General features: G+C 57.4%; 107 protein-coding genes and 1 pseudogene (2 of these 108 only partly in view). 51 read left to right on the forward strand and 57 right to left on the reverse strand.

The window, feature by feature from the left end; all coding sequences use genetic code 11:
* Positions 1 to 271, reverse strand: partial view of a protein-disulfide reductase DsbD family protein gene (locus C1N84_RS21480; RefSeq protein WP_058776050.1) — the start only. The gene continues 959 nt to the left of window position 1, outside the view; 271 of the gene's 1230 nt are visible here — the first part of the coding sequence; the start codon lies at positions 269 to 271; its stop codon lies off the left edge, out of view.
* Positions 272 to 285: 14 nt separating this feature from the next.
* Positions 286 to 852 carry a peroxiredoxin gene (locus C1N84_RS21485; RefSeq protein WP_264444100.1) on the reverse strand — a complete coding sequence of 189 codons (567 nt, stop codon included), beginning with the start codon at positions 850 to 852 and terminating at the stop codon, positions 286 to 288.
* A gap of 183 nt (positions 853 to 1035) precedes the next feature.
* On the opposite strand from C1N84_RS21485, the gene C1N84_RS21490 reads away from it, so the two are divergent.
* Positions 1036 to 1191, forward strand: a complete 156-nt coding sequence (locus C1N84_RS21490) for a hypothetical protein (protein ID WP_168926280.1) — start codon at positions 1036 to 1038, stop codon at positions 1189 to 1191.
* Position 1192: 1 nt separating this feature from the next.
* On the opposite strand, the gene C1N84_RS21495 is transcribed toward C1N84_RS21490, so the two are convergent.
* Positions 1193 to 1855: a TetR/AcrR family transcriptional regulator gene (locus tag C1N84_RS21495; RefSeq protein ID WP_058770292.1), complete on the reverse strand. Its 663-nt coding sequence runs from the start codon at positions 1853 to 1855 to the stop codon at positions 1193 to 1195.
* A 78-nt stretch (positions 1856 to 1933) separates the two neighbouring features.
* On the opposite strand from C1N84_RS21495, the gene C1N84_RS21500 reads away from it, so the two are divergent.
* The 5 genes from C1N84_RS21500 (at position 1934) to C1N84_RS21520 (ending at position 5428) form a co-directional block, all read left to right on the forward strand.
* Positions 1934 to 3451 carry an MDR family MFS transporter gene (locus C1N84_RS21500; RefSeq protein WP_264444096.1) on the forward strand — a complete coding sequence of 506 codons (1518 nt, stop codon included), beginning with the start codon at positions 1934 to 1936 and terminating at the stop codon, positions 3449 to 3451.
* A 259-nt stretch (positions 3452 to 3710) separates the two neighbouring features.
* Entirely contained in the window at positions 3711 to 4262 is a 552-nt protein-coding gene (locus tag C1N84_RS21505) for a C40 family peptidase (RefSeq protein WP_021508972.1), read from the forward strand.
* A gap of 320 nt (positions 4263 to 4582) precedes the next feature.
* Positions 4583 to 4798 carry a YdgH/BhsA/McbA-like domain containing protein gene (locus C1N84_RS21510; RefSeq protein ID WP_058759052.1) on the forward strand — a complete coding sequence of 72 codons (216 nt, stop codon included), beginning with the start codon at positions 4583 to 4585 and terminating at the stop codon, positions 4796 to 4798.
* 141 nt (positions 4799 to 4939) lie between these two features.
* Positions 4940 to 5098 carry a hypothetical protein gene (locus C1N84_RS21515; protein WP_264444091.1) on the forward strand — a complete coding sequence of 53 codons (159 nt, stop codon included), beginning with the start codon at positions 4940 to 4942 and terminating at the stop codon, positions 5096 to 5098.
* 114 nt (positions 5099 to 5212) lie between these two features.
* Complete coding sequence (locus C1N84_RS21520) at positions 5213 to 5428, forward strand: YdgH/BhsA/McbA-like domain containing protein (protein ID WP_021508975.1); 216 nt, start codon at positions 5213 to 5215, stop codon at positions 5426 to 5428.
* A gap of 352 nt (positions 5429 to 5780) precedes the next feature.
* Here C1N84_RS21520 and C1N84_RS21525 read toward each other — a convergent pair whose 3' ends face one another.
* From C1N84_RS21525 to C1N84_RS21540, 4 genes are all read right to left on the reverse strand, one after another.
* Positions 5781 to 6059, reverse strand: coding sequence for a hypothetical protein (locus tag C1N84_RS21525; RefSeq protein ID WP_021508976.1), 279 nt, complete (start codon positions 6057 to 6059; stop codon positions 5781 to 5783).
* A gap of 176 nt (positions 6060 to 6235) precedes the next feature.
* Entirely contained in the window at positions 6236 to 8173 is a 1938-nt protein-coding gene (locus C1N84_RS21530; protein ID WP_127834973.1) for a MacB family efflux pump subunit, read from the reverse strand.
* A complete protein-coding gene (locus C1N84_RS21535) occupies positions 8170 to 9345 on the reverse strand; it encodes an efflux RND transporter periplasmic adaptor subunit (protein WP_222952401.1) in 1176 nt (391 codons plus the stop codon). Before C1N84_RS21535 ends, C1N84_RS21530 begins: the two co-directional genes overlap by 4 nt.
* Positions 9346 to 9488: 143 nt before the next feature.
* Positions 9489 to 11201: an ABC-F family ATP-binding cassette domain-containing protein gene (locus C1N84_RS21540; RefSeq protein ID WP_264444085.1), complete on the reverse strand. Its 1713-nt coding sequence runs from the start codon at positions 11199 to 11201 to the stop codon at positions 9489 to 9491.
* A 331-nt stretch (positions 11202 to 11532) separates the two neighbouring features.
* Between C1N84_RS21540 and C1N84_RS21545 the strand changes: the two genes are divergently transcribed.
* Complete coding sequence (locus tag C1N84_RS21545) at positions 11533 to 11751, forward strand: DUF7661 family protein (protein ID WP_136547305.1); 219 nt, start codon at positions 11533 to 11535, stop codon at positions 11749 to 11751.
* A gap of 91 nt (positions 11752 to 11842) precedes the next feature.
* Here C1N84_RS21545 and C1N84_RS21550 read toward each other — a convergent pair whose 3' ends face one another.
* Positions 11843 to 13006, reverse strand: coding sequence for an alpha/beta fold hydrolase (locus C1N84_RS21550; RefSeq protein ID WP_136547306.1), 1164 nt, complete (start codon positions 13004 to 13006; stop codon positions 11843 to 11845).
* Positions 13007 to 13115: 109 nt separating this feature from the next.
* On the opposite strand from C1N84_RS21550, the gene C1N84_RS21555 reads away from it, so the two are divergent.
* Positions 13116 to 14012 (forward strand): LysR family transcriptional regulator, encoded by an 897-nt coding sequence (locus tag C1N84_RS21555; RefSeq protein ID WP_021508982.1) that lies wholly within the window; start codon positions 13116 to 13118, stop codon positions 14010 to 14012.
* Positions 14013 to 14211: 199 nt separating this feature from the next.
* On the opposite strand, the gene C1N84_RS21560 is transcribed toward C1N84_RS21555, so the two are convergent.
* Positions 14212 to 14979 carry an AraC family transcriptional regulator gene (locus C1N84_RS21560; RefSeq protein WP_021508983.1) on the reverse strand — a complete coding sequence of 256 codons (768 nt, stop codon included), beginning with the start codon at positions 14977 to 14979 and terminating at the stop codon, positions 14212 to 14214.
* A gap of 107 nt (positions 14980 to 15086) precedes the next feature.
* Between C1N84_RS21560 and C1N84_RS21565 the strand changes: the two genes are divergently transcribed.
* A complete protein-coding gene (locus C1N84_RS21565) occupies positions 15087 to 15875 on the forward strand; it encodes a sulfite exporter TauE/SafE family protein (protein WP_021508984.1) in 789 nt (262 codons plus the stop codon).
* A gap of 336 nt (positions 15876 to 16211) precedes the next feature.
* Here C1N84_RS21565 and C1N84_RS21570 read toward each other — a convergent pair whose 3' ends face one another.
* From C1N84_RS21570 to C1N84_RS21580, 3 genes are all read right to left on the reverse strand, one after another.
* Complete coding sequence (locus C1N84_RS21570; protein WP_072208578.1) at positions 16212 to 16508, reverse strand: hypothetical protein; 297 nt, start codon at positions 16506 to 16508, stop codon at positions 16212 to 16214.
* A gap of 230 nt (positions 16509 to 16738) precedes the next feature.
* Entirely contained in the window at positions 16739 to 17269 is a 531-nt protein-coding gene (gene blc / locus C1N84_RS21575) for an outer membrane lipoprotein Blc (protein ID WP_058775967.1), read from the reverse strand.
* Positions 17270 to 17366: 97 nt separating this feature from the next.
* Complete coding sequence (locus C1N84_RS21580; protein ID WP_058775966.1) at positions 17367 to 18062, reverse strand: RipA family octameric membrane protein; 696 nt, start codon at positions 18060 to 18062, stop codon at positions 17367 to 17369.
* Between the two features lie 231 nt (positions 18063 to 18293).
* Between C1N84_RS21580 and C1N84_RS21585 the strand changes: the two genes are divergently transcribed.
* Both C1N84_RS21585 and C1N84_RS21590 read left to right on the forward strand, forming a co-directional pair.
* Positions 18294 to 19157 (forward strand): substrate-binding domain-containing protein, encoded by an 864-nt coding sequence (locus C1N84_RS21585; RefSeq protein ID WP_264444075.1) that lies wholly within the window; start codon positions 18294 to 18296, stop codon positions 19155 to 19157.
* 172 nt (positions 19158 to 19329) lie between these two features.
* Positions 19330 to 20757, forward strand: a complete 1428-nt coding sequence (locus C1N84_RS21590; protein WP_264444072.1) for an alpha,alpha-trehalose-phosphate synthase (UDP-forming) — start codon at positions 19330 to 19332, stop codon at positions 20755 to 20757.
* 24 nt (positions 20758 to 20781) lie between these two features.
* Here the strand turns inward: C1N84_RS21590 and C1N84_RS21595 are convergent, their stop codons facing one another.
* Positions 20782 to 21072: a hypothetical protein gene (locus C1N84_RS21595; RefSeq protein ID WP_021508990.1), complete on the reverse strand. Its 291-nt coding sequence runs from the start codon at positions 21070 to 21072 to the stop codon at positions 20782 to 20784.
* 304 nt (positions 21073 to 21376) lie between these two features.
* Here C1N84_RS21595 and C1N84_RS21600 point away from each other — a divergent pair, with 304 nt between their 5' ends.
* Both C1N84_RS21600 and C1N84_RS21605 read left to right on the forward strand, forming a co-directional pair.
* Positions 21377 to 21760, forward strand: a complete 384-nt coding sequence (locus C1N84_RS21600) for a type II toxin-antitoxin system RelE/ParE family toxin (RefSeq protein WP_264444068.1) — start codon at positions 21377 to 21379, stop codon at positions 21758 to 21760.
* The gene (locus tag C1N84_RS21605; protein WP_058770279.1) at positions 21753 to 22079 is read left to right on the forward strand and encodes a helix-turn-helix domain-containing protein; all 327 of its coding nucleotides are present in this window, start codon (positions 21753 to 21755) and stop codon (positions 22077 to 22079) included. Before C1N84_RS21600 ends, C1N84_RS21605 begins: the two co-directional genes overlap by 8 nt.
* 165 nt (positions 22080 to 22244) lie before the next feature.
* On the opposite strand, the gene C1N84_RS21610 is transcribed toward C1N84_RS21605, so the two are convergent.
* Entirely contained in the window at positions 22245 to 23144 is a 900-nt protein-coding gene (locus C1N84_RS21610; protein ID WP_264444064.1) for a LysR family transcriptional regulator, read from the reverse strand.
* Between the two features lie 169 nt (positions 23145 to 23313).
* Between C1N84_RS21610 and mgrA the strand changes: the two genes are divergently transcribed.
* Positions 23314 to 24348 (forward strand): L-glyceraldehyde 3-phosphate reductase, encoded by a 1035-nt coding sequence (gene mgrA, locus C1N84_RS21615; RefSeq protein WP_058770277.1) that lies wholly within the window; start codon positions 23314 to 23316, stop codon positions 24346 to 24348.
* Between the two features lie 27 nt (positions 24349 to 24375).
* Here mgrA and C1N84_RS21620 read toward each other — a convergent pair whose 3' ends face one another.
* Positions 24376 to 25347, reverse strand: a complete 972-nt coding sequence (locus tag C1N84_RS21620) for an AraC family transcriptional regulator (protein ID WP_394541867.1) — start codon at positions 25345 to 25347, stop codon at positions 24376 to 24378.
* A gap of 69 nt (positions 25348 to 25416) precedes the next feature.
* Here C1N84_RS21620 and C1N84_RS21625 point away from each other — a divergent pair, with 69 nt between their 5' ends.
* From C1N84_RS21625 to C1N84_RS21635, 3 genes are all read left to right on the forward strand, one after another.
* Positions 25417 to 26451: an SDR family oxidoreductase gene (locus tag C1N84_RS21625; protein ID WP_264444060.1), complete on the forward strand. Its 1035-nt coding sequence runs from the start codon at positions 25417 to 25419 to the stop codon at positions 26449 to 26451.
* Between the two features lie 90 nt (positions 26452 to 26541).
* A complete protein-coding gene (locus C1N84_RS21630; RefSeq protein WP_264444058.1) occupies positions 26542 to 27741 on the forward strand; it encodes an FAD-dependent oxidoreductase in 1200 nt (399 codons plus the stop codon).
* A 344-nt stretch (positions 27742 to 28085) separates the two neighbouring features.
* On the forward strand, positions 28086 to 29282 hold the full coding sequence (locus C1N84_RS21635; protein ID WP_193717973.1) for a cupin domain-containing protein: 1197 nt from the start codon (positions 28086 to 28088) through the stop codon (positions 29280 to 29282).
* Positions 29283 to 29413: 131 nt separating this feature from the next.
* Here the strand turns inward: C1N84_RS21635 and C1N84_RS21640 are convergent, their stop codons facing one another.
* The 4 genes from C1N84_RS21640 to C1N84_RS21655 form a co-directional block, all read right to left on the reverse strand.
* The gene (locus C1N84_RS21640; RefSeq protein ID WP_264444052.1) at positions 29414 to 32494 is read right to left on the reverse strand and encodes an efflux RND transporter permease subunit; all 3081 of its coding nucleotides are present in this window, start codon (positions 32492 to 32494) and stop codon (positions 29414 to 29416) included.
* Entirely contained in the window at positions 32478 to 33647 is a 1170-nt protein-coding gene (locus tag C1N84_RS21645) for an efflux RND transporter periplasmic adaptor subunit (protein WP_264444050.1), read from the reverse strand. Before C1N84_RS21645 ends, C1N84_RS21640 begins: the two co-directional genes overlap by 17 nt.
* A gap of 97 nt (positions 33648 to 33744) precedes the next feature.
* Positions 33745 to 34917, reverse strand: a complete 1173-nt coding sequence (locus tag C1N84_RS21650) for an ATP-binding protein (protein WP_264444048.1) — start codon at positions 34915 to 34917, stop codon at positions 33745 to 33747.
* Complete coding sequence (locus C1N84_RS21655; protein WP_021509002.1) at positions 34914 to 35609, reverse strand: response regulator transcription factor; 696 nt, start codon at positions 35607 to 35609, stop codon at positions 34914 to 34916. Before C1N84_RS21655 ends, C1N84_RS21650 begins: the two co-directional genes overlap by 4 nt.
* Positions 35610 to 35734: 125 nt before the next feature.
* Here C1N84_RS21655 and C1N84_RS21660 point away from each other — a divergent pair, with 125 nt between their 5' ends.
* Complete coding sequence (locus tag C1N84_RS21660) at positions 35735 to 36514, forward strand: MipA/OmpV family protein (RefSeq protein WP_058775957.1); 780 nt, start codon at positions 35735 to 35737, stop codon at positions 36512 to 36514.
* Positions 36515 to 36572: 58 nt separating this feature from the next.
* Here the strand turns inward: C1N84_RS21660 and C1N84_RS21665 are convergent, their stop codons facing one another.
* Complete coding sequence (locus C1N84_RS21665; RefSeq protein WP_058775974.1) at positions 36573 to 37301, reverse strand: SDR family NAD(P)-dependent oxidoreductase; 729 nt, start codon at positions 37299 to 37301, stop codon at positions 36573 to 36575.
* A gap of 101 nt (positions 37302 to 37402) precedes the next feature.
* Here C1N84_RS21665 and C1N84_RS21670 point away from each other — a divergent pair, with 101 nt between their 5' ends.
* The 3 genes from C1N84_RS21670 to C1N84_RS21680 all read left to right on the forward strand — a co-directional run bounded on the left by C1N84_RS21670 (position 37403) and on the right by C1N84_RS21680 (position 40125).
* Positions 37403 to 37780 carry a winged helix-turn-helix transcriptional regulator gene (locus C1N84_RS21670; RefSeq protein WP_021509005.1) on the forward strand — a complete coding sequence of 126 codons (378 nt, stop codon included), beginning with the start codon at positions 37403 to 37405 and terminating at the stop codon, positions 37778 to 37780.
* A gap of 281 nt (positions 37781 to 38061) precedes the next feature.
* Entirely contained in the window at positions 38062 to 38640 is a 579-nt protein-coding gene (locus tag C1N84_RS21675) for a YceI family protein (RefSeq protein WP_058759072.1), read from the forward strand.
* A gap of 417 nt (positions 38641 to 39057) precedes the next feature.
* A complete protein-coding gene (locus tag C1N84_RS21680) occupies positions 39058 to 40125 on the forward strand; it encodes a mechanosensitive ion channel family protein (protein WP_104187471.1) in 1068 nt (355 codons plus the stop codon).
* 113 nt (positions 40126 to 40238) lie between these two features.
* Here the strand turns inward: C1N84_RS21680 and C1N84_RS21685 are convergent, their stop codons facing one another.
* From C1N84_RS21685 to C1N84_RS21700, 4 genes are all read right to left on the reverse strand, one after another.
* Positions 40239 to 41534, reverse strand: coding sequence for a c-type cytochrome (locus C1N84_RS21685; protein ID WP_394541868.1), 1296 nt, complete (start codon positions 41532 to 41534; stop codon positions 40239 to 40241).
* Between the two features lie 18 nt (positions 41535 to 41552).
* Positions 41553 to 43328 (reverse strand): GMC family oxidoreductase, encoded by a 1776-nt coding sequence (locus C1N84_RS21690; RefSeq protein ID WP_264444040.1) that lies wholly within the window; start codon positions 43326 to 43328, stop codon positions 41553 to 41555.
* Positions 43325 to 44059 (reverse strand): gluconate 2-dehydrogenase subunit 3 family protein, encoded by a 735-nt coding sequence (locus C1N84_RS21695; protein ID WP_264444038.1) that lies wholly within the window; start codon positions 44057 to 44059, stop codon positions 43325 to 43327. The genes C1N84_RS21690 and C1N84_RS21695 overlap by 4 nt, the downstream gene beginning before the upstream one ends.
* Before the next feature lie 594 nt (positions 44060 to 44653).
* Positions 44654 to 45295 carry an HD domain-containing protein gene (locus C1N84_RS21700; protein ID WP_125310545.1) on the reverse strand — a complete coding sequence of 214 codons (642 nt, stop codon included), beginning with the start codon at positions 45293 to 45295 and terminating at the stop codon, positions 44654 to 44656.
* 112 nt (positions 45296 to 45407) lie between these two features.
* Here C1N84_RS21700 and C1N84_RS21705 point away from each other — a divergent pair, with 112 nt between their 5' ends.
* Positions 45408 to 46376 (forward strand): GlxA family transcriptional regulator, encoded by a 969-nt coding sequence (locus tag C1N84_RS21705; protein WP_264444034.1) that lies wholly within the window; start codon positions 45408 to 45410, stop codon positions 46374 to 46376.
* Positions 46377 to 46423: 47 nt separating this feature from the next.
* On the opposite strand, the gene yddG is transcribed toward C1N84_RS21705, so the two are convergent.
* A complete protein-coding gene (gene yddG, locus C1N84_RS21710; RefSeq protein ID WP_264444032.1) occupies positions 46424 to 47338 on the reverse strand; it encodes an aromatic amino acid DMT transporter YddG in 915 nt (304 codons plus the stop codon).
* Positions 47339 to 47680: 342 nt separating this feature from the next.
* Between yddG and C1N84_RS21715 the strand changes: the two genes are divergently transcribed.
* On the forward strand, positions 47681 to 48661 hold the full coding sequence (locus C1N84_RS21715) for an alpha/beta hydrolase (RefSeq protein ID WP_394541913.1): 981 nt from the start codon (positions 47681 to 47683) through the stop codon (positions 48659 to 48661).
* A 48-nt stretch (positions 48662 to 48709) separates the two neighbouring features.
* Here C1N84_RS21715 and C1N84_RS21720 read toward each other — a convergent pair whose 3' ends face one another.
* Entirely contained in the window at positions 48710 to 49564 is an 855-nt protein-coding gene (locus C1N84_RS21720) for a Vmh family MBL fold metallo-hydrolase (RefSeq protein WP_058759080.1), read from the reverse strand.
* A gap of 123 nt (positions 49565 to 49687) precedes the next feature.
* On the opposite strand from C1N84_RS21720, the gene C1N84_RS21725 reads away from it, so the two are divergent.
* Positions 49688 to 50569: a LysR family transcriptional regulator gene (locus C1N84_RS21725; RefSeq protein WP_088517335.1), complete on the forward strand. Its 882-nt coding sequence runs from the start codon at positions 49688 to 49690 to the stop codon at positions 50567 to 50569.
* Between the two features lie 31 nt (positions 50570 to 50600).
* Here C1N84_RS21725 and C1N84_RS21730 read toward each other — a convergent pair whose 3' ends face one another.
* The gene (locus C1N84_RS21730) at positions 50601 to 50732 is read right to left on the reverse strand and encodes a hypothetical protein (protein WP_260467644.1); all 132 of its coding nucleotides are present in this window, start codon (positions 50730 to 50732) and stop codon (positions 50601 to 50603) included.
* Between the two features lie 38 nt (positions 50733 to 50770).
* On the opposite strand from C1N84_RS21730, the gene leuE reads away from it, so the two are divergent.
* From leuE to C1N84_RS21750, 4 genes are all read left to right on the forward strand, one after another.
* Positions 50771 to 51409 (forward strand): leucine efflux protein LeuE, encoded by a 639-nt coding sequence (leuE, locus tag C1N84_RS21735; RefSeq protein WP_058770263.1) that lies wholly within the window; start codon positions 50771 to 50773, stop codon positions 51407 to 51409.
* 253 nt (positions 51410 to 51662) lie between these two features.
* Positions 51663 to 53111 (forward strand): amidase, encoded by a 1449-nt coding sequence (locus C1N84_RS21740; RefSeq protein ID WP_264444020.1) that lies wholly within the window; start codon positions 51663 to 51665, stop codon positions 53109 to 53111.
* The gene (locus tag C1N84_RS21745) at positions 53104 to 54414 is read left to right on the forward strand and encodes a purine-cytosine permease family protein (RefSeq protein WP_264444018.1); all 1311 of its coding nucleotides are present in this window, start codon (positions 53104 to 53106) and stop codon (positions 54412 to 54414) included. Before C1N84_RS21740 ends, C1N84_RS21745 begins: the two co-directional genes overlap by 8 nt.
* Positions 54407 to 55114: a biuret amidohydrolase gene (locus C1N84_RS21750; protein WP_264444016.1), complete on the forward strand. Its 708-nt coding sequence runs from the start codon at positions 54407 to 54409 to the stop codon at positions 55112 to 55114. The genes C1N84_RS21745 and C1N84_RS21750 overlap by 8 nt, the downstream gene beginning before the upstream one ends.
* A gap of 125 nt (positions 55115 to 55239) precedes the next feature.
* Here C1N84_RS21750 and C1N84_RS21755 read toward each other — a convergent pair whose 3' ends face one another.
* The 9 genes from C1N84_RS21755 to C1N84_RS21795 all read right to left on the reverse strand — a co-directional run bounded on the left by C1N84_RS21755 (position 55240) and on the right by C1N84_RS21795 (position 62591).
* Positions 55240 to 56034: a hypothetical protein gene (locus tag C1N84_RS21755; RefSeq protein ID WP_394541869.1), complete on the reverse strand. Its 795-nt coding sequence runs from the start codon at positions 56032 to 56034 to the stop codon at positions 55240 to 55242.
* A 34-nt stretch (positions 56035 to 56068) separates the two neighbouring features.
* The gene (locus tag C1N84_RS21760) at positions 56069 to 57223 is read right to left on the reverse strand and encodes an MFS transporter (RefSeq protein WP_264444012.1); all 1155 of its coding nucleotides are present in this window, start codon (positions 57221 to 57223) and stop codon (positions 56069 to 56071) included.
* A 499-nt stretch (positions 57224 to 57722) separates the two neighbouring features.
* Positions 57723 to 58106, reverse strand: coding sequence for a VOC family protein (locus C1N84_RS21765; protein ID WP_136547313.1), 384 nt, complete (start codon positions 58104 to 58106; stop codon positions 57723 to 57725).
* A 72-nt stretch (positions 58107 to 58178) separates the two neighbouring features.
* Entirely contained in the window at positions 58179 to 58520 is a 342-nt protein-coding gene (locus C1N84_RS21770; protein ID WP_211726850.1) for a type II toxin-antitoxin system RelE/ParE family toxin, read from the reverse strand.
* The gene (locus C1N84_RS21775) at positions 58483 to 58725 is read right to left on the reverse strand and encodes a ParD-like family protein (RefSeq protein WP_071813632.1); all 243 of its coding nucleotides are present in this window, start codon (positions 58723 to 58725) and stop codon (positions 58483 to 58485) included. The genes C1N84_RS21770 and C1N84_RS21775 overlap by 38 nt, the downstream gene beginning before the upstream one ends.
* Positions 58726 to 58842: 117 nt before the next feature.
* A complete protein-coding gene (locus tag C1N84_RS21780) occupies positions 58843 to 59547 on the reverse strand; it encodes a helix-turn-helix transcriptional regulator (RefSeq protein WP_262258246.1) in 705 nt (234 codons plus the stop codon).
* A gap of 40 nt (positions 59548 to 59587) precedes the next feature.
* Positions 59588 to 60901, reverse strand: coding sequence for an MmgE/PrpD family protein (locus C1N84_RS21785; RefSeq protein WP_264444005.1), 1314 nt, complete (start codon positions 60899 to 60901; stop codon positions 59588 to 59590).
* Entirely contained in the window at positions 60898 to 62049 is a 1152-nt protein-coding gene (locus C1N84_RS21790; protein WP_264444003.1) for an amidohydrolase, read from the reverse strand. Before C1N84_RS21790 ends, C1N84_RS21785 begins: the two co-directional genes overlap by 4 nt.
* Positions 62046 to 62591, reverse strand: coding sequence for a GNAT family N-acetyltransferase (locus C1N84_RS21795; RefSeq protein WP_021509027.1), 546 nt, complete (start codon positions 62589 to 62591; stop codon positions 62046 to 62048). The genes C1N84_RS21790 and C1N84_RS21795 overlap by 4 nt, the downstream gene beginning before the upstream one ends.
* 252 nt (positions 62592 to 62843) lie before the next feature.
* Here C1N84_RS21795 and C1N84_RS21800 point away from each other — a divergent pair, with 252 nt between their 5' ends.
* From C1N84_RS21800 to C1N84_RS21810, 3 genes are read left to right on the forward strand one after another with little or no spacing between them, the layout of a single operon-like run.
* Positions 62844 to 63914: an iron-containing alcohol dehydrogenase family protein gene (locus C1N84_RS21800; RefSeq protein WP_264443999.1), complete on the forward strand. Its 1071-nt coding sequence runs from the start codon at positions 62844 to 62846 to the stop codon at positions 63912 to 63914.
* Between the two features lie 34 nt (positions 63915 to 63948).
* The gene (locus C1N84_RS21805; protein WP_264443997.1) at positions 63949 to 65247 is read left to right on the forward strand and encodes an LLM class flavin-dependent oxidoreductase; all 1299 of its coding nucleotides are present in this window, start codon (positions 63949 to 63951) and stop codon (positions 65245 to 65247) included.
* 16 nt (positions 65248 to 65263) lie between these two features.
* Positions 65264 to 66463, forward strand: a complete 1200-nt coding sequence (locus C1N84_RS21810) for an aminotransferase class I/II-fold pyridoxal phosphate-dependent enzyme (RefSeq protein ID WP_264443995.1) — start codon at positions 65264 to 65266, stop codon at positions 66461 to 66463.
* A 156-nt stretch (positions 66464 to 66619) separates the two neighbouring features.
* On the opposite strand, the gene C1N84_RS21815 is transcribed toward C1N84_RS21810, so the two are convergent.
* Positions 66620 to 67021, reverse strand: a complete 402-nt coding sequence (locus tag C1N84_RS21815) for an H-NS family histone-like protein (protein ID WP_021509031.1) — start codon at positions 67019 to 67021, stop codon at positions 66620 to 66622.
* Between the two features lie 693 nt (positions 67022 to 67714).
* Between C1N84_RS21815 and fhuE the strand changes: the two genes are divergently transcribed.
* Positions 67715 to 69913, forward strand: a complete 2199-nt coding sequence (gene fhuE, locus C1N84_RS21820; protein ID WP_264443991.1) for a ferric-rhodotorulic acid/ferric-coprogen receptor FhuE — start codon at positions 67715 to 67717, stop codon at positions 69911 to 69913.
* Positions 69914 to 70047: 134 nt separating this feature from the next.
* Here fhuE and C1N84_RS21825 read toward each other — a convergent pair whose 3' ends face one another.
* Positions 70048 to 70986 carry a nickel/cobalt transporter gene (locus C1N84_RS21825; RefSeq protein ID WP_104093343.1) on the reverse strand — a complete coding sequence of 313 codons (939 nt, stop codon included), beginning with the start codon at positions 70984 to 70986 and terminating at the stop codon, positions 70048 to 70050.
* A gap of 124 nt (positions 70987 to 71110) precedes the next feature.
* Between C1N84_RS21825 and fetA the strand changes: the two genes are divergently transcribed.
* Entirely contained in the window at positions 71111 to 71779 is a 669-nt protein-coding gene (gene fetA / locus C1N84_RS21830) for an iron efflux ABC transporter ATP-binding subunit FetA (protein WP_264443988.1), read from the forward strand.
* Positions 71766 to 72527, forward strand: coding sequence for an iron efflux ABC transporter permease subunit FetB (fetB, locus tag C1N84_RS21835; protein ID WP_058781532.1), 762 nt, complete (start codon positions 71766 to 71768; stop codon positions 72525 to 72527). Before fetA ends, fetB begins: the two co-directional genes overlap by 14 nt.
* A 1-nt stretch (position 72528) precedes the next feature.
* Here fetB and C1N84_RS21840 read toward each other — a convergent pair whose 3' ends face one another.
* The 8 genes and pseudogenes from C1N84_RS21840 to C1N84_RS21875 form a co-directional block, all read right to left on the reverse strand.
* A complete protein-coding gene (locus C1N84_RS21840) occupies positions 72529 to 73377 on the reverse strand; it encodes a VOC family protein (protein WP_394541870.1) in 849 nt (282 codons plus the stop codon).
* 23 nt (positions 73378 to 73400) lie between these two features.
* Positions 73401 to 73778, reverse strand: a complete 378-nt coding sequence (locus tag C1N84_RS21845; RefSeq protein WP_283342339.1) for a peptidase dimerization domain-containing protein — start codon at positions 73776 to 73778, stop codon at positions 73401 to 73403.
* Positions 73779 to 73780: 2 nt separating this feature from the next.
* A pseudogene (locus C1N84_RS21850) lies at positions 73781 to 74884 on the reverse strand (alkylhydroperoxidase domain protein).
* 12 nt (positions 74885 to 74896) lie between these two features.
* Positions 74897 to 75901: a putative FMN-dependent luciferase-like monooxygenase gene (locus C1N84_RS21855; protein ID WP_264443979.1), complete on the reverse strand. Its 1005-nt coding sequence runs from the start codon at positions 75899 to 75901 to the stop codon at positions 74897 to 74899.
* Positions 75898 to 77508 (reverse strand): dipeptide ABC transporter ATP-binding protein, encoded by a 1611-nt coding sequence (locus C1N84_RS21860; protein WP_264443976.1) that lies wholly within the window; start codon positions 77506 to 77508, stop codon positions 75898 to 75900. The genes C1N84_RS21855 and C1N84_RS21860 overlap by 4 nt, the downstream gene beginning before the upstream one ends.
* Complete coding sequence (locus C1N84_RS21865; protein WP_150360323.1) at positions 77505 to 78362, reverse strand: ABC transporter permease; 858 nt, start codon at positions 78360 to 78362, stop codon at positions 77505 to 77507. The genes C1N84_RS21860 and C1N84_RS21865 overlap by 4 nt, the downstream gene beginning before the upstream one ends.
* A complete protein-coding gene (locus C1N84_RS21870) occupies positions 78359 to 79303 on the reverse strand; it encodes an ABC transporter permease (protein WP_185749273.1) in 945 nt (314 codons plus the stop codon). Before C1N84_RS21870 ends, C1N84_RS21865 begins: the two co-directional genes overlap by 4 nt.
* A 10-nt stretch (positions 79304 to 79313) precedes the next feature.
* A complete protein-coding gene (locus tag C1N84_RS21875) occupies positions 79314 to 80936 on the reverse strand; it encodes a TIGR04028 family ABC transporter substrate-binding protein (RefSeq protein ID WP_104093335.1) in 1623 nt (540 codons plus the stop codon).
* A gap of 417 nt (positions 80937 to 81353) precedes the next feature.
* Between C1N84_RS21875 and C1N84_RS21880 the strand changes: the two genes are divergently transcribed.
* The 8 genes from C1N84_RS21880 to C1N84_RS21915 all read left to right on the forward strand — a co-directional run bounded on the left by C1N84_RS21880 (position 81354) and on the right by C1N84_RS21915 (position 88990).
* Positions 81354 to 82349: an MsnO8 family LLM class oxidoreductase gene (locus tag C1N84_RS21880; protein WP_058770234.1), complete on the forward strand. Its 996-nt coding sequence runs from the start codon at positions 81354 to 81356 to the stop codon at positions 82347 to 82349.
* A gap of 12 nt (positions 82350 to 82361) precedes the next feature.
* The gene (locus tag C1N84_RS21885) at positions 82362 to 83498 is read left to right on the forward strand and encodes an amidohydrolase (protein ID WP_264443972.1); all 1137 of its coding nucleotides are present in this window, start codon (positions 82362 to 82364) and stop codon (positions 83496 to 83498) included.
* A gap of 79 nt (positions 83499 to 83577) precedes the next feature.
* Entirely contained in the window at positions 83578 to 84891 is a 1314-nt protein-coding gene (locus C1N84_RS21890; protein WP_394541871.1) for an LLM class flavin-dependent oxidoreductase, read from the forward strand.
* Positions 84892 to 84908: 17 nt separating this feature from the next.
* Positions 84909 to 85841, forward strand: coding sequence for an ABC transporter substrate-binding protein (locus tag C1N84_RS21895; RefSeq protein WP_021509058.1), 933 nt, complete (start codon positions 84909 to 84911; stop codon positions 85839 to 85841).
* A gap of 9 nt (positions 85842 to 85850) precedes the next feature.
* Positions 85851 to 86363 carry a GNAT family N-acetyltransferase gene (locus C1N84_RS21900; RefSeq protein WP_394541872.1) on the forward strand — a complete coding sequence of 171 codons (513 nt, stop codon included), beginning with the start codon at positions 85851 to 85853 and terminating at the stop codon, positions 86361 to 86363.
* A gap of 11 nt (positions 86364 to 86374) precedes the next feature.
* Complete coding sequence (locus tag C1N84_RS21905) at positions 86375 to 87301, forward strand: amino acid ABC transporter permease (RefSeq protein ID WP_325924129.1); 927 nt, start codon at positions 86375 to 86377, stop codon at positions 87299 to 87301.
* Positions 87285 to 88079: an amino acid ABC transporter ATP-binding protein gene (locus tag C1N84_RS21910; RefSeq protein ID WP_021509061.1), complete on the forward strand. Its 795-nt coding sequence runs from the start codon at positions 87285 to 87287 to the stop codon at positions 88077 to 88079. Before C1N84_RS21905 ends, C1N84_RS21910 begins: the two co-directional genes overlap by 17 nt.
* Positions 88079 to 88990 (forward strand): ABC transporter substrate-binding protein, encoded by a 912-nt coding sequence (locus C1N84_RS21915; protein ID WP_394541873.1) that lies wholly within the window; start codon positions 88079 to 88081, stop codon positions 88988 to 88990. The genes C1N84_RS21910 and C1N84_RS21915 overlap by 1 nt, the downstream gene beginning before the upstream one ends.
* Before the next feature lie 117 nt (positions 88991 to 89107).
* On the opposite strand, the gene C1N84_RS21920 is transcribed toward C1N84_RS21915, so the two are convergent.
* The gene (locus C1N84_RS21920; protein WP_394541874.1) at positions 89108 to 90466 is read right to left on the reverse strand and encodes a putative bifunctional diguanylate cyclase/phosphodiesterase; all 1359 of its coding nucleotides are present in this window, start codon (positions 90464 to 90466) and stop codon (positions 89108 to 89110) included.
* 372 nt (positions 90467 to 90838) lie between these two features.
* Between C1N84_RS21920 and C1N84_RS21925 the strand changes: the two genes are divergently transcribed.
* From C1N84_RS21925 to C1N84_RS21940, 4 genes are all read left to right on the forward strand, one after another.
* Entirely contained in the window at positions 90839 to 91399 is a 561-nt protein-coding gene (locus C1N84_RS21925) for a non-canonical purine NTP pyrophosphatase (RefSeq protein ID WP_010618047.1), read from the forward strand.
* Entirely contained in the window at positions 91396 to 92190 is a 795-nt protein-coding gene (locus C1N84_RS21930; RefSeq protein WP_010618046.1) for an SIR2 family protein, read from the forward strand. The genes C1N84_RS21925 and C1N84_RS21930 overlap by 4 nt, the downstream gene beginning before the upstream one ends.
* Positions 92191 to 92266: 76 nt before the next feature.
* Positions 92267 to 92596: a YebG family protein gene (locus C1N84_RS21935; RefSeq protein ID WP_394541875.1), complete on the forward strand. Its 330-nt coding sequence runs from the start codon at positions 92267 to 92269 to the stop codon at positions 92594 to 92596.
* Between the two features lie 476 nt (positions 92597 to 93072).
* Entirely contained in the window at positions 93073 to 95013 is a 1941-nt protein-coding gene (locus C1N84_RS21940; protein WP_021509066.1) for a methyl-accepting chemotaxis protein, read from the forward strand.
* A 72-nt stretch (positions 95014 to 95085) separates the two neighbouring features.
* On the opposite strand, the gene cybB is transcribed toward C1N84_RS21940, so the two are convergent.
* Positions 95086 to 95625: a cytochrome b561 gene (gene cybB, locus C1N84_RS21945; protein WP_394541876.1), complete on the reverse strand. Its 540-nt coding sequence runs from the start codon at positions 95623 to 95625 to the stop codon at positions 95086 to 95088.
* A gap of 87 nt (positions 95626 to 95712) precedes the next feature.
* Entirely contained in the window at positions 95713 to 96201 is a 489-nt protein-coding gene (locus C1N84_RS21950) for a MarR family winged helix-turn-helix transcriptional regulator (RefSeq protein ID WP_394521850.1), read from the reverse strand.
* Between the two features lie 110 nt (positions 96202 to 96311).
* Here C1N84_RS21950 and C1N84_RS21955 point away from each other — a divergent pair, with 110 nt between their 5' ends.
* On the forward strand, positions 96312 to 97460 hold the full coding sequence (locus C1N84_RS21955; protein ID WP_256737268.1) for an MFS transporter: 1149 nt from the start codon (positions 96312 to 96314) through the stop codon (positions 97458 to 97460).
* Positions 97461 to 97540: 80 nt separating this feature from the next.
* Positions 97541 to 97969: a nucleotide triphosphate diphosphatase NUDT15 gene (locus tag C1N84_RS21960; RefSeq protein WP_021509070.1), complete on the forward strand. Its 429-nt coding sequence runs from the start codon at positions 97541 to 97543 to the stop codon at positions 97967 to 97969.
* On the opposite strand, the gene C1N84_RS21965 is transcribed toward C1N84_RS21960, so the two are convergent.
* The gene (locus C1N84_RS21965) at positions 97966 to 98712 is read right to left on the reverse strand and encodes an SDR family oxidoreductase (protein ID WP_021509071.1); all 747 of its coding nucleotides are present in this window, start codon (positions 98710 to 98712) and stop codon (positions 97966 to 97968) included. The genes C1N84_RS21960 and C1N84_RS21965 overlap by 4 nt on opposite strands.
* Before the next feature lie 99 nt (positions 98713 to 98811).
* Between C1N84_RS21965 and C1N84_RS21970 the strand changes: the two genes are divergently transcribed.
* Positions 98812 to 99756, forward strand: a complete 945-nt coding sequence (locus tag C1N84_RS21970; protein WP_394541877.1) for an AraC family transcriptional regulator — start codon at positions 98812 to 98814, stop codon at positions 99754 to 99756.
* A 231-nt stretch (positions 99757 to 99987) separates the two neighbouring features.
* Here the strand turns inward: C1N84_RS21970 and C1N84_RS21975 are convergent, their stop codons facing one another.
* The 3 genes from C1N84_RS21975 to C1N84_RS21985 form a co-directional block, all read right to left on the reverse strand.
* On the reverse strand, positions 99988 to 100359 hold the full coding sequence (locus C1N84_RS21975; protein WP_264251787.1) for a RidA family protein: 372 nt from the start codon (positions 100357 to 100359) through the stop codon (positions 99988 to 99990).
* A gap of 10 nt (positions 100360 to 100369) precedes the next feature.
* Complete coding sequence (locus C1N84_RS21980; protein WP_264443950.1) at positions 100370 to 100834, reverse strand: GNAT family N-acetyltransferase; 465 nt, start codon at positions 100832 to 100834, stop codon at positions 100370 to 100372.
* Between the two features lie 114 nt (positions 100835 to 100948).
* The gene (locus tag C1N84_RS21985; protein WP_072208996.1) at positions 100949 to 101749 is read right to left on the reverse strand and encodes an SGNH/GDSL hydrolase family protein; all 801 of its coding nucleotides are present in this window, start codon (positions 101747 to 101749) and stop codon (positions 100949 to 100951) included.
* Positions 101750 to 102309: 560 nt separating this feature from the next.
* Here C1N84_RS21985 and C1N84_RS21990 point away from each other — a divergent pair.
* Together C1N84_RS21990 and C1N84_RS21995 are read left to right on the forward strand one after the other, a co-directional pair.
* Positions 102310 to 103446 carry an acyltransferase family protein gene (locus C1N84_RS21990; protein WP_168714984.1) on the forward strand — a complete coding sequence of 379 codons (1137 nt, stop codon included), beginning with the start codon at positions 102310 to 102312 and terminating at the stop codon, positions 103444 to 103446.
* A 498-nt stretch (positions 103447 to 103944) separates the two neighbouring features.
* Positions 103945 to 109725, forward strand: coding sequence for an autotransporter outer membrane beta-barrel domain-containing protein (locus C1N84_RS21995; protein ID WP_394541878.1), 5781 nt, complete (start codon positions 103945 to 103947; stop codon positions 109723 to 109725).
* Between the two features lie 16 nt (positions 109726 to 109741).
* On the opposite strand, the gene C1N84_RS22000 is transcribed toward C1N84_RS21995, so the two are convergent.
* The 4 genes in view from C1N84_RS22000 to C1N84_RS22015 are tightly spaced (at most 24 nt apart) and all read right to left on the reverse strand, a layout consistent with a single transcriptional unit that may run on beyond the window.
* On the reverse strand, positions 109742 to 110809 hold the full coding sequence (locus tag C1N84_RS22000) for an ABC transporter ATP-binding protein (RefSeq protein WP_264443942.1): 1068 nt from the start codon (positions 110807 to 110809) through the stop codon (positions 109742 to 109744).
* A gap of 3 nt (positions 110810 to 110812) precedes the next feature.
* Complete coding sequence (locus C1N84_RS22005) at positions 110813 to 111637, reverse strand: carbohydrate ABC transporter permease (protein WP_104187407.1); 825 nt, start codon at positions 111635 to 111637, stop codon at positions 110813 to 110815.
* A gap of 9 nt (positions 111638 to 111646) precedes the next feature.
* Positions 111647 to 112567, reverse strand: a complete 921-nt coding sequence (locus C1N84_RS22010) for a carbohydrate ABC transporter permease (RefSeq protein ID WP_394541879.1) — start codon at positions 112565 to 112567, stop codon at positions 111647 to 111649.
* Between the two features lie 24 nt (positions 112568 to 112591).
* Positions 112592 to 113423 carry the 3' portion of an ABC transporter substrate-binding protein gene (locus tag C1N84_RS22015; RefSeq protein WP_394541880.1) on the reverse strand. Its footprint extends 440 nt past the window's final position, so the window shows 832 of its 1272 coding nt (coding positions 441-1272); the start codon falls outside the window, past its right edge; it ends in the stop codon at positions 112592 to 112594.

Consider the following 113423-nt stretch of genomic DNA (forward strand, 5'->3'; position numbering starts at 1 on the left):
GCGACAGCAGGGCGATCACCAGCGGTGACTGCAGCTGAAAGCCCCAGCCGACCGCGGCGCCACCCGCGCGTGCGGCCAGCAGAATGCCAGCCAGCGCCATCATGGTCACCAGCACGCCGAGCAGGAATCCCAGGCCTTCACGGCGCGCGCTGGCAGCCTGGCTTTGATGGCGCAGCAGGCCAAGCGCTTTCAGCGAAATCACCGGAAAGACGCACGGCATGAGGTTGAGGATGATGCCGCCCAAAAAGGCGGCCAGCATCGCGGTTAACATGGCTGCCCTCTCACTTACTGCGCTTGCGGATGCGCAGCGTCATACTCTTTCACCGCCGCCAGCGCTTTTTCGATATGGGTATCCGGGTTTCTGTCGGTATAACTCAGCAGAATATTGCCGTTGGGGGCAATCACATAAGAGGTGCGGTCAGACAGCGTTTTGCCTTTTATCTGCATCAGCGTTTTATATTCGGCGGCCACTTTGGCGCCCGGATCGGCAGCCACGGCGAATTTGTCACGGCACTCCAGCTTAGAAAAATCGCTGATCTGCTCGGTGTTACCGGCAGTGACGCCGATCACCGTGGCGCCCATTTTTTTGAAATCATCCGTGGCTTCGGCGAAGTCGTGCGCCTCAATGGTGCAACCCGCGCTGAAGGCCGCCGGGAAGAAGTAGAGCACCACCGGCCCTTTTTGCAGCGCCTGCTGCAGCGAGAAGGTGAGCGGCTTACCGGCCAGCGCGCCCTGAAGTTCAAAGTCAGGTGCTTTGGCCCCGACGGGCAGCGCCGCGCCAGCAGCGAAGGCGGCGAGACTCAGCGTGGTGCCGAGGGTGAGGTTAGCGATGAGATGCCTGATAGTTGTCATGATCTGCTCCTGCGGTGAAAGAGGTCCGGTTAGGGGTGTTCAGTCAGACAGTTCGCCGCAGTCGGTAAAAAGTTGCGCGGAGGGCAAAAAAAAGCAGGGCAGATCCCTTTTTCCCGTCTCGTTTATTTATTCTTTGCGTGAAATCCTTACAATAATCGCCTGATGTTTTTTTAGGTTTTAGATATGTCTTCAACGTCTTGCGATAAACAGCACAGTGAAACCCAGCAGCTGCTGGCCTCCCTTGAACAGCACATTGCCGAGCCGCCACCCCGGGTGCAGCCGGTGCCGGAAGATTTCTGGCAGCAGCTGGAGACGCTGACCCACGGCGACGACGCCTGACTCAGTTGCGCGGCTGTATACCGTGGCACACCATGCTCAGGGTGTGCTGCAGAATCATTTCGGTATCAAAGCCCGGCTCGTGGGCAAAGCGGGTAAAGGGCACCAGTACCATGCTGAGAATTGAGGTCATCAGCACATCGACATTCAGCTGGTTGTTCAGTAATCCCTGCTGCTGCCATTGAATCAGCAACGCGCGAATCCGTTCGCGTCCGGCATGACCGTGACGCTGTTTCAGCGTGCCGCCCAGCCCCTGACCACTGGCGACTTCCTGCAGCCACAGCGGTGCGAACCAGTCATGACTCAGCACGATATCCGCGAACTCTTTAATAAACCCGCTGATCGCAGCGACAGGGTCACTACTCTCTTCGACAAAATGCGCTTCCAGCCGTTGCCGTAACGGCACAAAGCGTTCCGCGACCACGGTATCCAGCAGTGACTCGCGCGACTGAAAATAGTAATTCAGCATGGCCGGGCTGACGCCAGCTTTACGGGCTATGGCGTTGAGCGAGGTTTCCGCGATGCCGTTTTGCGCATACAGCGCGAGCGTGATGTCCAGCAGATGTTCGCGCTGCTGGGCATTGATTGCGCCGCCGCGTGGACGGCCCGGCCGGCGGGGTTTATCAGAAGGCGCTGTCTCGCTCTCCATCACTTTTTGTGCGGTCATCTTTACGTACTCACGGGTTTCGTGTCAGACTTCGGTTAATATTAATTGTGCATTTAATTAATTTCAAACGGTGTCGTTATGAAACCTCAATCTATCACATCGCAGCGCGACAGCGGGGCAACCAGCCCGCCTTCCATTCGCCTGCTGATGGGCGCGCTGATGCTGGTGATGCTGCTGTCCGCGCTTGATCAGACCATTGTCTCGACCGCGCTGCCGACTATCGTCGGCGAACTGGGCGGGCTGGATCGCCTGTCGTGGATCGTCACTGCTTACATGCTGGCCTCAACCCTGGTCGTGCCGCTGTATGGCAAATTTGGCGATCTGTTTGGCCGCCGAACGGTGCTGCAAATCTCGGTGGTGCTGTTTTTGCTGGGCTCGGCGCTGTGCGGGCTGGCGCAAAACATGCCGCAGCTGATTTTTACCCGTGCGCTGCAGGGACTGGGCGGCGGCGGATTAATGGTGGTGAGCATGGCGGCGGTCGCGGATGTCATTCCGCCCGCCGATCGCGGCCGGTACCAGGGCCTGTTTGGCGGCGTGTTTGGTCTGGCGACGGTGATTGGGCCGCTGCTGGGCGGTTTTATCGTGCAGCACATGTCCTGGCGCTGGATTTTCTACATTAATCTGCCGCTCGGCCTGCTGGCTCTGCTGATCATTAATGCGGTGTTTAAAGCGGATAGCCGACGAAAACCCCATGAAATCGATTATCCGGGTGCGGTGTTTCTCAGCCTGGCGCTGGTGGGCGTGACGCTGTTTACCAGTGAAGGCGGCACGCTGCGCGAATGGTCAGATCCCCAGCTATGGTGCATTCTGGCCATGGGGCTGGTTGGCGTGTTGGGGTTTATTTATGAGGAGCGACGCGCGTGGGAACCCATCATTCCACTCGATCTGTTCCGCAATCGCAGTTTTTCCCTCGCCAGTCTGATGGCGTTTATTATCGGCATGGCGCTGTTTGGCAGCGTGACGTTTTTGCCGCTTTATCTGCAGGTGGTAAAAAACGCCACGCCCACCGAGGCCGGACTACAGCTGTTACCGCTGATGGGCGGGCTGCTGGTCACCTCGATCATTAGTGGTCGCATGATTAGCCGCAGCGGGAAATACCGTTTGTTCCCCATCGCCGGGACGCTACTGGCCACAACCGGGATGGCGCTGATGACCACGCTGACGCTGGATGCGCCGCTCTGGCACATTTATCTGTTCTCCAGCGTGCTCGGCATGGGAATGGGCATGACTATGCAGGTGCTGGTGCTGGCGGTGCAAAATGCGGTGACGCCCGATCGCATCGGCGTAGCGACCTCATCGGTTACGCTGTTTCGCTCGGTGGGTGGTTCGATCGGCGTTGCGCTGTTTGGCGCTGTGTTCAGTCACGTGCTGAAATCCGGAGCGACCCGACTGATAGAGCAGGGTAACGTGCTGCCGCCTTCGCTGGATCCGGTCGCCGTGAACCATTTGCCTGCAGCGCTGCGTCAGGCTTATTTGCTGGTGTTCAGTGATGCGGTGCATGCCGCATTTCAGATGGCCGCCGGCGTTATGCTGATGGCGTTTATACTGTCGCTGCTGCTGCCGGAGTCGCCGCTGCGCGATAACGTGCGCAAATAAGCTTTCCGGTTATTTCGCAGCAGGTCCGTCGGTCAGGCTGCGGAATAAAATTTAAACGCAATTTGCCGGATAAATATGCGCTGTCGGCGCAAAGCAGCAAAAGATATAGATTTTTATCCTAAATACATAGCGTTACCTTTCTGTAAACTTAGGTAAAAATAGTGAAGACAGCGAGAATTCGGGTGGAGACGCTTTATTTCTGCAACTTCTTTACGGTATAAATCTGCTATCCCTGTTATCCACTGTGAAACGTCACCCTATGATTGCTACTGCGGCCCGCAACCTGATTGCCTGCCTGATGTTATTAACCCTGGCTGGCTGCTCGTCTCACTCCTCGCCAGCACCGGAGCAGGAAAGTGTTGATACCTCGCAGGACGGTGGTAAACAGCCCGATTTAATTCCGGTAATAGCCGCTTTGCACGATCAAATGCATTCGTGGGAAGGCACCAAATATCAGTGGGGCGGAACGCAATTATCCGGCGTTGACTGTTCCGGATTTGTCTGGCGCACCTTAAAAGATCGTTTCAATATTCCCATGGATCGCGTCACAACGCGTGAATTGATCGCCATGGGTAAGCCGGTCGATCAGGCGCATTTACAGCCTGGCGACTTAGTGTTCTTCCGCATTAAGCATGAGCTGCATGTCGGCTTTTACGATACCGATCGCCAGTTCCTGCATGCCTCAGTCAGCCAGGGCGTGATGCGCTCGTCACTGAATAATCCGTACTGGAAATCGGTATATTTAGAAGCCAGACGACTTCCGCGCGAGCAAAATTCGCAGATCAGTTTCAATTATAAAAATAAAGTTTGAGGTCAGACTTCCTTCCACAAAATCGCGGCGCGACGTTTTCGCGCCCGTGCTCAGACCCATCCTGCCGTCAACCATCCGTCTCCTGTTTCAGTGGCAATTCGCATCCAACATGATGGCTGCTTTAACGCTCTGTGCCGCTTTATGGGTATTGTAATCCAATCAACCTATTGATTATAAGTAAATAATTTAAATATCACGCATTAACAATTAGTGCGATCATAGTATTCGCACTAATTATCAATTTTGTAATAGTAAACATGGTTATTATTATCTCCATCGAAGGCGCAGCGCCTTCTCATCAAACGCTAAGGAATATGACCATGAAAACTATCAAAACACTGACCATTGCCGCCGCCGCCGCGCTTTCCCTGATGTCTGCTGCCAGCTTCGCGCAAACCGTTTCAGCCACCTCCACCACACTGGATGGTGCCGAAGCGAAAATTGCCGCTCAGGCTCAGCAGCAGGGTGCGCAATATAAAATTCTGGAAGCCAGCACCAACAACCTGGTGCATATGACCGCTGAACTCTACAAATAACGGATGGTTGCACAGGGATGTGCCAGAACGGGTCGCCTGACGGGCGGCCTTTTTTGTCGTGCAGTCAGGCTCGCAGCGTATCAAGCATTCTGGCGATATTGCTGAATTTGCAGCGCAGACTGTCTGGCAGGAGAACGCAATATGCTGAACAACGTGGATATCAACCGGCAGGCGCTGGCTTTTGCAGATGCATTACGCACGCAACGCCATGCTCACGTTCCGGTGATTCGTTTTGCCCACTGGCCGCAATTTATCGCGAGGGTGCGCGCTGAGCTGGCGCAACCAGGCAATCAGAAATAATTAGCACGATCACGATAACCGCACTAATTATCAATTGCAGTATAGTAACCTGAGTTATTATTAGTTCCATCGAAGGCACACAGCCTTCAGCCACAACCATTAAGGAATAAGACCATGAAAACCATTAAAGCTATGTCAATCGCCGCTGTTGCCGCTCTTTCACTGATGTCAGCTGCCAGCTTTGCCCAGAGCGTAACCGTGACTTCCTCTACGCTGGACGGTGCAGAAGCTAAAATCGCCGCGCAGGCGCAACAGCAGGGCGCTCAGTATAAAATTACTGAAGCCAACACCAACAACCGCGTGCACATGACGGCTGAACTGTATAACTAAGTTCAGACTGGTTCACTGCGTTAAGGCCGCCTTCGGGCGGCTTTGCTGTTTCCGGCCCGGCTGAAAGCTATCAAAAGCAGCAGGCTGGCGTTCGAAATTTGACCAATCCTGCTCAGCGGGCGCAACAGGCGGAGCCCAGGCGTTTATCCACAGGATAAGCCAGCCTCTTTGCACGTCAGTTGTGGATAACTGCTTTAATATCAAACCGTCAGGCGATAAACGCTGAGTGGATTTCCCGACTTACCCGTCGGTTATTTTGTCAGAAATGAATCCGGTTGCGGCTAAATAAACGCGAAGCGGGTGAGTTTATTTCACCATTTCAAAACACATTACGTTTGCGTAATCTGCACCGTTATTTTTTCTGGTCGTCGTCAAAATGGCGAGAGGGAATCAGATTTTTCTCTTTATTAACCGGCGTTCTTTTCGACCGGCCTTTGTCCAGCAGGCAGTCGCGGCAACAGGCTATTTGCGGATGGTGGATACGCGCTACCGTCAGCGCCTGATGCACGGTATACAAAGAGCCGATAAAGCGCTTTTCTTCTTCAAATTCCAGTACGTAACAGCCTTTTTTATGCAATACCCAGCCGGCGTCCGGATCGTGACATAAATAAAAATAGTGCGGTTCTAACATAACTTACTCTCGGGCGAGTGATAGCCATCGAATAGATAATCGGTGATGTGTCTAAATTAGAGACGCGTTCAGTCTACGCCGATGATGACCTGCGGGGCTAATTGATTTAATGACTTTCGGATTAGACCTGAAATGACCGGACCAGCATGAATAACGTGCCGGTCCGGTTGCTGATTTTATTCGCTGGCGAGCGCGGCGACCGGATCCATTCGTGCGGCTTTGCGCGCGGGCAGATAACCAAATATCATGCCGATAATGGTTGAGCAGGCAAACGCTGCGCCAGCCGATTGCCACGAGTAAATGGCGGTCAGCACGCCGCCAGCCAGTAGTGAAATGACCGGACCTATCACCAGAGACAGCGCCACGCCGAGCGATCCGCCCACCAGGCACACCAGCACGGCCTCAATCATAAATTGCTGCATAATGTCGCCGCGTCGCGCACCCACCGCCATGCGCACACCAATCTCGTGGGTGCGTTCGGTCACCGACACCAGCATGATGTTCATTACGCCAATACTGCCGATCATGAGCGCAATCGAAGCCACCAGTAAAATCAGCAGCGTCAGCGTGGCCGCCGCACCTTCTATCGCTTTACGATACTTGTCCCGGTTGAACATGAGGAAATCTTTGGTGCCGTGGCGCGCCGTCAGCAGCTGGGTGAGCGATTCCACCGCCGCACCGCTCACCACATCATCTTTAAGTTTGATGCTTATGCTGGTGAGCGCGGTCTGACCGCTGATGCGATACATCACCGTGCTCCACGGCAGCCAGACGCTGAGACGGTTGGGCGAAAGCCCATCTTCATTGTTGGCCACGCCAATAACCCGCACCGGCACCGATCCCAGCACAATCATTTTGCCAATCGGGCTCGGGCCCTGTTCGCCAAATAATTTATTGCGTGTGTTGATATCAATAATGACTTCCTGGCGCGCGTGCCGCTCATCGCTGAAGTTGCTGCCTTCCACCAGCTTAATGCCCTGAATGCGAAAATAGTCGACGCCTACGCCGGAAACTGAAGTTTTGGAGGCGTTGGCCAGGTAGCGAATGGGCTGTGTGGCGATGATCTCCGGACTGACGGCGGCGACAAACTGCTGGCGCGCAATCACATCGGCATCGGCCATCACCAGGGTTTGTACCGGATGCGCATCATCCTCGACATAATCGCCCCCGGCATAGATAGAAACCACATTGGTACCCAGTCCGGAAATGCTCTCCAGCGTTTTTTCCCGCGCGCCCTGGCCCAGCGCCACCACGGTGACGACGGCGGCAATGCCAAAGATGATGCCGGTCATAGTCAGTGCGGTGCGCAGGCGGTGGGCGTTCATGGCATTCAGCGCCATGCGTAATGATTCGCGCAGCCGGTCAAGCAGACCGCGGAATCTGCTTTGCCGCTTGCGTGGCGCTGGCGTAAAGCGCGTTTTTGCGGCCGTGGCAGCGCTGCCGCTGTCGGCAAAAATCTCGCCGTCCTGAATTTCAATGATGCGTTCCGCGTGCTGCGCCACTTTCATATCGTGGGTAACGATAATCACCGTGTGACCTTCGCGGTTCAGTTCGCTGAGGATGCGCAGCACTTCTTCACCGGAGTGCGAATCGAGCGCGCCGGTGGGCTCATCGGCGAGGATAATTTCGGCACCGTTGATCAGTGCACGCGCAATACTGACACGCTGCTGCTGGCCGCCTGACAGCTCGCCCGGCTTATGCTGTTCGCGCCCCTGTAATCCGAGCCGTGCCAGCAGCTGTGCGGCGCGCTGACGGCGTGCGGTGCCGGATAAATTGGCGTAAATCGCCGGTATTTCAACGTTGCTCAGCGCGCTGAGATCTGGCATCAGGTGATAGCGCTGAAAGATAAAGCCGATGTGCTCGCGCCGCACTTGCGCCAGCGCATCGGGCGAGAGCGTGGCGGTATTTTTACCGCCAATCAGGTAATTACCGCTGTCCGGCGCATCAAGGCAGCCAAGAATGTTTAGCAGCGTGGATTTGCCTGAGCCCGAGGGCCCGATGATCGCCACCATTTCGCCGCTGGCAATCTGCAGATTAATGTTTTTCAGCACCTGCAGGGATTGGGAACCATTGACGTAGCTGCGCTGAATGTTGTGCAGTTCGATGATATTCACATCACCACCTTGTCCGCGCCCGGCTGCTGCGTGGCAAGGATCACTTTTTCCCCTAAGCGCAGCCCGCTCAGCACCTGAATGTCAACGCTGTCGCTGATGCCGGTGGTGATGTAGCGCTTCTCAGGCTGATTATTTTGATCCGCGATTTCGACGTAAGTACGACCATCGCTGGCCTTTTTCGTGGCCTGTACCGGCACCAGCAGCGCGTTTTTCGCCTGGTCACGCAGCAGATTAACCTGCGCCGTCATGGAGATGCGCAGTGCATTATCCGGGTTCGGCACATCGAGCAGGGCGTTGTAATACACCGCCGCGTTCGTGCTGCTTACGGTATTGCTTTCGCTGTTACCCATCAGTGCATCATCTTTCATCACCGACTCAGGGGCCAGTTCGATGCTGCGCAGCGTGGCGTTGTAGCGTTTATCCGGATTGGCGAAAGTGGTAAACCACGCCTGCTGGCCGGGCTGAATATTGGTAATGTCCGCCTCGGAGATTTGCACTTTGATGGTCATGGTGCCGAGCTGCGCCAGTTTGGCGATGGTCGGGGCGCTCTGCACGGCGTTTACGGTCTGGCCCTGCTTCGTGACGATCGCCACCACCGTGCCGTCAATCGGTGCCATGATGCGCGTGTAGCCGAGATCGAGTTGCTTTTTATCCACTTCGATCTGCGCCTGAATCACCCGCGCCTGCTGCGCCGTCAGCTCTGCCTGGGCGATGCGCCACGCTTCGGCGGCGGTATCAAAATCCTGGCGGGAAACGGCGTTGGTTTTAATCATCTGCTGCAGGCGCTGAAACTGCGCCTGCTGGCGTACCAGCGTAGCCTGACGGGTCTGTAAATCCGCCTGCGCCACGCTCAGCGCCGCCTGCGCATTACGCAGATCGCTGCGCTGCGGCTGATCATCGATCTCCGCGATCAACTGGCCCTTGCGCACGTTGTCGCCGGCTTTGATATACAGCTTTTTCACCTGACCGGAGACCTGCGCACCGACGTTAACGCGCTCAATCGCGTCCATTTTGCCGGTGGCGGCAATCACGTTTTCGATGTCGCCCTGGCGCACCGCGGCGGTCATCAGCGGATTGGGTTTACTGCGTGACGCCGAATACGCCCAGAAAACCAGAATCATCACCAGCGCGGTTAGCGCGGCAAACAGCCATTTTTTCGTCATTGTGTGCATCATCGTCCCTTAAATTTAGCGAGAATAATAATCACTAAGCGGGATAAACTGGAGAAAAATTCTGCGGAATTTTGCCAGCCGCAGGGGAGTGCGCCATCCCTGGCGCAGGTTGTGGGTTAGCGATACCCCGTCCATCAATCCGTTCAGAGCAGATTCAGCTGTTGCTTCAGCTGCGCAATCTCCCTGCGCCACTGCTGCTGCTGCGCCGGTTTCTGATGCTTTGCCTTACGCGCTTCGTCCTGCTGCAGCTTTTCTTCCAGCACCAGCAGCGCCTGCAACAGCGCATCTTCATCGCCCGGGCGGTCATCGACGGCGGCAGCGGCAAGCGGGTGATCGACTGGCACATGGGCGGTGGCCAGCCTGGCGGTTACCTGCGACCAGTCGTGCCACTCGCTCAGCTGCTGCTGTTCAATCAGCCAGAAGCGATTGCAGCTGCTGGCGATCAGGCTGCGGTCGTGAGACACCAGCAGCACCGCGCCGGCGAACTGCTGCAGCGCCTGCGCCAGCTCCTCTTTGCCTGTCATATCCAGATGGTTGGTCGGTTCATCCAGCAGCAGCAGCGAGTAGCGCGCCAGCGTCAGGCCGACAAACAGCAGGCGCGAGCGCTCACCACCGCTGAGTGAGGCAACCTTCTGCTGGTGGCGCAGCCAGGGAAAGCCTGCGCTAATCAGCGCCATTTTGCACTGCTCATCGCTCAGCGCAGCGAAACCGTGCAGCGCCGCGCTTAACGTCTGGTCGTCACGCAACTGTTGCAGGCTCTGGTCGTAATAGCCGACGCGGGCGCGCGGATGAAACAGCGGGCTGTCGCCTTGCTGCCAGCTGTGCCACAGCTGGCGCAGCAGTGAGGATTTGCCGCAGCCGTTGTGGCCGACAATCGCGATGCGATCGCCACTTTTCACCTGCAGCGCCGGCAGGGAAAAAAGGGTCGGCGCCCCGGCAGCAGGCTGAATCGACATCGGCGGCAGCGCCAGCACGCGATCCGCCTGCAGCGCTTCGCCCTGTAACTGCAGCTGCCACGGACTGCCGGCGCTGAGCGTGGTCTGCGCGGCTTTCAGCCAGTCGATGCGCTTCTCCATCTGTTTTGCTTTACGCGCCAGACCTTCGTTGTCATAGGTCCGGCCCCAGATCGCCAGCCGTTTTGCGCTGCTCTCAACCCGGGCGATCTCCTGCTGCTGTGCCTGGTGGCGCTGCGCATCGGCTTCATCCTGCTGCGCCAGCGCCTCGCGGGCGGCCGTGCAGGGCAGACGGAAAACATGCAGCGTGCGATCGCGCAGGATTGCGCTGCAGTTGGTGACGCGGTCCAGCAGCGCGCTGTCGTGGGACACCAGCACAAAGCTGCCCTGCCAGCCGATCAGAAAGTTCTCCAGCCACAGCAGGGTCGGCAGGTCGAGATGGTTACCCGGTTCGTCCAGCAACAGTAAATCGGGCTGTAGAATCAGCGCACGCGCCAGCAACAGCCGCATATGCTGTCCGCCGCTCAGCGTCGCCGCAGTTTGTGACTGCTGCGCTGTGCTGAAACCCAGCGTATGCAGCAGCGCCTCAGCACGCCAGCGCTCGCTATTGCGCTGTGCTGCGGGCAGCCGGGCGATCACGCCATCCAGCAATGAGGCCTCAAGTAACGTTTCCGGCAGGTGTTGTTCAATGCGTGCCAGCAGACAGTGGCTGGCGGGTGTGACGCTACCGTGACTGGCGGCCAGTTCACCGCTGAGAATTTTCAGCAGGGTGCTTTTACCGCTGCCGTTGTCGCCAATCAGGCCGATGCGGTCGCCTTTTTTCAGGCTGAAATCCAGGGAATGGAAAAGCGGGCCAAAGGCATTGTCGAAGCCGACGGCATGTGCGGAAAGGAGTGTGCTCATCTACTTACTCTCAAGTTGCAGGCGCAAAAAAGCCTGACGTCAGAATTTCGCTGACGACAACCCGGTAAGCCGGAGAGAAGGGATTAAATTGTCAGAACTTCGCTCAGGCGGATTATCGCAGCACGAGTGCGGTAAAACCTGAGCGGGTCCAGTCACCATAGAAGTGTGAGTAAACAAACAGTTCACACGACGGCATAAAGATCCTCCTTAGTTATCAGCAGGTGAATAAGTCAGCCGATAATAGTGGCGGTGTGCGGCTTTTTCCAGCGATTTGTATCGGCGTTGGTATAGTATGGCGTCAGAGTCTGATTGATGTCACAGGAGATTGAATATGTTGATTTATGACGTTTTTGGCCGCCATATTGGCGTTATGCGTAAGGATGATAGCTGGCAGGTATTTCGCGCCGACGTGACAGAAAGAAGATTCTCACGAATGTTTGATATCGCTATTCCAGATGATATGCCAGAAGACGAAATTGCAGGCTGGCTGGGTGATATCTTTCATGAAGCTGCAACTGAGCATCATCCTGATGTGAAACGCATCGAATGAAAACCTGATTGTGTTGGGTTGTTTGCCTTTGGCATAAAGCGGACGGTGCACAAGTCCATGTCCGCTTTGAGCAAAAGCGGACATTGACCAGTCAGTTAATTCCCGTCGGGTTTGAAATGCGTATCCGCCAGCCCTTATCCGCCCCTTGTTCCATCACCTGTGTGGCGACGCCGCAATCATCTCTTTGAGTGCCGTCTTCTAATGTCGTAGTCAGCGACCATTTAATGATGGCAAGAATAAGGTCACCTGAAGGGATAAGAGTATGGATCTGGTTTCTGATAATTGGCCTTGATGCTATCAACGTGGTAAAAGCCATACGCAATGCATAAGGATCAGTTTCGATGACAACATTGCTGGGCATTCTCATCGAGGCACGGTTACTGAAAACAGACATCAATGCGTCAATATTTCCGGCATTAAATGCTTCATCAAATGCAGCAATGGTTTCAGCTGGCGATCGATGGACAGTATCGCTCCTCTCAACCGAAGCTGCGAAATTGGAAATGTATCCTGCAATTTCTTGAGGTGATTCCAGCGGCGAAAGATGTCCTGTGCCATGAACAATCATCATTGCTGCGTGAGGAATGCGAGGCAGCAGCTCTCTTTGCAACGTTTCCGGGGTATCGACCCGGTCCAGCTCTCCTGATATGACTCTTACGGGAACATTAATGGAGGCAACTGCACTTGTAATGTCTTCGCGCATGGCGATGTCGGGCCAGGCAGCCTTCGCTTCAGTTCCGGCGCTCAGACTGTCTTCAATGACCTGCTCACGGAGCGCCGGGCTAAGCGGCCTCGACGTCAGAACATTGTCGATAACAAACTCGACTGATTCACGGCTGCTATATGCACTGGTAAGCCTGTCGCGATCTTCTTTAGAAAGCATCATGGGCGAAGGAGGAGAGGGTGCAATCAGCATTAGCCCTTCAAGGCCTTGAAGCCGACGGGATGCCATCAATTGGGCAACTTTTCCTCCCATTGAGTGGCCAATCAGGATATATCGCTTTAGCTTGAGCGCGGCAATGACGCCTTCAGCATCACTTGCAAGGTCCGCAATCCGGTATCCGGACTTCGGCGCATCTGATAATCCCCAGCCACGGTGATCGATAGCTACCGTGCGATAGTGATCAGGTAACTGTGATATCACGCTCTGCCACGTTCGGGATGATCCGCCATAGTAATGCAGGAACACCAGTGCAAGCTCACCGCGACCATGTTGCTGTACATTAATACCTGTATTGTTCACTGTAATTTTCATTATTTCATTCTCCTCATGGTTTAAAACAATGTTAATTACAGTTCTTATAAATGATAATTGGCTGAATAGTGTTTACAGTCGATAACCATATTATCGAATGGTGTGCGTAATGGACAAGTTTACCAGTATGCGAATTTTTATTGCGGCAGTTGAGGAAGGCAGTTTTGCTGCGGCCGCAAGACGTTTTAAACTTTCATCAGCCATGGCAGGAAAACATGTCAGTGCTTTAGAATCCGATTTACACGTGCGGCTTATTCAGCGCTCTACACGCCGACTGAGCCTTACGGATGTTGGTCAGCGATATTATGACCGCTGCAAAGTGATTATCGAGGCTCTGGATGACGCAGACAGGGAAGCCAGTGACATTCAGGCCACTCCCCGGGGATTGTTACGCATCGCCGCCCCTCTTGCCTTCGGCGAAATGCATCTGGGGAAGATTGTGTCACGCTACCTTGAGCAATTTCCGGAAGTCAGTGCAGGTGTTGTCCTTGAGGATAAGTATATTGATTTGCTTGAGGAACGGATAGATGTAGCCATACGCATAGGACATCTGGACGATCCGACGCTTGTCACCCGACGTCTGGCACCCTGTAAAATGGTTTTATGCGCATCAACAGACTTTCTGAAAAAATACGGCATGCCTGAAACGCCAGATGATCTCTCGCGTATGCCGCGCATGGCTTTCAGCCAGGCAATTTCTGCCGGAGACTGGACAATCTATGACACAGATAACAGGCCACACACTATTGAAAGCCGTTGCCGGCTCACATCAAACAATATCCATTTGTTAATGGAAGCGGCCTTGGGCGGTACAGGGATTGTATATGGCCCCTGTTTTGTTTTTCGAGAGCACATAAGGCAGGGCCAACTGATTGAGCTGCTGCCAGATTACCGGACATCAGAGCTTACCATTCAGGCAGTGTACCCGAGTGCGATGCGCATTCCATTTAAGGTTCGCACTTTCGTTGATTTTATTGCTGATGCTTTGAAAGCGAAGCCGCTTTAAGAGTGCGGGTACTTGAACAAACATAGAATGATGCCCGCTTTTAGCACAACGCGAACGTTATTGTTCCAACATTACGTCTTTACCTTGGCTTTACAAAGCTTATTCTACCTTCAAAATAGCAACTGCCATGCGTCTGTTCAGTCAATGGCGCAGGAAAGCTATCAGACCTGAGCTGGTAGCAGTGGACAAAGCCCCCCTGTTAAGTCGGGTGATAAAATGAAGGTGGCTGGCCGGTAATCCGACGGAACATCGTCGCGAAGGATGAACCATTGTCATAGCCGAGCGACAACGCGACTTCGTTTACCGGTGTTCCCGTTAGCAGCATTGCCAGCGCGCTGACCACACAGGCTCGCTGACGCCAGGCTGAAAACGACATGCCGGTTTGCTGCTGAAAATGGCGACGAAATGTGCTGCCGCTCATAAACAGCGCGCTGGCCCAGCGTTCTGCCGGATCGTGAATGGCTGGCGCAAGTAAAAAAGCCTGACATAGCCTCAACAGCGCGGGCTGCTGCGGCAAAGGGATCTCGAGCGCGCACACTGGCATTGCCGCCACTTCAAGCAGCATTAAATCTATCAGCGCCCGATCGCGTACGCTGTCATAGCACGGCGGCAAATCCACCGCCTCCAGTAGTAGCTGCCGCAACAGCGGCGATACGGCAATCACTTCGCAGCGGCTGATGTTACGCAATCTGGACGCGCATGCGGGTTCGATATACAGGCTACGCGTCGTTACGCCTGTAAACTTGACGGCATGCAGGATTTCGGGGGGGATCCATACCGCATGCTGGGGCGGCACCACCCATTCCCCGTCACGGGTTGAAACGTGCATCAGGCCGGTTGCGCCATACAGAAGCTGCGCACGGCGGTGCTGATGTTGCGGCAGGAAAAATCCCTGCGCATAGTCGTTGCCGAGCGCTACAACATCGCGATTCAGCCGATCGAAGCCGTCAATTTTCTCGTTTCGCATATCCGTCCCCATCTGACCAGTTTGCAAGGGTAATTGAGCGCTGCGCAAATGGGAAGCGGGCCGCTGGCGCGATATGCTGCTGCCTCACTTGTAAACGGGACACCTCCTTGAACGAATTGCTGATAATAGTACTTGCCGGCTTTACTACCGGCATAACCACGGTCCTTTTTGGCTTCGGCGGCGGCTTTGTTGTCGTGCCATTTATTTATCAGTTGCTGATGCGGCAGCCGCTGCTGGCAGGAAATGCGATGCATATTGCCGTGGCCACCTCGACAGCGGTGATGATTTTCAACGCAGGCTGGGTTAGTTACCAAAACTGGCAAGCGGGCAGGCTTTCTTCAACCGTCTTGTTTCCGCTGCTGTGGTTTATCGCCACAGGCGCGGTAGTCGGTTCGTGGTTAGCGGGAATGATGAGCGAGGCGCTGATTCGCGCGCTTTTTATCCTTTATATGCTGTCGACGATTGGGGATTGTCTGTTACGCAAAGGCTTCTTCAGCGGCAGCGCGCCGCGTCGTTTATCACTTTTGACGGTTGCCGGTGGCGGTATGCTAATCGGCATGATTGCTGCACTGCTGGGCGTTGGCGGCAGCGTAATGACGGTGCCACTGTTACGACGACACGGCCATGCAATGCGCGCGTGTATTAGTGCGGCCAACCCGCTTTCCCTGCCGGTAGCGCTGTGCGGTGCGATGACATATGCGATAAGCGGCTGGCATAAAATTCAGGCAGGCGGATTTTTGGGATTTATCAGCCTGAAAATATTGGGCTTGCTCCTGGTGACCGGCTGGGCGGGTATTGCTTTCAGCCGCCGGGCTATCCCCGCCGTCCCCGATGTCTGGCACGCGCGAATCTACGTGATGCTGCTGTGCATGGTTCTGGTAGTAATAGTGCTTTAGACAAACCTTGTTTTGCTGATTTGGCTGCTGTTACAGAAGCAATAATTGTATGAACATCCGTCACTGGCACAAAGCGGACGTTCACAGCACTTCCAGCTGTCCAGAGGCATTTGACACTGACAGGCAGTATGCAGCCAGTACATTGTGTGCCATGTATTGGAATGCGTAGGTTGAGCATACTTACCGGCGGCGGCGCATTAGAGAATAGGTTTGCTACTGGCCTTTGGCGGCGCCAGCCTGCTGCTGACGCTTAGAGAGTGACTTAAACCGTACATGACGGGGAAGTAACTGACACGCTGGCCCAAACATGCATTTACCCGGCAACACGCTAGCGAATTAAGCGCCGGTTACCGTCGGCTGATGAATCTTCATCGAATCATGCTTGCCTGGATTGCACTCCTGAGTGGTACCAGGGAGATAAAATTTTCCGTCCGCATCAGGATCGGTGCCGCCGGGACATCCCGGCCTGCCGGCAGAGCCATCAGTATTACCTCCATCTGAACCGTTTCCACCGTCAGCGCCGGATTCTCCCGCATAGCCGCCATTTCCTCCCTGACCTCCGGCTCCTCCCTGTCCAGCGCTGACAGAGCATGCAAACAGTGCCAAAAAGCAGGCCAGAAAATACTTACTCATTGTTAGCCTCTCGATTCGTAACGGGCAGCTCAGGCTGCCGCGGCGGGTAATACTCACGAAGAGATACACTACCATCCGTTTTATCTCTGCTGACTTAACAGATCATCAACACCCGTTTTTCAATAAGAAACTAAGGCCGTCAATTTACGCAGTGCCTGCTGCTGACCTCACTCTGCTTATTGCGAGGGTAATCACTGACGCCCGCGCGGGAGTCACTGGCGCTGCACCTCTTATCGTGACTGGTTCACCCAAATCAGTTGATCGGTTGCGAAGCCCAGTCGCTGGGCATAGGCGAGATAACGTTGTTTGACTTCAGCCGGAATGGTGGGCTGACGCGACAGAATCCACAGATATCCCCGGTTCGGCCCGGCGACCAGTGCATACTGATAATCTTCATCCAGCGCAATCACGTTATAACCGCCATAAAAAGGCCCGAAGAACGAGACCTTCAGCGCGGCGACGTCAGGTTTGCCGGTGAAGTAAGCTTTGCCTTCGCTCTCGCTCCACGCTTTTTTCTCCGGATCGTAACCGCGATTCAGCACGCTGATACCGCCGTCGCTGCGTTTGCTGTAGGTGGCGGTCACATGATCTTTACCGCGTTCGAAACGGTGATCGAGGCGGGCAATTTCATACCAGGTGCCGAGATAGCGATCGGCATTAAAGTGGGTGATGGGCTGCACCCCTTTAGGTGGCGTCGGGGATTTACAGGCGACCAGAGTAACAGACAGCGCCGTGATGGCGACTAACGGCCAGATTTTCATCGCAACTCCTTTATATCTCTCAAAATCCTGTCTGAAGTATAGATAAGGATAGCGAAACCGGCGCGGTTCAAAACCTTACGCCGCGCCGGTCTGTCGATTAACGGCGTTTCTCAACCTCATCTTCTGGCGGAATCACCGGCTCATCGATAGCGATCGATTTGCCGGATTTCAGCAGCTGAATATCCAGAATCACGTAGGTCATGGTGGTGATAAACAGTGAGATCACACTGCCAATCACGCCGCTGGTGGTGAAGGTGAAGTAGTTGTACATCACCACCCAGGTGAGGCAGATAAACATCGCCAGCGCCACGGTAATCGCCGACTGCGAGTAATGCGTGGTGCGCGCCCCCATTTCATTAATCTGCAGACTCAGGTTGCAGCCGCTGTATTTTTCCAGCAGCACGATAGTGTGATCCCAGTTGTGCAGGCGGCGTGCGCTGCCGCGCGCGGCGAACAGAAACAGCAGCGACAGGAACAGACCAGAGAAGGCGATCAGGACCGGTACCGCTTCCAGCGCATAGGCAATGCTTTTATGGCTCGACGCTTGTGCGACCGCGCTCAAATCCAGCGTCAGCGAGCAGCCCAGTGCGCCATACAGGAACACAAACAGCAGCAGATAGAGCGCGTTGCGTTTCCAGTCGAGCTCTGCTTCATGATTTCTCTGTAACCGCGCATCCTGCAACGCCTGTTGCAGGCGCAGTTGTTCGTCAGACGTGGAATCGATACTGGCGATCTCTTCGCCCAGTAAGCGGTGAATAAAAGGCTGATCGGCCTGATCGAGGGTGATGCGCATAAATTTTCCGCTGGCAAAATATTCGTGGCGTCAGTGTAACGTAAAACGAAGCTAACCGGGCGTCCGGTGCAGCGGCTGCGCATTTTGCCGCCGTCAACACGCACCGGGTGAAGGGGGAGAGCAATCCTTCGCATCCACCGATTGGCGATATCTGATTATTCGGGTAACGTGGAATTTCATACTAATACGTCAAAATTATTCCCGTACCCTACGTAACAGGAGAGGTCAGTTATGTCCGTCCATTCGCCGCTCATCGGCATCGTCAGCGATGATGTCAGCCATCCGCACAGTATGCACATGCTCAAAGAAGTCACGCGTCAGCTCAGTGCGCGTGATCGGCTGCCGGTGCTGCTGTGCGCCGCCACGCGCGAGGATTTTCAGTCCGCGCTGCGGAACGCGGCGTCGCTGCCGCTGGATGGACTGCTGTTCCTGAGCTCGCCGTGTCGGGATGCGCAGGAGATCGCCGCGCACCTGCTGCCATCGCTGCGCGCGGTGCATCTGTGCCCGAACGACAGCGCGGGCGCTGATGTGGTGATTGCCGATGCGTATCACGCCGGGCAGCAGCTTGGCGCACTGCTGCTGTCGCAGGGCCATCAGCGTTTGGGCGCCATGCAGGTGCAGGAACGTGACACGCCGCCGCGCCAGGTGCAGGGATTTATTGCCAGCCTGCAGGCGGAGGACAAGGCGCTGCACGCAGCACTGCACGCCGGCGCGCTTCACCGTGAGCAGGCTTATCAGGCGATGATGGCTTATCTGAAGAAAACCCGTGCGGCAGAACGCATCAATGCATTGATGTGCGAATACGACGAGCTGGCCTTTGGCGCACTGCAGGCCGTGCGCGACTTCGGTCAGGGCGCGCATATCGCCGTGGTGGGCTTTGATGATGCTGACGAGGCGCGCGGCTCCACATGGCACCTGAGCAGCTGGGCACCGCGCCGTGATTTACTGGTGACGGAAGCCCTCAACCGGCTGCTGGATCAGCGTCCGGACCACAGCCGCGCCTGGCAGCAGGGTGAGCTGCAGGTGCGCCATTCGCATCACGGCAAATATGTGCCTGGCGAAATGTCGCAGTGCGGCTGCGCCATCCGTCACTGATCGCTGCAAGCCTTTCCCCTTTGGCGCCGGGCTGATTTCCACACACTGGCGCTGATCTTTGCCGGATTTTTATATCCGCGCAGGTTTTCTTTACGCCTTTTTTATATTGCCGGCGGTTAAATCAGCGCAGCAGGCGGCACTGTGGCGCGCCTTAACCTCAAAGGGAAATATCATGCCCGGCACTATTCTGGTCACACATAATCAGCATCCGTCTTCCACGCTGGCAGCCATTTACGATCGCCTGATGGCGCGACGCGGTGGCCTGTGGGTCTGCTGGGATGGACAACGTACCGTCGCTGCGCAGGAAGCGGCGCGCACGCTTAGCTTTCAGCAGGGTAATGAATACGACAGGCTGCAGTTTGCGCTGACGCGCGCAGAATACGAAGATGGCTATCACGGCTACGTCCATCAGGGCTTGTGGCCGGTGTTTCACCAGCGTCCGGACCTGGCACGTTTCACCAGCGCCAGCTTCCTGGCCTATCGCCAGCTGAATGCAGCTTATGCCCACGCCATCGCCGAATATGCCATGCCGGACGATGTGATCTGGCTGCAGGATTATCACTTCATCCCAACGGTGAAAATGCTGCGTGATACCGGCTTAACTAACCGCATCGGTTTGTTTTTACATCAGCCGTTTCCGTCCGGTCAGCTGTTTGAAGCGATCCCTGACTGGCGCAGCCTGGCAGAATCGCTGCTGTGCTGCGACCTGATTGGCTTCCAGACCGGGCAGGATATGAATAACTTTCTGCTGTGGCTGGAGAGCGAGTTTCGCGCTGAACGCTTAGGCAGGAACCGTCTGCGCGTGCACGGTCACATCATCACCACCGGCGTGTTTCCGGTCGGGATCGATCTGGCTGAGGTTCAGGCGTTACTTGAGAGTAACAGCTGCCAGTATATGGAACAGCAGAGCCGCGAACATTTGCCGGCCAACACGGTGCTGAGCGGCGGTCATCTCGACGACAGCGCAGGTCTGCCGTATCGCATCAGCGCGCTGGAAGTGCTGCTGCGCCATCATCCCGACTATGCGGGCAACATGATGTTATTGCAGCTGGCTTCTGCTGCCAGCGGACACCCGCACCGGCAGCAGGCGATCAGCCACAATCTGGAAAATCTGTGCGGTGAGGTTAATGGCGTGCACGGTATGCTCAACTGGTATCCGGTCAGCTATCTAAACCACGATTATCGCCGTGAAGAGCTGGCTGGGCTGTACCGCGCGGCGCGGGTGGCGCTGGTGACGCCACTGATGGCGGGCATGAGCCTGATGGCGAAAATGTATGCTGCGCTGCAGGATCCGGCGAATCCCGGCGTGCTGATTCTGTCTCAGTTCGCGGGTGCGGCCGAACAGATGGATGGCGCGCTGATCGTTAATCCTTACGATCCTGATGCAATGGCGGATGCCATCCATACGGCATTACGGCTGCCGCTCAGCGACCGTCAGAACCGTCATGCGCGCTTGATGAATAACCTGCACCGCTACGATTGTCACTGGTGGGCCGACAGTTTCCTCGCCCTGTTAATGGATGAGCCGCAGCCGGAGAGTGTGCAGCTGTGTAGCCGTCACCTGTCGGGCGCAGGCATAAGCGGGCGGTTACGTTATTGATAAGCAGGCAGGGACAGAGCGGGGCTAATGTCGGGTGTTTTTGCCCGTATTATCACGGTTGCGAAAAATATGGGTCACGTTATCGCTACCTTTTAACGCCACCGCTTCGCCCTGTGGCGCACTTTTGCTGTTCTGCACTTCAGCAATCGCATAGCGAAACGCGCGCTGGCGTGCCGGATCAGTTTCTGAGGCCGCCATCGCGCGCAGTTTTTCCAGCAGCGCGAGAGTGGTTACCGGTCCGGCTTGTTTTAACAATTGCAGCACGGCATCGCCCATGACAATGTCGGCCAGTTTTTCATCTTCACTTCTATACATAAAAGCTCTCAGTATCCGCGTTGCGTTTAGCATTGCCTGGTGCAGGTAAACCAAAGCCTAATCAACGACTGATAGTGTCGCTCTTCCTCTGTCGGAAATGTGTGACCTGCTGAGCGAAATTTTCCCCGACAGCACCCTTAAACTTATACAACAAAAGCGCTTCTGTACAGGCGGGAGTGTCATCCCTTTCACTCTTTAGCGCTTTAATGCGCGCTGGCGTTGCAGGTTGCTATTGTACTTAGTAGCATAGGTGGTTCAGGCAAGGACAAGGACAGTCCTCTTCTTCATAAAGCAGGGAAACAGCATGGCCATTTATGTATTGAAGCCCTTCGACCGAAATTTCAAAGGTGACATGATTGCGGACATCAAGCTCTGTCTGGCTGCCCGCGAATTGATTGCCGGACAGTATGAGGCCAGCCTGGGGGGTGGTGTTTACAAAAAACGCATTCCGCTCGGCGCCGGCAAAAGCGGCGGAGCCAGAGCGATTGTCGCGTTCAAATCACAAAAACACCTGTTTTTTGTTAACGGTTACGCTAAATCGACCACGAAGAGTGGCATACGTGAGATTAAAGAGGATGAGATTAATTTCTACAGGCAGGTAGCCAGTCAACTGTTTGCCATGACGACTGAGCAGGAAAGAGCAGCGATAAAGGCGAGAAAAATGCGAGAGGTAATATGCGATGGTTGATCATCTAAAAGATCTGCAGGAAATCGCGCATGATTTTAACCCGCTGGGGGTGATTAGCGATGAGCTTACCGAAAAAATCGATTCACGTGTCAGATTACGTGAGCTGCGTACCTCTCTGCCGGTTTTACAACTGATGTCAGGCGAGGCTATTCGTGAGTTACGTGAGCGTCATGGTCTGAGTCAGGCCATGTTAGCCGCCTATATTGGCCTGTCTCCGGCCACCGTGGTGAAATGGGAGCGCGAGGAGAAAAAGCCAAATGGCGCTGCGCTGCGCCTGCTTAACCTCATTGATAGAAAGGGTCTTGAGGTATTGCGTTAATCATTTTTTGTGGCCACTGGATAACGTGGCCTGACATTGCGTGACACAACGAATTTGTCGTGACACCGCAGCCAAAATCACGCTGTGACGCCGGGCTGAAGTGATGAATAACAGGCATAGATCTTATGCCTGTTAGTATCTATCCCGCCGTTACCCGCCCCGGCGCTAATCGCTGCTGCCCAGAATATCCATAAACTCCTGCACTGGCCGGTCGTAGACGTTCATACTGCCGGGACGGTCGCTGAGCCAGGCCACAGCCAGTTCCCAGCACACATCAATGTCGCTGATGCGGCAATAATGCAGCGTTGTGCTGCGCGCTTTCACTACCTGTTCGGGCAGCAGGGCAATGCCCATATTGCGCTCAACCAGACTCAGCAGGGTTTCCAGATCGCTCACTTCAAACGTCACTTTGCGGCTCAGCCCCTGCAGGGCAAAACTGTTGTCATTCACCTTGCGCGTTCCCTGGCCGGCTTCGAAATCGATAAACGACTGCTGCGCCAGTTGTGCCATGGTGACGTCCGGCTGCATCGCGGTGAATCCGGCATAATCGGCGGCGAACGCTACCACGATTTCATCGCAGGCGATGATGCGCGACGACAGCCGGTCGGAGACTTCCTCCACCGGCATAATCGCCAGATCGATCTGCTGATCGTGCACTTTTGCGTTGAGCTTCGCCGATGATCCCTGGCACAGCTTGACGTCAAAATCCGGAAAGCGACGAATAAAGGTTTCCAGTAATTGCGGCAGATCGATAAACGGCGGCACGCTTTGCACCGTGCCAATCGACAGGGTTCCGGTCTTAAGCGCCACGATCGCCGCCACTTCCTGCGACGCTTTTTCGACAAAGGCGCCGATGGTTCTGGCGTAATCGAGAAACACTTTCCCGGCCATGGTCAGGCGCACCTGGCGAGTGGAGCGGATAAAAAGCGGCGTGCCCAGTTCCTCCTCCAGCTGTTTGATCGAGGTGGACAAGGCCGATTGCACAATATGCATACTCTGTGCGGCGCGGGTGAAATTTTCATGTTCCGCCACGGCGATAAAGTGCCGCATCTGGCGCAATTCCATCAGTTATCTCCATAAAAGATGAATTTAATCACAATAATGAATTTTACAGATTAACGATACGCGGTAAAAATTTGTCCGGCAATCGCCTGTTAGCCGCGCGGTTTTGCAGGAAGGCAGAACAATGTCTTCTGTGCACCTGTACGGCGGCATTTAATGAGAGGAATCTGTTATGAGTTATGTTGCATCGCCAGCGCGTTATCAGACCAACATGCAGTACCGTAAAACCGGCAAAAGTGGCCTGGTGCTGCCGCTGATCTCGCTGGGGCTATGGCAGAATTTTGGCGGCGTTGACGTGTTTGAGACCGGCAGAGCGATCCTGCGCCACGCGTTTGATAACGGCATTACCCATTTCGACCTGGCGAATAACTACGGTCCGCCAGCGGGATCGGCTGAAGAGAACTTTGGTCGCTGGCTGGCGCAGGATTTTGCCCCATATCGTGATGAACTGATTATCTCCAGCAAAGCGGGCTGGGATATGTGGCCGGGTCCGTATGGTGGCCCGACCGGCACTCGCAAACATCTGATTGCCAGCTGTGATAACAGCCTGCGCCGCATGGGGCTGGATTATGTCGATATCTTCTACAGCCATCGCGTTGATCCGAATACGCCGCTGGAAGAAACCATGGGCGCGCTGGTACAGCTGCATCGTCAGGGCAAGGCGCTGTACGTCGGCATCTCTTCCCATTCGCCAGAGCTGACGCGTCAGGCCGCTGCGATTCTGGCCGATGAGAAAGTGCCGCTGTTTATTCATCAGCCCAATTACTCGATGCTAAACCGCACTATTGAGCACGGGCTGCTCGATACGCTGGCGGAGCTCGGCAGCGGTTGCATTGCCTTTTCACCGCTGGCACAGGGCATGCTGACCAACAAATACCTCAACGGCGTACCGCAGGGCGCGCGCGCCGGCGGCAGCGATCCACGTCTTTCTGCCATGCTCAGCGAAGAGAACCTGGCAAAAATTCGCGCGCTCAACGCGATTGCTGAAGCGCGCGGTCAGACGCTGGCGCAGATGGCGATCGCCTGGGCGCTGCGTGATGAGCGGGTCACTTCTGCGCTGATTGGTGCCCGCACCGTTGATCAGTTAAGCGATTCCCTGCGCGCGCTGGACAACCTGACCTTTACGGCACAGGAACTGGCGGATATTGATCGCTACGCCACCGAAGGCGGGGTGGATATGTGGCGCGTATCTTCTCAACTTAAATAATGCCGGCGCCGCGCAACGCGGCGCGCTTTATCGCTGCGCCTGCTGTAACCGCACGGCGCGGCGAAATGCATTGGGTGACTGACCCGTTTCACGCTTAAAAGCATGGCTGAAGGCGCTCTCTGAGGCGTAACCCAGCGTCTGCGCTACCACGGCCACCGCCTCATTTTCCTCCTGCAACGCACGCTCTGCCAGCCGCATGCGCCACGCCGTCAGATAGGCTATTGGCGTGATGCCAACCACCTGACGAAAATACTGGGCAAAACGGGTGCGCGACATGGCGCAGGCACGCGCCAGTTCGTCCAGATGCCAGTTGCGCGCCGGATCGCCATGCAGCCGCTGTAACGCCGGTGCCAATCGCGCATCGCTCAGCGCCCGCAGCCAGCTGGCGGGCAGTGCGCTGCTGGTTTGCAAATGCGCCCGCAGAATCTGGATGAACAGCAGTTGTGCCAGCTGGGCCGTTGCCAGCTGCGATCCCGGCTGGACATGCTGGCCTTCCTGCACCAGTTGATCCAGCACCCAGCGGAATGATGCCGCATGCGGTGACGCCGCCGGTACCTGAATCCAGGGAGGTAATACGTGGGTCAGTAAACGACCACTGGCAGGATCAAGCAATACATGGCCACCGATATGGACAAAATCTTCGCCGCTGCCAATCGGCGCATGGCCTTTTCCTGCGCCATAAAACACGCTCATGGCGTCAACCGGCGGTTCGTCCGGATGGCTGGCCAGCACGAAGGCGCGTTTAGCGCTCAGCAAGCCGACGTCGCCGGTGGCAAAGTGGAACGGTTCAGATTCGCCCTCCAGTATGACCCAGCAACTGCCTTTGATAATGGCGAAGAATTTAATTTTATCGGGCGCAGGGAAACGCAGCGCCCAGCGTCCGCCCGCGGTAAAACCGCCGGTCAGCAGTGATTCAGCGCGAACGAATCGCAGAATGTCGGAAAAGGGGTCAAGGCTCATTTCTGTACTATCACGCAAGTAAACTGCATTGGCAAGCATTCAAAATCCGCCCTCCGCCGCTTAACGTAGAGCGCGTCGAATGAACGATGATTGTGATGAGGAAGAAAAATGAGTAATGAAAAGGTTCTGGTTACCGGCGGCAGCGGGTTTATCGCGCAGTACTGCATTATTTCCCTGTTGCAGCAGGGCTATCAGGTGCGAACCACCTTACGTGATGCCGAACGTGAAGCTGAAGTCAGGGCGCATCTGTTGCAGGCCGGGGTGGCCGCAGGCGAGGCGCTGCAATTTGTCGTTGCCGATTTAACGGCAGACGCGGGCTGGGAAGACGCGGTGGCGGGCTGTCGCTTCGTGCTGCATGGCGCTTCTCCCACCCCGACCGGCAGCCAGGTAAGCGAAGCTGACTGGGTGAATCCGGCGATTGAAGGAAATCTGCGCGTATTGCGCGCCGCGCGCGATGCAGGCGTTAAACGTGTGGTACTGACCTCGGCGTTCGGCGCGGTCGGTATCGGACATCCAGCGGACTATCCGCGCCCCTTTACCGAGCGCGACTGGAGCGATGTCAGCGGCGATGTGTGGCCGTATCAGAAATCGAAAACCCTGGCGGAACGCGCTGCCTGGCAGTTTATCGCTGAGCAGGGTAACGGTCTGGAACTGGCCACGGTGAACCCGGTGTCGGTGCTGGGACCGGTGCTGGGTGCCGACTATTCACATTCGATTCGCATTGTGAAGGAGCTACTGGAGGGGCAGCCAGGCTGTCCTGACATCAACTCATGTTTTGTTGACGTGCGTGACGTGGCCAGTCTGCACGTGCTGGCGATGACCCACGCCGCCGCGCAGGGGCAGCGCTTCCTCGCCAGTTCGGGGCACAGCCTGCCGCTTATTGAGGTGGCGCGCACGCTCAAAACCCATCTGGCAGCAGAAGCAGAGAAAGTTTCGCTGCAGCCAATGAGTGACGCCATGGTGCGGGCGGCGGCAGCGCAAAATCCGCTGATGACGGGAATGGTAAAACTGCTGGGCGTTGATATGAACGTCAGCGCCGCTAAAGCTGGCTGGCTGCTGAACTGGCACCCGCGCAGTCCGCAGGAGGCCATTCTTGCCACCGCGCGCAGCCTGATTGCGCTGGGGCTGGTAGCAAACCACTAGTCTGACTGCGGCATTTATCATCACCCTGGTGACGCGCAGATGCTATATAAATGATAACAATTATCATATATAGCGATTGATGAGGATATCATGCCGTCTCCACAGGTGATAAACGCCGACTGCTGTATCGTCGGCGGCGGTCCGGCCGGCTTAATGCTGGCCTATTTACTGACGCGCGCTGGCCTGCGCGCGGTCGTGATTGAGAAGCACGCCGATTTTCTGCGCGATTTTCGCGGCGACACCATTCATCCCTCAACCCTGGAGATCATGCACCAGCTGGGTCTGCTCGACGCGCTGCTGGCGCTGCCGCATCAGCGCGCGGAAAAGTTACAGGCGGAAGTGGGCGGGCAGGAGATCACCATGGCCGATTTCTCCCGTCTGCCGTTGCGCTGCCGTTTTATCGCCTTCATGCCGCAGTGGGATTTCCTCACTTTCCTCGCCGCCCAGGCGGCGCACTATCCCGGTTTCACGCTGCTGCAATCCACCGATTTTGACGATTTTCTTTATCAGGATGGCGTAATCGCAGGCGTGAAAACGTTACAAGGTCACGAAATTCATGCGCCGCTGGTGATAGGCGCTGATGGCCGTCGCTCGGCGGTGCGGCAGAAAGCCGGGCTGGTGGGTAAAAGCTTCGGTGCTCCACGCGATGTGGTGTGGTTCCGGCTGGATAAACAGCCGGACGACCCTGAGCTGGGGATGGGCCACAAGGGGCCGAAGCAAAACTTCATCGTCATTGACCGCGGCGAATACTGGCAGTGTGGATTCACCATTCAGAAAGGCGAATTCGAGGCGCTGAAGCAGGCCGGGCTCGACGCGCTGAAAAACCGCATGGCAGAGGTTGCGCCGTTCAGCGTGGCGCGCATGGCGCAGCTGCAGGAGTGGCAGCAGCTGAGTCTGTTATCCATTCGTATCGATCGGCTGGACAAATGGATGAAGCCCGGCGTGCTGTGCATTGGCGATGCCGCACATGCGATGTCACCGATTGGCGGCGTGGGTGTGAACCTGGCGATTCAGGACGCGGTGGCCAGCGCCAATTATCTGACGCGGCCGTTGCAAAACGGCACGCTCACGCTGCGCGATTTGGAGAACGTGCAGCGGCGGCGACAGTTTCCGACGGTGGCGACGCAATTCCTGCAGATCAAAATGAGCAGCGGCAAGCGCCCGCGCACCACGCCCAGTAAGGTTCCGCAGCTCATCAGCCGCTATCCGTTTTTACGTCATCTGTTTGGCCGATTGATCGGCATGGGCTTCCGCCCGGAACGGCCACGTCTCGCCGGAGAAAAAACGTAGCCGGGTAATTATTGCAATTGCGCTGCTTTTGTAACATTAAATTAACTTTTGCGGCGGGCTATCATTAAAAAAATTGCTTAATCGGAGAGGGGATTTAATCACTTTGTGCCTTATTTGTCGGCTGACATAACCTGAACGTCAACGCGATCTCAACGAAGCGTAAATGGCGTGAGGCGGGTGAATAGCGGGATTACGCGATGATAAAGGTTTTCTATTGATTTCAGCGGTGACACAAGGTTGGAGAAAGCCACAGTTTGATTATGGTTAAGGGGCATGACACAAACCATAAGAAACTGAGGAAGACAGCAGGTATGAAACTGGAAAACTTATCTCGCAGAAGCTTTATGGCCTTCGCGGCTGGTGGCACCGTGGCGCTGGCGGCCGGCAAGGTCCATGCCCACGACGGCAAGGTGGCGACTTATCCGGCGAATGATCCCAACCATCCGCGCGACCCTGGCCCGCACGATCCGGTGCGCGAAGCACTGAATCCGGATCTGGTCGATCCGCCAGCAACCGACAGCGGCACATTACCCAACCTGCGCTTTTCGTTTAGCGATGCGCATGTGCGTAAGGGCAGCGGCGGCTGGACGCGCCAGGTGACGCAGCGCGAACTGGGCATTTCCACCACCATCGCTGGCGTCGATATGCGTCTGGATAAGGGGGGCATCCGCGAACTGCACTGGCACAAAGAGGGCGAGTGGGCCTACATGCTGTACGGCAATGCGCGCATTACCGCGCTGGATACCGCAGGTGGCTGGTTTGTCGATGACGTCGGCGTGGGCGATTTATGGTATTTCCCGCCGGGCGTGCCGCACTCAATCCAGGGCCTTGGGCCGGACGGCTGTGAATTCCTGCTGGCCTTCGACAACGGCAATTTCGATGAAGACAGTACCTTTCTGCTCAGCGACTGGTTCAAACATATCCCGCCCGAAGTGCTGGCAAAAAACTTTGGCGTGCCGGCTGAGGTGTTTAACACGCTGCCCTCGCCAGAAGAGGAGTACATCTTTGCCGGGCAGGCACCTGACGGCGCGGCGGCTTCGGCGGTGAGCGGCGGGGTGAAATCGAAGCAGGTCTTCTCGCATAAAATGCTGGCGCAGAAGCCGTTGACGCTGCCGGGCGGCACGGTACGCATTACTGATTCCAGTAATTTTACGGTATCGAAAACCATCGCCGCCGCGCTGGTGGAACTGGCTCCCGGCGCGATGCGCGAACTGCACTGGCATCCCAATAACGACGAATGGCAATACTATCTGGAAGGTCAGGGGCGGATGGGCGTGTTTGCCTCGTCGGGTCAGGCGCGTACGTTTGACTTCCGCGCCGGTGATGTCGGCTATGTGCCCTTTGCCATGGGTCACTATATCGAAAACACGGGTGATAAACCGCTGCGCTTTCTGGAACTGTTTAAAAGCGATTATTACGCGGATATTTCGCTCAACCAGTGGCTGGCCAGCACGCCACCGGCGCTGGTGCGTCAGCATCTGCATCTCAGCGACACCTTCATGAAGGCGCTACAGCAGGAGAAGCATCCGGTAGTGAAATAGCCCGTGACCACGCGCAGCCGGTGCTGCGCGTTCTCTCCTGATACTGTCCACATCTGGCGTGCATATCCCGCCCGGAACCCTGTGGATAAACCTTTCGTTGCCCCGTGCCAGCTGGGCTGACCAGCTGGCGGTTATTTTCTGAACGGCCGCCAGCGCAGCGATTTCAGTTTGTCCCGACGGGCTGCTGCCTGCATCACCAGACTCATCGCTGCGGGTAAAACCGTGAGCGTCACCAGCGTCGCCACTAACAGCCCACCGATAATCGCCAGCGCCATCGGTCCCCAGAAAACCTGACGCGAGATGGGGATCATACCGAGAATCGCTGCGCTGGCGGTGAGCACGATCGGCCGTGCGCGGTGTTCTGCCGCAGCCGCAATGGCAGCGTCCGGCGGCATACCTGCATCAACGTTGTTATCCGCCTCGCTGATCAGGATCACCGCGTTGCGGATGATCATGCCAGCCAGAGCAATAACACCCAGCAGCGCCACAAAGCCCATCGGTGTGCCGGTCGGCAGCATGGCCAGCACAATGCCCGGCAGACCAAAGGGCGCCATCAGCAGGGCCAGCAGCAGGCGGGAAATCCGCCGCAGTTGTAACATCAGCAATACCAGCATGCAGAGCAGCGTGACCGGCAGGATAGCGATCACCGACTGGTTGCCCTTGTCAGACTCTGCTACCGCCCCGTCCTCGCTCAGGCGGTAACCGGCCGGCAAGCTGGCCCTGAAGTTGGCAATCAGCGGCGTGAGGGCGGCGGAGACGGCTTCCGAGCGCAAACCCGGCGCCGTATCGGTCTGGACGGTGATAAACGGCAGGCGCTGGCGTCGCCAGATAACGGGATCCTCCAGCCCCCACTGCGGTGTTGCGACCTGCGTCAGCGGAATTTTTGCGCCCGACGGCGCGGTTAGCAGCAGTCCGGACAGGCTGCTCAGATCATGGCGCGCTGCAGCGTTGCCCTGTAGCACCACATCAATCAGCCGGTTGCGATCGCGTACCGTGGTGATCAGCGTTCCTGACCAGAGCGTATGCAGATACTGAGCAATCAGGTCAGAAGAGAGGCCGGCTGCGCGCGCTGCCGTCTGATTCACCTGCAAGGTGATAACGCGTTCGGGCTCACCGGCGGTTTGATTGACGTCACGCGTCAGCGCTGAGCTGCCGAGCGCGGCGGCCAGCCGCTCTGCCAGCTGCTGCACCTGGCGATAATCCGGCCCGCTGATGCGATAACGAATCGGCCAGCCTACCGGCGGACCGAGCTCGAGCGGCGCGACGCGCGTGGTGATGTCGCTGAAATCCCGGGCAAGCACCGCATCCAGCGAGCGCTGCAGTCGTTCACGGGCGGCCAGGCTTTTGGCCACGACCACCAGCTGAGCGCTGTTTTCATCGTCCAGCAGCACATCCATGGGCAGGTAGAAGCGTATCGCACCGGTGCCGACGTAAGACGAATAGTGGTCAACATCCCGGCTGGCGGAGACAATCCGCTCAAGGCGTTGCACCTGACGCAGGGTGGCCTGCTGCGACGCACTGGCCGGCAGCGCCAGACTCACCAGCAGCTCAGGCCGATCGGAGGCCGGGAAAAACTCGCCCTGCATATACGTGGTGCCGACGCCGGCCAGCAACAGCGCCAGCATCGCCATCGCCAGTGTCAGCATGCGGTGGCGCAGCACGCTGCTCAGCAGGCGGCGATAGCACTGGCTGAGGCGCCCGTTTCCGGCGCGGTGCTGCTTTAGCGTGGCCGGCAACAGCCAGCTGCCGGTCAGCGGTGAAAACAGCACCGCTACCAGCCATGAGCTGATGAGCGCCATCAGCACCACCGCAAACAGGGTATAGCAATATTCGCCCGCGCTGGATGCGGCAAAGCCGACCGGAATAAAACCGGCAATCATCACCAGCGTACCGGTCAGCATCGGGAAGGCGGTGGTACTGAACGCCCAGGTCGCTGCGCCAGTGCGGGAATCGCCGGCCTCCAGCCGCGCCACCATGGTTTCCACCGTGATCATCGCATCGTCTACCAGCAGGCCCAGCGCTACGATCAGTGCGCCGAGCGAGATGCGCTGCAGGCCGATACCGGCCAGATGCATGCCGATAAACGTCATGGCGAGCACCAGCGGGATCGCCGCCGCGACCACCAGGCCGGCGCGCAGTCCGAGCGAGACAAACGAAACTGCCAGCACGATGATCACTGCCTCGCCCAGCACATCGACAAATCCGCTCACCGCCTGTTGCACTACCGCTGACTGATCGGCGATGCGCGTCATCTCAATGCCGTGCGGCAGCTGGCTGGCTTCGCTCTCCATGCGCGTCCGCAGTGCCTGACCAAACTCCAGCATGTTGCCGGTGGCGGCCATCGACACGGCCAGTCCGATGGCCGGCTGGCCGTTAACGCGAAAAAGCGGGGCAGGCGGCTCGGCGGGCCGGCGCGTGATGGTGGCGATCGCCGTCAGCGGAACATAGCGATCGTTAAGGTGCAGCGTAACCGCCCGCAGGCTCGCCTCGCTGTTGAACGCGCCGCTCACGCGCAGGGCGATGTTATCGGTGGCGGTGCGCACGCTGCCTGCCGGCTCGACGACGTTCTGCGCCCGTAGCGCCTCTGCTACCTGCTGCAAATCCAGCCCCATGGCGGACAGCTGGCGCGGGGAAAAGGCCACCACCAGTTGCTCTTCCTGCTCACCCAGTAGCTGGATCTTACCCACATCTCGCAGACTCATCAGATCGCGGCGAATATCGTCCACCCGGTCCCGCAGCTCACGCGGAGAAAAACCGTCGGCGGTGAAGCCGTAAATCGTGCCAAAGGTATCGTCAAACTCATCGTTGACCGCCGGGCCCTGCACGCCCTGCGGCAAAGCCGGGGTCACATCCTGCATTTTTTTACGCACCTGGTACCAGATGCCGGCCACCTGCGCGGGCGGGGTGTCATCACGCAGATTGACGAAAATGACCGTGCGGCCAGCGTGCGTTTCACTCTGCACATAATCCAGCCAGGGAATTTCCTGCAGCTTTTTCTCCAGCGGATCGGTGACCAGTCTGACCGTATCGTTGATGTCGGCACCTGGCCACTGCGCAGACACCACCGCAGTTTTGATGGTGAACGCCGGATCTTCGTTGCGCGAGAGCTTTTCATAGCTGACGATGCCTGCTGCCACGATCAGCAACATAAGAAAGGCCATCAGCTGCTGCTGTTTCAGCGCCCAGGCAGAAAGATTAAACGCCGGTTTCATGCTGATCCTCCTGGCTGCCGGCAACGCGTTCACCGTCACGCAGGCTTCTGACGCCCGCCGTGATCACCCGATCTCCTGGCATTATGCCGGCGCGAATCCATACCGCATCTGCCGTGTAGCCGGCAATCGCAACCGTGCGCCGGATAACGCAGTTTTTCACCGGGTCGAGAATAAACACCGCCGGCTGGCCTGCCTGGCGGGTGAGCGCGGTGGCCGGAATCGCCATCACCGCATCCGCCGTCGTGTCGGCCAGCGGCAGGGTGACGGCGACGCTGGCACCCAGCACCATCTCCGCGGGAAGATTGTCCAGTGTGATGCGCACCCGCCAGCTGCGTGTCTGGGCGTCGGCCTGTGGACTGACGTCACGCAGGTGCGCTTCGGCCATCACGGACGGATTCTGCAATAGCGCAACGCGGAAGCGGGCACTGGCCCGACGATCGAGGGTTTCAGGTGTGGCAACGTCAAACACCACGTCACGGCCTGTGCCGGTCGCAACGGTAAACACCGTCTGACCGGCGCTGACCACCTGACCGGCTGCGGCGCTGACGCCCGTCACCACGCCATCCTCAGGCGCGGTAAGGTGGGTCCAGCGCAGGCTATCCTGCGCATTTTTCAATGCCGCTTCACTGCTCTGCCGCCGCGCCAGCGCAGCCTGCCAGTCGGCGCTGGCGCTATCGAGCTGAGCACGGGCAATTGCCCCGGACGGCATCAGCAGGCGCATGCGGTGCAGATTGAGGGCCGCCACCTTTTCGGCCGCGCGGCTGCTGTTCAGCTCCGCCTGTGCGCTCGCCAGCTGATTCAGCGCGCCGGGACTGTCAAGCACGGCGAGCGTCTCTCCCTGCCTGAAGCGGCTGCCGACATCGGCGCTGCGCGTCAGAATCCGCCCCTCCAGCCTGAAACTGAGCGAGGTTTCATCGTGCGCGCGGATCTCGCCGGTCAGGGTTTGCTGCCCGGCGGGCGCGGGCGGGCCAACCGTAATGAACTTTACCGGACGCGGTGGCGGCGGCGTGGGTGAACGCTTGCGGTCACAGCCGGTCAGCAGCAGGGCCGTCAGCAGCAGACAGGGCAGCAGCGGCAGCAGGGAAACCAGGTGGCGCGGGTTAAGCAGGTGGCGCACACCCTGTTTGATCAGGCAGGGAAGCTCGTCGGTCATGGCGCAATTCCTTTATCGGTATTTGCGCCATTACACCGTGCGATTATCAAGAATCCGGCGATGTTCTATCAAGAGCGTGTCAAGAAGGGCAACAACGTCAGGCGTTGCGCGGCAACAAAATCTGTACCTGCAAACCTCCCGCTGCTGGCAGCGTGGCATTAATCGTGCCGCCGTGCGCCTGGCAAATCGCCCGCGCAATCGACAGGCCCAGCCCGCTGCCGCCCGAGTGGCGGGCGCGTGACGCCTCACCGCGCGCAAAGCGCTCAAACATCAACGCCAGAAACGCCGCAGGAACGCCCGGGCCGCTGTCCTGCACGATGATTTCGTAATAATCAACGGTGTTGCGCGTGCGCAGCTGCAGCTGGCTGCCGCTTCCGGCATAGCGCAGGGCGTTTTCCAGCAGGATGGTGAAAACCTGCCCGAGACGGAACGGATCGACCGGCAGCAATGTCTCTTCAGCCAGCGCTACCCCGGTGCTGATGCACGCTTCATCCAGCTGCGGTTTGATCCACTGCAGGCGCTCGCGCAGGATATCGGCCGGGTTGCAGCGGACTTTCTCCAGCGTGAGCTGGCCGGCATCCGCCAGTGACAGCAGATGCAGCTCATCGATCAGCCGGTGCAGACAACTGAGCTGCGCCATGATCAGGGCGAGCTGACGTGAATCAGCGCTGAACACGCCATCAAGCAGCGCCTGCAGACGCACCATGGCGGCGTTGAGCGGCGACCGCAGCTCATGCGCCATGGCGACATGCGACGTACGCAGCTCTTTGTCGTAACGCGCCAGCTGGCGCGTCATGGCGTTGAAGTTGTGCGCGAACTGCGCCAGTTCGGCGGGCGCTGCCGGTGTTAACGCCGCCTGCGCACCGAAATCGCCTGCGGTCACCTGGTCTGCCGCTCGTCTGAGCTGGCTGAACTGTGCAGAAAGCGGGCGCGCGTGGCGCAGCCCGAAATAGGCAATAAACGGAATGGTCACCAGCACCAGGATGCCGACGGTGATCCAGTCCGAGGAGGCAATGGACGGATCGGAGTAGCGTATGCCCCACCAGCTATCGATGATCTGGTGAAAGCGCGCGGGATCGCGTTCCGGATGCGCACGCAGGGCGAGAAATTCATGCAGAACCGCCGGCGGCATATGGTGCGTGATCCACAGGTACTGCACCGTGAAGCGCAGCCACATGCACAAAGCAATCAGTACCACGGTACCGATAGCCAGCGTCAGAATGCGCAGACAAAGCCAGCGCCAGAGCGTTTGTGGGGATTTTTCTGTCATGGCTGGCGGAACCGGTAGCCTACGCCGCGCACGTTGAGCAGCACGCCCGCCATACCGGCCGCTTCCAGCTTTTTGCGCAGGTTATATACGTGGGTATCAATCACCCGCTCCAGCGCGTCGCTGTCCGGCATACACTGCTCCAGCAAAAACGGGCGGCTCAGCGCGCGCACCGGTGCGCGCATCAGCGTGACCAGCAGCGTGAATTCGGTTGGCGTGGTATCAACGCAAAGCACGTTACCCGAGGCCTGCGTGACGGTAACCGTCATCGCGCCGCTGTTCACCTCCAGCCCCTGCCAGCGCAGGATCTCTTCCTGCGGCGTTTTTACCGCGCTGCGCCGCAGCACTGCCTGCACGCGTGCCACTACTTCGCCGGGATGATAAGGCTTGACCACATAATCATCCGCGCCGTAGCGCAGGGCACCGATGCGATCGGGCGTATCGCCCATGGCCGTGACCATAATCACCGGCACCTCGCTGCTGCGCCGGAGTTTTGCCAGCACCTCGGTGCCGTTCAGGCCGGGCAGCATCACATCAAGCAAAATCAGATCGGGCTGCCAGCGCAGGGCCAGCTCAAGTCCGCTCAGGCCATCCGCGGCAACACGCACCGCATAATTTTCCCGTAGCAGATACGCCTCCAGCACCTCAGCCGCGTCAGCGTCGTCCTCAATAATCAGGATATTTTTGGTCTGCATAACTCACCTTGACAGTTTCTTCATAAATCCCTGGCTGTTTGTTGACACAGCCCCGGGATACTTCGGCTTCGCGCTGCGGCTGCCCGGGCAAGGGGCGGTAAACGGACCGATAAAGAGGTGACACGATGATAACCAGAAAAACGCTGATGTACATGACCCATCTGCTACTCATGATTTCCGCTGCCGCCAGGGCGGATGGTGACGCACAGACCAGCCTGACGCTCGGCGCGGGGGCGCAATTCGCGCCACGCTACAGCGGATCGAATAAAACACGGGTGCAGCCGGTACCGATTTTCCAGGCCAGAGATGGCGCATTTTTTGCTGATGCCCAGAAAGGCATCGGGTACGACCTGCAGAGCGACAGCGGGTTTTATCTGGAACACACGCTGGGTTACGGCCTCGGCCGAAGCGATAAAGATTCAACGTGGCGGGACGGCGCCAGCCGGCTGCAAGGTATGGGAAACATCAATGCGACGGTGAACACTGCACTGGCGCTGGGCTGGCAGCTTACGCCGTGGCTGAGTGCAGAGGGCAAAGCGGTGCTGCCGCTCAGCGATGATCAGGGCGTGAACTATCAGGCATCCGTTACGCTGGTGCCTCTCCAGCGCGACAGCGATACCATTGCACTGCAGACGGCGGCGCTGTTTGGCGATGCGCGTTATATGAATACCTGGTATGGCGTGAGCGATGTCCAGAGCAGCCGCAGCCGGTTTTCACGCTACGATGCCGGCGGCGGCTTTTATGGTGTTGCGACTACGCTCACCTGGAGCCACCAGTTTGATGCCCACTGGGGCACGCTGGTCAGCGCCGGTTACAGCTGGCTGGGCGATCGCGCCGCGGACAGCCCGATCGTGTCCCGGCGCGATCAGGTCACCGGCACGGTCGGCTTTAGCTACACCTTTTGAGAAACGTTTTCGGTGGCTGCACAACGCCCGGCCGGCGCGCTGTGCAGCACGACAACCATTACGCGGACATACCGCCATCAATCACCAGTTCGCTGCCGGTGACATAAACGCTTTCGTCCGATGCGAGGAACAGGGAGGCCGCCGCAACTTCGTCAGGATGGCCGAGGCGTTTGGCCGGTATCTGCGCGCTGAATGTCTGTCGTACCTCGTCGCTGACCTGGTCAAACATCGGCGTGTCCGTCGGGCCAGGACTGAGCGTGTTGACGCGAATGCCGCGCGGTGCCAGTTCGCTGCTCCAGGTGCGGGCATAGGCGCGCACCGCGGCTTTGCTGGCCGAATAAGCGCCATAGCCAGGATTGGCCATGCTGCCCGCAATCGAGCCCACCAGCACGATGGCACCGCCTTCCGTCATGTGCTTCACCGCATGCTGTACGGTGAATACCATGGCACGCACGTTGAGGCCGAACGTGCGGTCAAAGTGCTCTGCGCTGGTCTCTTCGAGGCTGGCGGGTTCAGCCACGCCAGAGGAGTTCACCAGAATATCGAGACGTCCGGCGCGGGCCTGCACGGTGTCAAACAGACGGGCAACATCGTCTGCGCTGGTGAGGTCGCCTGCTATCGCCTCAATGCGGCCGCCAGTCAGCGTGACGGCTTCGGCCAGCAGCGCTTCGCGTCGCCCGGTGATGAAAACGTGGGCACCTTCCTGCACAAAACGGCGCGCGATGGCGAGGCCGATACCACTGCCGCCGCCGGTCACCAGCGCGACTTTTCCTTCGAGTTTCATGATGGCTGCTCCAGAATGAGAGGGGTAGACGGCTGATGATACATTTCGTATATTTAGTGTCAATTACGCACCTTATCTACATTAGATATACATAAGGAAACCCCATGCCGACTGATATCGCGGCGCTGCTGGCAGAGATCAACAGCACCCGTCCAATCCTGGAACAGGTCGCCAATAAGTGGTCGGTATTAATTCTGACCGTGCTGTGCACTGAACCCGCGCGCTTTAACGCGATCAAGCGCCGTCTTGATCCGATTACCCACAAGGCACTGACGGAGGCGTTGCGCCGGCTGGAGCGTAACGGCCTGATCAGCCGCCGCGTGATCGCCTCGTCCCCGGTGGCGGTGGAATATGCCATTACGCCGCTGGGCCAGACGTTGCAGGATCCGTTTGTTGCGCTGGTGAAGTGGGCCAGAGAGCAGGGCGACGCGATTGAAAAGGCACAGGTTGTCTATGATCAACGTCGTGCCAGCGAAGAATAAAGCGTGGCGGCCGCCGGCTATTCAGGCGGTCTGTTAATCGCATGCTCAACATGGTTTGCCGTTCTTCTCCTCGCCGCTAAATTAGTCCACATAAAAATGAACTTATTAAATTCGACTCGCCGGAATTTAATTACGTCATTTCAGTAAATTTCACGCTGCGTTATTATTTGCTTGCGGGAAAAAACGGTTAAAAATTTTGAATGGGTAAAACAAATGATTTCAATAACACCTTAGCAGGTTTGCGCTACAGTATTAGCACTTGATTATTTGAGGATGTTTCCATGAAATTTTTGAAAAAAACGGCGCTGCTTTCTCTGGTGGCATTATATGTTCCCCTGTCACATGCCGCAGCGACGGAATATAACCTTGACCCGCAACATACTTCCGTGGTGATCGCATGGAATCACTTTGGTTTCTCTCATCCGACTGCTGATATTTCTGATGTTTCCGGTCAGCTGGCTTTTGATAAAGAAAACCCGGAAAAGTCACAGGTTAATGTGACCCTGCCGTTAAAAACGATTGACACGCATGTGCCAGCGCTGACCAAAGAGTTTTTGGGTAATGAGTATTTTGACGTTAAAAAATATCCTCAGGCCACCTTCCACAGCACCCATGTGGAAAGTAAAGGCGATAATAAATATGATGTGCAGGGTAATTTAACCATCAAAGGGATCACTAAGCCGGTTGTGCTGCATGCCACGCTGAACAAGCAGGATATGCATCCTATGGTTAAAAAGCAGGCGATCGGTTTTGATGCCACCGGCGTCATCAAACGCTCGGATTTTAAAATCGATAAATATGTTCCGGCCGTGGGCGACGAAGTGACGATTACGCTCTCTACCGAGGCGTACGCCAAATAAGGCATTGCGCGCTTAATCGCGCGCTTTTTCTCTGCATCAACCTGCTGCGCTATGCGCGTGGTCAGCGCGAGCTGGCGCAACAGGTTGTCTGTACTTCTTCCCCGGACGCAGCATCACTGCCTGTCAGCGCATTTCTCGTCAGCACCCTCTGACGCTTTGCCTCATCACCTGCCTGAAATTTCAGACCTTTAGCAATAAAGCCGAAAAAAACCACCAATTCATAACCTTGCGATGATCGCCAGCAGAGCACCCGATGACCTGAAGGGTTTTTCCCCTGCTAACAGCGGCCAGTGAACTATATTTTTACCCACTGAAGTGCGAAATCATGGGTTTAGCAGATAACCGGCACGATAACGGTTACTGATTTTGGTGACTTATCTGACAACCACGGTTGTTAGCTGAACAGAAGGGAATATCATGCCATTACTTCTAGGTGAGTTATCTGGTGCGCCGACATGGGTACCTGCTGTATTGCTCGTCACACTCTCGCTACTGCTGGGTTTTCTGGCCCGCTTTATTCTTCTCAGGTTTATTCGCTACTGGCAAAGCCGCGATCGCAAGCTGTTTAAATCGCTGGAAAAGCATCTGCGGGGATCGTTATTTTTATTCATTCCATTACTGCTGATCAATATGGGGATGAATTATGTGCATCTTGATCCTGGCTCACTGAGCTTTATCGCCACCACGCTTAATATCTTTATCATCTTATCGTTCTGTTCCATTTTGATTCGCCTGATTAACGTAGCGCAGGATATGTTATTTATTCGCTATGATATCAACCTGTCGAACAACCTGCGCGCGCGTAAAATTCGTACGCAATTAATCTATGTTAAAAAAGTGGCTATCGTCATCCTGGTACTGTTTTGCCTGAGTTTAATTCTGCTCAACTTCCCCGGTGTACGTAAATTCGGCACCACCATCCTCGCGGGTGCCGGTGTCGCCGGTATTATTATTGGTTTCGCTTTGCAAAAGTCGCTGGTGAATCTGTTTGCCGGCATTCAGATTGCTTTCACCCAACCGATAAAAATTGACGATGCGGTGGTGGTCGAAAAGGAGTGGGGCTGGATTGAGGAAATCAATCTGACCTATGTTGTGGTGCGCATCTGGGATTTACGCCGTCTGGTGCTGCCCATCACCTATTTTACCGAGAATGCATTTCAGAACTGGACGCGAAATAATGCGCAAATATTGGGGTCTGTGTTTCTCTATGTTGATTACTCGATGCCGCTGGCGCCGTTGCGTGAGCATTTTGAAAAAATCCTCAATGAGACGCGGCTCTGGGATCGCGAAACTCAGGTACTGCAGGTGACCGATACCACGGAAAAAACCATGACCATCCGTTTACTGATGACCGCGCAGAACTCACCGACGGCATGGGATTTACGCTGCTACGTCCGCGAGAAAATGATTGAATTCATTCAGCAGAATTACCCGCAGAGTTTGCCGCAGGTGAGAGCCACCCTGACCGAAGCCGACAAAACATAGTTAAGGCTGGCGATGGGGTATTGCACGGTAATTGCTCAGGTTGCCATTGCTATCCGGCGTCATTATCAGGGCCCTTATCGGGGCCCTGAACAGGGCGTTTTCTCCGTCAGTTTTTACTGACTCTTTTCCTTATCTGCCTCCGCTGCCTTTGGCAGATCTTTACGCAGTTTTGCCACCTGATCCGCGCTTACCGCAGGTGCCTGATTGCCCCAGCCGTTACGAATGAATGTCACCAGATCCGCCACCTGCTGATCGTTGAGCCGCCAGGCAAAATCAGGCATAGCCAGCCCGGTGACCGCCTCCTTCGTGACAGCCATTTTGCCACCGCGCAGTACAATGCTAATCACCGATGAAGGATCATCACTCAGGATCGCTGAGTTACCGGCAAGAGAAGGGAAGGTTTTGGCATAGCCTTTGCCATCCAGGCGGTGGCAACCTGAGCAGTTATCCATATACAGCCGTGAACCAGGTACACTGATGTCTCCCCGAATAAGCGCGGCAGTGGTGGTATCGGCGGGTGGCGCAGACGGCGCATCAGGGGCAGAAGCCGGCAGTGACTTTAAATAGCTCGCCACCGCAGCAAGATCGGCCTGGCTGAGATATTGCGTGCTGTGCTCTACCACATCCATCATAGAGCCGAACGCGGCTGAGGTGTTGGTGCGACCGGTTTTCAGGAATAACGCAATATCTTCATTTGACCAACTGCCGAGTCCCGACTTCGCGTTGCCGGTCAGATCCGGGGCATGCCAGCCCTCCAGTGTTCCGCCGGTCAGGTACGTTTTACCCTGCTGATCTAAAGATTTTTCCTGATAAGCAATGCCACGCGGGGTATGACAGGTGCCGCAGTGACCCAACCCCTGCACCAGATAAGCGCCACGATTCCACTCCGCACTTTTGGTGGTATCCGCTGCGTAAGCGTTATCGTCGTGGAAAGCCAGATTCCACAGGGCCAGTGGCCAGCGCATATTCAGTGGCCATGGAATATCGCTTTTTCTGTTTTCCGCGTAAACCGCCGTTACGCCATGCATCATGTAAGCATACAAAGCATGCATATCTTCATCGTTAACTTTGGCATAAGCCGTATAAGGCATCGCTGGATACAAATGGCGCCCGTCTTTCGCTATTCCCTGACGTAATGCTTTAGCAAAGTCGTCATAGGTGTATTCGCCAATACCGGTGGCTTTATCCGGGGTGATATTGGTCGAATAAATTGCGCCAACCGGCGTCATCATTTTTAATCCGCCGGTAAAGCTCTCTTTCCCGGCAATCGAGTGACAGGCAACGCAATCTCCGGCAGTGGCAATATATTTACCCTTGCTGATGAGTTCCGGAGAGATATCTTCCGCTGCAGAGGATAAAGCACAGAATAGTGTTAATAAGGACAGCCATTTCATACAGGTCATTTTCATCTTCTTATCCTTATCCCCTTAAGCCTGAACCATTGGGCCTGGATTTTTCAGGTAAATCGTTTTGATTGCGTTAGCTGAAAATAGCGTGGTTGCGCCGACGATTCCCGTGGGGTTGTATGCATGGTTTTGTGGGAAGCAACTGGCACCGGCCACGAAAACGTTGGACACGTCCCAACACTGCAGATATTTATTCACCACGCTGGTCGCCGGGCTGTCACCCATTATGGCGCCACCGGTGGTATGGGTAGATTGATAAGGACGAACATCGTAATGCGTAGATAAGTTTTTGAAGCCCATATCGTAAGAATCTGGCCCGATAGCCTTAATGATATTTTCCGTTTTGCCTGCCATGAACTGGGTCATTTTGAGTTCATTCTGCTGCCAGTCAAACGTCATTCTTAATAAAGGCAGCCCATAACCATCGGTATAGGTCGTGTCAAGGTCAAGATAACATTGCTTATAAGGCATGACAGATGAACTGACGCCAATGCTCATATTATGCAGGTAGCTATCCCTGATTGCTTTTTTCCAGCCGCTGCCCCATTTAGGCGCATTTTTAGGCGTGACAGTTTGTTCAATAGGCCGGGCGCCGGTAACATGCGCAGAGACCGTACTGCCACCAATAAAGCCTGCAGCAGAGTGATCGAAGTTTTCACTGTTGTAATTATCAATATAGGCGCCTGACGCACCGGTGGCGGCAAAATGGTTAAAGTAGGTCTCTTTATTGAAGAACAGTTTTGCGCCGCCTAACATTTGATAGGCATAATTCCTGCCAACCACGCCTTCGCCTGTCTCGGGATTATAAGGCTTACCGATTTTAGACAGCAAAAGCAGCCGGACATTATGCAACTGGAAGGCGCTGAGGATAACCATCGCTGCGGGTTGTTCGACTTCACTGCCATTTTCATCGATATAGGTTACGCCAGTGGCCAGTTTACCCGTGTTGTCTTTATTGACGCGAAGCACATGTGATTTACAGCGTAATTCAAAGTTATCGTATTGCTTAAGGGCGGGGATAACGCTGGTTTGTGGCGACGCTTTAGAATAGTTATAGCAACCGAATTTCTCACAAAAACCACAATAGTTACAGACGCCGAGCGCAACGCCGTACGGGTTGGTATATGCCTCAGTGCAGATGGCGGCGGGACCCGGGAAGGGATTGTAGCCCAGTTCTTTCGCGGTTTTTTCAAATAGCATGGCTGAATACTGGTAAAGCAACGGTTTGGTCGGGAAAGGATTCGCGCGTTGCGCTTCAAAGGGGTTGCCACCTTCGATGATATTGCCATTCAGATTCCCGGCCTGGCCTGAAGCACCACAAATTTTCTCAAACTTATCAAAATAGGGTTCTATTTCACTGTAGCTGAAAGGATAGTCCTGCAGCGTCATACCATCAGGAATAAAACTGGCACCATATTTTTCAGTCACCACGGTTTTCAGTCGGAGATCCGCTTCCAGTGGCCGCCACAGTAGACCATTCCAGTGTACGCCAGCGCCGCCCACGCCGTCGCCGGGTAAAAAAGAACCCATGCGGCGATAAGGTAAAGCGGTATCTTTAGTGGTATGCCTTACCGTCACGCTCTCTTTGGATATGTTCTGAAAAAGTTTTAGCCTGACACCATATGTCAGCTCATCAATGATACGGGGATAGGCAAAGTCAGGGTAAGTATCTCGCTGTTCTCCCCGTTCAAGCGCAACAATTTTTAATCCGGTTGAGGCTAATTCTATCGCCATCAACGAACCAGCCCAGCCAAAGCCAACAATAACTACATCTACAGGTTCTTTTTTAATCGTCATTTTTTTGCACCATACTTGCCAGAAATACTCACAGGGCCTAAAGGATAAGGTTTGTCGGGGTTCTCCATAACCTGAATAAAGTCCGCGCGCGCGCCCGGGAAACCAATTAATTTCCAGGATGCCATGGTTTGATTACCGCCATGCACCGGATCGGCTAAATAACCTTCTTTAGTGTTCTGTAGTAACTGAGAGAAAAATAACTTGCCGGAAATAGTATCAAGCACGATTTTTCCCGACTCCAGATCGTGTAAAATCGCTTCCTGTTTTTCTTTGCTTAAATCTGCGAAGTTATTCTGGAACTTTTCACGGCAGTATTTGTTCAGGTTGATAATTCCCCGGCGGTAAATTTCCCGTGGCACCAGATTAGTCTGGTATCCCATCTCAGGAATCGATTCCTGAAATGGCGGGCTCATATACCACAGGTAACCATAGCCATAAGGCAATTCCATTTGCTTATCGATGTAAACGGGCACGCCTTCACTCACCGCACCGGGGCCGAATTCGTCTTCAGGAATCAGCAGGTCCGTTGCGGATAAAATAAATCTCCATTCGTCATTATTAAAAAATACCGGAACGTAGTGATAGGTCTCACTTTTTTCTTTAGCCGGAGCTGCAGAAGCCATCGCGCTCACTGCTGTGGTGCCTGCAATCGCGGTGAAGGGGATGACAGAAAGGGTTTTCTGCAGAAATGACCTTCTGGATGTTTTGATTGGTTGCTCTTTTGATTTCATTCAAATGATTCCTGAGTACAAAGACATGGCGCTTTGCACTACTTGCTTTTGCCCACCCCCTTTCTTTCCCAGGGGAATAATAAATAACCTCAACTAATTGTTTTTCTGTATTCAATCCTCTGGCCATGCGGCAGCCCGATCTCTCAGGGATCGATGCATGCCGTAAGCAGTCTTACTGGATAGTCGTTTAGATTTTACATGGTGAAACAGTGTTGTACCATATGAAACAAGGTCATTTTCTCACCCTATTTGTAACGAAGATATACATGCGTGGTGGGCAAATTGTTATGAATTGGTCGCTTTCATTAACATCCGCTACCGGCAAAACGTCCAGCGGACATCAGGCAGCACGGCAGCGGCAGGGGACGGCAGTCCATTTCTGGCATAAAAAAATGCCCGCAGAGCGGGCATAACAAAAAACTACAGGAAAAATTCTCGTCGCAACGCTTGAGCTGTGTGTTGCGTCACTATAGTAGCAACGAAAATTCGCCCCTGCTGACAATGTTCGATGAGTTAATTTTGTTGCCGGGATTCACAGCGCACGCTTCCGTCGCCATTTCTCCCGTTCGCGATGAGCTATCTCCGCTGTCCATGTTAACCCGTCCAGCGCGACTGGCGGATAATCCGGCAAAAATTCATCGGGCGAAATGCCGGTTGCTTATCAGCAATGACATCAGCTTTCACGTTGCCGAAAGTCGTCGCCGGTTTGTGTTGAATGCCTTCATAAAATGCCTGGATAATTTCTTCTTTAAACTGTGCCGGACGGGGATGCTGCTGCACCACGGCTTCACGTTGCTCATCGCTGAAGTGATCATAGTCAATACCCAGCACATCCATCTCAACGCCGGCCGTCACCAGGGCGATTTCCCCGGCCATAAATTGCGGAATGCCGGGCGTCGTGTGCAGGGCAATCGCCGTCCACACTTTATCAATATCCGCCTGGGCAACCCCATAATGTTGCAGAAAATCGCGCGCCGCATTGGCGCCATCGACTTCAAAGCGCTTATCGCAACTGCAATGCTGTTGCGTCAAACCCACATCATGAAACATGCAGCCAACGTAAAGCAGCTCAGCATCCACTTTGACCCCCAGTCGCTGACCTGCCAAAGCGCCCCAGTAAAAAACGCGGCTGGAGTGATGAAATAACAGATCCGATTCGATGTCACGTACCAGCGCGGTAGCATCGCGCGCCATTTTGCTGTCCGGAATACGAATGCCGTTAATAGTAAAACTCATGGTGATGTCTCCGCTTAGTGAAGTTGCGTTCAGCATAAAGCCGCGCGACAATGTCATGAATCTCTGTTTAACGATGATTTCTGACATTGCGATTTAAGCGGATAGCCAGACAATGACTCACCATCACATTACCCTTTTGGCCGTTCCCGGCGCCCAACTGCTGGATATTTCCGGGCCGCTGGATGTGTTTGCCGAGGCAAATCGGCTGCTGCATCGTCAGGTGTATCAGCTCAGCGTGATGTCGCTGCAGCACACCAGCATCCGCTGCTCGTCTGGTGTCCGGCTGGAAGCCGACGTTGCGCTAACTGCGTCGACACAGCATCGCGCCGATACCTTTCTGGTCGCCGGAGCACCTGACGCCAGCCAGATGCAGCTTTCCGCCAGTGAGCGCCAGCAGATTATCGCGCTCTGTCAGCGCAGCCAGCGTTACGGCTCGGTGTGTACCGGGGCGCTGCTGCTGGCGCAAACGGGTTTGCTGAACGGCAGGAAAGTCACTACTCACTGGGCGTGTGCGGAACGGCTGGCATTACTGTTACCCGATGCGCAGGTCGAAGCCGATGCGCTGTATGTGGCGGATGGTGCATTACGCACGGCAGCGGGCGTGACGTCCGGACTGGATCTGGCGCTGCGGCTGGTGGAAGAGGATCTCGGACGCGAGCTGGCGCAGGAGGTGGCCGCCAGCCTGGTGATGTTCTTCCAGCGCCCGGTGACACAGGGACATTTTGTGCGTAAACAGCAGGTGTCCCTGGCCGGACGCAGCGCCTTTCAGGAGATGCAGCGCTGGGCAATCGCGCATCTGGCACAGATTCGCGGGCTGGAAGACCTGGCGGCGCACATGCACCTCAGTACGCGGCATCTAGCGCGTCTGTTTCAGCAGGAGATGCAGATCCAGCCTGGCGCATGGCTGGAGCAGGCACGCATCAGCCACGCGCGGGCTTTGCTGGATGCCGGTGAGCTGCCGCTCAAAGCGATCCCGGCGGCCTGCGGTTATCACAGTGCCGATGTGATGCGCCGCGCGTTTGTCAAAGTGACCGGCATGACGCCGTCGCTGTATCGCAAAATGTTCCTGCCGCCGCGCTGAGTGTGCACCACTGTCTGCATTCTCGTCCGGCTGCGCCATCCAGCCGGTTATTCCAGCGTGTTGCTTTCCAGCTTATGCGTTGCTGTCCCGCGCGTTGACCACCAGCAGAGCAGCGAACCGAGGCAAACCATCGCCGTGCCCTGCCAGAAGGAGAAGGTCAGGCTGGAGTTAAGGATAAAAGCGGCTGTCAGCGATGAAATGATAGGGATAAAGTAGGAGGCTGCGGCTAACAGCGTGACATTGCCGTGCAGAATGCCGACGTTCCACGCCGCATAGCCGAGCCCCATCGCCATTGCTGCCAGCGCCAGGCTGATGCACGCCTGCAGCGAGAACACCACGGGCGGCTGCGGTGATAGCAGCGATTTCAGCCACAGCGTCAGCGCAGTTAACATGAAAAACAGCGTGATGCCGTTACTGCCTTTAGCGCTATTTTTTGTCACCACACAATAAACCGCCCAAATCATCGCACCGCCCAATGCCAGACCATAACTGAGCGGATTATCCATCACGTTGTCGATCATTTCGCCCAGTGAAAACCCCCGATCGCCGCTCAGTACCCGACAAATACCGGCGACGGCCAGCAGGAGGCCGGGAATAATTAACGGGCTGGTCTTTTGCCGGTTAACCATCACCGTTAAAACGATGGTCATCGCCGGCCACAGGTAATTAACCATGCCGACTTCAATCGCCTGATGGCCGCTATGAGTAAAACCCAGCGACAGCGACAGGCAGAGCTCATAGCAGACAAACAACAGGCTGCCGATCAGCAAATAGCGGCGGGGAAACTGGCGCAGGTCAGGAAAACCCACGGTGAGCAGCAACAGCAGGGCGCTGGCGCTGTAAATCAGCGCGGCACCGGTTACCGGACCAAAACTTTCACTGACGCTTTTTATTAATCCTACAATCGTGCTCCACAGCAGAATGGCCAGCAGACCAGTCAGGGTAGCTTTACTCTGCGGCATTACCCGTTACCTCAATGTGTGAAAAATCGCGGCGTACTCGCCAGTGTGGCGGCTGGCGGGGACGCAGACAAGATGAATCTGCAGGTTGCCGATGTGACTGGCCGGAAAGGGCACCCGTCTGCAGACAAAAAGTTGAAATAATATTCTGATTAAAATCAGTGTAATAGAGCAGTGATGTAAATCTTCGCTAAAAAATAACTTGCTATTAAATAGTGCACTATATAAATTCAGTCTCAGTTCAGAACACGACCATCAAGTTATTATCATTTAAATAGCGTGCGATATAATCGCAAAAAACATTAAAGGAGTAACACCATGAAATTACAACACTCTCTGCTTGCCATGGCGATGGCTACTGCATCTGTTAATAGCTTTGCTGACGCACCACAACCTGAACGTCACGTGCAGCAGTTTTTACAGGCGCTGAACAGCAGCGGCGGCAAACCGATTGAGCAACTGTCACCGCAGGCGGCGCGCCAGGTGCTGATTGATGCGCAGAAGGGCGTAACACTGCCGCCGGCCGACGTCACTGAAAAAACCATTCAGGTAAACGGCCAGCCCATTAAGCTGAATATCGTAAAACCGCAGGGCGCACAGAGTACGCTGCCGGTATTTATGTTCTTCCACGGCGGCGGCTGGATCCTCGGTGATTTCCCGACCCACGAACGTCTGGTGCGCGATCTGGTGGTGGAATCTGGCGCTGCGGCCGTGTTTGTGAACTATACGCCGTCACCCGAAGCGCATTATCCGCTGGCCATCAATCAGGCTTATGCGGCGACACGCTGGGTGGCGGAACACGGTAGCGAGATTGGTGTCGATGGCAAGCGCCTGGCGCTGGTTGGTAACAGCGTCGGCGGTAACATGGTAGCGGCGGTCGCGCTGCAGGCTAAACAGCAGCAAACGCCAGCAATTCGTTATGACATCATGCTGTGGCCGGTAACCGATGCGCGCTTTGATACCGCTTCGTATCACCAGTTTGCCAACGGATATTTCCTGTCGCGTAACATGATGAAATGGTTCTGGGACGCCTACACCACCAAACAGAGCGAGCGCGACAATATTCTCGCTTCGCCGCTGCGCGCCACGAAAGAGCAGCTGCAGGGCTTACCGCCAACGCTGATTCAGACGGCAGAACTGGATGTGCTGCGTGATGAGGGTGAAGCCTTTGGTCGTAAACTGGATGCTGCCGGTGTGGATGTCACCGTGACGCGCTATAACGGTCTGATTCATGACTACGGCCTGCTCAATCCGCTGAGCGAGGTGCCGGCAGTCCGCACTGCGATTCGCCAGGCGGCGGAAGAGCTGAAAACCCATCTGCAGTAAGCTTCAGGCCAGGCGCGGCGGCGTCTGGCCCGTTCATTTATCCTCGCGTCACTTCCACTTCATCTCACCGGTATTCACCTTCGCGCTCAGCTCCAGCGAGCTGACATCTGCTAAGGTTGGCCACGCCTGTTTCATCGCCTGAATCACCGCCGCGGAGCCTTTGTGCTGTTGCAGCGCCCGCTCAAAACTTTGCAGATAATCCAGCGTAAAGGTGACCGCCTTATCGCCTGCCGGACGCGCACCCAGATAGTGGCCGGGGATCACCACCTGCGGCTTCAACTGCTGCATTTCTCGCAATACCTGACGCCACTCTGCACGGCTGGCTGCGGTCTGGGTGTCCGCGGTCCAGACATGAATGCCTGAGTCCACTACGGTGCCACCGAGTATTGCCTTACTGGAGGGAATCCACACGTAGGCTGATTTTTCTGCCGCGTGGCGCAGCTCGATGCGCTCACCATCGACGCTAAACCGCGTCTGGTGGGTAATCTGCGGCACATACAGCTGGTGCGGCGCAGCGCCGTTCATCTGCGGTCCCCAGTACTGCAGCTTGGCATCTTTGGTCGCTTCGATATGTTCCACTACCAGCGGCGAGGCGACAATTTTGGCCTGCGGGAACGCCTGCACCAACGGCTCAAGACCGAAGTAGAAATCCGGATCGCCCGAGGTGATCACGATGTGGGTCAGCTGCTTGCCGCGCGCTTTAATCAGTTCCACCAGCTTCTCGCCATCCTTGGGGCTGAACTGCGCATCAAACAGAATCGCTTCATGCGGACCGGAGACCAGCGTCGACGAGACCGGAAAAATTCCCTGTTCCTGTGGGTTATACACGTCTAACTGTAACGGAGCGGCAAAAGCCGGCGCGGCGGCTAGGGTGACCAGCAGCGCGAGTGATTTCATCTTCATGGCATCTTCCTTTTTACGGCAACGTGCCGTCACTGAAAGACGCTATTGTAAGCAAATCGCCAGCTGGCAGAATTCCCGCAATCAGATATGATCAGTTGCATAAAACGATCAGATGGAGCCTGCATGGACAGAGTGACGGCAGCGCGGGTGTTTAACCGGATTTGTGAACTGGGAAGCCTGAGCGCGGCGGCGCGCGCGCTGGATATTTCGCGCCCGATGGTCAGTCGCTATCTTGATGAAATGGAGAAGTGGGCGGGCGCACGCCTGCTGCACCGTTCTTCACGACGGCTGACCATTACCCCGGCGGGTGAGCAGATTTTGCATAAGACACGCGCGCTGGCCCGGCTGGCCGACGAGATTGAACAGCAGGGCGATGAGGGCAAACCGCAGGGCACGTTGCGCGTGGCCTGTGCACATTCAACCGCCACCCACATTCTTGGACCGATGATTCCGGCGTTCCTCGCGCGTTACCCGGCGGTACGTATTGAGCTGGAGATCAATAATCAGCCGGTCAGCCTGGTGGGTGAGCGCATCGATGTGGCTATTCGTATTACCGACGATCCGGAGCCCGGCGCGATTGCCCGCAGGCTGGGTGAATGTGCCTCGGTAGTCTGCGCTGCGCCGGCCTATTTAACGCAGCAGGGCGAACCGCAGACGCCAGCGGATCTGGCACAACATAATTGCCTGCACTACAGCCGCTTTGCCGGGCAGCGCTGGCAGTTTCACGATGCGCAAGGCGAGGCGGTTTCCGTGGTGGTGAGCGGCAATTTCAGCGCCGGTATTTCATCCGTGTTATGTGATGCCGCTATCGCCGGCTGTGGGGTTGCCATGGTGCCGGCAATGGAGGCACAGGCTGCGCTGACCAGCGGTCAGTTACGTTGCGTACTGCCCGGTTTTCAACCGCGCACCTTAGGCATTTATGGCCTGTATATGTCGCGCGAACGACAGCCTGCGGTATTACGGGTATTTCTGGATGCGGTGATGCAGCAGTTGCAAAACCTCTGAATCATCACTGTGACAACGTCACTGGTGCCTGTCACGCGCTGTATGCGTTACGTAACACCGTTTCGACATACTGAACCGTGGCGTTAAGCGACAAATCCACCGCACAACTGCTACTATGCGCCGCGCCGCGGCAGTTGAGCAGCGCGCCGGGTTCCACTTTCACTCATTTTTACCTGCTTAACGGCATGGGGTAGCACCGTAATGTTTCACGATTTAGGCATCATCAATCTCTGGACTTTCCTGGCGGGCGCGCTGGTGATCATTCTATTACCCGGACCCAACAGCCTGTATGTGCTGCGCACCGGGATGAGTCGTGGGGCAAAGCCGGCCTGTCAGGCGATAGCCGGGGTGATGGCGGGCGATTTAATTTTGATTTTCCTCGCCTGGGCGGGCGTCGCGACGCTGATCCGTACCAGTCCGCATATTTTTATGGTGGTGCGTTATCTTGGTGCCATGTTCCTGCTGTATCTCGGCGTAAAGATTATCATCGGCGCGCTGCGCAAACGCAGCGGCGATCAACCGGCTGAAGCGGTAAAACAGGAAAACTATTTCCTGCGTGCGCTGCTGCTTGGCGTAACCAATCCCAAGGCGATTCTGTTTTACGTTTCGTTCTTCATTCAGTTTATCGATCCGCGCGTAACCCATACCGCGCCGGCGTTTGCCACCCTGGGTGCGCTGATTCAGGTGATCAGTTTCAGCTACTATTCACTGTTGCTGGTGGCTGGCGCGGTGATGGTGCGCTATCTGCGCAGCCGCACCCGCCTGGTCAAGCTGGCGAACATGCTGACCGGCATGCTGTTTTTTGGCTTCGCCGTGCGGTTAGTCAGCGCGCAAAGCTAACCCTTCTGACGCACGCCACGGCAGCAACGCCGCCTCCGCCGGCTGCACCCTAAAATGGCAACACCATGATGCAGCGGTGCGCACAGTTTGTGCGTATTGCCTGCATCCGTATGACTGCCGCATCCATAAGTATTCCATCTTGTATCCCAGACCGTATCCCATCTGGTCCGGCGCATAACGGCCGCGCACACCACACTATTCTGGCACGCAAACTGCACTCATCCCGGTAGCCAATTAACCCGGGAGAACGATCATGTTTGATGCACTGCTGGATGAAGATGCCACCCAGCTGGCGGCGCGGGTGCGCGACGGCGAGGTTTCCGCGCGCGAGTTAACCCAGGCGACGCTGGATCGCCTGGAACAGCGGGAGCCGCTGATTCAGGCGTTTTGTACGCTAACGCCGGAGCGGGCGCTGGCACAGGCAGAGCAGATCGACCGCCGTCGTGCGCGCGGCGAGCCGCTGGGCGCACTGGCGGGTGTGCCGCTGGCGGTAAAAGATTTGATCTGTACCGCCGGTGTGCGAACCACATCAGGATCGGCCGCCTACGCCGATTTTATTCCCGAAGAAGATGACATCACCGTTGAGCGCCTGCTGGCGGCGGATGCCATCCTGCTGGGCAAGACCACCGCGCCGGAATTTGGCTACAGCGGTGTCGGCCATAATCCCCTGTTTCCCTCACCGCGCAATCCCTGGGATGTGAGCAAAACGCCGGGCGGATCGAGCGCGGGTTCCGGCGCGGCGCTGGCGGCGCGGCTGTGTCCGATTGCGCTCGGCAGTGATGGCGGGGGCTCGGTACGTATCCCGGCGGCCCACTGCGGTGTCTATGGACTCAAGGCCTCGATGGGGCGGGTACCGCTCTGGCCGGGCTGCCGCGATGAGCGTTATCCTGGCGTTTCCAGCTGGGAATCGCTTGAACATATCGGTCCGATGACGCGTAGCGTGCGCGACAGCGCGCTGATGATGTCGGTGATGGCCGGTCCGGACATGCGCGACCGGCACTCCATTCCATGCAGCGATGTTGACTGGCTGGCCAGTCTGGATCGGCCACTGCAGGGGTTGCGCATCGCGTTCAGCGCCGACTTTGGCTATATCGCCGTCGATGCGGAAGTGCGCGCCGTGGTCACCGCGGCCGCGCGTCGTTTCGCTGCAGCGCTGGGCGCAGAGCTGGAGGAGGTGGATCCCGGCATCGCTGATGAAAGCGCCAGCTTTGCTGCACTGGTGGCGTTCGAAAGCGATCTGAGCGGCATGCGCCAGATGCAGAGCGAGCTGGGTGCTGCGATGTCACCGCACCTGAGTGCCATGCTGCAGCGCGACTGGCGCGCGGAGCATTTCACCGACGCCAACACCACGCGCAAAAAGCTCTGCAACCAGCTGTGGCGCTTTATGCAGCGCTACGATCTGCTGCTGTCGCCGACGCTGGCGGTGCCGCCGTTTGCGCTGCACATGCAGGGCCCGGAAGTCATTGATGGCCGCATGGTGCGCAGCGATCACTGGCTGTCGTTCTGCTTCCCGTTCAATTTTACCGGTCAGCCTGCCGCCTCGGTGCCTGCCGGCTTCACGGCCGGTGGTCTGCCGATCGGTATGCAAATTGTGGGTCGTCATCTGGACGATGGCCTGGTGCTGGCGGCCAGTGCCGCTTTTGAGCGCATCCAACCATGGAATCATCACTATCCTGCTGCTATTGGAGTTCTCCATGAGTAACAAATCTTCCCCTGCGCTGGAGCAGGAGTTCGAGCATGAGCCGGTGCCGCTTAGTCATCGCCACTCGACGGGTTCGGTGTCGGCGGTGTGGTTTGGCTTTCCGATGATCCTCACCAATGCGCTGTTCGGCGGCATTATCACCTGGCATCTTGGCTTCTGGCCGGCACTGCTGGCGATTTTGCTGGGTAACCTGGTGCTGTTTGCCTATGTCGGCGCACTTAGCTGGTTCGCCGGGCATACCGGTATGAACTTTGCGCTGCAGGCGAAGCGGACCTTTGGCACCAAAGGCTATATTCTGGTGTCCGGCTTTCTTTCTACCGTGGTGATAGGCTGGTACGCCTTCCAGACCGGCCTGACCGGGACGGTGATCAACCAGACCTTTGGCTGGAATGCGCTGGCGGTCACCGCGTTTGCCATGGTGCTGTATACCGGCGTCACCTTTCTTGGGGTGCGGGCGCTGTCGGTGCTGGGGATGATTGCCGCTCCGCTGTTTGTGGTGCTGGGGCTGGTGGCGCTGTGGCTGGTGAGCAAGGATCATGATTTCACCACGCTGACCCAGTGGCAGGGCAGTCCGGCAGCCGCTGGTGCCATGAGCATGGGCACGGCGGTCACCATGGTGATTGCCGGCTTTGCGGATTCCGGCACCATGACAGCGGATTTCACCCGCTGGTCGAAGGACGGCAAATCAGCGGTGATCGCCGCGTTTTCCGCGTTCCCGCTGGCGAATGTGATTTCCTATCTGTTTGGCGTGGTGATTGTGGCCGTCGGCGCGGCGGTCGATCCGCTCAGCAACGGCGGTAACTTCCTGCCGCTGCTGATGGGGCACGGCATGCTGCTCTCCGTTATTGCCTTTCTGTTTGTGTTTATCAACCTCGGTTCGGTGTGCACGCACTGCCTGTATAACGGCGCGGTCGGTTTCAGCCATCTGTTCAGCAGCAAAATGCGCCTGTGGACGCTGATCCTCGGGGCCATCGGTGGCGTGCTGGCGCTGGCCGGCGTGTGGTCCTGGTTCCTCGAATGGCTCAGCCTGCTCGGCATGGTGGTGCCGCCGTTTGGCGCAGTGATGATTGTTGATCTGCTCTTTATGGCAAAAATCAGCGAACAGCGTCAAACCCGGCGCCTGCGCGGCAGCGCGTTCGCCGCCTGGGCCATCGGCAGTCTGTGTGCGGTGATGGCCCACCTCGAATTCCCGCAGTTTGGTGAAGCGGTTATCGGGCTGGTCACCGCGGCACTGAGCTATACGCTGATCGTGAAATGGAAACCGGAAAGCAGCACGGCGGTAATGGAGAAAAGCAATGCCTGATTATATCGTTGATTCAACCCCCTATCCGTGGCCGTTTGACGGCAACTGCACGGTGCAAAACACCGCGCTGCTGGTGATTGATATGCAAACCGACTTTTGCGGCAAGGGCGGTTATGTTGACACTATGGGTTACGACATCTCCCTGACACGCGCCCCCATCAAACCGCTGCAGCAGGTGTTAGCGCGCATGCGCGAATCCGGCTTCCCGATCATCCATACCCGTGAAGGCCATCGTCCGGACCTGAGCGATCTGCCGGCTAACAAGCGCTGGCGATCGCGGCGGATGCAGGCGGAGATTGGTGCACCAGGGCCCTGTGGTCGCATTCTGGTGCGCGGTGAGCCAGGCTGGGAAATCATTCCCGAGCTGGCGCCGCTACCGGATGAAGTGATTATTGATAAACCCGGCAAGGGCTCTTTTTACGCCACCGACCTTGAGCTGATTCTGCACAGTCGCGGTATCCGCAACTTAATCATCAGCGGCATCACCACCGACGTTTGCGTGCATACCACACTGCGCGAAGCCAACGATCGCGGCTTTGAATGTCTGGTGCTGAGCGACTGCTGCGCGGCGACGGAGTTGAAGCATCATGAGGCGGCGCTCAGCATGATTCATATGCAGGGCGGTATATTCGGCGCAGTGGCGGACTCGGCAACGCTGCTGGCCGCGCTGAACAGCCCGGCAGCGGCGCGGATGAGCTAATCCGGCAACGGACGCGAACGGCGGGCTGGCCAGGCGTTGAGGTGCCGGGCCAGCCAAAACCGCACACCAACCCTGCGCGGGCGTGATAGTGCAGTCTGACCGGCCTCCGCCGGTCATGGCCAACCTCAGCCAGCGTTGCCGGCAATCGTCAGATAGTCGGTATACATTTGCGGTGCGTCGGAGAACGAGGCCATGGTGCGCCATTCATCATACATACGCTCGCTCTCCTGATGGTTTTTCACAAACGTCAGCGATTTTTCGGTTGAGACGTCCATCGCCGGATGGAAGCTGTTGAGCGAGTCGAGACTTTCGATCACCAGCATCACTGCATATTGCTCACTTCGATTGCCGCCGGTGCCCTTCAGCATGTGAAACTTCCAGCCGGGATAGTCATCAATGCGCGCGACGTTCTCAATCATAAAGCGATCAAAGTCGGCAGCCGTCACGCCAGCGCGTAGTGCCAGATGATGAAAACCGACCACGCGTGCCACCGCAGGTTGAGCATCGGGCTGAAAGTTCGGGCCGGGCGGCAGTGAACTGTGGCGGTTTTCTGCCAGCAGCGAGAAGGTGGAGAACAGCGTTGGTAACTCCCCATAGGTGGCAAAGTTTTTCCACTCCTCAAGCAGCGCGCACGCCTCGGGCCGTTGTTGCCAGAAGGCGATGGCCTCGGCCGTGAGTTCGCCAGCCGGTGTGATATAGCGGTCATAGTCTGCCTGGCTGGCAGCCTGATACAGCATCAGGTATTGTTCCTGGCGTTCGCCGCGCAGGCCTTTTAACAGCGACCATTTCCAGCCCGGATAAGCAGGAATCTGCGTGCCGCGCGCCTTGAGAAAGGCTTCGAAGGTCGCGGCATTAACGCCTTTCTTCAGATTGAGCCCGACGTAGTGCAGGCTGAACACCGGTTGCGTTGAGGTTGTCATAGAAACTCCTTGTGAATATGACAGGGCAGAGGCGCTATTTCGCTGCCAGAGCGAAACGCGCCGCGAAAGTCACCAGCAGCAACATCACGATGCCGGCGCTGAGCGTGGTGGTCAGGGACGTGAGCTGGGCGCTAAAGCCAATCAGCGCCGGGCCCAGCAGTAGCCCGGAATAACCGCACAGCGTGACGGCCGGTATGGCGTAATGCGCGGCGACAGTGCGCTGGTTACCCGCCGCGTTGAATAAAATCGGCACGATATTGGCCAGACCGATACCCACCAGCACAAAGCCGAGCAGGGCGCTCCACAGCCAGACGGAGAAAATCGCTAATGCCAGCCCCCCGCTGGCGACGAGACCGCCCCAGGTGAGCACGCGGCGACTGCCATAGTGATTAATCAGCCGATCGCCAAACAGGCGCAGAGTGGCGACAGCCGTGGCGTACAGCGTGAAGCTGAAACCGGCCAGCTGCATCGACATGGCGCGCTCACTGTTCATAAACACCGCTGACCAGTCGAGCATGGCGCCTTCGGTGAGGAACAGCAGGAAACACAGCAGGGCAATCAGCACCACGTTACGGTGCGTCAGGGCGCGCAGCGTACCGCGCGTTGGTTTTGCATCCGTGCGACGACGGGGCAACAGGGCGGTATGGCTCATCAGCAGCAGCAATAAAATCAACACACACAGCGGCAGCAGCGCCAGCAGAGGCGCAACCTGCAGCCACAGCAGCAGACTCACCGCGCCGGCGCCAGCAATGCTGCCAAGACTGTAAAAGCCGTGAAAGCCCGACATCTTGCTGACCCCGGCCTCGCGCTCCACTATCACCGCCTGATAATTCATGCTGACATCCATCAGTCCGTTGATCGCACCGAAGAGCAACAGCGCGCCCGCCATCGGCAATGGTGAGGACAGCAGCATCAGCAGCGGCAGATCCAGGGCCAGTCCGGCACCGCACAGCAGCAGCAGCGTGCGACAGCCAAAATGGGCAATCAGCGCGCCGGTAAAGGGCATAACTGACATGGATCCTGCGGCGATACAGAACAGCAGCAGCCCCAGCATGCCGTCATTGATCGCCAGTTGCGCTTTGGCGAAGGGAATAAGCGGCGCCCAGGCGGCCATGCCCAGTCCGGCGATAAAAAATAGCGTGCGCGTCGCGCGCTGCTGGCGCAGGTTAAGCAGATTACTGTTCATCATCACATCCCGGTGTAGTACGGCGTTTCATTGCCTGGCCTTATCCATGGTCGGGCTACAGGTACGCTGCAGCCCGTGCAGAGGCCCATAAAAACGTAATTGATATTTAACAGTAACAAGACTTGTCCTGGAAATGACGTAGCGTGTTCAGGTGGCTGTATTCAGTAGGGTTTATTTATTGCATACACGGAAGGCATTTTAAAAAAGGGCGATGTGGGAGGGGAACGGTAATGACGGATAAAGTCAATGATGGAAATATTATTTTAATACAATGAAATATATAGATATTGATGTGAGTTATTACAAACATCTCGCGCACTGTGCAGCGGTGCAATTTATAGCACGATAAATCGCACCGCTATCTACCAGGATGGATTACCTGCACGTTGCTTAACTGAACAGCAGCGTAGATGTCATTAACCGGCAATTAAGAATATAAATATAGTTAATGATTGCTCAGCACATTTAACAACCTGCAACCGTCAGCGCCAGGTCTCTTCACTTACTCATCCAGCTGTAAATAGCAGACACGCAGGCGGTGCCCGTCCGGGTCCAGCGCGGTAAAGGTGTAGCCAAAGTCCATGCGCACCGGCGACTGAATAATGGTGATTTCACGCAGCACGCCCCATTCGTGATAAAGAAAATCGACATCGTCTTTGCGCGCGGTTTTAAACACAATTTCGCTACGCGCTTCACTGGCAGGCAGGGAGAGTGCGGGTTCAACGATATACTGCGACCAGATACCCAGTTTAAAGCCGCTCTCAAACACAAACATGGCAAAGGTCGGGCTGAGTTCTGCGGGTTTGATGTCGAACAGCGCGGCATAAAAGTCAGCACTTTTCACGACGTTGGGCACATAAATAATGGTCATGTTAGCGGTAAGCATGGTGATCTCCTTGTGTGTTTACCGCTGCATAGTAGGGGGAGGCTGTGACAGATTTTGTCAGGAGTCGATGGGTTAACTGATAATTTTCAGATCGGCTTTACGGTGCTTTTTCTGTTCCTGATAGAAATTTTCATGGGGTCCGATATCCAGCAGATACAGTTCCAGTTTATTTTCCACCCAGCTATAGCCCAACAGCGTCAGGCGGTTATTCAGCTGAAATTTGTGCACGCGTAAAAAGTTTAAGTCACCTTTTTTAAGCTCACCGATCTCAGGCGCGTCAACAATCCTGTCGATCTCATCCTCGACGATGGCACGCTGTGTATCGGGCAATTTATCGAGCGTTTTTTCAAAGCGGCGTGTTTGATAAACCTCGATGCTATTTTGTGGTTTTGGATCGGGGTGTTCGGCGGACATACGGCGAAACCTTCTGATTATCGACTTCAGCCTGGGCGATCAATACTTCAGCGATGAAGCTATACGGTAAGTCCGGATTATCCTCAGCAATCCGGCCGATCTTCGCCCAATGCTCAATCTGCTTTGGGATGCTGCGGCTGGCGGCTTCAGCGTGAATTTTTACGTCGCTCACGAAGTCATCGTCTAAACGAATACTTGTGGCCATGAATATTACCTCGCGGATGAAAGCGGTGATGGACTGACTGTTGTAATGTTGAGTTGCGATTACTGCTGCACGCGGCTAAGTATGCGACATTTTGTCGCTTATGGCAACTTTATGTCGCTAGCGTGTCGCGCTGTCCACCGGGTGACGCAAATGGTGATAATCCCGCCAGCGCTTCAGCAACTGATGACGGGTGCCGGGATAGAGTTCGCTGGTGACGCTGATCGCTTCAATGCGGTCGACGCGGAAATTGCGGAACTCCTGGCGCAGTTCGCACCAGCCGCACAGCAGGCGCACGCGTTCAAAGTAGCCAATCACCACCGGCCAGATGGTGCGGGTAGAGAGGTTATCCTGCAGATCTTTGTAGCGCAGGCTGATCTTGCTGCGCTGATGGATCGCCTGGCGAATCTGCGGCAGATGGGTTTCGAACAAGGCTTCGCCCTGGGAGGCGATCAGCAGCGACTGGTGATCGATACTCTGCGTAAGATGCGGCGGAACCACAGCCTGGACTTTGGCCAGCGCATGGCGCGCGGCGGACTTAAGCTCTTCGTCGGTGTGTCGGGTGACCCAGTTGAGCCCGAGCACCAGCGCATCAATCTCCTGACGGGAAAACATCAGCGGCGGCAAATGGCCGTCGGATTTCAGTAAATAACCAACGCCCGCGCTGCCCTCAATCTCCACGCCCTGCTGCTGCAAACTAAGAATGTCACGATAGACGGTGCGCACGCTGATGTGCAGCTGTTCGGCGATACGCTGCGCGGTCAGCGGATAGCGATGACAGCGCAGCAATTGCAGCAGTTCGGGAAGCCGCTGAGTTTTAGACATGATACGCCAGCCTTAAGCGAAGAACGCGCGCCGGCAGGAATCAGGCGCGCAACAGTTGGCTTAATGTAGCCAAATCCGCCGTGCTTTGCAGCTCGCTGATAGCCAGTAACTGCTGCTGGCGCGCCGGCACTTCATGGCGCAGCGCCTGACGCAGTTTGGCCGCCACATCTACGCCATCCGCCAGCGACTGCTGCCGCGTGCGGCGCTGCTGCAGCTGACGACCCTCTTTCAGCGTCAGCGTGACGAGATGAAAACGCCGCGCCGGGTTGAGCGCATCGGGCGGCGCGGACGCATCCGGCGTGCGACGCACTTTGGCCGCCAGCGGCATCACCGCCGGATTGAGTGCACCTTCGGCAAAATCTTCCAGCCGTAAATCGTCATACATCAGCATGGCGGCGATCACGTACTCCAGGCTAAAGCGTGCTTCGATACCGTTAGCCGGCACGCGAACTGCCGCCGCGATGTCACCACCCGGCGGGAAGGCGACCGTGATGTCATCAATATTTTCCAGCAGCGAGTCCAGCGAGTGACCTTCCGCCAGCCAGGCGCGCCGCAGCAGACGTACCGCTTCGGCAGCGCTGTGAGTTCCGGCGCAGGTGGGGAAGGGTTTGAACTCCAGACCGGGGGTACTGATGCGCCACGGCGCGCCCCAGTTTTCCACCAGCCGTTGCGGCTGCGCCTCGCCGTTACTGCTGGCGGCGAGAAACGCGTCGAGCACGCCTTCATGCCGGCCATCGAATTTCGCCAGCGTCAGCTGCGCCGCCATCACCGCACGCTCTGCCGCCAGTCCGGCGTGCAGCGGCTTCACCGCCGAACCAAACTGAGCGCGCAGTCCGCTGGCCTGGGTCGCCGCGATGCCGATCAGCGTGGCGCAGTCGGTTGCATTAAGCTGCAGCAGACGTGCCAGCGCGGCCGCCGCCGCCAGCGTGCCCAGCGTGGCCGTGTTGTGATAACCCAGCGCATAGTGCTGCTGGCTGGCGGCCAGTCCCAGCCGACCAGCCACTTCCACGCCGATGACATAGGCATCAAGGAACGCTTCGGCAGTGGCGGGCTGCTGCTGCCAGGCAAACAGCGCAGGCAGGATCGCCACGCTGGGATGGCCGCGAAAATCGGCATGGAAATCATCGTAATCCAGCGCATGGCCGGCATAGCCCAGCAGCAACGCCTGTGAGCGTACGCTGCCGTCGCCATAAACCTGTCGCAGCGCCGGTAAGCCGCTGTCCGGGACCTGCTGCTGTAACACCGGCCAGCTCACGGCGAGAAAATCCTGTATGCCAGTACGTGCGGCATCACGTGCCGCCGCATCCGGCTGGCTTTGCAGGATGCGCTCAGCCAGCGCGTGGCTCAGGTTCATGCCCGCTCCAGACTGCGCAGCGCCGCCACGGCGAGCTGTGCGAGGTAGCGTGAGGTGGGCAGCAACACCGCATCATTGATGCGAAAAGCCGGATGGTGCAACGCATAAGGTTCGCCAGTGCCGATCATCACAAAGGCGCCGGGCAGCTGTTGCTGATAAAAAGCAAAATCTTCGCCGATCGGGCTGGCTTCCACCACGCGCGCCTCAAGTCCGCTGGCGGTGGCCTGTTGCAGGGTAAAATCCGCCCAGTGCGCATCATTCACCACCGCAGGCGGACCGGCGTGCCAGTTAAACTCAACCTCTGCGGCAAAAGCCGCACCGAGGCCGAGCACGATTTCGCGGAAGCGCTGCTCCAGTCGCTCACGCGTGGACTGAGAGAAGGTGCGCACCGTGCCTTCCAGCCAGGCGCTGTCCGGAATGACGTTCCAGGTGCTGCCGCTGTGCAGCTGGGTGATCGACACCACCGCGTTGTCAGCGGAGGGGGCGTTACGGCTAATCAGCGTTTGCGCCGCGGAGACAATCTGTGCCGCGATAACGATCGGATCGTTGCCCTGATGCGGTTTGGCAGCATGGCTGCCGGTGCCGGTGATGCGGATATCGAAGCGATCCACCGCCGCGGTCAGCGCACCGGCTTTGCTGCCCACCACGCCAGGCGGCAGCGACGGATCGTTATGAATGCCGAAAATCGCCACCGCCTCCTGCAGAGCGCCGGTGGCGATGACATCCGGCGCGCCCTGGCCGGTCTCTTCGGCGGCCTGGAACAGAATCCGCACGCGGCCGGGCAGCGTTGCCTCCTGCTGCTTAAGCAGAATCGCCGCGCCAAGTGCAGCGGAAGCGTGAAAATCGTGGCCGCAGGCGTGCATCACGCCGGGACGCTCCGAGCGAAAAGCAACGTCCGACTGCTCTTCAATCGGCAGCGCATCAATATCCGAACGCAGCACAATCAACGGTCCCTGTGCCGGGCCGACCTCCGCCACCAGACCGGTTTTCAGTGGCAAATCAACGATGCGAATCTGGTGTTGTTCCAGCTGCTGGCGCAGGCGGGCGGTGGTTTCAAACTCCTGATTAGAGAGTTCCGGAAAACGGTGCAGTTCGTGGCGAAAGGCGATCAGCTGCTCGCCCAGCGCTGTTTCATTCAGTTGGCTCATGCCTGGCTTCCTTGTGATGCTGCCTGGCGCGTCAGCCAGGCATCGTGCGCGGTTTCATCCAGCACTTTTTTCATATATTGCGTGATGTGGCCTTTGCCGAGATCGGTGGTGTGCATGAGCACAAATCCGCGCTTGCGATACATATCAATCAGCCACGGATGGCTGATGGCGGTACCGAGCGATACCGCCGGTGCGCGTAACTGGCCGCGTAAAATTTCCTGCTCCAGGCGATCCTGAACCTGGCGGCCAAACTGCTGCCCCGCATAGTCCGGGTGGGCGCCAAACCAGCCGATGTGCGGCAGGCCGAACGGACCCGGCAACGGGCCCCATGGATAACGCACGGTGACCGAGGAGACCATCACGCCCTGGGCATACAGCGCATACACGCCGTGGCTTTGCAGATGCCGCAGCGTCTTTTCGCGGTCGGCGGTGGCCGCATCAAATTTGATCCCCAGCGCCAGCGTGGGCGCATAGGCGGCATGCATCAGCGCCTGATAAGTGTCCACTTCGTCTTCTGTGACCTGACGAAACTCAAGTGTCATAGCTATCCCCGGAAAACCGCCCGGCGGGCGATAAATAAAGAAGGCTCAGAGTAGCAGTAAAGCGCTGACGGGCTATATGTGAAATCCGGATAAGCTAATGCAAATTTGTGAAAATGAAATGGCGGCTTTTTCATTGCACAAATCGCCATTTACCGTAGTATGCATAAAATACATAGCGCTATAACTATTTCGCATTAATCCTCTGAAATATAACAATTTTGTTATGGCGTTTTTCCTAATCAGGGTGACAACGTGTTAGCGATTAAATCTCCGCGTGCCTACGCACACGAACCGGGACTGCGTGCGCGCACCGGCGAATTCATTAAATCTTATGCTACGCATATCCGTATTTTCACCTCTCCGCGCGCCTGGCAGGCGGTTAATCCGCAATTAACGCAAAGTCTGGAAACCTGTGGTATTCGCTGGGAAATCGAGTATTTGCACGGCGAATGCACCGACGCGGCCATTGATACGCTGAAAAGCAATCTGCAACAGCAGCAGGCTGAACTGCTGCTGGCAATTGGCGGCGGGCGCGTACTGGATGCGGCTAAAGCGGTCGGCAGCCAGTTACCGGAAATCACCGTCGTCAATTTCGCCACCGTCGCGGCGACCTGTGCCGCCTGGTCGCCTGTGGCGATTATTTATGACGCGCAGGGCGGTCACGTGCGCAGCCAGCCGCTGGGCAAAATGCCTGAACTGGTGCTGGTAGACAGCGAAGTGATCGCGCAAAGTGATGTGCGTTACCTCAAAGCGGGCATTGTCGACGCGCTGGCTAAATACTACGAGTTCTATCCTTATCTGCGGCACAACCCCCACGATCTCGCCCTCGATCTTAAAGTGATGACCGCGCAGCGCGCGCTGGATGTCTATCGCCAGCACGGTGCCGCCGCCGTGCTGGCCAACCAGCAACAGCAAGTGACGCCGGAACTGGAGAAGGTGATCGATGCCAGCATTGTGCTGGCCGGCCTGGCCAACAGCGTGCGTGATGTGCTGCCGACGCCAGGCTTTGCCCATGCCATTCATAACCGTCTGACCCATCAGCCGGAGCTGCACCACTGGCTGCACGGTGAAAAAGTCGGTTACAGCCTGCTGGTGCAGTCGTTGATTGAGCACGACGGTGAGCCGGACGCCGCGCTGCTGGCGCTGCTGCGGCAATATGATATGCCGCTGACCTTAGCGCCGCTGCAGGGCGATCGTCGCGCAGCCATCAGAAGCATTGCTGAACAGATCAAATTCCCGGCGGCCAGCGCCGAACGTCTGCCGTTCCGCATCAGCGCGGATGCCTTAGAGCAGGCGCTGCTGGCGACTGAGAACGCCTTTTAATTGTTATTGACCCTTTTATTGACCAGGAAAAAATATGGCTACTTCATCTTCACGCCGCATCCGTTTAGGGCTGTTTGTACAACCGGTTGGACAGCACGTGAGCGGCTGGCGGCTGACGGAAAATCTGGGCGATCCGACGGATATTGACTGGTTGATCACCATCGCGAAAAAAGCCGAAGCCGGTAAGTTTGATCTGTTCTTCGTGGGTGATGCACTGGCGACCAGCATGTATCGTCTGCCTTCCACCATGGCGCGTCTGGAGCCGTTAACGCTGCTGTCGGCGCTGGCGGTCAACACCAAGCGTATTGGCCTGGCGGCGACCGCCTCGACCACCTTCAGCGACCCGTTCACCATGGCACGCAGCTTCTCGTCGCTGGACCACATTAGCCGCGGCCGCGCCGCCTGGAACGTGGTGACGTCGTTCTCTACCGATGTGGCGCGTAACTTCAGCCGCAGCGATATGCCTAATCATGCGGAGCGCTACGCGCGCGCGCGTGAATTCCTTGATGTCACCTATAAGCTGTGGGACGGCTGGCAGGCGGGGGCGGTGCAGCCCAACAAAGAGACCGGTCAGTACTTCATTGATGACAAAATTCAGCCGATTAACCACGTCGGCGAGCACTTCCAGGTGCAGGGCCCGCTGAACATTACCCGCTCACCGCAGGGGCGTCCGGTGATTATCGAAGCCGGTTCTTCCAGCGATGGGCAGAAGCTGGCGGCAGAGACTGCCGAGGTGATTTTCACCGCCTCGGCCAGCCTGGCAGAAGCACAGAGCTTCTACCGTTCGCAGAAAGATCAGGTGATTGCCGCCGGACGCAATCCGGATCACGTGGTGATCATGCCTGGCGTGATGCCGATTGTTGGCCGCACGCGCGAAGAGGCCAAAGCGCTATGGAAAGAGCTCAACACGCTGGTTGATATCGACAACGGTCTGCGTCAGCTCTCGCTGCGTTTCAATATGGATCTGAGCCAGTATCCGCTCGACGGTCCGGTGCCGGAAGTGCCGCTGGGTGAAGGCAACCAGAGCCGCGTGAAACTGATGACCGACATGGCGAAACGTGAAAATCTGACGCTGCGCGAACTGGCTGCGGTAGCCGCCGGATCGCGCGGTCACCTGGTAATCGTCGGTACCGCGCAGGATATTGCCGATGACTTTGAGCTCTGGCTCAACGAGGGCGGCGCCGATGGTTTCAACATCATGCCGGCGATCATGTCCGAGCAGCTGGATTTGTTTGTGGAGCTGGTGATTCCGGAACTGCGCCGTCGCGGTCTGTTCCGCGAAGAGTACGAGTTCGCCACGCTGCGTGAAAACCTCGGCCTGCCGGTGGTGTGAGAGACAGGAGCGAAACATGATCACCCTATCGAAGCGCGTACAGTCTGTGTCGCTCTCGGCTAACGCGGCGGCACGCCAGCTGACCCGCCAGCTAAAAGAGCAGGGCGTGGATATTCTTGACCTCACCACCGGTGAGCCGGATTTTGATACGCCCGCGCACATCCGTGCCGCCGCCAGCGCCGCGATGGATGGCGGTGAAACCCGTTATACGCCGACCAATGGCACCACCGCGCTGCGTAAAGCGGTGCAGGCCAAACTGGCGCGGGAGAACCAGCTGCAGTACGCGCTGGGTCAAATCTGTATCGCCAACGGCGCAAAGCAAATCATCTTCAACGCGTTTGCCGCGACGCTAAACGACGGCGATGAGGTGATTGTGCCCACGCCATACTGGCCAACTTTCCCGGACAGCGTGCGCTTTAACGGTGGCGAGGCGGTGCTGCTGCCTTGTCCGCTTGAGCAGCAGTACAAGCTGCAGCCGGCGCAACTGGCGCAGGCGATCACTGAGAAAACCCGCTGGCTGGTGCTGAACAATCCCGGCAATCCCTCTGGCATGGTGTACAGCGCACAGGAGTTGCAGGCTCTGGCGACGGTGCTGCGCGATCATCCCAATGTGCTGATTATGCTGGATGAGCTGTACGAACATATCCTGTTTGACGATCGTCAGCACGTTAGTCTGCTGCAGGTGGCGCCAGATCTGGCTGAACGCGTTTTGCTGGTGGGAGGCGTGTCGAAAACCTATGCCATGACCGGCTGGCGCATTGGCTTTGCTGCCGGGCCGCAGCCGCTGATTGATGCCATGGTGGTGGTGCAGTCGCAGAACAGTTCTGGCGCCAGCGCCATCAGCCAGGCGGCGGCGGTTGCGGCCTTTAACGGTGGGCTCGATTTCCTGCCACCGCAGCGCGCCGCGTATCAGGCGCGACGCGATGTCATTGTGCAGCAGTTGCAGCAGGTGGCCGGCATTGAAGTGCTGCAACCTCAGGGCGCATTTTTTGTCTTTTGCCGCTGTGCCGGCCTGCTGGGCAAAACCCGGCCTGACGGCGCCGTACTGCATGACGAACAGGATGTGCTGAATTATCTGCTGGAGAGCGGTGTGTCCGGCGTGGCGGGCAGTGCTTACGGCCTGTCGCCGTATTTCCGTTTGTCGATCGCCACGGATATCGATAGCGTGCAGGAGGCGGGTAAACGTATTGCGCGCGCCTGTGCAACGTTAATCTGACGGGCGGGTGTGGGAAGGCGTAATGGCCTAATCACCTCGCGGCACACTTCATGAAAGGAATGCATGAAAGGATTGCATGAAAGCATTTAGGGTGCCGCGATACAGGGGCGGTGATGCGGCAATTAGCCGGTTCCGCCCCGATTTCCTGCGACTGGATTAAATCAGAAAATCATCCAGCGAACCGCCAGCGTCAATCGCTGACTTTATCGGCGAGGGAGTACGACCCTGACCGGTCCAGAATTTCTCATTACCCTGTTCGTCGGTAAATTTATACTTCGCCGGACGCGGTGCACGTTTTGCTTTGCTCTTCGTTTCACCCTGGTTTAATTGCGCCAGTTCATTAATTGTAATGCCGTCTTTGCGCAGCATCTCTTTATATAACGCCAGCTTCTCTTCTTTTTCGCGCTGTGCAGCACTCTCTGCAGCCGTCTCTTCGCGGCGTTCGGCGACCACCACGGCAAACTTCTCCAGCATTTCGTTTAATACCGCAACCTCAATATTACGTGCTTCAGCACGCAGCGTACGAAGATTGTTCAATGCCTTGAGTGCATCGCTCATGTATAAACCCTTATTACTGATACCACTGATTTGAAAGCGTGCATTCTACGGCAATTTTATTCAAATGGAAATATTCACCCGCCGACAGATTTGTCCGGAAATATGCCCCGACCTGTACAGTTTTTGATTGGGCGTAAAGATTTTTGTCTCTTCATTGATTACGCATAAACATGTTAGCGGCGGATTTAATATTACTCGCCACCTACGTCAAGCCGTTCATTTAACATCGCAGCATCTCACACAATATACGTCACGGCGATTTACAGCTTAATAAATGGCGTCATGTAAACAACGCAGCGATTGCTGCAGGGATTAAAAGCGTAACTGGTCCACCTTAGCGCAGAAAAGGAAACTTTATAAACACCTTTCCTATTGGCAGCGTAATTATAAATCAATGGCGGTGACCGGGTACGAAGCTGGTACATGCGTGGTGTTCAGATGCCATAGCAGGATGCAGGCACAACCGTTCACGCACCGGTTGACTGAGATTAAGGATGATTTCAGGCGTGATAGTTTCCTGTAAAGCAGTATCAGTGCCGTTACTCCCTGAAGCATAAGATTTTTTCTCAGTGTAAAGGCGTCAGAAAGGCCGTAACAATTTCTTGCAATGTTAATCTTAATGCGTATATTTCTCATTTGCTTTCTTAACCACATGCTCACCACAAAATAACGATAAGCCGATTGAGGAATATTATGTCTTGCAAAGAGATGCGCGTCAGGGACGCAGGTCTTGCGCCGCAGCGCGCGCTGCGCCTGTCACTGCTGGCAGTGCTGGTTGCCTCGGGTGTCGCTCAGGCGGCCGATACGCAAAACAGTGAGGCCACCCTGACCGTTGATGCCAGCGCCAGCGCGGAAGCGCAGCAGACGCAGGCCGCAGCGGATTACAGCGTACCGGTGACGCGGGCCGGCACCAAAATGGCGCTGACCGCACGTGATATTCCCCAGTCGGTCACCATCATCAGCAAGCAGCGCATGCAGGATCAACAGCTGCAGTCGCTGAACGACGTACTGAGCAACACCACCGGCATCCATGGTGTGGCCGCCGATATGGACCGCATCAATTACTATTCGCGCGGTTTCCTGATCGATAATTACATGACCGACGGCATTCCGACCGCGTTTGCCCAGCGCTGGAACCTCGGTGATGCGCAGACCGATACCGCGCTGTACGAGCGCGTTGAAGTGGTGCGCGGCGCAACGGGCCTGCTGACCGGACCGGGCAATCCTTCCGCTGCCATCAACATGGTACGTAAACATGCCGACAGCAAAGAGTTTACCGGTAGCCTTGAAGCTGGCTATGGCAGCTGGAATAAGCAGCGTTACGTCGCCGATCTTTCTGCACCGCTGTCACCGGAAGGCAACGTGCGCGGTCGCCTGGTGGCCGGCTATGAAGACAAAAACAGTTTTATTGAACGCTACGGCGCCGATAAGAAGTTTATCTACGGCGTGGTCGACGCTGACGTGACGGACGCCACCAGACTGTCTGTTGGTTATGAATTCAGCCAGGTGAACACGGATTCACCGATGTGGGGCGGTGCGCCGCGCTGGTACACCGACGGCACGCAGATCCACTCCCGTCGCGGCTATAACACCGCACCTGAATGGGCTTACAACAACAAAGAAAATAAAAAGGTCTTTGTTAACCTGCAGCAGAATTTCGATAACGGCTGGAACATCACCCTTAACGGCACGCATAACGAGATGTTCCTCGACAGCAAGCAGCTGTATCTCGACGGTTACTTCGATAAAACCACTGGCGCAGGCGTCTCTGGCTATGCCGGCTATCCGGTGGTGGGCGGAACCGGCTACAACACCGGCAAACGTAAAGTGGATGCGGTAGATGCCTTCGCCAGCGGTCCTTATGAACTGCTGGGCCGCCAGCATGAGCTGATGGTCGGGGTGAACTACAGCCGTCAGGACAACAAATATTACAGCGCCTGGGCCAACATTTCGTCAGCCGAGCTGGGCAACTTCAACCAGTTTAACGGCGATTTCCCGGAAACCGACTGGAATCCGCGTGAACCCGCGGCCGATACCCAACTGGTACGGCAGAAGTCAGCGTATCTCGCGACGCGCATCAATCTGGCCGATCCGCTGCACCTGATTGTCGGGGCGCGCTACACCAACTGGAACCGCCAGACGCTGACGGCAGAGATGGAGAAAAACAACATCACGCCGTACGGTGGGGTGATTTGGGACTTCTACGATAACTGGTCTGCCTACGCCAGCTACACTTCGGTGTTCCAGCCGCAGGATTATCAGGATGCGTCAGGCGCGTATCTCTCGCCGGTGATTGGCAAAAACTACGAAGCCGGCGTGAAGTCTGACTGGTTCAACAGCCGTCTGACCACCTCGGTATCGATCTTCCGCACCGAACTGGATAACGTCGGTCAGAGCACCGGACAGACCAATGCGCAGACCGGTAACACCATTTACGTGGCGAAAAAGGGCGTGGTAAGTCGTGGCGTCGAGTTTGAGGTGAATGGGGCGCTGACCGACAACTGGCAGATGACCTTTGGCGGGACTTCGTATGTGGCGGAAGACGCCAACGGCGATCGCTACAATTCACAGCTGCCGCGCACGTCGTTCAACCTGTTCACCAGCTATCGCCTGCCGATGCTGGACCAGCTGACGCTGGGCGGCGGGGTGAACTGGCAGGCGAGAACTTACGCGGATATCAGTGGCCCGGATGGCAATGGCACCTGGCGCACCCGTCAGGGCAGCTATGCGCTGGTGGATCTGTTCGCGCGCTACGACGTGACCAAAAACCTCAGCCTGCAGGCCAACCTGAATAACCTGTTCGACAAAGAGTACGACGAAAACGTCGACAGCACCGGCATCGTCTACGGCGAACCGCGTAATTTTATGCTGTCCGCGAAATACCGTTTCTGATCATTAAGCCCGTGCCCAAAGCGGCACTTAACGTTCCCTCTCCCGGGGAACAGGCCGCACCTGACATTCCCTCTCCCGCGTGCGGGAGAGGGTTAGGGTGAGGGGAAAACCGCACCCTCCCCAAACCATGCACCTCAACATCCCGCCGCAATATAATCCCCGTTGGCACTCACCGGCACCACGGTAAAAAACAGCACCAGCGCAAACATCACCAGCAATATCCCACCGGCGATCCGTACCGCTCTCAGCAGCGATGCCGCCTGCGGCGAGCGCTCTGCCAGCCATAGCTGCCCGGCGCGCTGACGATAATGCTGCACAAACAGTGCCAGCGCCACCAGCGCCATGCCGGTACCGAGCGCCATACTCATCACCGCCAGCATGCCCCAGCGCGTAATGCCGATGACGCTGGCGAACAGCAGCACCGTCAGCGCACCGCTGCACGGCCGCACGCCGGTGGCAATGATAATACCCGCCCAGCTTTTCCAGTCGCTGCCGTGCCCAGCCGCGACGCCATGCGCGTGGCCGCAATGATCATGATGATGATGCTCCGCTGGCGGCCTGCGCCAGGCTTGCAGCAGCAGCATCACGCCCAGCCCGGCAATGAACACAGCACTGGCTTTCTCCAGATACCAGCGGCTCAGGCTGAGATCGCCGGTGGTCAGGTTAAAACCAACCGCCAGAATAAAGACAAAGGCAATCGCGCTCAGGCCCTGCACCAGGCTGCCCAGCAGCGGCACGCTCAGCGCCACGCCGCGCGGGGGCTGATGGGTGGTCAGCCAGGTGGTAACGATAAATTTACCGTGCCCGGGACCCACCGCGTGCAGAATGCCGTAAATAAAGGTCACAGCCAGCAGCCACAGTCCGGCACTGTACTGGCCGCTATTGATTTGCAGTAAATGGGTAACCAGCAGCCGGTGCAGCTGAATCTGACTTTGCAGCGCCCATGCCTGAAACGCGCTCCAGTGCAACGACAGCAGCGTCAGCGCGCTCAGCAGCAGCACGCTCGCGCAGAGAAATCCGGTTTTGGTGGCGGTCATAGTAATGAAGAAAGTGGTCCTGAATGTCACCAGCATGCGGATTTCTGCCGCGTTGTAAAGCCACGGCGGTTAAACGGCAGCCGCTCTCCGCATCGTGACGCATTCCCCTGCCTTGTGCAGCTGTCTATAATCTGCCGACAATTTCTCACGGATGCCTTTTATGTCTGCTGATTCTCCTTTGCTGGCGGTACAAGACGTCACGCTGGCCGTGCAGGGGCGCACCTTGCTGGCGCCGGTATCACTGCAGCTGTACGCCGGTGAAACGCTGTTGCTCACCGGCCCGTCCGGCAGCGGCAAAAGCACGTTGCTGAAAATTATTGCCTCACTGCTGGAGCCCGATAGCGGCGAGATCCTGTTTCAGCAGCGGGATATTCACTCGCTGAAAGTCGAACACTATCGCCAGCAGGTCTCCTACTGTTTCCAGACACCGCAACTGTTTGGTGACACGGTCTACGATAACCTGGCGCTGCCGTGGCAACTGCGTCAGCAACAACCGTCACGCGAGCAGCTGGTGGCGGCGTTGCGCAGTCTGCATTTATCCGGCGACCTGCTGGACAAAAACATTGCCGGACTCTCTGGTGGTGAAAAGCAGCGGGTGGCTTTGCTGCGCAATCTGCAGTTTCTGCCACAGATATTGCTGCTGGACGAAGTGACCAGCGCACTGGACGAGCCCAATAAACAACGCGTTAACCAGCTGATTGCCGCGCTGGTGGCGGAAAAAGGGCTGGCGGTGATCCGTATCAGCCATGACGTACAGGAGATTGATGCCGCTGAGCGCATTCTGCGACTGACTCCACCCGCAGCGGGAGAACAGCATGAATCAGCATAATATCAGCGACAGCTCGCTACTGCTTTCACTCATGCTGGTGCTGGTGGCGCTGCTGATTAGCCAGAAAGAGAAGCTGGGGATGAGCAAAGACATTCTGTGGAGTGTCACGCGCGCTATTATCCAGCTGGTGATCGTCGGCTACGTGCTGAAGTCAATTTTCGATGTCAATAATGACTGGCTGACGCTGCTGATGGTGCTGTTTATCTGCGTCAATGCAGCGCTGAATGCGCGCAAACGCAGCCAGCAGATCGATCATGGTTTTATCATCGCGCTGGTGGCGATTACCAGCGGTACGGCACTGACACTAACGGTGCTGTTGCTGAGCGGCGCCATTGCCTTTGTTCCCATGCAGGTGATCCCCATTTCCGGCATGATTGCCGGTAACGCCATGGTGGCGGTCGGGCTGTGTTTCACTAACCTCAATCAGCGCTTTAGCGACAACCAGCAGAAAATCATGGAGATGCTCAGCCTGGGCGCGCCGATCAAACGCGCATCCGCCGGGCTGATGCGTGACAGTATTCGTGCCGCGATGATCCCCACCGTTGACGGCGCGAAAACGGTGGGGCTGGTAAGTCTGCCAGGCATGATGTCCGGGTTGATTTTCGCCGGGATCGATCCGGTTAAGGCCATCAAGTACCAGATCATGGTGACGTTTATGCTGATTGCCACCGCCAGCCTGTCGACCATCATCGCGGCGTATCTGTCCTACCGTCGTTTTTACACCGCGCGGGCGCAGCTCAAACCGTAGGTCACGCCTGAAACCGCAGCGCCACGCCGCTGGCCTGTTCCGCGCTGACCACGATGGCATCCGGTTCTTCGCGAAAAGGCACATCGCCCAGCAGCAGGCTGGCTTTCACCCTGCGTAAGTCGCTGCTGCGTAGCGTCAGCGCGGCCATACGCGCACTGCCGTCATAATCGGGCGGCAGGCCGGTAAAGCGCTGCGTCACATAGTGCGCAGCGGCAAAGCGCACGGTGGCAACGCCCGCTTTCAGCACAAACGCGCCCTGCTGGCAGGCGGTGAGCTTATCGGCACCAAATAAACGACTGTAGGGCAGCGCGGCGGCTGCCGGATCCTGGGCCACCACCACAAACTCAATAATATCGGTCACCGCGTTGGGATGCTGCTGCCACACTGTCTGCCAGACCGCCTGCGGTGTCTCATGCTGGCAGAAAAAACTGCGTCCGTTTGGCACCAGTGCGGGGCGCAGGCGAACGGTGCGAAAACGCGCCTGCTGTGCGCTGCCATCCGGCAACTGCACCGGCCGGTAAAAACTGGCGGCGGGATCGCCATCAATATCCTGACTTTCCAGATAGCGCCACACTGCATCGGCATCGTCGGTTTTCCATACCAGACCGCTCAGGCCCGCCGGTGCCTGCCAGATATCCTGACGCCGGTGCGCACGCCCGGCTTCATAGCCCAGCAGTTCCAGATAATTATCACCAAACACCGCCAGATGATTACTGGAGCCCAGCGAATGATGGCCGCGTGGCGTGAGCTGGAAACCGAGCCGGCGATACAACGCGCTGGCGTCATCCAGCCGATCGGCAACATTGATCACTGCATGATCGAGCTGTGGAATGGGTACCGGTATCGCCATTATCTGCCTCCTGGTTCGCATCATTACGATGACCGCGGTGTCGCGCTGCGTTCGGCTTCGCGTTGCGGTTGCCAGGCGAGCTGCGCTTCGGCGCCGAACGCCCGGGCAATATGGCTGACCAGCGTCGCGGCCTGCGCCGATGATCGCTGGCGCGCGCTGGCATCCTCGCTGTGCAGCACGCCTTCCACGACGACCTCTGGCGGCAGCACGTTCCAGCTGTTGCCACCCTGAAAGCGGGTGACATCCAGGCCGGCGGCCGCCAGCGCGCTGACGATATGGCTGCCGGTAACGATACTATCGATGCCCTCATGCGGACGTGCAGCGTGAGCGCCTTTGCCTTGAATGGTGATATGAAAATGGTCAGTAAACGCTGCCGGTGTGGCAGATAACGTGTGTGTCATGGTCATCCCTGCGGCTGTTCGGGTAAGAAAGGTTCGCCCAGCGTTAGCATCAGGCGGTTGGCCCAGGCAAAAAACGCGGCGGACTGGATCAGGTCCAGCAGCTGCAGCGTATCCAGTCCGTGCTCGCGCAGCGCCTGCAGCTGGGTCTGGCTGCTGGCGACCGGGGTTAGCGATAAGGTGGCGACAAAATCGATAATCGCCGCCCAGCGCGCGGACTGGCCGTGTGCCAGCTCGGCACCTGGCGCGACATTCAGGAGTTTCTGCACCGCAGTCTCATCTTTTGACAGCTGACTGGCTTTGCGGGCATGCACGGATGCGCAGTAAATGCAGCCATTGACTTTACTCACTACCGTGGCCGCCAGTTCGCGCTCGGCGCGAGGTAAACCGCCTGGCGTATAAAAGATGCCTTTATCCGTCAGCGTGCGTTGTCACAGCAGCGGCAGATTGCGCGCCAGCAGACGGAAATAGTCGGACTCGCTATGACCGTTTTTTGCCAGCGTCGCCTGTTCTTCCGCCGTAAACTCGCTGAGCGGTTTGGCTGCCAGCCACGGCTCCCAGCCCAGCTCCTGCTGGGTAAACGCGGTGAGCGCAGTCTGTCCGCTGGCCGTGAGCGGGGCGCTATGCCATTTGCCGGCCACCGCATGGGGCTGCGCGCGCGATGCTTCACCGCTCAGCAGGCGCAGGCCGGTCAGCAGGCGACTCTGAAAGCTGACAAATCCCACCAGCTGCGCCAGCGTGACGATGCCGCGCGGCGTCCAGCCGGCATGGCGCAGCGTGGTCAGTTGTTGCGGTGTGGCGTCGACCGGATGCAGGCTCAGCAGTTCAGCAAAGGCGCGACCGGCGGCAAAGCGCGTATCTGTCGGGGTTTCGCTGGATTGCTGCTGATAGTGTGCCTGCAATGATGTGACGCCGTGCCAGCCCGCGACCTGCCCGGCGAGCGCGTAACGCTGCGCCAGCGGGAAATCGTCGTCATCCTGGCCAAACAGCACCTCATAGCTGCCCTGGGCGTGTCGGGTCGCGGCCTGACGCACGCTGCGCGCCTCTGCCAGTTGCGCCGCCGGGTCGATATCGGCCAGCGCCGCCAGTAAATCTGTAGCCTGAGACATGATTTTCTCCTGTTAAGCGGTCCCCAGCGTACGCAGCGTGGGGGCAATATGTTCAGCAATTAACGCCACCGAACGCAGCGTATCGGCGTGCGGCGGATCGATAGAGTGCACCTGGAAGGTGATGTCGGTGGCGCGCGTCAGCGTGCTGTCGGCCAGCAGCGAAGCCAGCACCGCGTCCGCATCGCCGATATGTGCATCGAGCTGGCGCGCGTGGCTCTCCAGCGTGCTGCCGGTGATGTCGTGGCCCGCCTTGCGAAACTGCTCTGCCTGGCGCTGCAGACCGGGCGCGGCAAGGCGGCGCGCGTAGTCGTTCGAGTCGGCAACAAACGCGGTGCGTGAAGCCAGGATGCGGGGCGCCACGCCCGACGGCAGCGCCGCGAGATAAGCATCGATCATCGGGTTTTGCAGCTGCTGCAGCGACAGGTCCGGCTGACCCGCCGGCCGCGGCTGGGTGCGCGATAACATCAGCCCGTGACCGGCCTGGCCGGCACGCGTCGCGCCTGCAACGGAAAAGGTGGCGATCCACACGCGCTGCGCCAGCTCCGGAGCCGGCGGATAGAGATGATTGTCCGGATGGGCCAGCGTGTCGCCGCGCCACGCGCTGAGCAGCGTATGCAACTGGTCGGCAAACACGCCGGCGCGCTGTTCGCTGGTCAGGCCAAACGGCAAAAATGAGGTTGGCGTGCCGCCGGAGCCGAGCCCCACCTCCAGTCGTCCGTCGCTCAGCAGGTCCAGCACCGCCGCGTCTTCGGCCACGCGCAGGGCATTTTCCAGCGGCAGGGTGATGATGCCGGTGCCGAGGCGGATATGACGGGTGTGCGCGGCCACGTGAGCAAGAAATACCAGCGGTGAGGGCAGCCCGCCTTCCTTTTCATGAAAGTGGTGCTGCGCGATCCAGGCACTGTCAAATCCGCAGCGTTCAGCGTGCTGAATCTGTTCCGTCGCCAGCCGGTAGCGCTGTTGCGCCGTGGTGTCGTCGAGCAGGCGGGTAAAAAAACCGATGCGTTTGCGCGTCATGCAGACTCCTTAATCAGCGGACGGAAAACCGGAATGGCGTCAATCAACGCGCGGGTGTAAGGGTGCTGCGGCGCATTGAACAGTGTGACGGTGTCACCTTTTTCAACCACTTCGCCTGCGCGTAGCACGGTAACGCTGTGTGCCAGTCGTCGTACGGTGGCCAAATCGTGGGTGATAAACAGATAGGTGAGGCCCAGCTCGCGCTGTAACTGTTGCAGCAATTGCAGAATCTGTGCCTGCACCGTGACGTCCAGCGCTGACGTTGCCTCATCCAGCACCAGGATCGCCGGTTGCGGGATCAACGCCCGTGCGATGGCGACGCGCTGACGCTGGCCGCCGGACAGCTCGCGCGGCTTGCGCGTCAGCAGATCCAGCGGCAGTGCCACCCGCTGCGCCACCTCGTGCACCCGCTGCTGGCGAGCGGCGGCGCTGAGCGAGCCAAAGTTGCGCAGCGGTTCTTCAATGATGTTAAACAGCGTCTGGCGCGGATCGAGCGAGGCGAACGGATTCTGGTAAACAAACTGGATTTTGCGCCGCAGCTGACGCAGCGCTTCGCCGCGCAGGCTGCTGGCATCAATGCCGTCGATCACCACTTTGCCGCGATCGGCGCGTTCAAAGCCAAGCAAAATGCGCGCCAGCGTGGTTTTGCCGGAGCCGGATTCACCCACCAGCGCGTGCGTCGTGCCGCGTGGCACCGTCAGGCTGACCGCTTTCGCCACCGTCAGCGTCTGCTGCCTGCCAAGCGCAAACTGTTTATCGATGGCGTTGAGCTGAATCGCCGGAGTGGAAAAACGGGCTGCGGACGGATAAGGCAGAGCGGTAACGTCGGGCACCGCGTCCTGTAACAGCTGGCGGGTATAAGGATGCTGTGGCGCGCTAACCAGTGTCGCTGCGCTTCCCTGTTCCTGGATCTCGCCGTGACGAAACACCAGCAGACGATCAGCGCGTTCCGCGGCCAGCGCCAGGTCGTGGGTGACAAACAGCACGGCGGTGGCGAACTCACGGCGCAGCTGGTCGAGCAGATCGAGAATGCGCTTTTGCACCGTGACATCGAGCGCACTGGTCGGCTCATCGGCGATGATCAACTGTGGTTGCAGGGCGAGCGCGATGGCAATCAGCACGCGCTGCTTCATCCCGCCAGAGAGCTGATGCGGATATTGATGCAGGCGCTGCTCAGGATGGCTCAGTCCAACTTTTTGCAGCAGTTCCAGCACGCGCTGCTGGCGCGCGGTCCGGCTAAGCTTCTGATGCAGCTGCAGGATCTCGCCAACCTGATCGCCAATGGTCTTCACCGGATTAAGCGAATTACCGGGATCCTGCGGCACCAGGCTGATATGCACGCCGCGCACGCTGTCCATGCGCCGGGATGACCAGCCAGCGATATCGGTGCCGTTCAGCAGGATTTTACCGCTATCGCGCCGGGCATTGTCCGCCAGCAGACCGATAATCGCCTGGGCCGTGGTGGTTTTACCTGAGCCGGATTCACCGACCAGCGCCACCATTTCGCCCGGCTGCAGGGAAAAGCTCACGTTATGCACCACTTCACGCCACACGCCGCGCTGGCGATAGCTGAGGCTGAGGTTTTCCACGCTTAATAGCGCTGTCATGCGTCACCTCCTGCCAGCTGACGGCTAACGCGGTTCGCCGCCAGCACCACGGCGACCACCACCACGCCGGGAAAGGTAGTCAGCCACCACGCGGTAGCCAGATAGTTGCGGCCTTCGGCGATCAGCAAACCCCATTCGGGGGTCGGTGGCGGCGTGCCATAGCCGAGAAAGCTGAGAGTTGAGAGCGCCAGAATGGCCTGACCAAACTGCAGTGCGGCGAAGGCAATCACCGCGGTCAGCGAGTTGGGGACAATGTGGCGCCACAGTACCTGCCAGAAACGGCCGCCACTGCCATAAGCCGCTTCCACATATTCACTGCGGCGTACCCGCACCACTTCGCCGCGCGCCAGCCGGGCAAAACTGGCAATCGAGGCGATGCCCACCGCCAGCGCAGCGTGCACGGTGCCAAAACCCAGCAGGATCAGCAGGCTTAATGACAGCAGCAGCGCCGGGATTGAAAGCAGCACATCAACCAGTCGCATCAGTGCCTGTTCACCGCGGCCGCCCACGGCCCCAGCCAGGACGCCCAGCGCGGTTCCGCCAGTGAGCCCCATCGCCACCGCTGCGACCGCCGCAGAGAGCGACTGCGAGGCGCCATAGACGATGCGCGCCAGCAGGTCGCGTCCGAGTTGATCGGTGCCGAGCCAGTGCGCACTGTGCGGCGCTAAGCGCTGCGCGCCGGCAATGCCTTCGGTCGGGCTATAGTGGGTGAACAGTTGCGGTGCCACGGCCGCCACGAATGCCAGCGCCAGCACCGTCCATGCCAGCCACAAGCCAGGCTGCAGGCGACGGGCACGATCGCGCCGCAAGGCCGGCTGTCCCTGACGCGCGGTAGAGTAATCGACCAGACTCATGAATTTCCTCCGGCTACGGTTTGCAGACGTGGGTCGAACAGCGGCATCAGCAGATCGACCAGCAGGTTGATCAGCACAAACGCCAGTGCGGAGATCATCACCACCGCCTGTAACACCGCCACATCCTGATTGTTGACCGCCTGCTGGGTCAGCTGGCCGATGCCGCTTAAGCCGAACACGGTTTCGGTAATCAGCGCGCCCGCGATCAATTCCCCCAGCAGCAAACCGGCCACATTGAGCACCGGCAGCAGCGCGTTGCGCATGATATGCCGCCACAGCACGTGTTGTGCGCTGGCACCTTTGGCGCGGGCCACGGCGACAAACGGCTGAGTAGCAACCTGATCGATGCTGCGCAGCAGAATCTGGGCCAGTGGGGCGGAGATGGGCACGGCGACGGTCAGCACCGGCAGAATCAGCCCCTGCAGGGGCGATGGGTTGATCACCGGGATCCAGCGCAGTTGAAAGGAGAACAGCTGAATCAGCGCGATGCCAAGCCAGAACGTCGGCAGCGAAATAAACAGTGCCGGCAGCGACTGCAATAGCGTACGCAGCAGGCACAGCGCCGGCAGTCGCGCCAGCGCCGCCAGTGCGAAGGCGACCACGCAGGCAACGGCAAATCCGGCCAGCGCCAGCTGCAGCGTGGCGGGCAGATTGCTGCCCAGCAGATCGCTGACCGGCACACCTGCCTGCACCGAGTAGCCAAAGTCACCGCGCAGCATCGCCAGCAGCGTATGCAGATACTGCTGCCAGATCGGGCTATCGGCACCGTAGGCCTGCCGCATCTCTGCAATTTGCTGCGGGCTGAGACCCAGATCCGGATTCTGGAACTTGATCAGCACCGCATCGCCCGGCAGCACCTGCAGCAGCAGAAACGACAGGGTAAACGCCGCCCATAACACCAGCAGGCTTTGTCCCGCTCTATGCAGCAGTGCGTGTCGCATCATTATCCTCTCAATGTTTTTCCAGCCATGCGCCGTAGAACGACGGCCGGCCTACGGCTTCAAAACTCACGCCCTTCAGCCACGGCGCGCCGGCAAACACCTGCGGCTCTTCAAAGATCGGGATCACATAAGCCTGATCCAGCAGATAACGCTGGGCGTCTCCGGTGAGCGCCAGACGTTTCGCCGGATCGACTTCGGCCGAGATTGCCACCAAAAGCTTGTTGAGTTGGTCGTCACGGAAATGCCGGACTTTGTCGCTGGAGCCGCCTTTTTGCAGCAGCGCATCGCGGTTGGCGGGATAAAACATGCTCTTCACCACGTCCGGGTCGGCGCGGCCCACTTCCGAGACCGTGAGCGGGGTTTTTAGCGGATCGAGGTTGTCCAGCGTGCGGCTGCCAGCGTCACCGGCTTTCACCGTGAGCTGGACGCCAACCTGACGCCACTGCTGGGCCACCAGCTGCAGCACTTCTTTGTTCTGCGGCTGCGGCAGCGATTCATACACGGTCAGAGCCAGCTTTTGCCCCGCCTTAGCGCGGATGCCGTCGCTGCCGGGCTGCCAGCCAGCCTCATCAAGCAGTTGCCTGGCGCGGGCGGGATCGTATTTCAGTTTGTCCGCGAGGTTGACATACCCGGCGGCCGAGGCGGCGAGTACCGAGGTGGCCTGCGGATAGTTAGGTGAAAACAGGGTTTGCACCACCTGCTGCGCGTTGGTCGCGTGCAACAGCGCCTGACGTACACGCAGATCGCTGACCAGCGGGTTGTCCGGGCGGAAGCTGATGCTGTCGTTGACGCCACGCGTCGGCGCTGCGTAAACCGGGAACGCCTGCTGCTGCGCCTGTTTTTCGTCATACGCCTGCACCTGGCGAATAAAATCGGCCTGACCGGCCAGCAGCGCGCCGATGCGCACGCTATCTTCCGGTGTGACGATAAATTTGATGCCAGCCAGATTCGCCGGTCCCTGCTGGGTGCTGTTTTTCGGTCCCCACTGGTAATCTTTGCGCGCGGTTAAATCCACTTCCCGCCCAAGCTTTTCATCGCTGACCACAAATGGCCCGGAGCCAATAATATGGCGCGCATCGCCGAGCTGGTCGAAGCTGCGTTGCAGCGTGCTGAGCGAAACCAGCCCGGAGCCAATGGTGGCCGTGCCCTGTAAAAATCCAGGTGAGGGCTGTTTGAAATAAAACTTCACCGTCTGGGGATCAATCACTTCGCTGCGTTCGTAATTATTAATCACTTCAGATACCGGCAGGCGCTGGGCTTTATTACCGAGTCCGTAAGTATCAAAGTTTTTCGCTACGGCATTCGCATCCAGCGGCGTGCCATCGGAAAAGGTGACGCCAGGACGAATTTTAAAGGTGTATTCCGTTTTATCCGCGTTGCTGCTCCAGCTTTCGGCAATCCACGGTTCCACCTGCAGCGTTTTCGGATTTTGCCACGTCAGTTTGTCGGTGATCTGATTAAGAATGCCGCCGTTGGGATAAAAACCCCCGGCCGGCGGATAAAGATTGGTATGTGCCTGCTGTTCCAGATAAATCAGCGTGCCGCCTTTGACCGGCGTCTCCGCCGCGTGGGCGCTAAATATCCCTGTCAGCAGGGCTAAGCTCAGCGCCCGCAAGTGAAAATGCGTCTTCATGATGATTTCCTTTGTTATCAAGTGCCCGGTGGGCTGAAATCATCATCAAATGTGCAACCCGTGAGTTGAACCAATGAATTGCACTAAGCTTTTGCGAAAATAACAAAAGCGGAGAATTAATTGTATGCCGCAATTACCGGGTTGTTTTCCTGGCCCGATAAAATTGTTTTTTCTCAACCTGAAAACCTGCGCTGATGTTATTGCTGCTGCAGATCATTACTTCCTCGCGTAATGTTACCCCGACAGAAAGCGAAATCCGCTTTACCAAAAATCAGGCTTTCACCAGCAAGTATTATGACTATTTCTCATTTCCTGAATCGCTTTGCCGATTTAGTTGTTTTACGAAATATAAATCTCCCCGCCACACTAAGCGCCATATTCATCGCAACCCTATTCATCGAAATAAGGAACAGGCGCATGTCATACCGACTGAGTTTGCTCGACAAATCACCGATTGCAGCAGGTGAGAGCGCCACGCAGGCCCTGCATCGCACACTGCAGCTGGCTCAGCGCGCGGAAGCCTGGGGTTATCACCGCTTCTGGCTGGCGGAGCACCACAACAGCGACCAGCTGGCGAGTCCTTCGCCGGAATTGTTGATTGCCTGGATCATTGGCCAGACCCGACATATCCGCGTGGGTTCCGGCGGCGTGATGTTGCAGCACTACAGCCCTTATAAAGTGGCGGAAAACTTCAACCTGCTGGCTGCGCTGGCACCAGGACGTATCGACCTGGGCGTGGGTAAAGCGCCCGGCGGACTGCCGCTTTCCACCCGCGCGCTGCAATTGGGGGTGCACCAGCAGGAGAAAGGCAGCTTTGCCGAACAGCTGGCGCTGCTGGATAGCTGGCTCAGTGTGCCGCCGGTGGGGGATGAGGAGATCCTGCGCGCCACGCCGCAGCCGCCGCGTCCGGCCAATCGCTTTCTGCTCGGAGCCAGCGAAGCGAGCGCCCGACTGGCGGCAGAGCTCGGCTGGCAACTAGTGTTCGCCGCACACCACAACGGCGATCCGCAATTGATGGCGCAGGTGCTGAACAGCTATCGCCAGCACAGTCAGGGTCAGCGTGCGCTGGTGGCGGTACAGGTGGTGGTGGCGGATTCGCCGGCAGAAGCTGACCTGCTGGTCGACACACTGCGCATTTATCACGTCAGCGTGACGGGCGGACAGAGCGTTAATGTCGGCAGCATTGAACAGGCTGAGCGCTATGTGCGTCAGGGCGGTTTCAGTGACTACGTGATTGAGCCACGCACGCCGTCGCTGCTGAAAGGGACCGCGGCACAGGTGCACGCGCAGCTTGATGCGCTGCACCAGCGCTACGGCATTGAAGAGTTTGTTATTGATACGCCGGTGGCGGAGGAGCAGGCGCGGGTGAAATCCCTCGAACTGCTGGCGACGCATCGTCTGGTTAGCGCCTGACCGGGAGGTCCTGTGACGATAGTAAGCGAACAGCAGCTGATTGACTGGCGGCGCGAGCTGCACAGCTGGCCGGAACTCTCCGGTCATGAAGTGGAAACCAGCGCGCGGCTGCGCCGCTGGCTGCAGCAGGCTGACGTGCGCCTGCTGGATTATCCGCTGCACACCGGCGTGGTGGCGGAAGTGGGTCAGGGCGCGCCCCTGATCGCCCTGCGTGCCGATATCGATGCATTACCGATCCATGAAGCCACCGGGCTGCCTTTTCGTTCACGGCAAGCCGGCGTCATGCACGCCTGCGGTCACGATGTGCACAGTGCGGTGATACTGGGTGCCACGCTGCAGCTGAAAGCACGGGAAGCTCAGCTACCGGGACGGGTGCGCATCCTGTTCCAGCCGGCGGAAGAGATTGCCCAGGGCGCGCGGCAGTTCATCGACGCGGGTGTGCTGGATCAGGTACAGGCGATTTTTGGCATGCACAACGAACCGGGTTTGCCCACGGGCACCTTTGCCACGCGCAGCGGTGCGTTTTATGCCAACGCCGATAAATTTGTGGTGCGTGTGCACAGCACCCGCGCGGACGTGAACAGCATCCTGGTCGCCAGCCAGATTATTCAGGCGCTGCAATCCCTCACCAGCCGCAGCTTTAATACGCTGGACAGTCTGGTGCTGAGCGTCACGCGGATTGATGCACACAGGCACGACGGTCAGCAGACGGCTGAAGCGGAATTTGGCGGCACGGTGCGCACGCACGATAAACAGGTGCGCGCGCAGCTGGAGCAGCGTGCACGCGAGGTGGTGGTCAATATCGCCGCCGCCAGCGGTGCCACGGCCACCTTTAGCTGGCATCCGGGGCCGCCGGTGCTGGAGAACGACGCCCACTGGGCACAGTTTGCCAGTCAGGTGGCGCAGCAGGTGGGTTATCAGGTGCAACAGGCTGAGCTGCACCTTGGCGGCGAAGATTTCGCTTATTACCTGCAGCAGCTCCCGGGCGCGTTTGTCAGCATTGGCAGCGCCAGTGAATTTGGCCTGCATCACGGTGGCTTCAACCCCGATGAAGCGCTGATCGCCCCGGCGGCACACTATTTTAGTCAGCTGGCGCAACAGGCATTGCAGCAGCTAAACGCGCGATGTCGCGACGCCATCCTTAACTGATTTCCTTCCATTTCTGGCAGCGCTGTACGGCGATAAGGCTATCGCCGGCAGGCTGCGCCATGAGCAAAGAGAGACGATTATGACTGCAAGACAACTGCGCCTCGGCACCATTCTGCACGGCGCATCCGGCAACATGTCCGCCTGGCGTCATCCGGCGGCGCAGGCGGATGCCAGCATCAGTTTTGATTACGCCCGCCGTATCGCCCGTAAAGCCGAGGCTGGCAAACTGGATTTCCTGTTTGTCGCCGATGGCCTGTTCATCAATGAGAAATCGATCCCGCACTTTCTTAACCGCTTTGAACCGCTGACGCTGCTGTCGGCGCTGGCCGGCGTCACCGAGCATCTCGGTCTGGTCGGTACGGTGTCCACTTCCTACAGTGAGCCGTTCACCGTCGCCCGCCAGTTCGCCAGTCTCGACCATCTCAGCGGCGGGCGCGCGGGCTGGAATGTGGTGACATCGCCGCTGGAGGGCTCGGCAAAAAACTTTTCGCGTCAGCAGCATCCCGAGCATGCGCTGCGCTACCGCATCGCCGACGAATACCTGCAGGTGGTGAAAGGGTTGTGGGATTCCTGGGAAGAGGGCGCGTTTGTGCGCAATAAAGCCAGCGGTCAGTTCTATGCGCCTGACAAACTGCACACGCTGAATCATCACGGTGATTTTTTCCAGGTACAGGGGCCACTGAACATTGAGCGCACGCCGCAGGGCCGGCCGATTATCTTTCAGGCGGGCGCCTCGGAAGATGGCCGCAAGCTGGCGGCGCGTCATGCTGACGCCATCTTCACCCATCAGCCAACGCGCGAAGAAGCGCAGGCGTTCTACCGGGATGTGAAGCAGCAGCTGGTGGCGAACGGGCGTGAACCGGGTGATCTGCACATTTTCCAGGGCGTCAGTGTGATCGTGGGGGAGGATGACGCAGACGTCGAGCGTCAGTACCAGACCACCGCGGCGCTGGTCTCGATTGAGGATGCACTCAACTATCTCGGTCGCTTCTTTGACCATCACGACTTCTCGCAGTATCCGCTCGACCAGCCGTTCCCGGACATTGGCGATATTGGCCAGAACAGCTTCCGTAGCACCACCGACGAAATCAAACGCAAAGCGCGCGAACTCGGCCATACGCTGCGCCAGGCCGCGCTGGAAGCCGCGACGCCGCGTCCGCTGTTTCACGGTACGCCACAGCAGGTGGCGGATGGTCTGCAGCTGTGGTTCGAAACCGAAGCCACTGACGGTTTCATTATTCAGGGCGGCACGCCGGACACCTTCGAGCGTTTTGTTGATCAGGTGATTCCGGTTCTCCAGGCGCGCGGCCTGACGCGTCGCGAATACCCGGGCAGCACGCTGCGCGCCAGCTTTGGTCTGAAACAGCCGCTCAACCAGTTCACACCACAATAACGATGAGAAAACACGCTATGCAGAAAAAATCCCTGATTGCGCTGCTGTTACTGAGCCTGAGCAGTGCGGCACTGGCCGAGGACGTGGCCGTCAATGGTCAGCAGGTGAGCCTTGCCGCCAATAAAACGCCCATCAACACGCCAGAGAATCCTGCCGCCGTGGCGCAAATTCCGGCGGGCCACAAATTTGCCGTGCCGGGATCGTTCACCGTGGCGGTGGCGGCACTCAACTCGCCGCCGCTCACGGTATTCAGCGACGACAATAAAACGCTGCTGGGCAGTGAGGTGGATATCGCGCGTCTGGTGGCCGACAGCCTCGGGCTGAAGCTCAACATCGTGCCCACCTCGTGGGAAGACTGGCCGCTGGGCGTGGCATCGGGCAAATATGACGCGGCGATCACCAACGTGACGGTGACCAAAGATCGTAAACAGCGTTTTGATTTTGCCACCTACCGCAAAGATTCGCTGGGCTTCTATGTGAAAACCAGCAGCCCGATTACCTCGCTGAGCAAGGCAGAAGATATCGCCGGCCTGCGCATCATCGTCGGCTCCGGCACCAATCAGGAGGCCATCCTGCTGGCCTGGGATAAAGAGAATCAGGCTAAGGGACTGAAGCCTTTCACACCGGTTTATACCAAAGATGACGCTGCGCAGACGCTGGCGTTACAGGCCGGGCGCGCCGACGCTTACTTCGGCCCTAACGTGATTGGCGCATGGAAAGCAGCGCTGACCAAAAAGACCCGGCTGGTGGGTAGCGTGGACGGCGGCTGGCCGAAGGCGGCGCACATCGCGGTGACGGTGAAAAAAGACAACGGGCTGGTGCAGCCAATCAACACCGCGCTCAACGGCGTGATCAAAAACGGTGACTACGACAAGGTGCTGAACCGCTGGGGTGAAGGCGTGGAGCGTCTGGATCGTTCCGAGATCAATCCGCCCGGACTGGGCGATTAAGGAGGCGGCATGAGCCAGCAATTTTTCCGCGAAGTGTCACCGGAAGCGCCGGAGCTGCAGCCGATTCTTGACGGTCTGTTTGGTGAATATGCAGCACGCTACGGCGATTTCTTCAGGAAGCACAATGAAGTTGAGCTGACAGAGTGGTATCTGCCGCCGCGCGGGCTGTTCATCGTGCTGGAGCGCGACGGTGAGATCATCGCGATGGGCGCCTACAAACCGTGGGATGCTACCACCGCCGAACTGAAGCGTATCTGGACGCGGCGTGACCTGCGCCGTCAGGGACTGGCACTGCTGATCCTGCAGGAGCTGGAGCGCCGGGCGCTGCGCGCAGGCTATCAGCGCGTGTTTCTCACCACCGGTTTCCGTCAGCCGGAAGCGGTGCAGCTGTATATCGGCCACGGCTATCAGCCGCAGTTTGAGCTGCGCGAAGATATGGAGATTTACGGCCAGCCGCCGCACGATGGCCGGCTGCGTTTTCTCAAAATCATTGATGTGCACAACGTGGCGCAGGCCAGCTAAGGAGAGCCACCATGAGTAAGCAACAACCTTTGACCGTGGTGCCGGCACGCTATCCGGCGCGTACCGTCGGTGCCATCATCGCGCTGTTTATCCTTGCGGCGGTGATCGATTCCGTGGCCTTTAATCCGCGCTGGGAGTGGAGCGTGTTTGCCCGCTGGTTTTTTGATCCTGTCATCCTAAATGGCCTGGGACAAACGCTGCTGCTGACGCTGTGCGGTACGCTGCTGAGCCTGATATTCGGCGGCCTGCTGGCCCTGGCGCGGCTCTCGTCATCGTGGCTGCTGAGCGCGCTGGCGTTTGGCTATATCTGGCTGTTTCGCTCGCTGCCGCTGATTGTGGTGCTGATCATTCTGTATAACTTCTCGTACCTGTACGACACGCTGTCGTTCGGTATTCCGTTCACCGCCCTGTCGTGGGGGCACTTCCAGACCATTAACGTGCTCGGCCAGTTCCCGGCGGCGGTGATTGGCCTGACGCTGGTACAGAGCGCGTATAGCGCGGAGATTATTCGCGGCGGGTTTCTCGGCGTCGATCACGGTCAGTTTGAAGCCGCTTCGGCGCTGGGATTATCGTCGTCGCGCCGCACGTTTCGCATCATTCTGCCGCAGGCGCTGCGCGCGATTATTCCCACCACCTTTAATGAGATCATCAGCCTCGCCAAGGGCACCTCAATGGTGTATGTGCTGGCGATGCCCGAGCTGTTTTACACCATCCAGATGATCTACAACCGCACCCAGCAGGTGATCCCGCTGCTGATGGTCGGGGCCGCCTGGTATCTGATCATCACCACCGTGCTGTCGCTGCTGCAGCACAGCGTCGAGCGCTGGCTGGCACGCAGCGTCACGCGTGAACCGCAACCTTCGCGCTGGCGCCAGTGGCGCAACCGCAGCGTGAACCCCGCCGTCAACGAGGAGCTGTCTCATGTCCGAAGCCATTGATTACCGCTATCTGCATACCACCGGCGCCATCAGTATTACCGGCGTCAGCAAGACGTTTGGCCGGCATAAAGCGCTGGATGAGGTGTCGCTTGAGCTGGCTCCCGGTTCGGTAACGGTGATCCTCGGCCCGTCCGGTTCTGGCAAATCGACGCTGCTGCGCACCATCAATCATCTGGAGCGCGTGGATGAAGGCTTTATTCAGATCGATGGCGATTACATCGGCTATCAGCGGCGCGGCGATAAACTCTATGAGCTGAAAGAGAAGGCGATTTTGCGGCAGCGCATCAACGTCGGCTATGTGTTCCAGAACTTCAATCTGTTTCCGCACCTGACGGTGCTGGAAAATCTGATTGAAGCGCCGATTGCCCATCGTCAGCTGTCGCGCCGGGCAGCGATCGATCGCGCCGGTGAGCTGCTGGATGTGGTCGGCCTGCGGCACAAAGCCGATGCCTGGCCGCGGCATCTCTCTGGCGGTCAGCAGCAGCGCATTGCGATTGCGCGTGCGCTGATGCTCAACCCGCGTGTGATGCTGTTTGATGAGCCGACTTCGGCGCTCGACCCGGAACTGGTGGGCGAAGTGCTGGATGTGATTAAAAAACTGGCGCGATCCGGCACCACGCTGGTGATTGTCACGCACGAGATCGGCTTTGCGCGCGAAGTGGCGGATAACGTGGTGTTTATGGTTGACGGGCGCGTGGTTGAGCAGGGCAGCAGCCAGCAGGTGCTAAATCAGCCGCGTCATGAGCGCACCAAACGTTTCCTCGCCAGGGTGCTGTAATGAAGCCGGTGATTATACTCGCGCTGACGGGTGCGGTGCTGGCGGCACCCGCGACAGGTGCGCAACAGCTGGACGCCAGTCACAACGAAACGCCGATCACCATGGCGGCCAATCCGCAGGCGATCGCGAAGATCCCCGCCGGATTTCATTTTGTTCACCCCGGCTATTTAACCGTCGCCACTTCAGCCAATAATTCACCGCCGATTGGTCTCTGGGCGTCCGATAATAAAACGCTGATCGGCAGCGACCCGGACATTGCGCGCCTGCTGGCCGACAGCCTCGGTCTGAAACTCAGGCTGGTGCCGGCGGCCTGGGAGGACTGGCCGCTGGGCATCACGGCAGGGCGCTATGATGTGGCGATGTTTAATATCGCGGTGACCGAGGAGCGCAAGCAGAAGTTTGATTTCGCCACCTATCGCGCGGATAACCACGCCTTCGCGGTTAAAGCGGACAGTAAAATCAGCGCGATTCGTCGCCGGGAAGACGTGGCCGGCAAACGGATTATTGTGGGCTCCGGTACCAATCAGGAGCGAATCTTACTGAGCTGGGATGCGAAGAATCGGGCGCAGGGCCTGGCCCCGGTGCAGCCGATTTATCTCAACGATGATGCCTCCGCCACGCTGGCGCTGCTCTCTGGCCGGGCCGATGCGTCATTCGGCCCGCAGGCCATGGCGGCGTGGAAAGTGGCTTCGCGCGGGCAAACCAAAATTGTCGGGCACGGACCGTTTCGCGCCTGGGTGGCGGTCACCACGAAGAAGGGCAATGGCCTGGACGTCGCGCTGCAGCAGGCGATCAACGGCGCTATCGCTGGTGGCCAGTATCACCAGGTGCTGGCAAGATGGGGTGAAGAGGGCGAAGCAGTGGAGATTTCGCAGGTTAATCCGCCCGGGATTGTTTATCAGGAGAATTAGGGCGGGGTGGTCAGGCGCACGGTGTGGTCACCATAAATGGCGACCCTACAGCTCGCACGGGCTTTCGTAGGGTGCGCATTGCTGCGCACCGGCTTAAAAAATGAAGGCTCGCCCGGTTTACCCTGCTTTTTTTATCCACTGCAATGCTTCGGCGGCGGGCAGCGGGCGGGCAAAATGGTAACCCTGGAATAAATGGCAGCCCTTATTGCGCAGGTGCTCGAAATACTCCTCGCTCTCAATCCCTTCCGCCAGCACGTTCAGCCCCATGGCGCGCGACAGCTCAATGGTCTTTTGCACCACAATCGCCGCCGATTCGTTTTCAAAAATGTGCATGATCAGGGATTTATCAATCTTAATATCATCAATAGCGAAATCACTCAGCGACTTAAGCGAAGAGTAGCCGACGCCGAAATCGTCGATCGCCCATTTGATCCCTAACTGGCTGAAGTGGTTGATGACATCCCCAATGCGCTGCTGATCGTAAATAAAGGTGGTCTCGGTAATTTCAAACTTCAGCCGCTCGGGACGGATTTTGTAATGCGACAGCGTCAGCAGCGTGTCATGGGTGAAGTCGCGGTGCATCAACTGCAGCGGGCTGATATTGATGGAAAACACCAGCGGAGGCAGCCGCAGCACACGATCCCACTCGACGATTTGCTGCAGCATGCGCTCCAGCACCCACTTGCCAATATCAATGATCAGCCCGCTTTTTTCGGCTACCGGGATAAACACCTCCGGCGAGATAAAGCCTTTCTTCGGGTGCTTCCAGCGCAGCAGCGCTTCAAAACCGATGAGATTTTTGTCGCCATCGACCTGCGGCTGATAATAGAGCTCCAGCTGCTGGCGCTCGATGGCGGACGCGAGCTCGCGCTTGATAAGATCGGTGGCGGAATAATTGCCGCCATAGGTAAACACGGTCGACAGCAGTGCCGTCACCGGCACTGCACAATTGAAAACGGTAAAAACGGCTTCCTGCGGAATATTCAGATGAAAACGATTATTTTCCCAGATCAGACCGGTGGTGACAAAAAACAGATAACACAGCAGGCACAGCAGCGGAAATATTTTACTCAGATAAAAGGATTGCTGGCGCAACACCAGTGCCGAACCGACGATCAGGGCCACCAGATAGTTATATTCTGAACGCTTGCCGGCAGCGTGGTGATTATCCACCAGCAACAGCACGATGATGGTAAATAATAACGCATGGGTAATGATCGCCAGATGCCGCTCCAGCCGGTCGCTGAAGGCGCCGATGATGATGTAGCCCCCCAGCGCTATACTGGCGATATACAGACAGCCAATGTCATGATGACCGCGACTGAAATTCAGTGTTGCCATAAAGATACCGGCCACGATACTGGCGACGCCGGCAATCAGCAGCGTCAGGCGGAGCTTTTTTTCCGGGCTATCACCCTGCAGAATGAAGGGCAGATTACGGATGCGCGACCAGGCTGAACTCAACAAAGGGTTCATAAACGGTTCCGGGTTTTATTGTCATGACGCGTGAAGGTGTAAACGCCACATAATATATTTAAGCGAGACGACTGTCATAATTGTTTTCAGATTATTTGCGCGTTAAGCGCGGATTTTTATATTTGACATAAGCGGCGTCAAATAGCGCTATTAACGCATTCAGGTGCAATATTTAACGCCGCCAGCGATAAGCGATGCGATATACCGGCGAAGGCGCGCGCAGCGCGACCCGATTGTTCCTCGCCAGTGACGTCGCCGCAGAGTAGAATGACCACGCGGCGCGGCGACAGCGTGCCGGACAATAACAGCCGGAACCGCAGCCGGATACGCGTCACCAGGTTGGACTAACCCACTTTCAACATACTGATTGCAATGAAAATTCGTTTCTTATCTGCTAATGAACTCAAGCTGGCCGAGGTGCGTACCATCCTTGAGCCGGTGGGTGTCGAAGTGGTGCCCATTGCGCGCCGTATTGAAGAGATTCAGACCGAAAATGAGGTTGAGCTGGTTCGTGACAAACTGACTAAAGCCTTTTCAATCATTGGCCGCCCGCTGTTTGTCGAGCATACCGGTCTGTATCTGGATGGGCTCAATGGCCTGCCCGCCGGTCTGACGCGCATCTTCTGGAGCCGGCTGAACGCAGAACGCTTTACCAAACTGGTGAACGGGCTGGACAGCCCGGGCGTGACCGCCAAAACCGTCCTCGGCTACTGTGACGGGCGCAAAATGTACCAGTTTGAAGGCCAGCTGCGCGGCACCATTGCCCGGGAGCCGGCGGGGCCACGCGAATTTCAGTGGGACTGCGTGTTTATCCCGGAAGGGCACACCCAGACATTCGCTGAAATGGGCGAACTGAAAAACGAAATCTCGATGCGCCGCCTGGCGCTGGATCGCTTTGCCACCTTTCTGAAAACTTCGCGGGGACTGGCATGAAACCGGAACTCAAACGCGCTTACGATGCCGGCAAACTGATTCTGTTCGCCGGTGCGGGCATCTCACGCAATCTCGGACTGCCGGAGTGGCACGAGCTGATTGCACATCTGGCTAATGAGCTGGGCTACGATCCGAAAATCTTCAATACCTACGGCACGCATTTGTCGCTGGCGGAATATTACAAACAGCGCAAAGGCTCGCTTGGCCCGCTGCGCAGCTGGATGGATCGCGAATGGCACCGTCCGGACATCGACGTACGCAGCTCTGAAATCCACACCATGATCACCCAGGGCAATTTCTCGCGCATCTATACCACCAATTACGACCGCTGGCTGGAGATGGCGCATGAAGCGCACAACGTGCCGTACAGCAAGGTCGCTAATGCCGCCGATCTGGTGTCGCTGACCGAAGATAAGCGCCATATTATTAAACTCCATGGCGACTTTGACGATGATACCTCCATTGTGCTGGATGAGAGCAGCTACTTCGAGCGGCTCTATTTTGACTCGCCGCTGGATATCAAACTGACCCATGATGTTATGGGTAACTCCGTGCTGTTTGTCGGCTACAGCATCAGCGATTTCAATATCCGCCTGCTGTTTTATCGCCTGACCAAGATGTGGGGCCGCACCGGGCTGGCGACCGCACGGCCTAAATCCTACCTGTTCACCAACCGTAATAATCCGGTGGCGAAAGAGGTACTGGGGCAGTGGGGCATTGAAATGATCGTGTCTGAAGAGGACGATCCGCGCAAAGCGCTGGCAACCTTCCTCGAAGAGCTGCTGGCTTAAACGGCAAGCAGAAAATCGTTGGCTAAAAAAGCTGAATGAAATATACTGTATATAAACACAGTAAATGAGGTGCATCATGGCAGTCGAAACCAAATATGTTGTGGTCAGAAAGGGTGAAGAGAAGATGACGTTTGCCAATAAAAAAGACGCAGATGCATGGGACAAAATGCTCGATATGGCCGACGCGTTCACCGACTGGCTGCAGCAACATCAGCCAGCGATGGATGTGGCCCAGGCCGAAGCACTGGGTATGCTGCTGGCCGAACAGAAAGACGCGGTGCAACACATTCTGCGCACCAGCAAACTGCCGGACGCGGTGAAAGACAGCGGCGAAACCGCTGCTGACGACAGCGATACGGCTGCGCCGGAAAAAGAGAAGAAGGTGCGAGCGGTCAAAGCCGCCTGAGGAACCGCGCGTTCGCTTTGTACTGCTGCTGAATCCGGGCCAGCCTCTGTGCTGGCCTGGGAACCGTGCTAAGGATCAGTGCAAAGGATCAGTGCGTGAAAAGAGAGAAGGTGCCTGAGTAGTAACTGACCATCCACGCCACATACACCAGCCAGACCACCATTAACCCTGCCAGACTCAATTTACCTGCCATGTTGCATTCCTCTTGTTATGCGGCGCGTTGCGCCCGTACGCAATAACCTGACAGCACAGCGAAGTGGCGATCTTGCGCCAGATCAAATTCTCTCTTTTTTACTGCATGGTCTTAGCGTTTTTAATGGCGACTCAACGCCGCAACAGCGGTTGATGGTTTTCTGATCGGACCTGCCAGGCCATCAAGTTCCCGGATTGTGCGCCGATAGAGTGATTACAGGGATGCAGGTGCACAGGGCGTGATTCTTTTTCAGTAATAAAGTGTCAACACCAGGAGCGCCGACATGGCCACAACCGTATCTAATAAGAAAAAAATGAGCACCCGCACCCAAATGCTGCTGACGGGCGCCTTAACCATCACCCTGGGCTTCGCCGTGACTATCGGCGTGCTCAGCTGGCAGTCCAGCAATGAGCAAAAATCGCTGGCGGAAAGTTACTTACAGCAGATTGCGCAGAGTCAGGCGCTGCAAATACAGCAGGAGCTGAGTTACGCACGCGATGTCGCACACAACCTCGGCCACAGTCTGATTGCCCTGCCGGCTGCCGGCGTGCAGGACCGTAAAGTGGCCGATAAGCTGCTGGTCTCTGCACTGCGTGATAATCCGGACTATCTCTCTATTTCGGTCATCTTCGAAGAAAACGCGTTTGACGGACGCGATGCTGAGTTTGCCTCTCAGGCTGGCGCGGCACCTAAAGGACGTTACGCCTATTTCGTCGATCGCGACCAGGGCGGCAATTTTGCCCTGCATCCGCTGACCTCAATCTTTACGCCAGGCCAGGGCGATTACTATCTGCTGCCGCAGAAAAGCCAGAAAGATACGCTGATCGAACCTTATAGCTATGCCTATAACGGTGTGCCAACGCTGCTGACCTCGGTGGCCGCGCCAATTATCAGCCAGGGCAAACTGTGGGGCGTGGTGACGTCCGATATCTCACTGGCGTCACTGCAGGAAAAAGTGAACAGCATCAAACCGTGGGAAGGCAGCGGTTACGCCATGTTGCTCTCCAGCGCGGGTAATGTGGTGTCTTATCCGGACAAAAGCCAGACCAGCAAAGCCTGGAAGGGCGACACACATAATTTCAGCAGCACGGTCACCGAACAGCATGACGCTATTCTGGGCGAGGATGCGCTGGTAGCCTGGCGGCCTGTGGTGATCGGTAACAGCGATCAGAAATGGTATCTCGGCGTGGTGGCTCCGGTGAGCAAAGTCATGGAAGCGGCGCACCGTCAGCTGATTAACGCGGTGATTTTAATGGTGATCAGCATCCTGGTGGTGTGCGCACTGCTTGGGCTGGTATTTAGTCGCAAAGTGCTGAAGCCGATTGGCGGTGAGCCACTGACCGCAGCCACCATTGCGCTGGCGGTGGCCGATGGCAAACTGGATAACGCTATCCCGCTGAAAGCGCGCGACAGCAGCAGTCTGTTCTTCGCCTTGCACACCATGCAAAACCAGCTGCGCGAGATTGTCGGGCAGATTCAGGATGCCAGCGCGTCGGTGCGCCAGGGCGCAGGTGAAATCGCCAGCGGCAACCTCAACCTCGCGTCACGTACCGAAGAGCAGGCGGCCGCGCTGGAACAAACTGCCGCCAGCATGGAGCAGATTACCGCGACGGTGAAACACAACGCTGCTAACGCGCATCAGGCGACGACGCTGACCGATAACGCCACGCACATCGCCAGTCGCGGTGAGTCACTGGTGGGCCAGGTGGTGCAGACCATGGCGCAAATCGACGACAGCGCGAAGAAAATCGGCGACATCACCGCCATTATCAACAGCATCGCCTTCCAGACCAACATTCTGGCGCTCAACGCCGCGGTTGAAGCGGCGCGCGCCGGCGAACAGGGACGCGGTTTTGCCGTGGTGGCGTCGGAAGTGCGTAATCTGGCACAGCGCAGCGCCAATGCGGTGAAGGATATCGCTGCGCTGATTGAAGAGTCCGGGCAGCGCGTCGGCAGCGGTGTGCAGCTGGTGCAGGATGCCGGTAAAACCATGCAGGAGATGACGCAGGCGGTGAACTCGGTGCGCACCATTATCGGCGAGATTGTTACCGCGTCAGACGAGCAGGCGCGCGGCATCAGCCAGGTAACGATCGCGGTGAACGAGATGGATGGCACCACCCAGCAGAACGCCGCGCTGGTCCAGCAGATGTCAGCCGCCGCCAGTTCGCTGGAAGACCAGGCGGCACAGCTGGCGCATACCGTGGGACGTTTTCACCTCAGCTGAGGTCGGTGACCGGTCGCCGGCTCGCTGCGTAAATCAGGACGGTCGCCACGTCAGGCGACCGTCTTATTCCTTTCATCCGTTTCGCCGTGACGGCATCATGCGCAGCAACGTATTGTCTTTAATCAGATAATGATGCACCAGCGCCGCGGTCGCGTGCAGGCCAATCAGCCAGTAACCGTAAGGCGCAAGCGTTTCATGCCAGTCGCTTAGCATGTCGGCAAAGTCCGGATCCGGACTGGCGCTGACCGGCATCGGAATCGCGAAAATCCACCAGCTGCGGCCCATGTAAAAGCGCGAAAGGATGCCGAGAATCGGCAGCACGATAAAAAACAGATAAATCGCCAGATGCATCAGATGCGCCAGTCCGGTTTGCCAGTGCGGCGGCTGAGGTTCGATTTTCGGGCTGCGATGGCGAAAACGCAGCACAATGCGTGACAGCATCAGCAACAGCACACAACTGCCGGCGCTGAAATGTCCGACGATCATGGTATAGCCTTGCCAGGATCCGCGCGTAAATAAGCTGCGAAACTCCATGGTGCAGTAAGCGGTGGCCACCAGTACCAGCGTCAGCCAGTGAATAAAGATTTGCGCAGGGGCATATTTGTTACGCATAGCCAGTCCGAAAATAAGCGGTGTGGGATGCTTAACATAGCGAAAAACGCGCTGAATTAATTCATTTTTTGCCACATCCCGTTCGGCTTACTGTTCGGCTGCCTGCAACAGCTGACGCAGCAGGGCGGCAAGCTGCTGCTGCTGCCGATCGTCCAGCGTGGCCAGCAGCGCGTTCTGCGTTTGCGTATGCATCTGCAGCGCCTGCTCAATCTTTGCCAGGCCGGCCGGCGTCAGCATCACCAGCGTGCTGCGCTTATCATCGGCATCGGCAACACGCGCAATCAATCCCTCTTCTTCCAGCCGGTTAAGCCGGTTGGTCATGGCACCGGAGGTGACCAGCAGCGATTTGTAGAGCTGCGTGGGCGACAGCCGGTAAGGTGCGCCAGCACGCCGCAGCGTCGCCAGTACATCAAATTCACCGTCGCGAAAACCAAAGGGCGCCAGCGCCTCAGCGCGCTTTTTCGCCAGATGCTTCATCAGGCGCAGCATGCGGCCAAAAATCGCCATGGAAGAGGCGTCCAGCTCCGGCATGGCGCTGGCCCATTGCGCAACGACAAAATCTACGTGGTCAGTCATGTTAATTCTCATCAGTTCACGGCGGGCAATGTGTCGCTTTGTGCGCACCCGCTATCGTTCTTCCGCAAACTATCTTAACGTTAAGATAATTTGGTGTATGGAGATAGAATGTGAATCGTACCTTACCTGCTATTGGCATGTTTGCTTTACTGGTTTTTGTGGTGGCGCTGAATTTGCGTCCGGTGATGGCGGCCATCGGACCGCTGTTCCTGCAACTGCAGCACGATGCAGGTCTCAGTGCCACGCAGCTGAGCCTGCTGACGACGCTGCCGGTCATTATGATGGGGCTGGCGGCGCTGGCCGGACCGCTGCTGCTGCGCAGGCTGGGTGAAGCGCGCGGCATTACCGCTGGCCTGATAGTACTGGTGTTCGCGGGTGGCGCGCGTGGCGTCGATCACAGCGCCGCCATGCTGACCGCCAGCGCGCTGCTGGCCGGCTGCGGCATCGGGCTGATCCAGGCGCTGATGCCCGCGCTCATTAAACGTCACTTCGCCTCGCGTGCCGGTACGCTAATGGCACTGTTCACCACCGGTATTATGGCCGGAGCCGCAGTGGCCGCTGCCAGCGCCGCGCCGCTCGCCAGCCATGCCGGACTGACGATCGCCCTGATGCTGCCGTCGCTACCGGCGCTGATCGCATTGATTCTGTGGCTGCGCCTGCAGCCTGTGACCACGAGAGTAAACACGCCACCGGCCGGCGGCGTACACCGCACGCCGCGCGCCTGGCTGTTGATGCTGTTTTTTGGCATCGGCACCGGTGCTTACACGCTGGTGCTGGCGTGGCTGCCGCCATTTTACATGCAACACGGCTGGCTGCCGGCGCAGAGCGGCTACGTGCTGGGCGCATTAACCCTGACCGAAGTCGCCGCCGGATTTATGCTCTCCGCGCTGATTCATCGCTGCCGCGATCGCCGCTGGCCGCTGCTGGTGGTGCTGGCTTCTATCCTGCTGGGGCTGATCGCACTGCTGTGGCTGGGCGGCGAACACGCCTGGTTGCCGACGCTGCTGCTGGGATTGGGGATCGGTGCGCTGTTTCCGCTATCGCTGATTGTCACGCTTGACCATGCCCGTACGCCGGAAGAAGCCACTGCGCTGCTGTCTTTCGTGCAGGGCGGCGGCTATATGCTGGCCGCACTGATGCCGCTGATGGCCGGCATCGTGCGCGACCGCGCGGCATCACTCGACAGCGCGTGGCAAATCATGGCGGCGGGCGTGCTGCTACTGATGCTGATGGCGCTGCGACTCAAACCCCAGCGATAACGGCAGGAAACCATTGTCAGGCGGGGTGCGCTGTTTTATAAACCGTGCAGAGTGAGAGGATCGATAAATCAGGAGCAATGATGTCCCCGCAGGTCGGTGTTGGCGTATTAATTTTCCGCGATGGCAAGCTGTTGCTCGGCCAGCGTAAAGGCAGCCACGGTGCCGGTGACTGGTCGGCACCGGGCGGCCATCTGGAGTTTGGTGAATCACCGGAAGCCTGTGCGCGGCGGGAAGTGCTGGAGGAGACCGGTTTACAGCTGCACAGCGTACACAACGGCGCCTTCGTCAGCGATGTGTTTCCGGCGGTCAACCGCCACTATATTACGCTGCTGATGGTGGCGCCGGACGCCAGCGGCGAGCCGCAGCTGCGGGAACCGGATAAGTGCGCAGGCTGGCACTGGTTCGCGCCTGAGGCGCTGCCTGAACCGTTGTTTGCCCCGCTGCAAAGCTGGCTGGCGCGCGACGGTCTGGCGGCACTGCAGGCGCTGGCCCAGCGTAAAGATCGCTAACCGTATTGCTTCATCGAGGCTTCGGCATCTTCTCCGGCCGGGATGCGCATCGGTGCGGCGGGATCGGTCGCGGCACGCCACACGGCAGCGGCAACGTCCTGTGCTTTAGTGGTTGGCTGGGGCTGCTGCATGCCGGCGATGATGCCATCAAACATCGGCTGGTAAGGCTCGAGCAAGGTGTTTTCCATGCGCGGCCGGGCATTTTTGCCAAAGTCGGTGGTGGGTGCCAGCCCGGGTAATACCAGTCTCACCTGAACATTAAAGGGCTGCAGTTCCAGCGCCAGCGACTCGGTAAAGGCGTTGACTGCCGCTTTGCTGCCGGTATAAACCGCCAGCAGCGGCAGGGATTTCAGCGTCACCGTCGAGGTCACATTGATCACCATGCCACTGTTTTTCGCACGGAACTGCGGGATGACCGCCTGCGTCATGGCGATGGTGCCCAGCGTGTTGGTTTCGAACACTTCCCGCACCGAGGACATCGGCGCGCCTTCCAGCGAAGTTAATAAACCGATGCCGGCATTGTTGACCAGCACATCAATCTCTCCTGCTTCAGCCAGCGTTTGCCTGATGCTGGCGGCATCGGTGACATCCAGTGGCAGCAGGCGCAGATGGGCGGATTCGGGAAACAGTTCGGCGCGCGGGGTGCGCATGGTGGCGATGACTTTCCAGCCGCGCTCCAGAAACCAGAGCGCGGTAGCATGACCAAAACCAGAAGAGCAGCCGGTGATTAAAATGGTTTTCATGGTTCACTCCTGCATTGCGTTGGGTAAGAGCTCACTATAGAGTGCCACTACCGGACTCACTACAACGTACAGTCCTGGTTTCATTTGCAGGAGTCCATTATGATCGATCCGCTCGCCGAAATGGTGTCACTGTTACAGCCCGGGGCGGCTTATTCCAAACGCGCGCGTGCCAATGGGTTATGGCGTGTGCAGCGCAGTGAGACCGGCCAGCCGTTTTACTGCGTGGTGCTGGAGGGGCGCACCCGACTGGAAATGAAAGGTCATCCTCCGGTTGCGCTTGAGCCGGGGGATTTTGTCCTGATTCCGGCTGCGTGGGAATTTTGCATGACCAGCGAGCAGCCACCGGCCGCAGATGCGCCTGATTCTGTGCCGGAGATGCTTGCGCCCGGCGAAGTGTGGCTTGGCGATCGGCAGCAGCCAGCCGAGGTTCAGACGCTGATTGGTTACTGCCAGTTTGCCGCACCTGACGCGGGATTGATTGTCTCGTTACTGCCACAGTTTATTCATGTGCGTGGCGCATCGCGCCTGACCACGCTGGTGCAGCTGGTCAGGGATGAGTGCCGTGCACAACGTCCGGCACGGCAGATCGTGCTGGAACGTTTGCTGGAATTACTGCTGATCGAAGCGCTGCGCGCAATGCCAGCGGCGAATGCATCGCCTGGCGTGATGCGTGGACTGGCCGATGAGCGGCTGGCCGGGGCGATTCGCGCCATCCACGCCAGGCCAGCCCATGGCTGGACGGTACCCCAGCTGGCGAAACATGCGGCGCTATCGCGCTCGGCGTTTTTCGTGCGTTTTCGCGATGCAGTGGGCATGGCGCCGATGGCGTATGTGCTGACGTGGCGCATGGCGCTGGCGAAAAATCTGCTGCGAAGCAGCCGCCTGTCAGTGGCCGACGTGGCTGAACGGGTGGGTTACCGCTCTGCCAGCGCCTTCAGCATCGCTTTCACCCGCTTCACTGGCCAGACGCCGACCGGCTTCGCTGGCGCGGAACGGCGCAGCGGCACCGCAGAAGCTGAGCCAGCAATCGCCCAGGTAAGTTAATCACGCCCGCAGTGGCGGCCAGCGTAAGACGGGCCGCCATAAAGCGTGCAATGCCGTTCAGTAAAAAAAACTGATAATGCCGGTGCGCATCAATGCGCACCCTACAAAACCGTGCTGTACCCTGTAGGGTCGCCATTTATGGCGACCAGGGAATACTTGTGTAGGCAACAGGTGACCATACAAGAATCGTTTTAAATCAAAGCATCGTTAAAACAAACAATTACAACTTCATCACAGAGCAATAATTGCTTCAATTTCGATTTTCAGATCGGGGCAAAACAGCTGGCTAACCTGCACCAGTGAACTGGCGGGCAGGTGTTCGCCATAATGCCGGTAAAGCACGTCGCGCAATGCATTTATATCGGTGAAGGAGGTGACAAAGATTGTCACTTTTATCAGGTTTTTCAGTGATGTGTTTTCCTGCGCAGCCAGTGTATGTAGCTGCTGAAAAATCACTTCTGCCTGCGCAGCAATATCCGCCTGCTGCGCCGTTGTTGCGAAGGCAGTCAGACCCGAAACGTAAAGCGTGTCGCCATGCTTCACGGCGTGCACGTAAGGCGCTTTTACTTCGCCCAGTTCTGGATAGTTTTTACGTACCAACATCTTCTTTTCCTTAAAAGATTTCCCTTCGCATCACGCTAACCTGTTCTGACGACACGATGCGCTGCTCGATTTCCTGCCAGCCATAGCGACGGTAAAACGCCTGCTGATCCGGCGTATAAAGCCACAACTCTGCCATATCGCGCTGGCGAGCTTCTTCAATTAAACGCAATACCAGAGCAGAGGCCACGCCTTTACCGCGGTGTGCCGCGACAGTCAGTACTTCGCCAATCCAGAACTGGCGTTCATGGATGTCATCAAGCTCGTGAAGAATCGTGCTGGCGGTGGCAAGCACTTCATTTTCTGCGTTCAACGCGACCAGCGTAAACGTTTTTGCCGGATGCGCGTTGCGCATCAGCAGGCGCTGACGAATGGCGCTCCGGTCGCGCCAGTGAGAAAACCCGGACCACTCCTGATGAGGCATAGTTGCCACCGTATCCAGCAACCGCGGACACTGGCTCAGTAAACTGATATTCATTGTTACCCCTCCGCGACAACCCGAGGGATAACACAGCGTGGTGGTAAAGACTACCGTTAATATGTCGCTACACTATCGCGTTAAGCCGTTTTCATTGGTCAGCCAATCACCGGCTTAGCGTTTCGCCACCTGCTCGCCATCCGGGTTTTTGCCATGCCCGGCAGCAGCCAGCTCGGTATTAAAGTGGGAGACCAGCACCGAAAAAGTTTCCTCTGCTTTCATGCGGTACAGCTGTTCGGACGGGTGAATACAATCGGGTGACATCAGTGACTGCCAGTCTTTCATCTGCAGGATGCGCTGATACTGACGCGCCAGCGGCACCGACTCCGCTTTAGCCAGCGCGTCCAGTTTGGTGACGTAAGGTGCAACGTGCCATTTCTCCGCGCGGCCACAAATCGGGTGCGGCTCCTGTAATATCACCTGCTTACCCTCTTCACGGGCAATAGTGATCAGCTGTGTCATTACCTGGGTATATTTATCCGGGCTAACCTGGTAATCCTTTTCTATATCGCGGAAATGGAAATGGCGTGCATCGTTGGTGGCAAAATTCAGCAAAATGATTTTTGCCGGCGATTTCTTCATCTCTTCGCGCCAGCTTTTATTATTCTTGTAGAAATATTTGCCATTTAACAGGTCCATGGCCTGCGATGAGGACGCGCCTTTATTCACTACGCGAATGCCATCGCCATACTTCTCCTGTAACCACTGGTTAATCAGAGCAATCTCATTGTCTTTAATATAGATTGCGCGCAATTTGCCATTTTCCTTTATCGCCATGGCACCGCGCGTGCTTGAACCGCCATAGGCTTCAATAATAAAGTTATTATCGGGCTTGCCGCTTTCGGCGAATGCGGTATTGCACAGACAGGCTGTGGTAATCAGCAAAGTGACGATGCCAGATAGCGCTCGTTGCATAACAAATTTCCGCCTTTTGATACTCAAGGTTACATGGAGAATCGGTTGTTAACCGTAAGCGAATTACCTTAACAGGGGAGATTGCGGGTCAACAATCCGAAAGCACGGTTGCGGGGTGAAAATTAGGTCAACTCTGAGAAAAAAGCCGCTTGCTGAATAAAAGTTATTTAAATTCAATCAGGTAAAAACCAGCCCTGCCTAATAGCCTCCCTTCAGCCAGAAAATCCCGCATTGACGCCTGCTTAAAACATCACGGTTGCTTCAGGACATAACGCGGTTTGATTAGCGAATTTTCGCACTGCGAGTCGAACCGTTAATCCACAACCTGTTGTAAAAGAGTGGGTTTTCGCTGTTTTTCCGGCAGTTAGCTGCGAATAGGCACTGCCTGACGATAACTTTTACCATCAGAACATTCTGGCTTAAGCTTTATGGCCATTGCACAGTGACATTCTTTACACTATGGCGAAATTCCGAAACGTTTCTAAACATAATGTATACAGATTAATCCGGTGTTAGCATTCTGACTGAATCATTATGATTGCGTTACAACTCATTTCAGGATGTGCAATGTGAAAACAGAATCCTTTTTATCCAGCCGTAATATTGGCCTGGATCTGCTGCGTGCCGGCCTAATTCTGGAAGGGGTGTTATTACACGCCTCACGGAGTTTGCCGGGAGAGAATGGCTGGTATTATGTCGCGCAGCGCGATCCCTCGGAAATATTCACGGCACTGCTGAGCATGGTGCACACCTTCAGGATGGAAGTGTTCTTCTTTCTTTCGGGCATGTTCTCCGCACTGATTATTTTGCGCAAAGGGCAGAAATTCTTTACGGATAATCGCCGTAAGCGCGTCCTGATTCCGCTGATATCAGCCTATCTGTTTATTCCGCCGCTGATGTATTTTATCGCGGGACAGATGAATAACACCCCGCTGAGCCTCGAAGGCTGGCTAAACAGCTATACCATGATGCACCACCTGTGGTTCCTCGTGTCGCTGTCGGTGATGTCGCTGCTGGTACCCGGCGCGTTTTATCAGTGGAGCGCCCGTCAGTTGGGCAAAATGTCGTTGCCACTGCTGATCGCCACACTGGTGATTCTGGGTAACGCCTGCTTCGTGCTGAAGTTCCTGGTGAAAGGCCGCGGTGAATTTGTCGAGCTCATCCCGGTGACCGCACGCTTCCTCGTCTACTACACCGCTGGTTTTGCGTTATACGTCAACCGCGAGAAAATTGCCCGGTACGCCAGCAGTAAACTGATGAATGGCTGGCTGGTGGCAGCGCTGGTGCTGGCGGTGTGGGCCGCCTGCTATGTTGTCGCGCACAACCACATCACCGGTGTGATGAAATATGTGCCGGTGATGCTGGGCAGCGTGCTGTCGGTGATGCTGTCCTACTGGCTGGTATTTAGCTTCGAACGCATCAACGTGAAAGAGAGTCGCATTCTGACGGCAATTGTGGACTCCGCGCTGATTATCTATTTGCTGCACTATCCGGTGGTGATCATTTTCTCATGGCTGCTGGATGTCTGGTTACCGGATAACCTGTCAGTCCTGTATGTCCTGATCGATTTTGCCCTCGGCATTGCGCTGAGCGCGGTGTGTTACGCCATCGTCAAACGTTCACGCTTCGCCTCGTTCATGTTTGGCCTCAAGCCGAAAGATAAAAAGGTGGCGGTGCCGGTCGAAGCGCGACTGTAATTGTCATCATGCCCGGCCGCCACTGGCGTGCCGGGTATTATTTTCCGCCATCTGATTTTTGCCATTTTCCGCATTTTTAGTTCCAGATAATTATCTCAGGCCGTTAGCGCAATTCCTAAAGCTTATCGCCGTCATCACAATTCCTTAAGTCAAACTGGACGTTTTAAGCTGATCGCGGTAATACTCATTTCAACGGATTTCCAGCCGTAACCTATTACGACAATATATTTCGCTTCGCTATTTCCCCGCACTGCGCATTCGCTGTGCGGCATTTGTCTTTTCTCTGGTGAGGACAATAGTGTGTTTAAATTAAATCCCTTGTTACTAAGCCTGCTTGCTGCGCAGGGCTTAATGCTGCCTGCCACACCGGTATCGGCGGTGGTATTAAAACCTTTCACTCCCGAGCGCAACGACAATAAAGTTGGCGCTTATTGCTTATGTAATGGTTCCACCCAGACGCTGAGCGGCGTGCCGCGCTTTACCGCTGGAGAAAGTGGCATGAGCAGCGTCACGCTGGGTGAACTACAAAAGGTTGGGCGTATTATTAATGACAATTTAATCGGCGAGCCCCGCCTGCAACTCGGTGCACAAAATTATGCTATTGGTATTCCGGATGAAGAAACAGGCAGTTATCGTGTCTATCAGGTTTATAACAGTGCGGACATGATTGCGCCGGCGGAAATTAATGGCGCTACGGTAGTGCCAGATTATTATGATGTGAACGATAAACAATATATTGATGCGCGCGTGGCGACAGTCACTAATGGCCGGTTAAATATCAATATTGGTCAGCAAGGCGCAGCCGCTAACGCCAGCACCAATCGCTGGTCAATGGCGGCCAAACAGAGTCAGTTATTTGCCAGCAGTAATAACGGCCAGATTAACTGGGACAGTAATAACCGCATCCGCTTTACCGCCGCCACGCCGCCGTACGGTGGCGATCGGCTGGCATTTGATGCCGGAGGCGTGGTGACCTACGCCGGTCTGTTTGATGTCACGCTTAAGGATGGCAGCAGCAACGCCTATTACGTCAGTAACCTCAATGAATTGCGTAACTATAACGACTGGCTGATTGACCAGATTAGCGGCGGCAACCTGAGCCCGGAAAGTTATAACGCCGCGCTGAACCAGGCGTTCAGCCTGCGCGACGGTCGTGTGGTTTACCGCATGAGCACCGGTAATTACGATGATGAAGTGGCTGCCGCACTCGGCGATCAGGTGGTGCTGAGCGCCGATGGCGCGAAAGCCAGTGTGAAAATCAATCGCGGCAAAACGCTGGAAGTGGCCAACAGCGCCAGCGCCGTGATGCGCGCCAGCAACGGTGCAACGGCGATTATCGCCGGAAAACTGGCGACCAGTAACGCGCTCTCATCCGAAGCGGGCGCGCTGGAGCTGATCAGCGGCGCGCGCGGTATCAATAATGGTGTCATCAACAGCGGTTTTTTCAACGCCGCCAATGGACGCGGCGTGGCGGAGGATTCTCTCGGCTATGCGGGCACAGCGGTGTCCGCGATTTATGACAGTGAGTTCCGCAATAATGGCGTGCTCAATGTGCATATCGGTGATGCGCCGTGGGGCACCGCCGGCTTATTCCTCGGCAGCAGCAGCGCGGTCAACCACGGCAATATTAACATCGGCATTCACAATGTAGCGAACGGCTCCTCAGCAGCGGCGGTGAGTTTCAGCGGCGAGGGCAGCTTCGTCAACGCGCGCGATGGCACGATTTACCTCGGCCGCACGCCGCAAAATCACAAGGGCGACGTCACGCAGGATGTCGCGGTCAGCCTCGGCGGTGGCATCAGCGCCATTTCCGGTCTGCTGGATTCCCGCGCCATCAATAATGGTCGCATTGTTATTGGCTCAAAAGTCGAAAACGCCGTTGGCATGCGCATCGAGGCCGGGCCCAACGCGGTATCCCTGAATAACGGTGTTATCGACGTCAACGGTATGGCGCAGGCGCTGCCGCGTGAAAATATCGCCATGCTGGCGATGGATTCCGGCAGCGGCGGCCAGGTGGGCAACCGCGGTACCCTCAATCTGAATGGCTATAACAGCACCGGCCTGAAAGTGATCGCCACGGCGGGCAATCAGGCGCACGCCTTCTCCAGCGGCGCGATCAACGTGGCGGGTGACGCCGACCGCTTTGGCGGCACCAACAATACGGCGGTGTGGGTAACTGGCGAACCGGGCGGTCACGCCAGTGCCGATATCACCGGCCCAATCCGGCTCAGCGGCAAAGCGGGCATCGGGATTCGTGCTGAAGGCCAGGCAACGGTCAACGTTAGCGCCCGCGCCATTCCCACCTCCAGCGGCAGCGACAGCATGCTGGATAGCGGACAGATCAGTTTCTACCGTATCGGTCCGGATGCGCGCATTAATTTGCCGGCCAACGGCCGCTACAGCGCTTCCGTGTGGAACGGCACGATTTTTCGCGTCGAGCAGGGCGCGGATTTTGACGGGCGCGGCCTGACTCTGTCGATGAACAGCCCGTTTGCAACTGGCGTGTACGGCAGCGGCGCGGGCACCGACATTAATACCCACGGCGCGACGCTGAACATCGCCAGTTTTGCCAGCGGGCTGACCATCACAGATGGCGCCCGCGCCACCATTGATGCCGCAACGCGTATTCACCTCAACGGGTCTGATGCCCGCGTCGCCATTGCTGACGGTAATCGCTATACGCTGCAGGGTAACGTTGTTAACCCCAATACGCAGTTCGATCCCAACACGTTACTGATCAATCAGGCGGCGATAGACGGCCGCGCCAATAACCAGCAGCCGTTTACCGTGATGAATCATGCGCGGCTGGTGAATCGCGGCGCTATCTCCCTGCGGGGTGAAGGCGTAACGGGTATCTACGCGCAGTATGGCGCCACGGTTAATAACAGCGGCGACATCAATATTTTGCGCAATGGCCGGGCGCTGTTTGCTGATGGCTATCCGGGGGCCGGCGACGGCAAAACCCTGACGGAAATTACCAACAGCGGCACGCTCAATCTTTACAGCGGCCAGAGCGCCCGGCAAACCACCACCTTTGGTGCGGTTTCCTATCACCAACTGGGGCGAATTAACCAGAACGGTACGATTAATCTGTACGGCGATAACGTGGTCGGAGCGAAAGCCTTTGCCGGCGGCCGTATTACGCTGGGCGCCAATAGCCGCGTGGTGTTCCACGATGCGCAGCAGATTGGCTATCAGGCTTTCGATCCCGGCTCACGTCTGATCGTCAACGGCAGCCCGGTTGATGTCAGCAGCCGTAATTCGACGTTGTATGACATCCGCAACGGCGCGTGGCTGTACAACCAGGGCTTTGGCAACGTCACGCTGAGCGGCAGAGACAGCACCGGCATCGTGGTCAGCGGGACGGATGCGCTGGTATCCAGCACCGATGTTTATCAGGTCACCGGTAAGGGTGCCACCGTGCTGCGCGCCAGCGATCGCGCGCAGGGGATTATTACCAGCCTAATCGCGCTGAACGGCAAAAACACCCTCGGCGCGCAGGCGACAGGCGATGGCACCGAGGTCTACGCCGCCTCGCTCATCACCGGCACCGGGCGCAACGCCACGGCGTTTGATGTCAGCGGCGACGCGCGCCTGTTTAATCAGCAGCAGAGCGTAGTGGATTTGCGTGGCCGCAACAGTACCGGGGCCCGGGTGCACGATGGCGGTAACTTTATCAACCGCGGCACGGTTAGCGTTGCCAGCGGCACCGGCGTGGATGTCAGCAGCGGTTATGGCCAGTATGTCCCGCTCGACAGCAGCTTACGGGTGAATGATGGCATCGCCGCGCTGCGCGTGGGCTCCGGCGGCGCGATGAAAATTTACGGCGACGGGCAGGGGGCCAGCACGCTGGCGGCTTACGGCAAAGCCGATGGTTTGCTGCTCGACAGCGGTGCGCAGCGCTTTGAAGCCAACGACATCATCATCGGCGCTTACGGCAGCGGCACTGCGCTGAACAATCGCGCCGGCATCAGTGATATTTCGCTGAGTAATGTGCGCTTCGAGGCTAACGGTGGCACCGGCATCCGCTCGGCCACCTCGTTCGATCCGGCGGGTAGCGCGCAGATTCACGTCGGCGCAGGCGGTACCGGCTATCGTTTTGAAAACGCAGATGGATCGACCACGGGCAACGATTTAGTGATTGGGCGCGACTACCGCATTGAAGTCAACGGCAGCGGCACCGGCGTGCGTGCCAACACCCGTGGACGGGTGATCGCTCAGGGCCTGATTGATATCCGCGATGCCGATGGCGGTTCGGCGATTGTCACCCGCAGCGCCAGCCAGGTGATCAACCAGGGCACCATCCGTTCACAAAGCCGCGTCGCACCGCTCATCGATCTGCGCGGCGGCGAGACGGTGTTTATCAACCAGGGCACGCTGGATGCGCCGTACGCCGATCAGGTGGTAGTGGCGGGCGGCGCGACCCGTGATGTGGTGGCACTGCTGGCGGGCAAAGTCACGGGCGAAGTGAACACCGGCAACGGCAGCGATACGCTGCTGGTTGCGGGCGGCACGCTGGATGGCGGCCTGAGTATGGGTGACGGCAGTGCGAATCAGGCGACGGTGCAGGCTATCAGCCTGAACCAGACCCGCCATATCACCAGCGGCGGCGCGGATAGCACGCTGAACCTCAGCCAGCTCAATGCGCGCGGCGGTTCGTTCCGGCAGGACGATCTCACCAAAGGCACCAACCTCGGCGCGGGCTGGAGCACGCTGAACTTCATCGATACGCAGTGGACGCTGAGCGACAACATTAAACTGGCGCACAGCACCATCAATATCGATGCCGGATCCACGCTGTTCGCCGGCGATGGCGTCAACGCGCGGCTGCAGGGGGCCAGCAATGATTCGCTGGTAGTGAATAATGCCGGCACGCTCGACCTGACCAACGGTGGCAATGTGGCGGCAAATACCCTGACCATCGAAGGTAGTCTGGCCTCCGCGCAGGGCCGCCTGAAGCTCAATTCGACAGCCACCCACAGCGACGTGCTGCGTGTTAACGGTAACGCCAGCGGCACCACCTGGGTGGATGACCGCCTGCAGGGCGGCGGACTGCTGGACACTAATCGTGACAACGTAATTGCCGTCAGCGAAGGCGTTTCGCTGGTGCAGGTGACCGGCAGCGCCAGCGCCGACAGCTTCAGGCTGAGCAATGGCTATGTGGCAGCCGGGCCGTGGCAGTATGGTCTGTACAGCTTTGCACCGGGCAGCAGCGCAGGCGGCAACGCATGGGACTATCGTCTGGCAAACAACTTCATCTGCAGCGATGGCTCGCTGTGCCAGCCGCAGGCGGGCAGTGCGGTTAAGGCGGTGCGTCCGGCGGTCACGCCGCAGGTGCCGTCCTGGATCTCCGCACCGGTCGGGCTGGCGTACTACTCGCTGGCAGTCACTGACGATCTGCATAAGCGACTCGGCGAACTGCGCCAGCAGCCGGCAGACAACGCAGAGATGTTTATCCGCTATCTCGGTTCGGATTTGCAGTATCGAAGCAATCGCGGCCTGGATGCCTGGGGTTATGATTTCGACCTCAACTACAGCGCCGTACAGCTCGGCGGCAATTTGCTGCGCGCCGATGGCGCTGAAGATAGCGTGCGCGGCGGCGTCGCCTATACGCGCGGCAACACGCGCATTCGCCCGCATGCCGCTGACGGGTACAGCTCCACCAGCTTTGATAGCGATACGTTGTCACTTTATGGCACCTGGCTGCGCAGCAGTGGCTGGTATGTAGATGGTTCGCTGAGCTGGAGCGGCTACCGTGGCGAAACCGACATTGCGCGGCAGAAAGCGGTCGCTAAACCCAAAGGGCACGGCTGGACGGCGTCAGTCGAGTCTGGCTATCCGCTGATGCTGGCGGGTGATGTGCGCCTGGAACCGCAGGCACAGGTTAGCTGGCTGCGTATGAACATGGACAGTTTCACCGATGCTGACGGCGCGCGCGTCTCTTATAACGATTACGATCAAACCATAGGCCGGCTCGGCGCGCGTGTGGCGCGCAGCTGGCAGGACAGCAGTCAGAACCAGTACACGCCGTATCTGCGCGCTAACTACTATCGCGGCTGGGGCGGAACGGCGCAGGTCAGGGTCGGCGCCAGCGACAGCGACCTGAGCCAGAGCTTCAGCAGCGGCAAATTTGGCCAGATGTGGGACGTCGGCCTCGGCGGCACGGCGACGCTGATCAACAACGTGGCGCTGTATGCCGAGGCGGATTACCGCAAAGAGATTGCCGGCAACGGCGTCAAAGGCTGGCGCTACAATGCCGGGGTGCGCTGGTCGTTTTGATCGCTTAAACGTGCAATTACAGGCGGCGCTGTGATGCGGCGTCGAACAGCATCGCACGTTCGCTGTCCAGCGTGACCGGTAAAATATCACCGGCACGCGCGCCGGAACGCTGGGTGGAAAACAGCATCAGCGGGTGGCCAAACAGCGAACCGTGAATCAGTTCGGACAGGCCGGTCGGCTCCACCAGCGACACTTCAAGGGGCAGCGCATGCTGCTCACCCGGCTGCGCCAGGCTGATGTTTTCCGGCCGGATGCCGTAAATAACGTCGCGGCCAGCGGCCTGTGCCGCCCAGTGCGTATTCAGGGGCAACTGAGCGCTGTCGCTGATACGCACGCCGCTGGGGGTCATCACGCCGTTGATAAAATTCATCGACGGTGAACCGATAAAACTGGCGACGAACTTATTGGCCGGTGTGTCGTACAGCTCCAGCGGTGTGCCCACCTGCTGAATGACGCCGTGGTTGAGCACCACGATGCGGTCAGCCAGCGTCATGGCCTCAACCTGATCGTGGGTAACATAAACGATGGTGTTGTTCATTTGCTGATGCAGTTTTTTGATCTCCACGCGCATCTGGCCGCGCAGTTGCGCATCGAGGTTGGAAAGCGGCTCATCAAACAGAAACACCTGCGGCTGACGCACAATGGCGCGGCCCATCGCCACGCGCTGCCGTTGTCCACCCGACAGCTCTTTTGGCCGGCGATCAAGCAGGTGTGTCAGGCTGAGAATCTCCGCCGCTCGCCGGACTTTCTCCTCAATCTCAGCACGCGGTCGTTTCTGAATTTCAAGGCTGAAGCCCATGTTGCGCGCGACCGTCAGATGCGGATAGAGCGCATAGCTCTGGAACACCATCGAAATATCGCGGTCTTTCGGCGCCACCTCGTTCATCAGCTGACTGCCGATATGAATATTGCCGCCCGTTGCCAACTCCAGACCGGCAATGGTGCGCAGCAGGGTGGATTTACCACAGCCGGACGGGCCGACCAGCACCACGAACTCACCATCTTTAATAGTCAGATTGATGTCGCGCAGAACCTCAACGTTGCCATAGCGCTTTTCAATTTGCGCCAGCGTAATTTCAGCCATTATTTACCCCTTAACCGCACCGGCGGTGAGTCCCTGAACCAGGTAGCGTTGAATGAAAGCGAAGAACAGACAGGCTGGAATTAACGCCAGCACGGCGGCAGCCATCATTTCGCCCCACGAAACGGCGAATTTGGAGACGAAACTGAGCAGCCCGACCGGAAAGGTCATGACTTCGTTTTTGTTGATCAGCATCAGTGAGAACAGCAACTCACTCCACGCGGCGGTGAAAACAAAGCCGAGCGTCGCTGCCATGCCGGGCAGCGTCAGCGGCATCAGCACGCGGTACAGCGCCTGAAAGCGGGTGCAGCCTTCCAGCATGGCGGACTCTTCGAGATCTTTCGGGATGGCATCAAAAAATGACTGCATCAGGAAGGTGGCGAACGGGACATTGAAGGCGCTGTAAATCAGAATCAGCCCCAGCAGACTATTCGTCAGTCCCAGCGGGGCCATCACCCGGTAAATCGGCGCAATGATCATCACCAGCGGAAACATCTGCGTAAACAGCAGCAGGGCCGCCATCACCATCTTGCCGCGAAACTGAAAGCGGGAAAAGGCATAGCCGGCACCCGCAGCAATCAAGGTGGTCAGCGCGGCAGTGCTGCAGGAGACAATGAGACTGTTAATAAAAAACGTGGGGAAATCACTGTCGGTCAATACCTTCGCAAAGTGGCTCAGGGTGAAACCGCCAGGTAACAGCGTCACGCCCTGACTGAACAGTAACCTGTCCGGCGTGACGGCAATTTTAATGATCCAGTACAACGGAAACAGCGCAAACAGCAAATAGGCGGCGATGCTGAGACGATGACCGATCAACGGTAACAGGCGCATGCGGACTCCTTACTTAAGTAACTGATGGCGGATGCGCAGCAATACCAGCGCATAGCAGGTCATCAGCAGTAACAGACACACCGCCATCGCCGAGGCATAACCAAAATCCAGTTTGCGATAAGCGGTGGTGAAGATGTAACTGGAAAGAATCGAGGTTGAACCGGCCGGACCGCCGTCGGTCATCACCACGATCAAATCGGCAAAGTTAGCGATCCAGATAGTACGCAGCATCACGGTAATGGCGATCATCGGGGCGAGAAACGGCAGGGTGACACGGCGAAACTGCTGCCAGCCGCTGGCACCATCGATGGCTGCTGCTTCATACAAATCTTTGGGAATCGACTGCAGTGCCGCCAGTAAAGTGATGGCAAAAAACGGGATGCCAAACCAGACGTTAGCAATCACCGGCCCCCACATCGCCAGTTGCGGATCGGAAAGAATATTGTAAGGTTCGCTGAGAATGCCCACGTCGCTGAGCCACTGTGGCAGCGGACCCACGACCGGGTTGAGCAGCCAGGACCAGGTCAGGCCGGAAAGAAACGCCGGCACCGCCCACGGTAAAAACACCAGCGCCTGCACCCAGCGGCGAAAGCGAAACTCGCGGTTAAGCAGCAGCGCCAGCGCGAGGCCGAAAAAGAACTGCAGCAGCAGTGAGCTCAGCGTCCAGTTAAGGGTATGGCCGAGCGCGCGAAAGAAGCGGCGATCGTCGAGCATCTGCGCAAAGTTCGCCCAGCCAACCCAGCCGCTCTCCAGCGGATTGAGCAGGTTCATGCTCTGAAACGCGTAAGAAATGCCGATTGCCATCGGCACGAAGATGAACAGGGCGATCAGCAACAGGCCCGGTGACAGATACCACCATGGCTCAGCCAGCCGGGTCCAGCGCCAGCGGCGGCGCGCCGGGCTGACAGGAAGAGAGATCTCAGGCATCATTTCAGGGCTCCGGTTTCCGCGGGATTACTGGCTGGCGAGCCAGGCTTTTTGCTCTTTACTCAGATAGCTGGCCCAGTCCTGCACCATATCTTTGGTGTCGTTTTCACCCAGTAACGTCTCCTGGCTGCTCTCTTTCACGATCACCGAATTGAAGTAGCCCCAGCCTTTAAGATGGGTCGGCATAGTGAGTGGCACATAATTTGGATCGTTCAGCTCCTTAAACCAGCCGGCAAACTGCGGCGTCTGATAGAACGGGTCCTGTTCCGCACCTTTATAGATGGGCAGCGTGCCGACAAATTTCGCCCAGGCCAGGTTGTTGGTTTTATTACTGAGGAAGGTAATCAGCGGCCAGGCGACATCGTTTTGTTTACCCTGTTTGAACATCGCCCAGCCGGTATAGCCGATGGTCGGGAAGGCTTTACCGGATGGTCCGACCGGCATGGGTGCCACGGCAAAATCCTCAGCCGCCATGCTATTTTTAATCGCGATCAGCGCGTCCGGATCCTGATCGAGCATGGCGCATTTGCCGGAATAGAAGCCCGAGACAATCTCGTTAAAGCCCCAGTTCACGCTGTCTTTAGGCGCGCCGCCTTGCTGATACAAATCGACCAGCAGTTGTGCTCCCTTTATCGCCCCCGGCTGGGTTAAAGTACTGTTGCCGTCTTTATCAAAGAAGGCAGGCGAACCGTTCATCGCCGCCATAAACATCATCCACGCATTGGTTCCCCCGACACCGCCACGCATGCAGTAGCCGCTGATACCGTTACCTGACTGACTAATACGCTTCGCGTCGCTGGCAAACTCTTCCATTGTTTTTGGCGGTTCACTCAGTCCTGCCTGCTTAAACAGCTTCTTA

It is taken from the genome of Pantoea sp. SGAir0418, from assembly GCF_043529865.1.

Bases quoted from the DNA above. Each gene is read 5' to 3' on its own strand.
- C1N84_RS21485 (WP_264444100.1), bottom strand. From the start codon at position 852: ATGACAACTATCAGGCATCTCATCGCTAACCTCACCCTCGGCACCACG.
- C1N84_RS21490 (WP_168926280.1), top strand. From the start codon at position 1,036: ATGTCTTCAACGTCTTGCGATAAACAGCACAGTGAAACCCAGCAGCTG.
- C1N84_RS21495 (WP_058770292.1), bottom strand. From the start codon at position 1,855: ATGACCGCACAAAAAGTGATGGAGAGCGAGACAGCGCCTTCTGATAAA.
- C1N84_RS21500 (WP_264444096.1), top strand. From the start codon at position 1,934: ATGAAACCTCAATCTATCACATCGCAGCGCGACAGCGGGGCAACCAGC.
- C1N84_RS21505 (WP_021508972.1), top strand. From the start codon at position 3,711: ATGATTGCTACTGCGGCCCGCAACCTGATTGCCTGCCTGATGTTATTA.
- C1N84_RS21510 (WP_058759052.1), top strand. From the start codon at position 4,583: ATGAAAACTATCAAAACACTGACCATTGCCGCCGCCGCCGCGCTTTCC.
- C1N84_RS21515 (WP_264444091.1), top strand. From the start codon at position 4,940: ATGCTGAACAACGTGGATATCAACCGGCAGGCGCTGGCTTTTGCAGAT.
- C1N84_RS21520 (WP_021508975.1), top strand. From the start codon at position 5,213: ATGAAAACCATTAAAGCTATGTCAATCGCCGCTGTTGCCGCTCTTTCA.
- C1N84_RS21525 (WP_021508976.1), bottom strand. From the start codon at position 6,059: ATGTTAGAACCGCACTATTTTTATTTATGTCACGATCCGGACGCCGGC.
- C1N84_RS21535 (WP_222952401.1), bottom strand. From the start codon at position 9,345: ATGCACACAATGACGAAAAAATGGCTGTTTGCCGCGCTAACCGCGCTG.
- C1N84_RS21540 (WP_264444085.1), bottom strand. From the start codon at position 11,201: ATGAGCACACTCCTTTCCGCACATGCCGTCGGCTTCGACAATGCCTTT.
- C1N84_RS21545 (WP_136547305.1), top strand. From the start codon at position 11,533: ATGTTGATTTATGACGTTTTTGGCCGCCATATTGGCGTTATGCGTAAG.
- C1N84_RS21550 (WP_136547306.1), bottom strand. From the start codon at position 13,006: ATGAAAATTACAGTGAACAATACAGGTATTAATGTACAGCAACATGGT.
- C1N84_RS21555 (WP_021508982.1), top strand. From the start codon at position 13,116: ATGGACAAGTTTACCAGTATGCGAATTTTTATTGCGGCAGTTGAGGAA.
- C1N84_RS21560 (WP_021508983.1), bottom strand. From the start codon at position 14,979: ATGCGAAACGAGAAAATTGACGGCTTCGATCGGCTGAATCGCGATGTT.
- C1N84_RS21570 (WP_072208578.1), bottom strand. From the start codon at position 16,508: ATGAGTAAGTATTTTCTGGCCTGCTTTTTGGCACTGTTTGCATGCTCT.
- blc (WP_058775967.1), bottom strand. From the start codon at position 17,269: ATGAAAATCTGGCCGTTAGTCGCCATCACGGCGCTGTCTGTTACTCTG.
- C1N84_RS21580 (WP_058775966.1), bottom strand. From the start codon at position 18,062: ATGCGCATCACCCTCGATCAGGCCGATCAGCCTTTTATTCACCGCTTA.
- C1N84_RS21585 (WP_264444075.1), top strand. From the start codon at position 18,294: ATGTCCGTCCATTCGCCGCTCATCGGCATCGTCAGCGATGATGTCAGC.
- C1N84_RS21590 (WP_264444072.1), top strand. From the start codon at position 19,330: ATGCCCGGCACTATTCTGGTCACACATAATCAGCATCCGTCTTCCACG.
- C1N84_RS21595 (WP_021508990.1), bottom strand. From the start codon at position 21,072: ATGTATAGAAGTGAAGATGAAAAACTGGCCGACATTGTCATGGGCGAT.
- C1N84_RS21600 (WP_264444068.1), top strand. From the start codon at position 21,377: ATGGCCATTTATGTATTGAAGCCCTTCGACCGAAATTTCAAAGGTGAC.
- C1N84_RS21605 (WP_058770279.1), top strand. From the start codon at position 21,753: ATGGTTGATCATCTAAAAGATCTGCAGGAAATCGCGCATGATTTTAAC.
- C1N84_RS21610 (WP_264444064.1), bottom strand. From the start codon at position 23,144: ATGGAATTGCGCCAGATGCGGCACTTTATCGCCGTGGCGGAACATGAA.
- mgrA (WP_058770277.1), top strand. From the start codon at position 23,314: ATGAGTTATGTTGCATCGCCAGCGCGTTATCAGACCAACATGCAGTAC.
- C1N84_RS21620 (WP_394541867.1), bottom strand. From the start codon at position 25,347: ATGCTTGCCAATGCAGTTTACTTGCGTGATAGTACAGAAATGAGCCTT.
- C1N84_RS21625 (WP_264444060.1), top strand. From the start codon at position 25,417: ATGAGTAATGAAAAGGTTCTGGTTACCGGCGGCAGCGGGTTTATCGCG.
- C1N84_RS21630 (WP_264444058.1), top strand. From the start codon at position 26,542: ATGCCGTCTCCACAGGTGATAAACGCCGACTGCTGTATCGTCGGCGGC.
- C1N84_RS21635 (WP_193717973.1), top strand. From the start codon at position 28,086: ATGGCCTTCGCGGCTGGTGGCACCGTGGCGCTGGCGGCCGGCAAGGTC.
- C1N84_RS21640 (WP_264444052.1), bottom strand. From the start codon at position 32,494: ATGAAACCGGCGTTTAATCTTTCTGCCTGGGCGCTGAAACAGCAGCAG.
- C1N84_RS21645 (WP_264444050.1), bottom strand. From the start codon at position 33,647: ATGACCGACGAGCTTCCCTGCCTGATCAAACAGGGTGTGCGCCACCTG.
- C1N84_RS21650 (WP_264444048.1), bottom strand. From the start codon at position 34,917: ATGACAGAAAAATCCCCACAAACGCTCTGGCGCTGGCTTTGTCTGCGC.
- C1N84_RS21655 (WP_021509002.1), bottom strand. From the start codon at position 35,609: ATGCAGACCAAAAATATCCTGATTATTGAGGACGACGCTGACGCGGCT.
- C1N84_RS21660 (WP_058775957.1), top strand. From the start codon at position 35,735: ATGATAACCAGAAAAACGCTGATGTACATGACCCATCTGCTACTCATG.
- C1N84_RS21670 (WP_021509005.1), top strand. From the start codon at position 37,403: ATGCCGACTGATATCGCGGCGCTGCTGGCAGAGATCAACAGCACCCGT.
- C1N84_RS21675 (WP_058759072.1), top strand. From the start codon at position 38,062: ATGAAATTTTTGAAAAAAACGGCGCTGCTTTCTCTGGTGGCATTATAT.
- C1N84_RS21680 (WP_104187471.1), top strand. From the start codon at position 39,058: ATGCCATTACTTCTAGGTGAGTTATCTGGTGCGCCGACATGGGTACCT.
- C1N84_RS21685 (WP_394541868.1), bottom strand. From the start codon at position 41,534: ATGAAAATGACCTGTATGAAATGGCTGTCCTTATTAACACTATTCTGT.
- C1N84_RS21690 (WP_264444040.1), bottom strand. From the start codon at position 43,328: ATGACGATTAAAAAAGAACCTGTAGATGTAGTTATTGTTGGCTTTGGC.
- C1N84_RS21695 (WP_264444038.1), bottom strand. From the start codon at position 44,059: ATGAAATCAAAAGAGCAACCAATCAAAACATCCAGAAGGTCATTTCTG.
- C1N84_RS21700 (WP_125310545.1), bottom strand. From the start codon at position 45,295: ATGAGTTTTACTATTAACGGCATTCGTATTCCGGACAGCAAAATGGCG.
- C1N84_RS21705 (WP_264444034.1), top strand. From the start codon at position 45,408: ATGACTCACCATCACATTACCCTTTTGGCCGTTCCCGGCGCCCAACTG.
- yddG (WP_264444032.1), bottom strand. From the start codon at position 47,338: ATGCCGCAGAGTAAAGCTACCCTGACTGGTCTGCTGGCCATTCTGCTG.
- C1N84_RS21715 (WP_394541913.1), top strand. From the start codon at position 47,681: ATGGCGATGGCTACTGCATCTGTTAATAGCTTTGCTGACGCACCACAA.
- C1N84_RS21720 (WP_058759080.1), bottom strand. From the start codon at position 49,564: ATGAAGATGAAATCACTCGCGCTGCTGGTCACCCTAGCCGCCGCGCCG.
- C1N84_RS21725 (WP_088517335.1), top strand. From the start codon at position 49,688: ATGGACAGAGTGACGGCAGCGCGGGTGTTTAACCGGATTTGTGAACTG.
- leuE (WP_058770263.1), top strand. From the start codon at position 50,771: ATGTTTCACGATTTAGGCATCATCAATCTCTGGACTTTCCTGGCGGGC.
- C1N84_RS21740 (WP_264444020.1), top strand. From the start codon at position 51,663: ATGTTTGATGCACTGCTGGATGAAGATGCCACCCAGCTGGCGGCGCGG.
- C1N84_RS21745 (WP_264444018.1), top strand. From the start codon at position 53,104: ATGAGTAACAAATCTTCCCCTGCGCTGGAGCAGGAGTTCGAGCATGAG.
- C1N84_RS21750 (WP_264444016.1), top strand. From the start codon at position 54,407: ATGCCTGATTATATCGTTGATTCAACCCCCTATCCGTGGCCGTTTGAC.
- C1N84_RS21755 (WP_394541869.1), bottom strand. From the start codon at position 56,034: ATGACAACCTCAACGCAACCGGTGTTCAGCCTGCACTACGTCGGGCTC.
- C1N84_RS21760 (WP_264444012.1), bottom strand. From the start codon at position 57,223: ATGATGAACAGTAATCTGCTTAACCTGCGCCAGCAGCGCGCGACGCGC.
- C1N84_RS21765 (WP_136547313.1), bottom strand. From the start codon at position 58,106: ATGCTTACCGCTAACATGACCATTATTTATGTGCCCAACGTCGTGAAA.
- C1N84_RS21770 (WP_211726850.1), bottom strand. From the start codon at position 58,520: ATGTCCGCCGAACACCCCGATCCAAAACCACAAAATAGCATCGAGGTT.
- C1N84_RS21775 (WP_071813632.1), bottom strand. From the start codon at position 58,725: ATGGCCACAAGTATTCGTTTAGACGATGACTTCGTGAGCGACGTAAAA.
- C1N84_RS21780 (WP_262258246.1), bottom strand. From the start codon at position 59,547: ATGTCTAAAACTCAGCGGCTTCCCGAACTGCTGCAATTGCTGCGCTGT.
- C1N84_RS21785 (WP_264444005.1), bottom strand. From the start codon at position 60,901: ATGAACCTGAGCCACGCGCTGGCTGAGCGCATCCTGCAAAGCCAGCCG.
- C1N84_RS21790 (WP_264444003.1), bottom strand. From the start codon at position 62,049: ATGAGCCAACTGAATGAAACAGCGCTGGGCGAGCAGCTGATCGCCTTT.
- C1N84_RS21795 (WP_021509027.1), bottom strand. From the start codon at position 62,591: ATGACACTTGAGTTTCGTCAGGTCACAGAAGACGAAGTGGACACTTAT.
- C1N84_RS21805 (WP_264443997.1), top strand. From the start codon at position 63,949: ATGGCTACTTCATCTTCACGCCGCATCCGTTTAGGGCTGTTTGTACAA.
- C1N84_RS21810 (WP_264443995.1), top strand. From the start codon at position 65,264: ATGATCACCCTATCGAAGCGCGTACAGTCTGTGTCGCTCTCGGCTAAC.
- C1N84_RS21815 (WP_021509031.1), bottom strand. From the start codon at position 67,021: ATGAGCGATGCACTCAAGGCATTGAACAATCTTCGTACGCTGCGTGCT.
- fhuE (WP_264443991.1), top strand. From the start codon at position 67,715: ATGTCTTGCAAAGAGATGCGCGTCAGGGACGCAGGTCTTGCGCCGCAG.
- C1N84_RS21825 (WP_104093343.1), bottom strand. From the start codon at position 70,986: ATGCTGGTGACATTCAGGACCACTTTCTTCATTACTATGACCGCCACC.
- fetA (WP_264443988.1), top strand. From the start codon at position 71,111: ATGTCTGCTGATTCTCCTTTGCTGGCGGTACAAGACGTCACGCTGGCC.
- fetB (WP_058781532.1), top strand. From the start codon at position 71,766: ATGAATCAGCATAATATCAGCGACAGCTCGCTACTGCTTTCACTCATG.
- C1N84_RS21840 (WP_394541870.1), bottom strand. From the start codon at position 73,377: ATGGCGATACCGGTACCCATTCCACAGCTCGATCATGCAGTGATCAAT.
- C1N84_RS21845 (WP_283342339.1), bottom strand. From the start codon at position 73,778: ATGACACACACGTTATCTGCCACACCGGCAGCGTTTACTGACCATTTT.
- C1N84_RS21855 (WP_264443979.1), bottom strand. From the start codon at position 75,901: ATGACGCGCAAACGCATCGGTTTTTTTACCCGCCTGCTCGACGACACC.
- C1N84_RS21860 (WP_264443976.1), bottom strand. From the start codon at position 77,508: ATGACAGCGCTATTAAGCGTGGAAAACCTCAGCCTCAGCTATCGCCAG.
- C1N84_RS21865 (WP_150360323.1), bottom strand. From the start codon at position 78,362: ATGAGTCTGGTCGATTACTCTACCGCGCGTCAGGGACAGCCGGCCTTG.
- C1N84_RS21870 (WP_185749273.1), bottom strand. From the start codon at position 79,303: ATGCGACACGCACTGCTGCATAGAGCGGGACAAAGCCTGCTGGTGTTA.
- C1N84_RS21875 (WP_104093335.1), bottom strand. From the start codon at position 80,936: ATGAAGACGCATTTTCACTTGCGGGCGCTGAGCTTAGCCCTGCTGACA.
- C1N84_RS21880 (WP_058770234.1), top strand. From the start codon at position 81,354: ATGTCATACCGACTGAGTTTGCTCGACAAATCACCGATTGCAGCAGGT.
- C1N84_RS21890 (WP_394541871.1), top strand. From the start codon at position 83,578: ATGACTGCAAGACAACTGCGCCTCGGCACCATTCTGCACGGCGCATCC.
- C1N84_RS21895 (WP_021509058.1), top strand. From the start codon at position 84,909: ATGCAGAAAAAATCCCTGATTGCGCTGCTGTTACTGAGCCTGAGCAGT.
- C1N84_RS21900 (WP_394541872.1), top strand. From the start codon at position 85,851: ATGAGCCAGCAATTTTTCCGCGAAGTGTCACCGGAAGCGCCGGAGCTG.
- C1N84_RS21905 (WP_325924129.1), top strand. From the start codon at position 86,375: ATGAGTAAGCAACAACCTTTGACCGTGGTGCCGGCACGCTATCCGGCG.
- C1N84_RS21910 (WP_021509061.1), top strand. From the start codon at position 87,285: ATGTCCGAAGCCATTGATTACCGCTATCTGCATACCACCGGCGCCATC.
- C1N84_RS21915 (WP_394541873.1), top strand. From the start codon at position 88,079: ATGAAGCCGGTGATTATACTCGCGCTGACGGGTGCGGTGCTGGCGGCA.
- C1N84_RS21920 (WP_394541874.1), bottom strand. From the start codon at position 90,466: ATGAACCCTTTGTTGAGTTCAGCCTGGTCGCGCATCCGTAATCTGCCC.
- C1N84_RS21925 (WP_010618047.1), top strand. From the start codon at position 90,839: ATGAAAATTCGTTTCTTATCTGCTAATGAACTCAAGCTGGCCGAGGTG.
- C1N84_RS21930 (WP_010618046.1), top strand. From the start codon at position 91,396: ATGAAACCGGAACTCAAACGCGCTTACGATGCCGGCAAACTGATTCTG.
- C1N84_RS21935 (WP_394541875.1), top strand. From the start codon at position 92,267: ATGGCAGTCGAAACCAAATATGTTGTGGTCAGAAAGGGTGAAGAGAAG.
- C1N84_RS21940 (WP_021509066.1), top strand. From the start codon at position 93,073: ATGGCCACAACCGTATCTAATAAGAAAAAAATGAGCACCCGCACCCAA.
- cybB (WP_394541876.1), bottom strand. From the start codon at position 95,625: ATGCGTAACAAATATGCCCCTGCGCAAATCTTTATTCACTGGCTGACG.
- C1N84_RS21950 (WP_394521850.1), bottom strand. From the start codon at position 96,201: ATGACTGACCACGTAGATTTTGTCGTTGCGCAATGGGCCAGCGCCATG.
- C1N84_RS21960 (WP_021509070.1), top strand. From the start codon at position 97,541: ATGTCCCCGCAGGTCGGTGTTGGCGTATTAATTTTCCGCGATGGCAAG.
- C1N84_RS21965 (WP_021509071.1), bottom strand. From the start codon at position 98,712: ATGAAAACCATTTTAATCACCGGCTGCTCTTCTGGTTTTGGTCATGCT.
- C1N84_RS21970 (WP_394541877.1), top strand. From the start codon at position 98,812: ATGATCGATCCGCTCGCCGAAATGGTGTCACTGTTACAGCCCGGGGCG.
- C1N84_RS21975 (WP_264251787.1), bottom strand. From the start codon at position 100,359: ATGTTGGTACGTAAAAACTATCCAGAACTGGGCGAAGTAAAAGCGCCT.
- C1N84_RS21980 (WP_264443950.1), bottom strand. From the start codon at position 100,834: ATGAATATCAGTTTACTGAGCCAGTGTCCGCGGTTGCTGGATACGGTG.
- C1N84_RS21985 (WP_072208996.1), bottom strand. From the start codon at position 101,749: ATGCAACGAGCGCTATCTGGCATCGTCACTTTGCTGATTACCACAGCC.
- C1N84_RS21990 (WP_168714984.1), top strand. From the start codon at position 102,310: ATGTGCAATGTGAAAACAGAATCCTTTTTATCCAGCCGTAATATTGGC.
- C1N84_RS21995 (WP_394541878.1), top strand. From the start codon at position 103,945: ATGAGCAGCGTCACGCTGGGTGAACTACAAAAGGTTGGGCGTATTATT.
- C1N84_RS22000 (WP_264443942.1), bottom strand. From the start codon at position 110,809: ATGGCTGAAATTACGCTGGCGCAAATTGAAAAGCGCTATGGCAACGTT.
- C1N84_RS22005 (WP_104187407.1), bottom strand. From the start codon at position 111,637: ATGCGCCTGTTACCGTTGATCGGTCATCGTCTCAGCATCGCCGCCTAT.
- C1N84_RS22010 (WP_394541879.1), bottom strand. From the start codon at position 112,567: ATGATGCCTGAGATCTCTCTTCCTGTCAGCCCGGCGCGCCGCCGCTGG.